Annotated in this window: 106 protein-coding genes and 7 pseudogenes (2 of these 113 only partly in view); 36 read left to right on the top strand and 77 right to left on the bottom strand. The window is 60.3% G+C overall.

Annotated features, from left to right (window positions below):
- Nucleotides 1-31, bottom strand: the 5' portion of a protein-coding gene (locus tag FHT71_RS01005; RefSeq protein ID WP_132588114.1) for a saccharopine dehydrogenase family protein. The gene continues 1,073 nt to the left of window position 1, outside the view; only the first 31 of its 1,104 coding nucleotides appear in the window; the start codon lies at nt 29-31; the stop codon falls past the left edge of the window.
- Nucleotides 32-160: 129 nt separating this feature from the next.
- On the opposite strand from FHT71_RS01005, the gene FHT71_RS01000 reads away from it, so the two are divergent.
- A complete protein-coding gene (locus FHT71_RS01000) occupies nt 161-592 on the top strand; it encodes an Lrp/AsnC family transcriptional regulator (protein ID WP_007800514.1) in 432 nt (143 codons plus the stop codon).
- Between the two features lie 255 nt (nt 593-847).
- On the opposite strand, the gene FHT71_RS00995 is transcribed toward FHT71_RS01000, so the two are convergent.
- From FHT71_RS00995 to FHT71_RS00955, 9 genes are all read right to left on the bottom strand, one after another.
- Complete coding sequence (locus FHT71_RS00995) at nt 848-1,837, bottom strand: beta-ketoacyl-ACP synthase III (protein ID WP_132588115.1); 990 nt, start codon at nt 1,835-1,837, stop codon at nt 848-850.
- A complete protein-coding gene (locus tag FHT71_RS00990) occupies nt 1,834-3,102 on the bottom strand; it encodes an adenosylmethionine--8-amino-7-oxononanoate transaminase (RefSeq protein ID WP_132588116.1) in 1,269 nt (422 codons plus the stop codon). Before FHT71_RS00990 ends, FHT71_RS00995 begins: the two co-directional genes overlap by 4 nt.
- Entirely contained in the window at nt 3,099-3,737 is a 639-nt protein-coding gene (gene bioD, locus FHT71_RS00985; protein ID WP_132588117.1) for a dethiobiotin synthase, read from the bottom strand. The genes FHT71_RS00990 and bioD overlap by 4 nt, the downstream gene beginning before the upstream one ends.
- Nucleotides 3,734-4,879 (bottom strand): 8-amino-7-oxononanoate synthase, encoded by a 1,146-nt coding sequence (locus tag FHT71_RS00980; RefSeq protein WP_132588118.1) that lies wholly within the window; start codon nt 4,877-4,879, stop codon nt 3,734-3,736. Before FHT71_RS00980 ends, bioD begins: the two co-directional genes overlap by 4 nt.
- Nucleotides 4,876-5,847, bottom strand: coding sequence for a biotin synthase BioB (gene bioB, locus FHT71_RS00975; RefSeq protein WP_085990706.1), 972 nt, complete (start codon nt 5,845-5,847; stop codon nt 4,876-4,878). Before bioB ends, FHT71_RS00980 begins: the two co-directional genes overlap by 4 nt.
- Before the next feature lie 379 nt (nt 5,848-6,226).
- Complete coding sequence (locus FHT71_RS00970) at nt 6,227-6,892, bottom strand: GntR family transcriptional regulator (RefSeq protein WP_007800526.1); 666 nt, start codon at nt 6,890-6,892, stop codon at nt 6,227-6,229.
- 1,661 nt (nt 6,893-8,553) lie between these two features.
- Nucleotides 8,554-9,378 (bottom strand): sugar phosphate isomerase/epimerase, encoded by an 825-nt coding sequence (locus tag FHT71_RS00965; protein WP_132588120.1) that lies wholly within the window; start codon nt 9,376-9,378, stop codon nt 8,554-8,556.
- 48 nt (nt 9,379-9,426) lie between these two features.
- Nucleotides 9,427-10,599: a dihydrodipicolinate synthase family protein gene (locus FHT71_RS00960; RefSeq protein WP_132588121.1), complete on the bottom strand. Its 1,173-nt coding sequence runs from the start codon at nt 10,597-10,599 to the stop codon at nt 9,427-9,429.
- Nucleotides 10,600-10,604: 5 nt separating this feature from the next.
- The gene (locus FHT71_RS00955) at nt 10,605-11,780 is read right to left on the bottom strand and encodes a Gfo/Idh/MocA family oxidoreductase (RefSeq protein ID WP_132588122.1); all 1,176 of its coding nucleotides are present in this window, start codon (nt 11,778-11,780) and stop codon (nt 10,605-10,607) included.
- A gap of 258 nt (nt 11,781-12,038) precedes the next feature.
- Here FHT71_RS00955 and FHT71_RS00950 point away from each other — a divergent pair, with 258 nt between their 5' ends.
- Nucleotides 12,039-13,235: an ROK family transcriptional regulator gene (locus FHT71_RS00950; RefSeq protein WP_132588123.1), complete on the top strand. Its 1,197-nt coding sequence runs from the start codon at nt 12,039-12,041 to the stop codon at nt 13,233-13,235.
- Nucleotides 13,236-13,240: 5 nt separating this feature from the next.
- Here the strand turns inward: FHT71_RS00950 and FHT71_RS00945 are convergent, their stop codons facing one another.
- From FHT71_RS00945 to hmgA, 10 genes are all read right to left on the bottom strand, one after another.
- Nucleotides 13,241-15,262: a family 20 glycosylhydrolase gene (locus FHT71_RS00945; protein WP_183718675.1), complete on the bottom strand. Its 2,022-nt coding sequence runs from the start codon at nt 15,260-15,262 to the stop codon at nt 13,241-13,243.
- A 22-nt stretch (nt 15,263-15,284) separates the two neighbouring features.
- Nucleotides 15,285-15,755, bottom strand: coding sequence for a GNAT family N-acetyltransferase (locus FHT71_RS00940; protein ID WP_132588125.1), 471 nt, complete (start codon nt 15,753-15,755; stop codon nt 15,285-15,287).
- A gap of 11 nt (nt 15,756-15,766) precedes the next feature.
- Nucleotides 15,767-16,699, bottom strand: a complete 933-nt coding sequence (locus FHT71_RS00935; RefSeq protein WP_007795545.1) for an ABC transporter ATP-binding protein — start codon at nt 16,697-16,699, stop codon at nt 15,767-15,769.
- Nucleotides 16,696-17,508: an ABC transporter ATP-binding protein gene (locus tag FHT71_RS00930; RefSeq protein WP_132588126.1), complete on the bottom strand. Its 813-nt coding sequence runs from the start codon at nt 17,506-17,508 to the stop codon at nt 16,696-16,698. The genes FHT71_RS00935 and FHT71_RS00930 overlap by 4 nt, the downstream gene beginning before the upstream one ends.
- Complete coding sequence (locus FHT71_RS00925) at nt 17,505-18,407, bottom strand: ABC transporter permease (protein ID WP_132588127.1); 903 nt, start codon at nt 18,405-18,407, stop codon at nt 17,505-17,507. Before FHT71_RS00925 ends, FHT71_RS00930 begins: the two co-directional genes overlap by 4 nt.
- Nucleotides 18,404-19,387, bottom strand: coding sequence for an ABC transporter permease (locus tag FHT71_RS00920; RefSeq protein WP_132588128.1), 984 nt, complete (start codon nt 19,385-19,387; stop codon nt 18,404-18,406). The genes FHT71_RS00925 and FHT71_RS00920 overlap by 4 nt, the downstream gene beginning before the upstream one ends.
- 22 nt (nt 19,388-19,409) lie before the next feature.
- Nucleotides 19,410-21,032, bottom strand: a complete 1,623-nt coding sequence (locus FHT71_RS00915) for an ABC transporter substrate-binding protein (RefSeq protein ID WP_245505404.1) — start codon at nt 21,030-21,032, stop codon at nt 19,410-19,412.
- 284 nt (nt 21,033-21,316) lie between these two features.
- A complete protein-coding gene (maiA, locus tag FHT71_RS00910; protein ID WP_132588130.1) occupies nt 21,317-21,955 on the bottom strand; it encodes a maleylacetoacetate isomerase in 639 nt (212 codons plus the stop codon).
- Entirely contained in the window at nt 21,952-22,977 is a 1,026-nt protein-coding gene (locus FHT71_RS00905; protein WP_132588131.1) for a fumarylacetoacetate hydrolase family protein, read from the bottom strand. Before FHT71_RS00905 ends, maiA begins: the two co-directional genes overlap by 4 nt.
- 20 nt (nt 22,978-22,997) lie before the next feature.
- A complete protein-coding gene (gene hmgA, locus FHT71_RS00900; RefSeq protein WP_132588132.1) occupies nt 22,998-24,350 on the bottom strand; it encodes a homogentisate 1,2-dioxygenase in 1,353 nt (450 codons plus the stop codon).
- Nucleotides 24,351-24,419: 69 nt separating this feature from the next.
- On the opposite strand from hmgA, the gene FHT71_RS00895 reads away from it, so the two are divergent.
- Nucleotides 24,420-24,872 (top strand): MarR family winged helix-turn-helix transcriptional regulator, encoded by a 453-nt coding sequence (locus tag FHT71_RS00895; RefSeq protein WP_132588133.1) that lies wholly within the window; start codon nt 24,420-24,422, stop codon nt 24,870-24,872.
- A gap of 1 nt (nt 24,873) precedes the next feature.
- Here FHT71_RS00895 and FHT71_RS00890 read toward each other — a convergent pair whose 3' ends face one another.
- Nucleotides 24,874-25,347 (bottom strand): Lrp/AsnC family transcriptional regulator, encoded by a 474-nt coding sequence (locus FHT71_RS00890; RefSeq protein WP_007795518.1) that lies wholly within the window; start codon nt 25,345-25,347, stop codon nt 24,874-24,876.
- A gap of 126 nt (nt 25,348-25,473) precedes the next feature.
- Between FHT71_RS00890 and hppD the strand changes: the two genes are divergently transcribed.
- On the top strand, nt 25,474-26,583 hold the full coding sequence (hppD, locus tag FHT71_RS00885; RefSeq protein ID WP_132588134.1) for a 4-hydroxyphenylpyruvate dioxygenase: 1,110 nt from the start codon (nt 25,474-25,476) through the stop codon (nt 26,581-26,583).
- A 20-nt stretch (nt 26,584-26,603) separates the two neighbouring features.
- Here the strand turns inward: hppD and FHT71_RS00880 are convergent, their stop codons facing one another.
- The 8 genes from FHT71_RS00880 to FHT71_RS00845 all read right to left on the bottom strand — a co-directional run bounded on the left by FHT71_RS00880 (nt 26,604) and on the right by FHT71_RS00845 (nt 34,693).
- Complete coding sequence (locus FHT71_RS00880; protein ID WP_132588135.1) at nt 26,604-27,521, bottom strand: DMT family transporter; 918 nt, start codon at nt 27,519-27,521, stop codon at nt 26,604-26,606.
- Between the two features lie 85 nt (nt 27,522-27,606).
- Nucleotides 27,607-28,491: a 3-hydroxyisobutyrate dehydrogenase gene (gene mmsB / locus FHT71_RS00875; protein WP_007795511.1), complete on the bottom strand. Its 885-nt coding sequence runs from the start codon at nt 28,489-28,491 to the stop codon at nt 27,607-27,609.
- Between the two features lie 9 nt (nt 28,492-28,500).
- Nucleotides 28,501-30,096 carry an FAD-dependent oxidoreductase gene (locus FHT71_RS00870; protein WP_132588136.1) on the bottom strand — a complete coding sequence of 532 codons (1,596 nt, stop codon included), beginning with the start codon at nt 30,094-30,096 and terminating at the stop codon, nt 28,501-28,503.
- Nucleotides 30,097-30,115: 19 nt separating this feature from the next.
- Entirely contained in the window at nt 30,116-31,105 is a 990-nt protein-coding gene (locus FHT71_RS00865) for a branched-chain amino acid ABC transporter permease (RefSeq protein ID WP_132588137.1), read from the bottom strand.
- 2 nt (nt 31,106-31,107) lie between these two features.
- Nucleotides 31,108-31,995: a branched-chain amino acid ABC transporter permease gene (locus tag FHT71_RS00860; RefSeq protein ID WP_007795501.1), complete on the bottom strand. Its 888-nt coding sequence runs from the start codon at nt 31,993-31,995 to the stop codon at nt 31,108-31,110.
- 4 nt (nt 31,996-31,999) lie between these two features.
- Complete coding sequence (locus tag FHT71_RS00855; RefSeq protein ID WP_132588138.1) at nt 32,000-32,701, bottom strand: ABC transporter ATP-binding protein; 702 nt, start codon at nt 32,699-32,701, stop codon at nt 32,000-32,002.
- Nucleotides 32,701-33,483 carry an ABC transporter ATP-binding protein gene (locus FHT71_RS00850; protein WP_132588139.1) on the bottom strand — a complete coding sequence of 261 codons (783 nt, stop codon included), beginning with the start codon at nt 33,481-33,483 and terminating at the stop codon, nt 32,701-32,703. The genes FHT71_RS00855 and FHT71_RS00850 overlap by 1 nt, the downstream gene beginning before the upstream one ends.
- A gap of 4 nt (nt 33,484-33,487) precedes the next feature.
- The gene (locus FHT71_RS00845; protein ID WP_007795493.1) at nt 33,488-34,693 is read right to left on the bottom strand and encodes an ABC transporter substrate-binding protein; all 1,206 of its coding nucleotides are present in this window, start codon (nt 34,691-34,693) and stop codon (nt 33,488-33,490) included.
- A 322-nt stretch (nt 34,694-35,015) separates the two neighbouring features.
- Here FHT71_RS00845 and FHT71_RS00840 point away from each other — a divergent pair, with 322 nt between their 5' ends.
- The 4 genes from FHT71_RS00840 to FHT71_RS00825 all read left to right on the top strand — a co-directional run bounded on the left by FHT71_RS00840 (nt 35,016) and on the right by FHT71_RS00825 (nt 39,139).
- Complete coding sequence (locus tag FHT71_RS00840; RefSeq protein WP_132588140.1) at nt 35,016-35,936, top strand: LysR family transcriptional regulator; 921 nt, start codon at nt 35,016-35,018, stop codon at nt 35,934-35,936.
- Between the two features lie 95 nt (nt 35,937-36,031).
- Complete coding sequence (locus FHT71_RS00835; protein WP_132588141.1) at nt 36,032-37,219, top strand: acyl-CoA dehydrogenase; 1,188 nt, start codon at nt 36,032-36,034, stop codon at nt 37,217-37,219.
- A gap of 94 nt (nt 37,220-37,313) precedes the next feature.
- A complete protein-coding gene (locus FHT71_RS00830; protein ID WP_132588142.1) occupies nt 37,314-37,772 on the top strand; it encodes a DUF4126 domain-containing protein in 459 nt (152 codons plus the stop codon).
- Nucleotides 37,772-39,139, top strand: a complete 1,368-nt coding sequence (locus tag FHT71_RS00825; RefSeq protein ID WP_132588143.1) for an FAD-containing oxidoreductase — start codon at nt 37,772-37,774, stop codon at nt 39,137-39,139. Before FHT71_RS00830 ends, FHT71_RS00825 begins: the two co-directional genes overlap by 1 nt.
- Nucleotides 39,140-39,597: 458 nt before the next feature.
- Here the strand turns inward: FHT71_RS00825 and ampC are convergent, their stop codons facing one another.
- Nucleotides 39,598-40,782 (bottom strand): class C beta-lactamase, encoded by a 1,185-nt coding sequence (ampC, locus tag FHT71_RS00820; RefSeq protein WP_183718673.1) that lies wholly within the window; start codon nt 40,780-40,782, stop codon nt 39,598-39,600.
- Between the two features lie 215 nt (nt 40,783-40,997).
- On the opposite strand from ampC, the gene FHT71_RS00815 reads away from it, so the two are divergent.
- Together FHT71_RS00815 and FHT71_RS00810 are read left to right on the top strand one after the other, a co-directional pair.
- Nucleotides 40,998-41,882: a LysR family transcriptional regulator gene (locus FHT71_RS00815; protein WP_132588145.1), complete on the top strand. Its 885-nt coding sequence runs from the start codon at nt 40,998-41,000 to the stop codon at nt 41,880-41,882.
- Nucleotides 41,883-41,969: 87 nt separating this feature from the next.
- Nucleotides 41,970-42,806, top strand: coding sequence for a nickel-binding protein (locus FHT71_RS00810; RefSeq protein ID WP_007795465.1), 837 nt, complete (start codon nt 41,970-41,972; stop codon nt 42,804-42,806).
- 83 nt (nt 42,807-42,889) lie between these two features.
- Here the strand turns inward: FHT71_RS00810 and FHT71_RS00805 are convergent, their stop codons facing one another.
- The 3 genes from FHT71_RS00805 to FHT71_RS00795 form a co-directional block, all read right to left on the bottom strand.
- Nucleotides 42,890-43,933 (bottom strand): NAD(P)-dependent alcohol dehydrogenase, encoded by a 1,044-nt coding sequence (locus FHT71_RS00805; protein WP_007795463.1) that lies wholly within the window; start codon nt 43,931-43,933, stop codon nt 42,890-42,892.
- A gap of 160 nt (nt 43,934-44,093) precedes the next feature.
- Nucleotides 44,094-44,693, bottom strand: coding sequence for an NAD(P)-binding domain-containing protein (locus FHT71_RS00800; protein WP_132588146.1), 600 nt, complete (start codon nt 44,691-44,693; stop codon nt 44,094-44,096).
- Nucleotides 44,694-44,722: 29 nt separating this feature from the next.
- Nucleotides 44,723-45,472 (bottom strand): SDR family oxidoreductase, encoded by a 750-nt coding sequence (locus FHT71_RS00795; protein ID WP_132588147.1) that lies wholly within the window; start codon nt 45,470-45,472, stop codon nt 44,723-44,725.
- Between the two features lie 292 nt (nt 45,473-45,764).
- On the opposite strand from FHT71_RS00795, the gene FHT71_RS00790 reads away from it, so the two are divergent.
- Complete coding sequence (locus FHT71_RS00790; RefSeq protein ID WP_132588148.1) at nt 45,765-46,220, top strand: PTS sugar transporter subunit IIA; 456 nt, start codon at nt 45,765-45,767, stop codon at nt 46,218-46,220.
- 68 nt (nt 46,221-46,288) lie between these two features.
- Here FHT71_RS00790 and FHT71_RS32225 read toward each other — a convergent pair.
- A pseudogene (locus tag FHT71_RS32225) lies at nt 46,289-46,444 on the bottom strand (porin); the annotation flags it as partial.
- A 228-nt stretch (nt 46,445-46,672) separates the two neighbouring features.
- Here FHT71_RS32225 and FHT71_RS00780 point away from each other — a divergent pair.
- The 5 genes from FHT71_RS00780 to FHT71_RS00760 all read left to right on the top strand — a co-directional run bounded on the left by FHT71_RS00780 (nt 46,673) and on the right by FHT71_RS00760 (nt 51,579).
- Complete coding sequence (locus FHT71_RS00780) at nt 46,673-47,698, top strand: sulfate ABC transporter substrate-binding protein (protein ID WP_132588149.1); 1,026 nt, start codon at nt 46,673-46,675, stop codon at nt 47,696-47,698.
- Nucleotides 47,699-47,706: 8 nt separating this feature from the next.
- Nucleotides 47,707-48,564 (top strand): sulfate ABC transporter permease subunit CysT, encoded by an 858-nt coding sequence (gene cysT, locus FHT71_RS00775; protein WP_132588150.1) that lies wholly within the window; start codon nt 47,707-47,709, stop codon nt 48,562-48,564.
- Nucleotides 48,554-49,426 carry a sulfate ABC transporter permease subunit CysW gene (gene cysW, locus FHT71_RS00770; protein WP_132588151.1) on the top strand — a complete coding sequence of 291 codons (873 nt, stop codon included), beginning with the start codon at nt 48,554-48,556 and terminating at the stop codon, nt 49,424-49,426. The genes cysT and cysW overlap by 11 nt, the downstream gene beginning before the upstream one ends.
- 11 nt (nt 49,427-49,437) lie before the next feature.
- Entirely contained in the window at nt 49,438-50,484 is a 1,047-nt protein-coding gene (locus FHT71_RS00765) for a sulfate/molybdate ABC transporter ATP-binding protein (RefSeq protein WP_132588152.1), read from the top strand.
- A 267-nt stretch (nt 50,485-50,751) separates the two neighbouring features.
- Nucleotides 50,752-51,579 (top strand): cell wall hydrolase, encoded by an 828-nt coding sequence (locus FHT71_RS00760; protein WP_132588153.1) that lies wholly within the window; start codon nt 50,752-50,754, stop codon nt 51,577-51,579.
- A gap of 10 nt (nt 51,580-51,589) precedes the next feature.
- Here the strand turns inward: FHT71_RS00760 and ugpC are convergent, their stop codons facing one another.
- The 7 genes from ugpC to FHT71_RS00725 all read right to left on the bottom strand — a co-directional run bounded on the left by ugpC (nt 51,590) and on the right by FHT71_RS00725 (nt 58,853).
- Entirely contained in the window at nt 51,590-52,645 is a 1,056-nt protein-coding gene (gene ugpC, locus FHT71_RS00755) for a sn-glycerol-3-phosphate ABC transporter ATP-binding protein UgpC (RefSeq protein ID WP_007795431.1), read from the bottom strand.
- 5 nt (nt 52,646-52,650) lie between these two features.
- Nucleotides 52,651-53,481 carry a carbohydrate ABC transporter permease gene (locus FHT71_RS00750; RefSeq protein WP_132588154.1) on the bottom strand — a complete coding sequence of 277 codons (831 nt, stop codon included), beginning with the start codon at nt 53,479-53,481 and terminating at the stop codon, nt 52,651-52,653.
- Between the two features lie 4 nt (nt 53,482-53,485).
- Nucleotides 53,486-54,421 carry a sugar ABC transporter permease gene (locus FHT71_RS00745; protein ID WP_132588155.1) on the bottom strand — a complete coding sequence of 312 codons (936 nt, stop codon included), beginning with the start codon at nt 54,419-54,421 and terminating at the stop codon, nt 53,486-53,488.
- A gap of 83 nt (nt 54,422-54,504) precedes the next feature.
- Entirely contained in the window at nt 54,505-55,764 is a 1,260-nt protein-coding gene (locus tag FHT71_RS00740; protein ID WP_132588156.1) for a sugar ABC transporter substrate-binding protein, read from the bottom strand.
- Between the two features lie 37 nt (nt 55,765-55,801).
- On the bottom strand, nt 55,802-56,968 hold the full coding sequence (locus FHT71_RS00735) for a PLP-dependent transferase (protein ID WP_007795419.1): 1,167 nt from the start codon (nt 56,966-56,968) through the stop codon (nt 55,802-55,804).
- On the bottom strand, nt 56,965-57,687 hold the full coding sequence (locus FHT71_RS00730) for a FadR/GntR family transcriptional regulator (protein ID WP_132588157.1): 723 nt from the start codon (nt 57,685-57,687) through the stop codon (nt 56,965-56,967). Before FHT71_RS00730 ends, FHT71_RS00735 begins: the two co-directional genes overlap by 4 nt.
- A gap of 245 nt (nt 57,688-57,932) precedes the next feature.
- A complete protein-coding gene (locus FHT71_RS00725; protein WP_132588158.1) occupies nt 57,933-58,853 on the bottom strand; it encodes a LysR family transcriptional regulator in 921 nt (306 codons plus the stop codon).
- A 107-nt stretch (nt 58,854-58,960) separates the two neighbouring features.
- Here FHT71_RS00725 and FHT71_RS00720 point away from each other — a divergent pair, with 107 nt between their 5' ends.
- From FHT71_RS00720 to FHT71_RS00690, 7 genes are all read left to right on the top strand, one after another.
- Complete coding sequence (locus FHT71_RS00720; protein ID WP_165933031.1) at nt 58,961-60,043, top strand: 4-oxalomesaconate tautomerase; 1,083 nt, start codon at nt 58,961-58,963, stop codon at nt 60,041-60,043.
- A 41-nt stretch (nt 60,044-60,084) separates the two neighbouring features.
- Complete coding sequence (locus FHT71_RS00715; protein ID WP_165933032.1) at nt 60,085-61,086, top strand: ABC transporter substrate-binding protein; 1,002 nt, start codon at nt 60,085-60,087, stop codon at nt 61,084-61,086.
- Between the two features lie 64 nt (nt 61,087-61,150).
- Complete coding sequence (locus FHT71_RS00710; protein ID WP_037083189.1) at nt 61,151-61,918, top strand: ABC transporter ATP-binding protein; 768 nt, start codon at nt 61,151-61,153, stop codon at nt 61,916-61,918.
- Nucleotides 61,905-62,681: an ABC transporter permease gene (locus FHT71_RS00705; protein ID WP_007795397.1), complete on the top strand. Its 777-nt coding sequence runs from the start codon at nt 61,905-61,907 to the stop codon at nt 62,679-62,681. Before FHT71_RS00710 ends, FHT71_RS00705 begins: the two co-directional genes overlap by 14 nt.
- Before the next feature lie 412 nt (nt 62,682-63,093).
- Nucleotides 63,094-64,080 (top strand): NADH-quinone oxidoreductase subunit NuoH, encoded by a 987-nt coding sequence (nuoH, locus tag FHT71_RS00700; protein WP_132588159.1) that lies wholly within the window; start codon nt 63,094-63,096, stop codon nt 64,078-64,080.
- A 30-nt stretch (nt 64,081-64,110) separates the two neighbouring features.
- Nucleotides 64,111-64,677, top strand: a complete 567-nt coding sequence (locus FHT71_RS00695; protein WP_132588160.1) for an NADH-quinone oxidoreductase subunit I — start codon at nt 64,111-64,113, stop codon at nt 64,675-64,677.
- 45 nt (nt 64,678-64,722) lie between these two features.
- Nucleotides 64,723-65,166 (top strand): CBS domain-containing protein, encoded by a 444-nt coding sequence (locus FHT71_RS00690; RefSeq protein ID WP_132588161.1) that lies wholly within the window; start codon nt 64,723-64,725, stop codon nt 65,164-65,166.
- A gap of 27 nt (nt 65,167-65,193) precedes the next feature.
- Here the strand turns inward: FHT71_RS00690 and nuoG are convergent, their stop codons facing one another.
- From nuoG to FHT71_RS00620, 14 genes are all read right to left on the bottom strand, one after another.
- Nucleotides 65,194-67,779 (bottom strand): NADH-quinone oxidoreductase subunit NuoG, encoded by a 2,586-nt coding sequence (nuoG, locus tag FHT71_RS00685; protein ID WP_183718669.1) that lies wholly within the window; start codon nt 67,777-67,779, stop codon nt 65,194-65,196.
- A 30-nt stretch (nt 67,780-67,809) separates the two neighbouring features.
- Complete coding sequence (nuoF, locus tag FHT71_RS00680) at nt 67,810-69,075, bottom strand: NADH-quinone oxidoreductase subunit NuoF (protein ID WP_132588163.1); 1,266 nt, start codon at nt 69,073-69,075, stop codon at nt 67,810-67,812.
- A gap of 4 nt (nt 69,076-69,079) precedes the next feature.
- On the bottom strand, nt 69,080-69,592 hold the full coding sequence (nuoE, locus tag FHT71_RS00675) for an NADH-quinone oxidoreductase subunit NuoE (RefSeq protein WP_132588164.1): 513 nt from the start codon (nt 69,590-69,592) through the stop codon (nt 69,080-69,082).
- 17 nt (nt 69,593-69,609) lie between these two features.
- Nucleotides 69,610-70,824, bottom strand: coding sequence for an NADH dehydrogenase (quinone) subunit D (gene nuoD / locus FHT71_RS00670; protein WP_183718667.1), 1,215 nt, complete (start codon nt 70,822-70,824; stop codon nt 69,610-69,612).
- 1 nt (nt 70,825) lies between these two features.
- The gene (locus tag FHT71_RS00665; protein ID WP_007795371.1) at nt 70,826-71,389 is read right to left on the bottom strand and encodes an NADH-quinone oxidoreductase subunit C; all 564 of its coding nucleotides are present in this window, start codon (nt 71,387-71,389) and stop codon (nt 70,826-70,828) included.
- Nucleotides 71,386-71,889 carry an NADH-quinone oxidoreductase subunit B gene (locus FHT71_RS00660; protein ID WP_007795368.1) on the bottom strand — a complete coding sequence of 168 codons (504 nt, stop codon included), beginning with the start codon at nt 71,887-71,889 and terminating at the stop codon, nt 71,386-71,388. Before FHT71_RS00660 ends, FHT71_RS00665 begins: the two co-directional genes overlap by 4 nt.
- Entirely contained in the window at nt 71,877-72,242 is a 366-nt protein-coding gene (locus FHT71_RS00655; protein ID WP_132588281.1) for an NADH-quinone oxidoreductase subunit A, read from the bottom strand. The genes FHT71_RS00660 and FHT71_RS00655 overlap by 13 nt, the downstream gene beginning before the upstream one ends.
- 161 nt (nt 72,243-72,403) lie before the next feature.
- Nucleotides 72,404-73,843 carry an NADH-quinone oxidoreductase subunit N gene (locus FHT71_RS00650; RefSeq protein ID WP_132588166.1) on the bottom strand — a complete coding sequence of 480 codons (1,440 nt, stop codon included), beginning with the start codon at nt 73,841-73,843 and terminating at the stop codon, nt 72,404-72,406.
- Nucleotides 73,840-75,315: an NADH-quinone oxidoreductase subunit M gene (locus tag FHT71_RS00645; protein ID WP_132588167.1), complete on the bottom strand. Its 1,476-nt coding sequence runs from the start codon at nt 75,313-75,315 to the stop codon at nt 73,840-73,842. Before FHT71_RS00645 ends, FHT71_RS00650 begins: the two co-directional genes overlap by 4 nt.
- Nucleotides 75,316-75,324: 9 nt before the next feature.
- Nucleotides 75,325-77,085, bottom strand: a complete 1,761-nt coding sequence (locus FHT71_RS00640) for a Na(+)/H(+) antiporter subunit D (RefSeq protein ID WP_132588168.1) — start codon at nt 77,083-77,085, stop codon at nt 75,325-75,327.
- Nucleotides 77,078-77,332, bottom strand: a complete 255-nt coding sequence (locus FHT71_RS00635) for a hypothetical protein (RefSeq protein WP_007795354.1) — start codon at nt 77,330-77,332, stop codon at nt 77,078-77,080. The genes FHT71_RS00640 and FHT71_RS00635 overlap by 8 nt, the downstream gene beginning before the upstream one ends.
- Entirely contained in the window at nt 77,329-78,792 is a 1,464-nt protein-coding gene (locus tag FHT71_RS00630) for a monovalent cation/H+ antiporter subunit D family protein (protein WP_132588169.1), read from the bottom strand. Before FHT71_RS00630 ends, FHT71_RS00635 begins: the two co-directional genes overlap by 4 nt.
- 4 nt (nt 78,793-78,796) lie before the next feature.
- Nucleotides 78,797-79,099 (bottom strand): NADH-quinone oxidoreductase subunit NuoK, encoded by a 303-nt coding sequence (gene nuoK, locus FHT71_RS00625; RefSeq protein ID WP_007795349.1) that lies wholly within the window; start codon nt 79,097-79,099, stop codon nt 78,797-78,799.
- Nucleotides 79,099-79,599, bottom strand: a complete 501-nt coding sequence (locus FHT71_RS00620; protein ID WP_007795347.1) for an NADH-quinone oxidoreductase subunit J — start codon at nt 79,597-79,599, stop codon at nt 79,099-79,101. Before FHT71_RS00620 ends, nuoK begins: the two co-directional genes overlap by 1 nt.
- A gap of 272 nt (nt 79,600-79,871) precedes the next feature.
- Between FHT71_RS00620 and FHT71_RS31275 the strand changes: the two are divergent.
- Together FHT71_RS31275 and FHT71_RS00615 are read left to right on the top strand one after the other, a co-directional pair.
- A pseudogene (locus FHT71_RS31275) lies at nt 79,872-80,249 on the top strand (hypothetical protein); the annotation flags it as partial.
- A complete protein-coding gene (locus FHT71_RS00615) occupies nt 80,242-81,408 on the top strand; it encodes an ATP-binding protein (protein WP_132588170.1) in 1,167 nt (388 codons plus the stop codon). The pseudogene FHT71_RS31275 and the gene FHT71_RS00615, both read left to right, overlap by 8 nt.
- A gap of 331 nt (nt 81,409-81,739) precedes the next feature.
- On the opposite strand, the gene FHT71_RS00610 is transcribed toward FHT71_RS00615, so the two are convergent.
- The 4 genes from FHT71_RS00610 to FHT71_RS00595 form a co-directional block, all read right to left on the bottom strand.
- The gene (locus FHT71_RS00610) at nt 81,740-83,671 is read right to left on the bottom strand and encodes a methyl-accepting chemotaxis protein (RefSeq protein WP_132588171.1); all 1,932 of its coding nucleotides are present in this window, start codon (nt 83,669-83,671) and stop codon (nt 81,740-81,742) included.
- A gap of 763 nt (nt 83,672-84,434) precedes the next feature.
- A complete protein-coding gene (gene kdgD, locus FHT71_RS00605; RefSeq protein WP_183718666.1) occupies nt 84,435-85,364 on the bottom strand; it encodes a 5-dehydro-4-deoxyglucarate dehydratase in 930 nt (309 codons plus the stop codon).
- Between the two features lie 47 nt (nt 85,365-85,411).
- Nucleotides 85,412-86,392 carry a mannonate dehydratase gene (locus FHT71_RS00600; protein WP_132588173.1) on the bottom strand — a complete coding sequence of 327 codons (981 nt, stop codon included), beginning with the start codon at nt 86,390-86,392 and terminating at the stop codon, nt 85,412-85,414.
- A gap of 66 nt (nt 86,393-86,458) precedes the next feature.
- Nucleotides 86,459-87,169 (bottom strand): FadR/GntR family transcriptional regulator, encoded by a 711-nt coding sequence (locus FHT71_RS00595; RefSeq protein ID WP_132588282.1) that lies wholly within the window; start codon nt 87,167-87,169, stop codon nt 86,459-86,461.
- Nucleotides 87,170-87,301: 132 nt separating this feature from the next.
- Between FHT71_RS00595 and FHT71_RS00590 the strand changes: the two genes are divergently transcribed.
- From FHT71_RS00590 to FHT71_RS00565, 6 genes are all read left to right on the top strand, one after another.
- On the top strand, nt 87,302-88,897 hold the full coding sequence (locus FHT71_RS00590; protein ID WP_132588174.1) for an ABC transporter substrate-binding protein: 1,596 nt from the start codon (nt 87,302-87,304) through the stop codon (nt 88,895-88,897).
- A gap of 15 nt (nt 88,898-88,912) precedes the next feature.
- On the top strand, nt 88,913-89,941 hold the full coding sequence (locus FHT71_RS00585; protein ID WP_132588175.1) for an ABC transporter permease: 1,029 nt from the start codon (nt 88,913-88,915) through the stop codon (nt 89,939-89,941).
- Nucleotides 89,938-90,840: an ABC transporter permease gene (locus tag FHT71_RS00580; RefSeq protein ID WP_132588176.1), complete on the top strand. Its 903-nt coding sequence runs from the start codon at nt 89,938-89,940 to the stop codon at nt 90,838-90,840. Before FHT71_RS00585 ends, FHT71_RS00580 begins: the two co-directional genes overlap by 4 nt.
- Entirely contained in the window at nt 90,827-91,669 is an 843-nt protein-coding gene (locus FHT71_RS00575; RefSeq protein ID WP_132588177.1) for an ABC transporter ATP-binding protein, read from the top strand. The genes FHT71_RS00580 and FHT71_RS00575 overlap by 14 nt, the downstream gene beginning before the upstream one ends.
- A complete protein-coding gene (locus tag FHT71_RS00570) occupies nt 91,669-92,406 on the top strand; it encodes an ABC transporter ATP-binding protein (RefSeq protein ID WP_132588283.1) in 738 nt (245 codons plus the stop codon). The genes FHT71_RS00575 and FHT71_RS00570 overlap by 1 nt, the downstream gene beginning before the upstream one ends.
- 476 nt (nt 92,407-92,882) lie before the next feature.
- The gene (locus FHT71_RS00565; RefSeq protein WP_132588178.1) at nt 92,883-93,266 is read left to right on the top strand and encodes a hypothetical protein; all 384 of its coding nucleotides are present in this window, start codon (nt 92,883-92,885) and stop codon (nt 93,264-93,266) included.
- Between the two features lie 329 nt (nt 93,267-93,595).
- Here FHT71_RS00565 and FHT71_RS00560 read toward each other — a convergent pair whose 3' ends face one another.
- The 3 genes and pseudogenes from FHT71_RS00560 to hemA all read right to left on the bottom strand — a co-directional run.
- Nucleotides 93,596-94,330 carry a LuxR family transcriptional regulator gene (locus FHT71_RS00560; RefSeq protein WP_183718664.1) on the bottom strand — a complete coding sequence of 245 codons (735 nt, stop codon included), beginning with the start codon at nt 94,328-94,330 and terminating at the stop codon, nt 93,596-93,598.
- Nucleotides 94,331-94,650: 320 nt separating this feature from the next.
- Nucleotides 94,651-95,316 (bottom strand): annotated as a pseudogene (locus tag FHT71_RS00555) (ABC transporter transmembrane domain-containing protein); the annotation flags it as partial.
- Nucleotides 95,317-95,827: 511 nt separating this feature from the next.
- Nucleotides 95,828-96,517: pseudogene (hemA, locus tag FHT71_RS00550) on the bottom strand (5-aminolevulinate synthase); the annotation flags it as partial.
- A gap of 98 nt (nt 96,518-96,615) precedes the next feature.
- On the opposite strand from hemA, the pseudogene FHT71_RS00545 reads away from it, so the two are divergent.
- The 4 genes and pseudogenes from FHT71_RS00545 to FHT71_RS00530 all read left to right on the top strand — a co-directional run.
- Nucleotides 96,616-96,711: pseudogene (locus FHT71_RS00545) on the top strand (universal stress protein); the annotation flags it as partial.
- 7 nt (nt 96,712-96,718) lie between these two features.
- A pseudogene (locus FHT71_RS00540) lies at nt 96,719-97,016 on the top strand (metal-sulfur cluster assembly factor).
- A gap of 18 nt (nt 97,017-97,034) precedes the next feature.
- A complete protein-coding gene (locus tag FHT71_RS00535) occupies nt 97,035-97,313 on the top strand; it encodes a DUF6522 family protein (RefSeq protein WP_132588180.1) in 279 nt (92 codons plus the stop codon).
- A 527-nt stretch (nt 97,314-97,840) separates the two neighbouring features.
- On the top strand, nt 97,841-98,314 hold the full coding sequence (locus tag FHT71_RS00530) for a hypothetical protein (RefSeq protein WP_132588181.1): 474 nt from the start codon (nt 97,841-97,843) through the stop codon (nt 98,312-98,314).
- A gap of 527 nt (nt 98,315-98,841) precedes the next feature.
- On the opposite strand, the gene FHT71_RS00525 is transcribed toward FHT71_RS00530, so the two are convergent.
- The 11 genes and pseudogenes from FHT71_RS00525 to FHT71_RS00475 form a co-directional block, all read right to left on the bottom strand.
- A complete protein-coding gene (locus tag FHT71_RS00525; RefSeq protein ID WP_183718775.1) occupies nt 98,842-100,626 on the bottom strand; it encodes a flagellin in 1,785 nt (594 codons plus the stop codon).
- Between the two features lie 356 nt (nt 100,627-100,982).
- A pseudogene (locus FHT71_RS00520) lies at nt 100,983-101,456 on the bottom strand (gluconokinase, GntK/IdnK-type); the annotation flags it as partial.
- Complete coding sequence (locus tag FHT71_RS00515; RefSeq protein ID WP_183718662.1) at nt 101,425-102,180, bottom strand: SDR family oxidoreductase; 756 nt, start codon at nt 102,178-102,180, stop codon at nt 101,425-101,427. The pseudogene FHT71_RS00520 and the gene FHT71_RS00515, both read right to left, overlap by 32 nt.
- A gap of 10 nt (nt 102,181-102,190) precedes the next feature.
- The gene (locus FHT71_RS00510) at nt 102,191-103,222 is read right to left on the bottom strand and encodes an L-idonate 5-dehydrogenase (RefSeq protein WP_132588183.1); all 1,032 of its coding nucleotides are present in this window, start codon (nt 103,220-103,222) and stop codon (nt 102,191-102,193) included.
- Between the two features lie 8 nt (nt 103,223-103,230).
- Entirely contained in the window at nt 103,231-104,178 is a 948-nt protein-coding gene (locus FHT71_RS00505; protein WP_183718660.1) for a 2-hydroxyacid dehydrogenase, read from the bottom strand.
- 33 nt (nt 104,179-104,211) lie between these two features.
- Nucleotides 104,212-104,886: a 4-carboxy-4-hydroxy-2-oxoadipate aldolase/oxaloacetate decarboxylase gene (locus tag FHT71_RS00500; protein WP_132588185.1), complete on the bottom strand. Its 675-nt coding sequence runs from the start codon at nt 104,884-104,886 to the stop codon at nt 104,212-104,214.
- 98 nt (nt 104,887-104,984) lie between these two features.
- Complete coding sequence (locus FHT71_RS00495) at nt 104,985-105,734, bottom strand: ABC transporter substrate-binding protein (protein WP_245505405.1); 750 nt, start codon at nt 105,732-105,734, stop codon at nt 104,985-104,987.
- A gap of 111 nt (nt 105,735-105,845) precedes the next feature.
- On the bottom strand, nt 105,846-106,613 hold the full coding sequence (locus FHT71_RS00490) for an amino acid ABC transporter ATP-binding protein (RefSeq protein WP_132588187.1): 768 nt from the start codon (nt 106,611-106,613) through the stop codon (nt 105,846-105,848).
- A complete protein-coding gene (locus FHT71_RS00485) occupies nt 106,610-107,371 on the bottom strand; it encodes an amino acid ABC transporter permease (RefSeq protein ID WP_132588188.1) in 762 nt (253 codons plus the stop codon). Before FHT71_RS00485 ends, FHT71_RS00490 begins: the two co-directional genes overlap by 4 nt.
- Complete coding sequence (locus FHT71_RS00480) at nt 107,368-108,075, bottom strand: amino acid ABC transporter permease (protein ID WP_132588189.1); 708 nt, start codon at nt 108,073-108,075, stop codon at nt 107,368-107,370. The genes FHT71_RS00485 and FHT71_RS00480 overlap by 4 nt, the downstream gene beginning before the upstream one ends.
- Nucleotides 108,072-108,830: an SDR family oxidoreductase gene (locus FHT71_RS00475; protein ID WP_007795100.1), complete on the bottom strand. Its 759-nt coding sequence runs from the start codon at nt 108,828-108,830 to the stop codon at nt 108,072-108,074. The genes FHT71_RS00480 and FHT71_RS00475 overlap by 4 nt, the downstream gene beginning before the upstream one ends.
- A 149-nt stretch (nt 108,831-108,979) precedes the next feature.
- On the opposite strand from FHT71_RS00475, the gene nac reads away from it, so the two are divergent.
- Complete coding sequence (gene nac, locus FHT71_RS00470) at nt 108,980-109,891, top strand: nitrogen assimilation transcriptional regulator NAC (protein WP_183718658.1); 912 nt, start codon at nt 108,980-108,982, stop codon at nt 109,889-109,891.
- Here nac and FHT71_RS00465 read toward each other — a convergent pair.
- The 4 genes in view from FHT71_RS00465 to pxpB are tightly spaced (at most 47 nt apart) and all read right to left on the bottom strand, a layout consistent with a single transcriptional unit that may run on beyond the window.
- Nucleotides 109,888-111,090 carry a pyridoxal phosphate-dependent aminotransferase gene (locus FHT71_RS00465; RefSeq protein WP_183718656.1) on the bottom strand — a complete coding sequence of 401 codons (1,203 nt, stop codon included), beginning with the start codon at nt 111,088-111,090 and terminating at the stop codon, nt 109,888-109,890. The genes nac and FHT71_RS00465 overlap by 4 nt on opposite strands.
- Before the next feature lie 47 nt (nt 111,091-111,137).
- Entirely contained in the window at nt 111,138-111,902 is a 765-nt protein-coding gene (locus FHT71_RS00460; RefSeq protein ID WP_183718654.1) for a 5-oxoprolinase subunit PxpA, read from the bottom strand.
- Nucleotides 111,903-111,912: 10 nt separating this feature from the next.
- Nucleotides 111,913-112,905, bottom strand: a complete 993-nt coding sequence (locus FHT71_RS00455; protein ID WP_132588193.1) for a biotin-dependent carboxyltransferase family protein — start codon at nt 112,903-112,905, stop codon at nt 111,913-111,915.
- A protein-coding gene (pxpB, locus tag FHT71_RS00450) for a 5-oxoprolinase subunit PxpB (protein ID WP_132588194.1) crosses the window boundary here: on the bottom strand, nt 112,902-113,085 show its end. Its footprint extends 527 nt past the window's final position; only the last 184 of its 711 coding nucleotides appear in the window; its start codon lies beyond the right edge, outside the window — the gene reads right to left on this strand; its stop codon occupies nt 112,902-112,904. Before pxpB ends, FHT71_RS00455 begins: the two co-directional genes overlap by 4 nt.

The following is a 113,085-nucleotide window of genomic DNA, read 5'->3' as shown; positions in this document are numbered from 1 at the left end:
TGCCGGCGCCAATGACGACGATGTTTTTCATATGCGTTCCCTCTACTGGATCAAGAAATCTTTATGCCTTCTTTATTCCTGTCTGTTTGGTTGATTCACAGCGCGAGAATGATAAAATCGACTGGATTTTGTTGGCGTATCGCCGGTGGGATTAGTCAATATGACGATGAGTGATAAGGATCGGCAACTTCTGTCGATTCTCAGCGAGAATGCCCGTATGCCAACCGCCGTGCTGGCGCGCAGGCTTGGCTTGTCGCGCACCACGGTGCAGGCGAAAATCGAGCGCCTGGAACGGGACGGCGTTATTGCAGGCTATGGCGTGCGGCTATCGGATGATTTCGAGGGCGGCCAGATAAAGGCGCATGTGCTCATCACCTTGGCGGCCAAGGCACTCGGGCGCGTTACGCAAGAACTGCAGTCGATTGCGCATGTCCGTTCCGTCCATTCGGTGAGCGGCAGCTTTGATATGATCGCGATCGTTGCGGCGGCATCGATCAGCGAACTCGACATGGTCATCGACAAAATTGGCGATATCGATGGCGTCGAGAAAACGCTCTCGTCGATCATCTTGTCGACGCGTATCAATCGCTAGCGTCTTTAAGTTTGGCGCGCCTATCTTGCGTAATGGAAACTCGATCGCCGTCGCGCCCGCCGCCATACGCGGGCTCAAGACGCTGGATTGGATCCTACTGATAGGTCCATCCTGTGAACATGAGTGGAGGCTATCGTGAGGCCGGGCGCTATCCGGACGAGGAGTGGAATCGCGGCCTGACGACGATCTTGCTGGTAAAGCCGCTGTGGCGCCTCGACAGTCAGGTCCCTTGACGTCCGCATGTCGGACCCACCGCTAGGCGCGATAGAGGACAGCTGCACCGGTAAGTCCGGCGCCAGCCGCCGCAAGAAGGAGGGTTTCACCATTCTGAAGAGGTCGGTTGGCGGCATCCAGCGATAAGGAGAGCGGGATCGTTGCGGCCGAAGAGTTCCCAAATCGGTCAAGCGAACAGACGGTCCGTTCGGCTTCTATCCCGAGGTTGGCTGCGACCGCCTGAAATATCCGGACATTAGCCTGGTGCGGCACGAAGCGAGTGATTTCGCCAGCGTCTACGGCGGCTCTTTCGAGCGCCCTTTGTGACGCAGAACTCATCATTTCGACCGCCCGCGAAAACACCTCGCGTCCATCCCGCATTGTCATGAGAAACGCGTCGGCGGCCATGCTGGGGGCGAAAGGCCTGTTGCTGCCGCCGGCTGGGATCGAAATCAGGTCGTAGCCGCTCCCATCCGAACATAGGTCAGCGCCAAGAACCCCGGCGGCGGGATCACTTGATGGTGTCAACACGACTGCCCCCGCCGCATCCGCAAACAGAACGCAGCTGGCGCGTTCTGCGGGGTTGATGCGCCGGCTGAGGATATTGGCGGCGATGACAAGAACGGCCCTGCCCTGCGCGCGCACGAAGGCGTCTGCGAGCGTCAGTGCGTACAGGAAGCCGGAACAGGCGCCGGCAAGGTCGATTGCGCCGGAGTGCTCTAGTGCGAGCCTGTGCGCCACGAGCGGCGCTGTTGGTGGCAGCAGGTGATCCGGTGTGGAGGTTGCCAGCAGCGTCAAGCCGATCTCAGAACGGCTGATCCCGGCATTGTCGAGCGCCATGGCTCCTGCTTCTGCGGCAAGGCCGCTCAGGGTGTCGCCCTCTTCGACCCAGTAGCGAGTGCGAATGCCCGTGCGGCGCTCGATCCAGCCGGTTTCCAGTCCGAGGGATTGTTCGATTTCGGCGTTTTCGACGCAACGGCCGGGGACCCTGTGCCCGAAGCCTGCCATGCGCGCGGAGCGGACCTTCCTCATGCCGGAGTTCCGATCAAGACGCTTGCCGCCTCGTCGATCGCATCATAGAGGCGGTCGCTCTCGGTTTCCGATACGCAGTAGGGCGGCATGAGATAGATGACATTTCCAAGCGGGCGGATGAGAAGCTGACGCTCTCGGAAGAAGGCGCGCAACCGCGGTCCTATGTCGGCTAAATATCCGTCTGAGGGAACAGCCATGTCCAGAGCGGCAATGGTTCCGGACTGACGCACATTCCTGAAGCGCCGATCTTCGGCAAAGCGTGCTAGCCGCGTCCCTTGCAGGGCAACGAGGCGATCGATGCGTGCCTGAACCGGCTCCTGCGACCAGATCTTCAAATTCGCGACCGCAGCCGCACAGGCGATCGGATTGGCGGTGTAGGAGCTCGAGTGGAAGAAGGTCTTGCGGCGGTCGGTCGAAAGATGCGCATCAAAGATCTCGCCTGTGCAAAGTGTTGCGGCAAGCGGCAAAGTGCCCCCGGTCAATCCCTTCGATGTGCAGAGGATGTCGGGACAAATGCCCGCCTGTTCGGAGGCAAAAAGTGTGCCCGTCCTGCCCCAGCCGGTCATCACCTCGTCGGCGATCAGGAGCACGCCGTGGGATTGGGCGATCTTGCTGAGTTCGCCAAGCAGCGAGGGCTCGTACATCTTCATGCCACCGGCGCCAAGCACCAGCGGCTCGATCAATAGTGCGGCAACACGGCCGGAGCGGCAGGTGAGCTCGAAGGCGTCAAGCGTGCTTTGCTGCGTACCTGGCTCTGGAAAGGCAAGCCGGTCGACGCCAAACAGCAAGGGTTCATAGGCCGCATTGAAGACGCCCCTTTCGCCGACGGACATGGTGCCGATCGTGTCGCCATGATAGCCATGCTCCATGACGACGATCCGGTCGCGACGTTGCCCGGTGTTGTGGAAGAAACCGAGTGCCATTTTCAGCGCGACTTCGACGGCCGTCGAGCCACTGTCGGAATAAAAGACGTGCTCAAGCCCTGCCGGGCTTACGGCGATCAGTCCACGAGCAAGATCCTCCGCCGGGGCGTGAGTGTATTCGGCAAGGATGATTTGGTCATAGCACTCCGTTGCCGTGCGGATAGCCTCCATGATTGTCGGGTGCCGATGGCCGTGGGTGACCACCCACCACGAAGAGATGGCATCAAGAATGCGGTTGCCGGCCTCGTCGATGAGATAGGCACCTTCGGTCCCCACGACCTTCTTCATCGTTGGCTCAAGGGCATGCTGCGTGAATGGATGCCATACGGGGGAGCGTGTCATGACTTCGGGCTCCGAAACATCGCGACGTCGAAACCGCGATGAAAGGCCGCCATCAGTCGGTCGTGGGTAAGCGGGCTTGTTGGCTCCAGGCGACCCAGCGCGCGCGCTCCGCTCATGTGGACAATGATCTTCTGCGTCTCGATGTTGTCTTCGCCCACAAAGGCAATACCGAAGATGGGAACCGAACGTCGCTGCAGTGCTTCCACCGACATCAGCGTATGATTGATGGTGCCGAGCGAGGTTCTGGCGCACAGGATGACCGATGCCTGCCATCGGGCGAAAACGTCGGCAAAAAGGATGTCTGATGTCAGCGGGACGAGAACGCCGCCGGCGCCTTCAATGACAAGCGGGCCGGAGGGCGTCGGCGGCACAAGTGCGTCCGGATCTATCCTCACGTCGTCGAGCGCTGCCGCGTGGTGCGGGGATGCAGGCGTCTTCAGCCGATAGGCCTCAGGGACAATCCGGTCGGGTGATACCCTGCCCAATCGGGCGACGATTTCAGCATCAGTCTCCTCGTTGAGCCCCGCCTGAACAGGTTTCCAGTAGTGTGCCCCGAGCGCAGCTGTCAAAGCGGCCGAGAAGACCGTCTTGCCGATACCCGTATCGGTGCCGGTAACGACGAAGCGCTGCGTCATTGCGGCTCCTCCCGCAGGGTGACGGCGAGGTGTTCGAACAATCGGGAGACGGTCGTTTCATCGACGTTCAAGGTGATGGAGATGCGCAACCGCGCCGTGCCTTCGGGCACGGTTGGTGGACGGATGGGCCTGACGTCGAAGCCCGCGCTGCGCAAGCGCTCGGCGATGAGCACCGCGCGACGATTGTCGCCGATCACAACGGGCAGAATCTGCGATTTGCTCGCGTGCATCCCGGTTGCCGCTTCCATCTCGCGACTGGCGAAAGATACGAGTCCGGCAAGCTTGTCGCGCCGCTCGGGCTCATCGGCGAGGATCCTCAACGCCTCTCGCACCGTCGCAGCCATGAGCGGAGATGGTGCTGTCGAATAGATGAAATTCCGGGCGCGGTTGATAAGGAAATCGCAGATGATTGCCGGTCCAAGGATGAGTGCGCCTGATGCGCCAAGCGCCTTGCCGCAGGTATGCAGGGTAATGCAGTTTTCTGGATGAACGAGACCTTCCGACAGACCGCGCCCGCCCTGGCCGTAGATGCCCGTCGCGTGCGCCTCGTCGATGATAAGAAAACCATCATGCTGCGTTGCAAGATCCATCAGCTCGCGAAGCGGGGCGCGGTCGCCGTCCATGGAATAGAGGCTTTCGACGGCGATCCACGGGCGCCCAGTGCCGCCGGCACGACGCCATGTGCGGATCGCATCGGCGACTGCGTCCACGTCGTTGTGTGTGGTTGCGACCGACGGTGCGCGACTTTTCGAGACCCCCTCATGGGCGCTGGCATGGATCAGCGCGTCGTACACGATGATGTCGTCGCGCTGCGGCAAGGTTGAAAACAGCGCCACATTGGCGGCATAGCCGCTGCCAAAGTAGAGAGCCCGCGCCGCTCGGAAATAAGCGGCTGCCTCCTGCTCCAGCGCCTCATGCTCGGGATGATTGCCGCGAAGCAGCCGCGAGCCCCCTGCCCCGACCGGCACGCCGCGATCCATTGCGTCGCGAAGCGCGTCCTTGAGCCGCATTGAATCGGCCAGGCCGAGATAGTCGTTCGAGGTGAAATCGGTGCCGGATAGCGCGACGAGGCTCCGGCTCCTCCCCTTGCGATCGAGGCCGGCGAGCTTGCGCTCATAGACCGCAAGGCTGGCGGTGGTCATTCCGCTCGCTCCAGTTGCTCGGCCTTCAGCCCCAGGCGACGAAAGAGTGCCGCATCCTGATCCTCGCCGGGATTGTCCGCGGTCAGCAGGGTCTCGCCCACGAAGATCGAGTTGGCGCCCGCAAAGAAACAGAGCGCCTGGGTCTCGTCCGACATGTCCGTCCGACCTGCGGACAGGCGCACATAGGACGTGGGCATCAGAATGCGTGCCAGTGCGACGGTGCGAACGAAATCGATCGGGTCGATCGGCTGAGCATTGGCGAGCCTCGAGCCGGCGATCGGAATCAGCATGTTGATCGGCACGCTCTCGGGGGGCGTCGGCAGGTTTGCAAGCGTGACAAGCATCGAGATGCGATCTTCGGCCGTCTCGCCCATGCCGAGAATACCGCCGGCGCAAACCTTGATGCCCGCTTCACGGACATTGGCGAGGGTCTCCAGCCGATCGGCAAAGCTGCGGGTCGTGATGATTTCGCTATAGAAGCGCTCGGAGGTATCGATGTTGTGATTATAGTAGTCGAGGCCGGCGTCGGCGAGCCTGGCGGATTGCTGCGGCGTCAGCATCCCAAGCGTCATACAGGTCTCCATCCCCAGTGCGCGGACGCCCGCGACCATCGCGACAATCGCATCCATGTCGCGGTCCTTGGGGCTGCGCCAGGCGGCACCCATGCAGTATCGCGTGGCGCCCGCGTCCCTGGCTTTTCGTGCTTCGGTGAGAACGCGCTCGACTTCCATCAGTTTTGAAGCCTTGAGCCCGGTCGGATAGTGGGCGGACTGGCTGCAATAGCCACAATCTTCGGCGCATCCGCCGGTCTTGACCGAGAGGAGGCGGCTCATCTGCACCGCGTTCGGGTCGAAATTGGCACGGTGGACGCCGTGAGCACGATGGAGAAGGTCGTTGAAGGGCAAATTATAGATAATCTGAGCTTCTGAGTCGGTTGCGAAGTCTAAGGGAGCGCTGCTGCCTTTGATCTCTTGCGTCGAATTCGCTGAGGGGGGCTGCATTGGTTCAAAATCCTCTCGTCATGAAGCTTCGATTCGTAGATAGAAGACAGTTTTATCTATAATTGTCTGAAACGGTATTAGGCAAGCGTGTTTTTCTGCTCATCCCTAATGACCGGAGTTGGCCGCGAAGCAGGCGCTCGTTCGGGCCTGCAGCATCAGGACGTCTGGCCCTGGCTGCCGCAACAGCCGGGATCAGGCGCGCCTGCCAGGAGCGAGCATGCCGTGACTGGCGGTAAGGGTGCCGCAGGACGGTCGACTGAGCTCATCCATTTCGGGCGTTGCAGGCGCTGCAGTGTGGCACCATTGGACCGGGTGTAAACCACGTCGGGCTTTCCGGTCGTCGACACTAGCCGACGATCGCAAACCGCTCGCGGGAGGCATGCTGCAGTCGCCGCGGCGGTCCCCCGATCCATTGCACGTGCCGCTCCAACGCAGTCACGGCATTTTCGACCTTGCCGGCACGAAGAAATGTGAGAATCGTGCGATGATCGTTGTCGACCCGCGGCTCCCAGTCCGTCAGCCAGGTGGCGAACAGAAATCGAGCGCTCGCGGCATGGAGGTCGTCAATGGCGGAGAGCAAGCGCGGCATACCGCAAGGCTCGAGGATGAGCCGGTGGAATCTGCGATTGGCCTCTTCCCAGGTGCGGACATCGCGCGCATTGTCGCCGTCGATCGTCGCCTGTTCGGCTTGATCGAGACGTGACGGCGTGAGGTGTTCGGCTGAGTGGCGCAGTGCCAGACCTTCGAGGGCGGCGCGCATCTTCGCAACCTCCTGCACCTCCTTGAGATCGAAGGAGGCAACACGAACGCCGCGGCGCGGTTCGCTGACGGCGAGGCCTTGGGCTTCCAGGCGGCGCAAAGCCTCGCGTACGGGGACGTGCGACGATCCGAATTCCTCGGCGATATGGTCCTGCTTGAGCTTGGAGCCGGGCGGCAGGGCGCCTGTCACGATGCGCTCTGCGAGCGCGCGACTTATACGGCCAGCTATCGTGTCGTCGTTATGAATAGTCATATTTTAGAGATAGTTCCTGCGCTCGACGCTGTCGAGGTGCGTGCCACGCGTGGCTGTGGATTTGTCTGCGGCATCTATCCGACGGTTTGGAAGACGATGGATCATGATAATCTGGCCGGCAGCATCCTTGCTGCTGTTGGCGGCGTCGCCAAGCGGTTTCAGGCGTCTCGCGGAGGGGGATTGCAGGTATCCTGCGTGGCCGATTGACTGCTCAGCATCGCGGCGGCGATGGTCTTAGAAGCAGCTTTCCAGACATTGAACCGGAGCTCAAGCGTCATTTCGTTTCCGGTCGCTACGCGGCTGCGAAAGGCGTCCGAACGAGAGGGAGTGGCTCGCTGCCGCCACGCGATCGACGAGGTGGGGTCGCCGCTCGCCGGCCGCCACGATTGGCCTGATCCAAGCGGGCGTTGAAGGCCTCTGTGGGTTCGCAAGAGATATTCCGCCGCGTTGACCAAATGCGCCCGCCTTGCGGATCCACGGATGTGACCCGATGGAGGGGTCGTGTTGTCGGGAACCGCCACGGTGGTATGCCGGGGCGAGGTGCCGAGGCAAACAGAAGACGGATTGCCGGCCGCAACCGGGCTTCAAGCCGTTGCTGACGGTGAACTCTGGTCGGCACGAGCGAAGACACTTGCGGATTGATGAGGCGCGTTCAGTGGTAGTCGCCATAGCGTCCGCCTTGGCGATATACCATGCAATCGTGGGGTCGGCCTGCGCGAGGCAGTGTGCGCATCTCGGCGCCTTGGGTTGGCTGCGCGGTTTGTGATCGCGCCATCTGCTTGAAGCTGGATAGCGGGCTCGGCAGAAGCTGTTTGCTGATCATCTCAGCTTACATCGATGTCGTTGCGTTGAGCCGGCGCCGCGCGAACGCGGTGCAGCCGTGGGCCTCCCTGGCCCTGGGAGGTTTGAAAGGGATCCGCAATTTCACGTAGGCCGGGTGCCGAATTTGAGGCGCATGTGCAAGCTGCTTTTGGCGAATACTGGCGGTCATCTTGATCCTTTGATGGGACGCTTTTCCTGGCAGGGGCCTCTGGCGCTCAGGCAGACTAGCGCAAGATGTTCGGCGCATAGGCCACGGCATACGATCACCGGGAATGCCTGGGGCATTTCGTTCGCCTGCCGCCAGTGATGAGGTCGACAGTGGGAATCACCGGTTCGTAGGCGTGCATTGGCGAGGCATCAAGGTAGGGTGAGGCCGTGGCATCGTCGTTGGTTTGCGGCTGGTGTCGGATGGGCTTGGTAGGCTCATTGGTGGCGAGACGGGTGGCTGTCATTGTGCAGTTAGGCAGAGTTCCCCGCGGGGAACATTTGGGGAGCCATCGGTCCTGTGCTGCCGTTGAAAGGGGCGTCGGTTCGCCCGACAGCCCGCCACGCTAGGTTTTGCTGGCCGCTGATTTCGCAGATAGCCGGCGGAATGCGGTTGACAAATCACTGTATCGTCCCCGATTCTGTCAATAGTTCACGATGCAGGATCGTTCGCAGGAGGCGAAGCGGTTCATTTCTGGACCCGATGTCCCCCGCAAGGCACCTTTGGCGACATTTTTCCAGCCTCTGCCGCCGGTCAAAGCAATAAGGTCTAGCGGAAGCGAATACGGCTTTAATTGCCGTAAGCGAAAATACGCATGCTTGACCAATGGTTTAGTCGACGTAACGCAACCTCGTCAGCAGGCGCTTCGGAAGCGATCGACGCACGTCGAAAGCACTTCTTCTCCCGGCCGTTTCCACCAGTTCCCCGCCGAAAAGATCTCCACTTCCTGCGGACCGCGATAGCCGGCCGTTTCGAGGGCGCGGCGGATTGCCTTGAGGTCTATGACACCGTCTCCCATCATCCCGCGGTCGAGTAAAAGATCCGTTGTCGGAACCAGCCAGTCGCAGATGTGGTGTGCGAGGATCCGGCCAGACGCGCCGGCGCGCGCGATCTGCTGCTCAAGTTTCGGATCCCACCAAACATGGTAGACGTCGATGGCAACACCGACGCCGTGGCCAAGTAGGTCGCAGATATCGAGCGCCTGCCCGAGCGTATTCACGCAGGCGCGATCGGCGGCATACATCGGATGCAGCGGTTCGATCGCAAGCGGTATGCCGGCGGCGCGCGCATGCGGCAGGATTGCGGCGATACCATCGGCCACCATTTCGCGCGCGTGCGCGAGATCTCGGGATCCTGCAGGCAGGCCGCCAACGACCAGGACGAGGCAGTCCGCGTTGAGAGCGGCAGCCTCATCGATGGCCTTCCTGTTGTCGTCGATTGCTGCGGCGCGTGCCGCAGCGTCGGCCGCGGGGAACATGCCGCCGCGGCAAAGGCCTGTCACCTGCAACTTGTTGTCGGCCACGATGCGGGCGGCTTCCGAGAGGCCGATGGCGTGAACCTGATCGCGCCACGGGGCGATTGCAAGGATATCCTGCTTGAGGCAGGCTTCGACAGCCTGTCTCATGTTATACTGCTCGCGAACGGTCGCGAGATTGATCGAAAGGCCGTCGACTGCCATGCGTGTTTCTCCCTCACCTCGCCGGCGCGAAGTGGATGCCGAGGTGTCTCAAATCCCTGCTGTGGCGAGGATTGTTTTCATTCTGTCGGTGGCGAGATCCGGGTCGCGCAGGACGCGAGCCTGGTCGGCAAGGCGGAAGAGTTCCGCAAGATGCACCACCGAGCGCGCGCTCTGTTGGCCGCCGAGCATCTGGAAGTGGTTCTGGAAGCCATTGAGATATGCAAGGAAAACGACGCCCGTCTTATAGAACCGCGTCGGCGCCTTGAAGATATGGCGCGATAGCGGCACGGTCGGAGCCAGGATATCATGGAAGCCGACGAGATCGTCTTCGGTAAGCTTTTGTAGGGCTGCGCTCGCCGCAGGTGCGACGGCATCGAAAATGCCGAGCAGCGCGTGTGAGTACCCCTGCTCGTCCCCGGCGATAAGCTCGGCGTAGTTGAAGTCGTCTCCGGTGTACATCTTGACCGCCGGATCAAGCCTCCGGCGCATGACGATCTCCTTTTCCGCTGAAAGCAGAGAAATCTTTACGCCGTCGACCTTGCTTGCATGATCATTGATGATGGCGACCGCCGTTTCCATGGCCTGCATATCATTGCGCGAGCCCCAATAGCCGGCGAGCGCAGGATCGAACATGTCGCCGAGCCAATGGATGATCACTGGCTGGCGAACCTGCTGCAGGATACGGTCATAGACACGCACGTAATCCTCGGGGCTCTTGGCGGCCGCGGCGAGAGCGCGGCTTGCCATGAGGATGATCCTGCCGCCCTGCTCTTCGACGTAGGCGACCTGCTCTTCATAAGCGTGGGTCACATCGTCAATGCTCACCTCCGGACCGGGGGGCAGATGGTCGGTGCCGACCCCGTAGGCGATCAGCGCATCAGGGCGTTTGCGCGCTGCCGATTGGACATTGGCGATCAGTTCCTTGGCGCCCGTCCAGTCTAGCCCCATGCCGCGTTGGGCCGTGTCCATCGCCTCGGCCACACCGAGGCCGAGATCCCACAGATATTCGCGGAACGCAATCGTGCGCTCCCAGTCGATGTTGCGATCGAGCCAGGGATCGTTGTCGGCCAACGGATCGACCACCACGTGCGCGGCCGCAAAGGCGACGCGGTTGAAGGCGTGCCCGCCGGCCGGGCGTTCCGGTGCGGCAAGCGGTGTGTTGGCAACCGTGTAATCCTGCAGGGTACCGCCGGTAACGGGAAGACGAAGTGTCGCTGCCATGGTCGTCAGGCAACCTTGCGGACGGAGGAGTCGGCGAGCGAGGGAACATCCACCCAGCGGCGTTCCTTCCAGCTTTGGTGTGCCAGTTCGGCAAGTTGAACGCCCTTGGCGCCTTCGCGCAAGGTGAACTTCCACGGTGCATCCTCGACGACGTGGCGCAGGTAGTCTTCCCACTGCGCCTTGAAGCCGTTGTCGAACAGCTGGGTTTCCGGCACCTCGTCCCAAGTCTTGTAGAAGTCGATCGTCTGCGGCTGGTCAGGGTTCCAGACCGGCTTCGGCGTATTGACGCGATGCTGGGTCCAGCACTTCGTCAGGCCGCACACGGCCGAGCCATGGGTGCCGTCGACCTGGAAGGTCACGAGGTCGTCACGACGCACGCGAACTGCCCAGGAGGAGTTGATGTGGGCGACGATCCCCCCTTCGAGCTCGAAGGTCGAATAGGCCGCATCGTCGGCATCGGCCCGGTAGGTCTTTCCATTCTCGTCGACGCGACTTGGGATATGGGTGGATGCATAGCAGCTGACGGCCTTGACCTCGCCAAACAGGTTGTCGAGCACGTAGCGCCAGTGCGGCAGCATATCGAGGATCATGCCGCCACCATCGGCCGCGCGATAGTTCCAGGAGGGGCGTTGCGCCTTCACGCCCCAATCACCCTCGAAGACCCAATAGCCAAATTCGCCGCGCACAGAGAGTATCTTGCCGAAGAAGCCGCTGTCCCTCAGCAATGCGATCTTGCGCAGACCCGGCAGGTAGAGCTTATCCTGCACGACGCCATTCTTGACGCCGCGCTGCTCGGCGAGCGTCGCAACGGAAAGCGCCTCCTCGAGCGTCTCGGAGATTGGCTTTTCGCAATAGACATGCTTGCCCGCCTCGATTGCCTTTTTCAGCAGCGCGACGCGCATTTGCGTCGAGCCCGCATCGAAGAAGATCTTGTTGTTCGGATCCGCAAGGGCGCGATCGAGATCAGTGGTCGTGCGCGTCAGGCCGTGCTTGCGGGCAATCCATTCGATCTTGTCGGCGTTGCGTCCGACGAGGATCGGATCGGGCATCAGGTAGTCGCCGTTGGAAAGCTGGAGGCCCCCCTGCTCGCGGATTGCCAGAATGGACCGCACCAAATGCTGGTTATAGCCCATGCGGCCGGTGATCCCATGCATGATAATGCCAAGCGAAATCGTCGCCATCTGCGTCTTCCTCCCAAGTAAATAACTATTTAGTTACATAAGTGACATGCGCTCCCCATGCTGTCAACCCGGCCCAAGAAACACGGACTTGTCGTGGGACTGAACTCCCCGAAAGTCGCTTGCATGTCGTTGCAGCAATCCTGTAGCGCAATCCCTCCGTTTCGCCCTGAACGTCGAACGCAAACCGCTGGATATCCGTGGCGGAACCCCTTATTCGGTAAGCTAGGTGATTGGTTTGAATTCCGGCAAGTCGAGCATATGAAGGCAATTTCTGGCACCAACCTAGAGCAGGCGAAATCGCACAACCGGCGTGTCGTGATCGAAGCGATCCGAACGAACGGGCCGTTGTCGCGGGCGGCACTGGCTCGGTTGACGGCACTCAGCACGCAGACGGTATCGAACATCGTCGAGGAGCTGGAAGGGTCTGAGTTACTGAAGGCGGAAACCCCGCTAAAGGCAGCCCGTGGGCAGCCGATCACGCCCTACTCGATCAATCCGAACGGTGCCTATTCCATTGGTCTGGAGCTGGAACGGGATCATGCAGTTGGCGTGCTGACCGATCTTTCGGGACGTGTCCGGGCCCGGATTGAGAAGGCCGTCGACAGACCGACGCCCGGCGAGGCGATGCCGATCCTTGCCGGTATCGCCGACGAGCTGCAACGGAGCTTCCGCTTCGATCGCGCCCGCTTGCTTGGTGCCGGCATTGCGATGCCGGGGCGTTACGCTGCCGAAGGCGTGACATCGCTCAGCCCCGTGACGCTGCCTGGCTGGCAGGATTTTCCCGTGGCCCGGGAACTTGCCGGTCTTGTCGGCGCGCCTGTCCTCATCGAAAACGACGCGACGGCCGCCGCGATTGGCGAGCGGCTCTATGGTGTTGCGCGCGGGCTAAGCAGCTTTGTCTACCTGTTTCTCGGCGGGGGCATTGGTGCTGGCATGTTTCTCGACGGCCATCTCTACAAGGGAAGCCGCAGCAATGCCGGCGAGATCGGCCATATGATCGTGGTCCCCAATGGTCTGGCCTGCGTGTGCGGCAAGCGTGGTTGTCTGGACCGCTACGTCTCGCTCGGCTCGGCCTACGAATATCTCGACATTCGTGATTTCGAACAGCACGATCCCGAAACTCTTGCCGCCCTTATCGAGAAAGGGAACACTCGGATTGATGCCTGGGCAGAGGCTGCCGCCGAACCCATGCGTCAGACAATCGATTTTCTCGAACTGGCCTTCGACCCGCAGACGATCGTGCTTGGCGGTTCGATGCCCCCCTCGCTGCTGCAGCGCCTCGTTCGTCAACTCGAACCCTTGCATACGCCAGTGAATCCCGGGGCGGAGCGGAACCTGCCCCGCATTATGATCGGTGCGACTGGCAGAGACACGGCGATCTTGGGCGCTGCGGCACTGCCGATTTTTTCGGAAACGAACCCGCAGTTCGATGTCCTTCAAAAGCCTCTAGGCTGATAGCCTCACGGATAGGCGTAGAGGACCGGCATCAGTCCCGAGACCGCCTTGAAGCGCTCCCAGGATTTGTCGACCGGTTTCGTCCAGGCGCTCTCGGCAAGAGCCGAGATCCGCGGAAACACCAGGCGGTCGAAGACGGCACGATCGGTCATCGGTTCCGACCAGATGCAGGCCTGGATGCCGCGCAGCTTCTTCTTCTGCTCGTCGCTCCAGCCTTCCACCGGATCGAAATTGTAAAGCTTCTCCGGCTCCGACCACCCGGCCCAGCTGGCGCCCGGCTCATCCCAATCGGGACTGTTGGCCATGTCGAGGTAGTAGACCTGCCCAGGGCAGACGACCATTTCGTAGCCTTGACCGGCGAGCGCTGCCGAGACTTCGACGCTTCGCCAGCCGCAGAGATAGCTTTTTGCCTTGTCGATGACGTTGCCATGCGCGGCCTCCTCCCATCCGCCGGTAATGCAGCCTTGCTCGGCAAGAAAGGTCTGGATCCGCGCGAGGAACAAAGATTGCAAAGCGGCGGCCCCAGAGCCGTCGATATCATCGGCGCCGTGCGTATTGGTGATGACGTTGAGGCGCTTGGCATGCGCGTCGGCAATGGCGTCTCCGCCGATCTGGCGCAGTCGCGCCAAGGCTTCCGGCGAGCCCGACCAGGCGCCAAGGGGCACCTCGTCGGCGCCGATATGGATCGTCTTGAAGGGGAAGAGTTCGATCAGCTCGCGGAAGATGGTTTCCAGAACCTCATAGGTCTTCTCGCGGGCCGGGTTCACGCAGTTATCAGGGAAGCCCTGGACCGAATAGTAGCTTCCGGCTTCCTGCGGGTCGCGAAGTTCCGGGATCGCCTGCTGCATGGCGTAGCAATGTCCAGGCACGTCGATCTCCGGCACGACCTCGATGCCGAGCGCCTTGGCGTGTGCCACGATCTCGCGAACCGCAGCCTTGGTGTAATAACCGCCGGTGCGGGCTGCGCTGGAACCGAGCAGCGGCGGAATGGCAAGGCCATGTCCGCGCCAGGCGCCGACCTCGGTCAGGGCTGGATAGGCGTCGATTTCGACGCGCCAGGCCTCGTCGTCCGAAAGGTGCCAATGAAAGCGGTTGACCTTGTTCCAGGCGAGGATACTGAGCAACTTCTTGATTTCGGCCGTGCCATAGAACTGTCGGGCGACGTCGAGATGCAAGCCCCGCCATCCCATGGATGGCTCGTCGCGGATCTCGCCTTCAAGCGGGAAGCGGAATGCCTGCGGATAAAGGTGCGCGCCGCGCCAAATCTGGCCCAGAGTGATCAGGCCGTAGAGCAAGCCCGTTTGCGTGCTGGCGGAAATGCGAACGATATCGCCGGCGAAGGAAACGCCATAGGCCTCCGCAGCGAAGCCGTCGATCACATCAAGCATGACAGGCATTCCGCCTTCGGAGGCAGGACGAACAATCCCCTCGACGGCAAAGAGCTGTTCGACAAGGTCGGTAAAGGCAGCCGCTGCGGCAATGGCCTGGGGATTGCTGGCGTTGAGCGCGAACCCCGAAGGGACCGAACGCTTGCCCGACACCGACACCTCGTGCGGCCACGGCACGATCGCAACAGGTACCGGTGGATTGGCCGGCACGGGATAGATTTCTGCGCCACGCTTCAATGGCGCATTGTTGGCGAGCGATCGGGTCGGCTCCACCGATAGCGCAAGCGTGCTGCCGTTGGCAAACGCCACATAGGCGCCGGTTGCCCCATCCGTCCAATGTTGAAATGGCCAGCTGAGGGAGGAGATGGTCAACGTCCATGTCTTGCCGGACTCAAGCTCGAAATTTTCGGGCGGCAGAAATTCAGTGAAGTTCGATAGCCGGCGACCGATCGTGCCACCCTCGATCTGAACTGCTGGATCGACCCGTCCCGGTCCGCTGATGCAGAGCGTGAAATCGGCAATCGACTTCGACGAAAGGTTCTTGAGTGTGAGCGTGTAGGCCTGGGCTCGTTCTTCCGAAGCGGGCAGCCATGAGCTTTCGAGCCGCAGGGCGGGTTGGCGCTGTATCGACATGATCATCTCTTGATAGCGTTGCGGGGGATTAGGTTCTGAGCATTCCGGCATAGACGCCGGGAGCGGAATTGGGGATCGGCATGGCGCCCACCGCCTTCTCGTAGAAGGCGGCAGGCCCGACATCGCCTATAATGGCGTATCCGTAGCCCATGGTTCTGAGATCGAAGAGGCTGGCAAGCAGCAAGGCATGTCCGATCCCCAGCCCGCGCGATCCTTGCTCGACGCCGGTCGGTCCAAAAAAGCTGCGCGCAATGGATTCATGGCAGGCAAAGCCGACCAGGTGCTGGTCACGGATTGCGATAAAGCAGGTTGGCGGCTGGCGGGTCAGTGCGACTGCCGTTTCGCTCGCCCAGCCGTCGCCAAATTCCTCAGCGACCCATTTGGTCACGAGTTTGGCTTCCGGTGCGAGTGGGCGCCGGATCGTCACGCCAAGATCCTTCATCCTGGCGGTGAGATCGGTATTCGGCTCGAGGACTGATAGATTGACGAGATAGTCCAAGGTTGCCTCCCTTAGTTCGATGCAGCCAGTGGGCGGATGAAATGGTTTGGTCCGACCTGTTCGACGGCCGTCGACGGCGGCCGGCTCAGGGCACGGACCTTTTCGGCCTGCTCGAGAAAGCGAGCACTTCCTCCGGTGACGAACGGCTTGCCGCCATCAGGTACGGCCGACAGCAGCAGTTGCGTGTATCGGTGCCGTGGATTGCTGATGACCGCGTTCGTATTCCCCCACTCGACCATTTGACCGGCAAACATGACGACAATTTCCTCAGCGACATGCGCGGCCGTCGCTATGTCGTGTGTGATGTAGAGAAGCGCGAGGTTCTTTTCACGCTTGATGCGCGCAAGAAGCTCGAGAATTCCCATGCGGATCGACACGTCGAGCATGGAGGTTGGTTCGTCCGCCACAAGCACGCCCGGCTGTACCGCGAGAGCACGCGCAATATTGACGCGTTGCCGCTGGCCGCCCGAGAGCTCGTGCGGAAATTTCCGTTTTGTGAGTGCAGGATCAAGTCCGACATCGGCAAGGAGCGTCGAGACCGCATCCGACAGGGCTGCCTTGCCCTCGGCGTGCTTGTGCAGGATGAGCGGTCGCGACAGGTGGTGCTCGATCGAAAAGACGGGATTGAGCGACGAGAATGGATCCTGAAACACCATCTGGACCTCCCGGCGGTAAGCGCGCTCATCCGCAACGGGGCCGACATCGGTGAAATCGCGTCCCCTGAACCAAAGCTTGCCTGTCGTCGGCTGATCCATGCGCGCGATGATGCGGGCGCACGTGGTCTTGCCGCAGCCAGACTCCCCGACCAGCGCAAGAGCCCTGCCGGGATTGAGCGATAGCGAGATCCCGCGCAAAGCGTGAACAGGGCCGAAGCGGCGTTCGATATCGGTCAGACGGATCACCGGCTCGGACAAAGCCGTAGACAGTTGAGGGCTCGTGCTCATGCGATCGCTCCCGCCAGGTGCCGGCCCGGGAGCTGCGGTATGGCGTTCCATAGTTTGCGGGTATAGTCGTGAACCGGCGCCTGGCTGACCTGCCTGACGTCACCGACCTCGACGAGTTCGCCTTTCAGCATGACCCCGATCCGGTGGCAAAGCTGTGCCATCAGGTGCAGGTCGTGGGTGATGAACAGTACCGAGAAGCCGTAGGTTCGCTGCAGGTCGATGACCTGCTCGAGGATTTCCCGCTGCACCACGACGTCGAGCGCGGTCGTCGGCTCGTCCATGATGATCAGTTCCGGCCTCAGCGCCAGGCAGATGGCAATGACGATTCGCTGCCGCATGCCGCCGCTGAACTGGTGCGGATAGTCGGAAAGGCGGCTGGTGGGAATACCAACCAGTCTGAACATCGCTTCGGCCTGTTGGCGCGACTGGTTTTTCGAGCAACCGGTGTGTCGATGCAGCACGTCATGAAACTGTGCATCGATGCGCACCAGCGGGTTCAGCGAGTTCATGGCGCTCTGGAACACCATGCCGACGCGTTTCCAGCGGATCTTCTGCATCTCCACCTGGGGCAACTGCAAAAGGTTCTGCCCATCCAGAAGGATTTCGCCGCTGGCGACCCAGGCCGGCGGTTTCGACAGGCGCGTGATGGCATAGGCGATTGTGCTTTTTCCGCAGCCGGACTCGCCGGCAAGGCCGAACAGCTCGCCTCGGCCGATGCTGAAGGACACATCCTTCACCGCTCGGAACTCGCCCTTGTCGAGCAGATAGTCGACGTTGAGGTTGCGGATCTCAAGGAGATCATTGCTCATCTGGCAGCCTCCAGATTGCGATTGCGTGCACGATTGAGCCTGAGCCAGCGGCTGAGTGCCGGGCCGGAGCGAAGCTGCGGATTGGCGATCTCGTCAAAGGTGAAGTTGACAAGCGCCAGGCCGAGGCCAATCAGCGCGATGCCGGCGGCCGGCGCTCCGATATCCCACCACGCGCCAAGGATGATCGCCGACGAGTTCTGCGCGTTGTAGAGCATGGTTCCCCAGCTCACCTGCAAGGGGTCGCCGAAGCCGAGATATTCCAGCGTCGTCTGTGCGACGATGGCGTAGATGATGCTGCCGACGAGGTTGATGCCGATAAGCGGCAGCAGGTTCGGCAGGAGCTCCACGAAGACGATACGCCAGCCCGGTTCGCCGATCATTCGCGCAGCCGTGACGAAATCGCGGGTCCGCAGCGCAAGCGTTTGCGATCGGGTCATACGCGCTCCCCAGGGCCAGGACGTCAGAGCGATGATTGCCATGATCGCGAGCGGCCCGACTGTGCCGGCAAACGATGCAAGCAAAATGAGGAGCGGTATGTTCGGTATGACAAGGACGGCATTCGTCGCGAGGTCGAGTGCGGCGTCCGTGCGGCCGCCGACATAGCCGGCAATCAGGCCGATCACCGTGCCAAGAACCGTGATGGCGATACCTGTCGCAAAACCGACTGCGATCGATGTGCGCGCGCCCCAGACGAACTGCGTGTAGACATCACGGCCCATCTTCGTCGTGCCCATGACATGCTCGATAGTGGGCGGCTGATGCGACCGGCCAACACGTGCGCTCGGGTTCGCCGGTGCAATGACCGGCGCCAGGATCGCCATCAGGCAAAGTGCCAAGATGATGACGAGACCGACGATCGCCTTGCGCTGCTGGCGGATCAGTTTCAGTGCAGCATTCATTCGGCGGCCTCCCGCAATCTGGGGTCAACGAGACCATAAATGATGTCGACGAGGAGGTTGGCTCCGAGCGTTGCCAGCGTCATTAATAGCAGCTGCCCCTGGATGACGGGATAGTCGCGGGCGACGCTTGCGGTAAACAAGGTGAGGCCTAGACCCGGATAGTTGAAGACGATCTCGGTAACGATCGATCCGCCGAAGACGGCGCCGAGCATCAGCGCAAGGTTCGTCAGCACCGGGAGCATGGCGTTTCTTGCACCGTAACTGAACATCACTGTCATCGAGGTCAATCCCTTGGCACGACCCATGGTGACGTAGTCTTCGCCAAGCACGGAGATCATCGACGATCGCATCGTCGTCTGGAATTCCCCGATGAGATAAGGCGACAGTGTCAGCACCGGCATGATCGCGTGAAAGAAGACGCTTCCGACGAAAGCGAAATTCAATCCGGGGTCCAGGCCCGGATCGTAGGCATAGCCGACGGGAAACCAGCGGAGCGACACGCCGAACACGAAGAGCGTCGTCAGTGCGACGATCACCGGCGGAACGGCGATCATGACGACCGACAGGGGTGAAACGATCGTGTCGAAACGGCCGCCGCGCCGCCACGCGGCCACCGCGCCAAGCGTCACGCCGATTAGCAAGGAAAACAGGATCGCCGTGATGACGAGGAAGGCGGTCCACAGGGTCGAGCGAGCGAGCACCTCGACGACGGTCTGCGGATAATATTTCACCGAAACCCCGAGATCGAGTGTTGCCAAACCTTTCAGATAGTCAACGAATTGGGTGGTGATCGGCGCGTTGATCGCCCCGAAGCGCGCCTTTATCGCTTCGATCGCGGCGGGTGTGGCGCGAGAGCCGAGCTGGGCGATCATCGCGTCGACAGGCGTCCCCGGCATCAACCGGGGAACCGTGAAGTTCATGACAATCGCAAACACCAGCGCGATCGCGTAGACGCCAAGGCGTCGAGAGGAAATATGCATCCTGTCGCTTCCCTAGCCGAGCTTATTGCACGGGCTTCAGACGCAGCAGGTGCACGAGACGCATACGGTTGTTGTCATGGTTTTCCGGGTTCATGACGGGTTCCTTGTCCGTCACCCAGCCGGTGAAGCGCTTGGTCGAATACTGATACCATGTGGGGCCGTTGAACACCGGCACCATCGGCATGTCGTCCGCGACGATCACCTGGATCTCATCAAAGAGCTTCCGGCGTTCGTCATCGCTCGTTGCCTTGCGGTAGGCGTTGAACGCCTCGTCCAGCTTCGGATTGGAGTAGCGCGTCGCCGCGCTCGTGATGCGACCGGCAAAGGCCGTCGACATCGACTGGTAGTAGCCGCGGAAGGGTGTCGAGCCGTCGGCGCGGGAATTCAAGGCGACATCGAAGCTGCCGTCGAGCAACTGCTTCTGCCACTGCTCGTACTCCGGCGTTGCCACCGATACGTTGAGGCCGGCCGCACGCAGCCCTTCCGCGGCAATCTGCGCATCGTCGATCCAGTCGGTCCAGCCGTTGGGGATGATGATCGTGAAGGCGATCGGCTGCCCGCCCGGCGTCGTCCGGAAGTTGTCGGCGCCCTTCTTGTAGCCGGCGTCGTCGAGCACCTTGTTTGCCTTGTCGACATCATAGGCCATCCACTCGTCGGCGGCACCTTCGGCTGCCTTGTTGCGCCAGGCTTCGAAGCGCGGCGGCAGGCCGCTTGCATGCTGGCTGGCGACCGGATAGCCGAAGCCCGCGACATCGACCATCGAAGCGCGATCCATGGCGAGGCTGAAGGCGCGGCGGAAATTGAGATCGTTGAAAGCCTGAGCGTTTGCGCCATTGCCGGTCTTCAGGTTCATCTGGAACGCAACGGTTTCGGCCGGCGGCTGCCAATAGCCGTTGTTCTTGGGATCCAGCGCCACGAATGTCTTGTCGATCTGCGGCAGGAACGAACCGATCCAGTCCATCGTGCCTTCCGGCAGTAGTGCCAGCATCTGATCATTGCCCGATATCTGCGGGAGTTTCAGGCAATCGACATGCAGCGAGGCTGCATCCCAATAGTTCGGATTGCGGCACTGTTCGTAGACTTGTGGCGTGAAACGGCGGATCTCCGTCATCGGGCCGGAGCCGACCGGGTTCTCGTTCTTGAAGGCGACCGGATCGGCGACGTCCTTCCAGATGTGTTCCGGCACGACAGGGAAATCGGCAAGCGATTCGGGGAACTCGGTATTGACGTCCTTGAGGTTGATCTTGACTTCGCTTGGCGACGGCGCCTCGACCGACGCGACTGTCTCACCGACGCCGACGGTATCGGTCGCCGGGTTCTTGAGCATCAGTTCCAGCGTGTACTTGACGTCCGCTGACGTTAACGGCTGGCCGTCCGACCATTTGACGCCATCGCGCAAGACATAGGTGATCGACTTGAGGTCGTCGGAAAACCTGTAGCTTCTAGCCAGCCGGAAAATGGGTTTGCCGCCGTCATCGGCATTGAAGATCACCAGCGGCTCGTAGATGAAATCCATCGTGCTCTGGCGTCGGCCTGCGAGGTCGAAGGGATTGAAATTCCTGACCCAGCTCGTCTGCTCCTCGATATGCATCGACAGCGTTGTCTCAGCGTTCGCCGGCGTTGCGAGGACGCCTCCGCAGGTCATGAAAGAGACTGCGAGGCCAGTCGCAGACAAAAGGATAGCGCGGCGCGAAAACGCGCAATAACGCCTTGTTTTCATGGTCTTAAGTTCCCTCTTTTGAGCTTGATTTTATTTAGTCAATCAATTTGATTTAATCAAACTACGATTTTTCGCATCGGTCAATCCGAGGCGCGGAAAATTATTCGCGGGAACCACAAGTGGCGGTGGAATGCGTTAAAGAATGGAGGAAGAAGCCGTGTGGAGGGCGCCACAGGCAAGCGTGAACGATGCTTCACGACCGGTGGAGTTTACGCCGGCCTGACGGCGTCCGGATGGGCTGCCTTGAAGGCCGGCAATGCATTGCACGCATCGGCAATGCGCGCGACGCGGGGAAACGCCGACATTTCGATCCCCCAGCGACGGGCGTTGTAGACCTGCGGCACGATGCAGAAATCGGCCATTGTCGGCGTGTTGCCAAAGCAGAAGCGGCCCGTCGTCGGATTGTCAAGCATCTGCTCGAGTGCGCGTAGTCCGTTGCCCATGAACTTGATCATCCATTCCGTTCGCGCGCCCTCATCGCCGGTAAGGCGGGCGACGTGGGAGACGACGTTGAGGTTGCAGATCGGATGGACGTCCATCGCAACGGCATAGGACAGCGCCCTCACCCGTTGCCGCCCCATGACGGTATCGGGCAGGAACCGGCCTTCTGGTCTTGTCTCGGCAAGGTATTCGATGATGGCCAGCGATTGGGTCAGCGTATGCCCATCGATGCGCAGGCTCGGAACCAAGCCCTGGGGATTGATGCTCAGATAATCAGGATCCCTGTGAGCCGAGGCGAGCAGGTCGATCGGTACGGTATCATAGGCAAGCCCCAGCGTTCGAAGGGCGATGCGGACCCGATAACTCGCCGAGGAACGCCAGTAGTCGTAGAGCACGATCTCTGTCATTGGCGCTCATCCCCACTGTAGCGCTGCACCATCTGCTCGATCGCGCCGAAAATCGATGCACCATGCTTGTCGTTCATCTCGATGCGTACGGTATCGCCGAAGTGCAGGTAGGGCGTCCTCGGCCCGCCGAGCTCGATCGTTTCGATCATCCGGATCTCGGCGATGCAGGAATATCCATTGCCGCCTTCGGCGATGGGCTTACCGGGGCCGCCATCACGCTTGTTGGAGACAGTCCCGGAACCGATGATCGAGCCTGCGGTCAAAGAGCGTGTCTTCGCCGCGTGCGAAACGAGCTGCCCGAAGTCGAATGTCATGTCGACGCCGGCATTGGCGCGGCCAAATGGAACGCCGTTCAGACTGACCAGCAGCGGAAGATGGAGCTTGCCGTCCTGCCAGGCGTCGCCGAGCTCGTCTGTCGTCACGGCCACGGGTGAAAAGGCCGATGAGGGTTTCGATTGGAAGAAGCCAAATCCCTTGGCGAGTTCATCGGGAATAAGGCCCCGCAACGAGACATCATTGACCAGCATCACTAGCCGGATTGCGTTGCGCGCATGTTCGGGCGTCGCGCCCATCGGCACGTCGTCGACAATGACGGCCACCTCGCCTTCCATGTCGATGCCAAAGCTCTCGTCGGCGGCAAGGATCGGATCGCGAGGTGAAAGGAAGCTATCGGAACCCCCCTGGTACATCAGCGGATCGGTCCAGAACGTGCGCGGCATATCCGCGTTCCTGGCTCGACGCACCAGTTCGACATGGTTGACGTAGGCCGATCCATCCGCCCATTGGTAGGCGCGCGGCAGCGGCGAATGCACATGCCGTTGGTCAAAGGGCCGAGATAGCTCTGAGCCGGCTTCCAGTCGCTCGGCAATGCGGGCAAGCCTGGGCGCGGCGGCCGGCCAGTCGTCCAGCGCTGCCTGCAGCGTGCGGGCGACCTCGCCGGCATCGGCAAAGCGTGTCAGGTCTCTGGAGACGACGATCAGCCGGCCGTCCCTTGAAGTGTCTTTGAGTGTGGCGAGTTTCATGGGATCTGTCCGAGTTCGGCTCACTTAATGCCCGGTGTTCCATCGAAGCGCCTTTCCAGGCCATCCCAGCAATCGATGTAATCGTCCTGCAGCGTCTCCAGTTCAGCCGCATATTTCGTCAGCTGCTGCGGGAAACGGGTCTCGAACATGAACGCCATCGTGTGATCCAGCTTGACCGGTTTCAGTTCCGTGTTGGACGCCTTTTCGAAGCCTGATGCATCCGGCCCATGCGGCAGCATCATATTGTGCAGGCTCATGCCGCCCGGAACAAAGCCTTTTTCCTTGGCGTCATATTGTCCATGGATCAGGCCCATGAACTCGCTCATGATGTTGCGATGGTACCAGGGCGGTCGGAAGGTGTGTTCGGCAACCAGCCAGCGCGGCGGAAAGATCACGAAGTCGACGTTCGCCGTGCCCTCTTCGCCGCTCGGTGCCGTCAGCACCGTGAAGATCGATGGATCCGGGTGATCGAAGAGAATGGCGCCGACCGGGGAGAAGGTGCGCAAGTCGTATTTGAATGGCGTATAGTTTCCATGCCACGCTACGACGTCGAGCGGCGAATGCCCGATCTCCGTCACATAGAACTTGCCGCACCACTTCACATGCACCCGGCACGGTGTCTCCTTGTCCTCGAAGGCTGCAACCGGGGTCTTGAAGTCGCGCGCGTTTGCCAAACAGTTGGCGCCGATCGGCCCACGATCCGGCATGGTGAACTTCGCGCCGTAGTTTTCGCAGATGTAACCGCGCCATTCGGGTCCCCCGCCGAGACGCGCGACCTTGAACATCATGCCGCGGGGTACGAGGCAGATCTCCGCAGGCTCGACTTCCATCACGCCCATCTCGGTGAAGACGCTGATGGCGCCGAGTTGTGGAACAATGAGCAGTTCGCCATCGGCATTGAAGAAATAGTCATCGACCATGTCATCGTTGAAGGCATAGGCATGCGCAGCCATGCCGACCTGGGTCATGACATCGCCGGCCGCCGTCATCGTTCGGATTCCGGCAAGAAAGTCCGTGCGTACTGTCGGTGTCGGGACCGGATCCCACCGCAGCTGACCAAGTGGCAAGGAGTGATCATCGAGACATGGCGCCGATTTCCAGAATGGACAGCGCGCATTGGCAAATCTGCGGGCGTGACGCACGCTTGGCCTGATGCGGTAGAGCCAAGAACGCTCGTTCGTCCCGCGCGGAGCGGTAAACGGTGAGCCCGAAAGCTGTTCTGCGTAGAGACCATAATTGCATTTCTGCGGACTATTCTGGCCCTGCGGCAGTGCCCCGGGAAGCGCCTCCGTCTCGAAGTCGTTACCGAACCCCGGCATGTAGGCGAGCGCGGCGGCTGCGGCCCGTGCACGTGGTGCTTCGGTCGTGTCCATGCTTGCATCTCCTCCACTGATATAGTTACAAACGTAACCGTCGATTTTGTAACTATCAAGGAGCGGAACATGGCGGGCGGATTCGAGCTGGACGGCTTCATTCCCTACCGGCTCAACCGGGCATCGGAACTGATCAGCCTGTCATTCGCCCGGCGGTACAAGGAGGAGTTCGATCTGACCCGGCCGGAATGGCGGACATTGGCAGCGCTTGGCAGCGTCGGCGTGATGACGGCAAAGGACGTTGGTGCTCATTCGCACATGCACAAGACGAAGGTGAGCCGGGCCGTTCGCGCGTTGGAACAGCGCCACTGGTTGAAGAGAGTTCCAAGCGACATCGACCGACGCTTCGAGCAGATCGAACTCACGGCGCTTGGCCGCCAATACTATCAGAAGATCACACGCCTAGCGGACAAATACCAAGAGACGGTGCGCCTCATGCTCGGCGAAGAGGCGATCCGGCATCTCGATCTTGCGCTCGCGGCGATCGAGGCCTCTGCAGGGCTGCGACGTAAATCGAAATGAACTATGAGCCAGTCAACGGATAGCCCTCGAAGTTCTTCAAGGTATTGAGGACAATCGAGGTCTTCACGTGCTGGACGGATTCGTGCGGCAGAAGCACGTCGTTGACGAAGCGTGAAAGGCCGGCAAGACCACGGGTTGCGACCTTGAGATGATAGTCCATTTCGCCCGTTAGCGCATAGGCCTCCAGGACCTCCGGAAGACCATTGACCAATTGCGCAAAGCGGCGGGCGTTGTCGCGATTGTGCGTCGCCAATGTAACCGAGATGACGACCAGCAGGTTGAGCCCCAACCTCTCCGGATCGAGATTTGCCTGATAGCCGCGAATGAAGCCCTCGGCTTCCAGCCGCGTTCGTCGTCGCGAACATTGCGAGGCTGAAAGGGCGATGCGTTCGGACAGTTCGATATTGGTCAAACGTCCGTCGCTTTGAAGCTCGGCGAGGATCTTGAGATCGAATCCATCCAGTTGCTCAGGCATTGTATGAAATGTCCATTATGTGCGTGTTCCGTGCGTATAATTTGCCTGACGCGCTCACAATGCAAGCACATTGCATCGAAGCAGGGCCATAATTGCATCAAATTGCTACAGCCGCAGGAGCAGCAAATGGGCCCGTATCCACACGACGCACCGCCGTCTCAGATTACCCCGGACAACCCCGCAGGAACGGATGGGTTTGAATTCGTCGAGTTTGCGCATCCTGAGCCGGAGAAGCTCGCGGAACTGTTCACGCGCATGGGATATCAGGCTGTCGCAAAGCACAAGACCAAGAACATTACCGTATGGCGTCAAGGCGACATCAACTACATCGTCAATGCCGAACCGGGCAGCCATGCCATGCGCTTCGTCGACAATCATGGTCCTTGCGCTCCGTCGATGGCATGGCGTGTTGTCGATGCCAAGCATGCATTCGAGCACGCCGTTGCCAAGGGCGCGACCCCTTATGAAGGGGATGACAGGACCCTTGATGTGCCGGCGATCGTCGGTATCGGAGGATCGCTTCTCTACTTCGTGGAGCGCTACGGTGCGAAAGGCTCGGCTTACGACCTGGAGTTCGACTGGCTGGGCGAGCGTGATCCGCGGCCAAAGGGCGTTGGCTTCTTCTACCTCGACCACCTGACCCACAACGTCTATCGCGGCAACATGGACAAGTGGTGGGATTTTTATCGGGAACTCTTCAATTTCAAGCAGATACACTTCTTCAACATCGACGGCCGCATCACTGGGCTGATGAGCCGAGCAATCACCTCGCCCTGCGGCAAGATCCGTATTCCGCTCAATGAATCGAAGGACGAGACCAGCCAGATCGAGGAATATCTGAAGAAGTACAAGGGTGAAGGCATCCAGCACATTGCTGTCGGCACCGACGCCATCTACGAGGCGACGGACAGCCTCGCCGAGAATGGCCTTCGCTTCATGCCCGGCCCGCCCGAAACCTACTACGACATGTCATGCGAGCGCGTGCACGGACATGACGAACCGATCGACCGGATGCGCAGACATGGCATTCTCATCGACGGCGAAGGCGTGCTCGATGGCGGCACGACAAAGATATTGCTGCAGATCTTCTCGAAGACCGTGATTGGCCCGATATTCTTCGAGTTCATCCAACGCAAGGGCGACGAAGGCTTTGGCGAGGGCAACTTCCGGGCGCTCTTTGAATCCATCGAAGCCGACCAGATACGCCGCGGCGTGATCAAGCCGGCTGCCGCCTAGCGGTTGACGTAACTGCGAAATCAATGGCCGTCGGGGGCAACAGCCTCCGGCGGCACCGTTTCGAGCAGGTTCTTCCGATGAAAGATAAACAGGCCGGCGATGACGATGATCGTTGCGCCTGTGATCACGTAGAGATCCGGAACGTCGCCGAAGAACAGGTATCCCAGCGCAATTGCCCAGATCAGCAGGCTGTATTGCAGCGGTGCCAGCAGTGACGCTGGGGCGAGCTTGAGTGAACGTGTGATCAAAAGGTGGGCGCAGGAGGCAACGACGCCAAGCGCAAGCATCCCACCGAGTTCGACCTGCGTGGTTGGCTGCCAGGTGCCGATTGATAGCACCGCACCGACGAGGAGGGCGGCGATCATTTGCCATGTCACGAGCGTCGTGTCGCTGGTGTTGCGCAGATATCGGTTCAGAACCAGGGCCACCGCAAAGGACAGGCTGCCGACAATGCCGAAAAGCGAGGGCAGCGACAACATCGCCGAGGATGGCCGCAGCGCGATCACCACGCCGCAGAACCCGACGAAGACTGCGAGCCAACGGCGCCAGCCGATCCGCTCGTTGAGGAAGAAATGCGAGAGCGCGGCGACATAGATCGGTCCGGCCATGTAGAAGGTCATCACGTCAGCGAGCGGCAGGTAGGCGACGGCGGCGTAAAACAGGCCGACATCGAGTGTCGCCAAGAGCACGCGCAGGACCTGCAGCCCCTTCAGCTCTACCTTGACAAGCTGGGCAGGACCTTGCCGAGCGATAAGCGGCCCCAGAATGATGAAACTTCCGAGTGAGCGGATGAGCAGCACTTGCCCGACAGAGAAGTTTGTCACCAGCCACTTACCCATCGCGTCGTTGAGGGCGAAGAGAAAGTCCCCGAGCAGCATCAAAACAACGCCCATCAGTACGAAGTTCTTGAAGGCAGTCGCGGTAGGCTGCGGTTGCATGTCGGATTCCTGTCGTCGGCCGCCGCCTCGTTGCGGCAGGCGTGGCGTCGCGCATATGGTCTGGGGTGTCAAGTCGTTGCGGAGGCTATTGCGACTTGCCGCGGAGCATTTCTATGATCGCCGAGAAATCGCGGCCGCCGTTCCCCTGTTTCTCGAAAAGGGCGTAAAGCTGGGAGGCTTCCGCCCCAAGCGGCGTCGATGCACCGGTGGAAAGTGCCGCCTCCTGCGACAGCCTCAGATCCTTCAGCATCAGTGCGGCCGCAAAGCCCGGCTTGTAGTCGTTGTTCGCGGGCGACGTCGGCACCGGCCCCGGGACTGGGCAATAGGTGCTGATAGACCAGCATTGTCCCGACGAGGTCGAGGCGACGTCGAACAGTGCTTGATGCGAAAGGCCGAGCTTCTCGCCGAGTGCGAAGGCCTCGCAGACACCGATCATCGATATGCCGAGGATCATGTTGTTGCAGATCTTGGCCGCCTGTCCGGCACCCGCCTCGCCACAGTGAACGATTTTCTTGCCCATCGCTTCCAGGATCGGCTTGGCCTTCGCAAAGGCGTCGTCGGAACCTCCAGCCATGAAGGTCAGCGTACCAGCCGCGGCCCCGCCGGTGCCGCCGGAAACCGGGGCATCGAGGGAAAGGCAGCCGGCATTGCTTGCCATTTCGTGCGCCTTGCGGGCGCTATCGACGTCGATCGTGGAGCTGTCGATCACAAGCGTACCGGCGGGAATGGAGCGAAGGATATCAGTCCAGGCGCTGAGCACGTGCTTGCCCTGCGGCAACATCGTCACGACGATCTCCGCGTCCGAGACAGCCTGGCTGATATGGCTCGCGGCCGTCACGCCATGTGCTTGCGCGGCCTGCAGGACAGGGGCTGCCAGATCGAAACCCGTGACCTGATGACCCGCCTTGACGAGGTTGGCGGCCATCGGCCCGCCCATGTTGCCGAGCCCGATGAAGGCGATCCTTGCCATGACATTCTCCTATCTGTTGTCTTCCAGGATCATGGCCGCCGCTTTTTCGGCGATCATGATCGTCGGCGAATTGGTGTTGCCCGACGTGATCGTCGGCATCACGGAGGCGTCAGCGATCCGAAGCTTCGACAGAGCCCTGAACTTCAGACGGGGATCGACGACACTTTCGCGATCCGAGCCCATCCGACATGTTCCGACGGGATGGAAGATCGTGGTGCCAATGTCGCCGGCCGCCTGCGTCAGTTCAGCATCCGTGCGGTAGCTCGGGCCGGGCTTGAACTCCTCCGGATTAAACCGCGCGAATGACGGCTGTGCTACGATTTTCCGCGTCAGGCGTATCGAACGGATAGCTATGTCGCGATCGCGTTCGGTCGAGAGATAGTTCGGGCTGATCGTCGGTTGGGCGGCAAAATCCGGGCTCGCCAGATGCACCGAACCACGGCTCTCCGGCCTCAGATTGCAGACGCTCGCTGTGATGGCCGGGAACGGGTGGACTGGATCGCCGAACTTGTCGAGCGACACTGGCTGCACGTGATATTGAAGATCGGGCGTTTCCTTGTCGGGACCGGAGCGGGTAAAGACGCCGAGCTGGCTGGGTGCCATTGCCATCGGTCCTGAACGCCTGACGAGATATTCCAGGCCGATCGCCGCCTTACCGATGAGCCTTGTAGCCTTCTCGTTCAACGTCGGAACGCCGGTGACTTTGTAGGCCATCCGAAGCTGCAGGTGATCCTGCAGGTTCTCGCCGATGGCCTTCACCTCGATGGCGACCTCGAGGCCCGCATTCTTGAGCACCTCACCGCGGCCAAGGCCCGACAATTCCAGAATATGCGGTGAACCGATCGCGCCGGCTGCCAGGATCGTTTCCCGTGCCGCGTCAGCACGCTTCGTGGTGCCGCCATGCTTGTAGTCGACACCAGTGACGGCGCCCTCCTCGATCACCAACCGGGAGACCTGAGCCTTTGTCAAAACTGTCAGATTGCCTCGTCGCATGGCAGGACGCAGGAATGCCTTGGCGGTGTTCCAGCGAATGCCGGACCGTTGATTGACGTCGAAGTAGCCTGATCCCTCGTTGTTGCCGGTGTTGAAATCCGGGCTTTCGGGAATGCCCGCCTCCTTGGCGGCGGCCTGGAATGCATCGAGTACCGCCCAGCGCACGCGGGCTTTTTCCACGCGCCACTCGCCGCCTGTGCCATGCAGCTCGTTTTCGCCGCGATAGAAGTCCTCCGATTTGCGGAAAAACGGAATCACCTCGTCCCAGCTCCAGCCGGTGCATCCCATCTGTCGCCAGAGATCATAGTCGCGCGCCTGGCCACGCATGTAGATCATGCCGTTGATCGAGGAGCAGCCGCCGAGCACCTTGCCGCGCGGATAGTTGAGCGCGCGTCCGTTCAATCCATCCTGTGGCGCGGTCGTGAAGCACCAGTCGGTGCGCGGGTTGTTGATGCAATAGAGATAGCCGACGGGGATATGGATCCAGTGGTAATTGTCGCTGCCGCCAGCCTCCAGCAAAAGCACACGCGTGTTCCGGTCTTCGGACAGCCGGTTGGCGAGGACGCAGCCGGCGCTGCCGGCGCCGATGATGATGTAGTCGAAGCGATCCATGCGAATGCCACCCCGCGGCTTAGCGGCGGTAGACGAAGCCGAGTTTCCGACCGAGGCGCGATGCGTAGAACTCACCGATGATGCCGCGGCGGAATATCAGCACGCAAATCATGAACACGATGCCGGTGATGATCGTCACCGGAAATTCTGATGTCGCCAGATAGTTTTCGAGCGTGACGACGAGGCCAGCGCCAAACAGCGGGCCGATCAGCGTGCCGATGCCGCCAAGCAGGGTCATCAGGATCACCTCGCCCGACATCTGCCAGGCAACATCGGTCAAGGTCGCGAACTGGAAGACCAGCGATTTGACCGCCCCGGCCAGGCCTGCAAGAGCGGCCGACATCACGAAGGCGCCAAGCTTGTAGCGGGCGACGGAATAGCCGAGCGATATCGCCCGCTGCTCGTTCTCGCGGATCGATTTGAGGATCATTCCGAATGGCGAATTGATGAAGCGCCAGATGATCAGAATGCCGGCGACGAAGACGGCCAGCACGAAATAATACATGTTGGTCGAATTATTGAGATCGAGGAGGCCGAACAAATGGCCGCGCGGCACGGATTGGATTCCGTCCTCGCCATGCGTGAACTCCGATTGCAGGCAGAAGAAGAAGAACATCTGCGACAAGGCCAGCGTGATCATGGCAAAGTAGATGCCTTGGCGGCGGATCGCGAAAAAACCCATAACGAGACCGAGGACGGCGGCACCGGCTACACCGACCACGATGCCGAGCTCCGGCGAAAATCCCCATTCCTTGACGGCATGGGCCGTGAAATAAGCCGCTCCGCCGAAGAAGGTCGCATGGCCGAACGACAGAAGGCCAGTATAGCCGAGCAACAGATTGAAGGCGCAGGCAAACAGCGCAAAGCACAGAAGCTTCATCAGGAAGATCGGATAGAAGAAGAATGGCGCCAGCAGCAGGAGCAGCAGGCCGATGATGAGGAAGGCCGCCTGCACCGAAAGGGCGGTGCGGCTCTTTTCCGGTCTCATCGTTTCAGTGATCTCTGTCATCGTCATGCATCCCGGCCGAAGAGGCCCGCAGGCCTGATGAGAAGAACAATCGCCATGATGACGAAGATCACGATGTTGGAAGCTTCGGGATAGAAGACCTTGGTGAGACCTTCGGCAATACCGAGTACGTAGCCGGTGATGATCGCCCCCATGATCGAGCCCATGCCGCCGACCACGACGACGGCGAAGACGACGATGATCATGCTGGAGCCCATCAGCGGCGACACCTGATAGATCGGTGCGGCCAGCACGCCTGCAAAGGCCGCGAGACCGGCTCCAAGCGCATAGGTCAATGTCAAGAGGACCGGCACGTTGACGCCGAATGCCTGGACAAGGGTCGCATTCTCGGTGGCGGCCCTCAGATAGGCACCGAGCTTCGTCTTCTCGATCAGGAGCCAGGTGCCAAGGCAGACGACAAGCGACACGACCACGACCCAGCCGCGATAGATCGGCAGGAACATGAAGCCGAGATTGACTGCACCGGCAAGAGCGGCGGGTTGCGCATAGGGCTGCCCGGAAGAGCCATAAAGGTAGCGGAACGTGCCCTCCACGGCGAGTGCGAGCCCGAAGGTGAAGAGCAGGCCGTACAGCGGATCGAGGTCATAGAGCCGGCGAAGGAACAGTCGCTCGATCACCGCGCCGGCAAAGCCGACAATGACGGGCGCCAGGATCAGCGACGGCCAATAGCCGATGCCGGCGTAAGCAAGCAGAAGGTAGGCAGCGAAGGCACCGAGCATATACTGCGCGCCGTGCGCGAAATTGATGACCCGCAACAGACCGAAGATAATGGCGAGCCCGAGACTGAGGAGAGCGTAGAACGAACCGTTGATCAGGCCGATCAACAATTGGCCCATGAACGCCTGCAGGGGAATGCCGAAGATCATCGTCATCAGATCACACTCCCAGAACCTTGTGCAACGTATCCATCCGATCGGGTAATTCGCCCACCGGGAACTCTGACACCATCTGTCCGTGGTCCATAAGATAGAAGCGATCGGCGATCCGGCTAGCGAAGCGGAAATTCTGCTCGACGAGCAGGATCGTCATGCCGCGTTCCTTCAGTTCCTTCAGGACTTCGCCGATGCGCTGGACGATGACGGGCGCAAGCCCCTCGGTGGGTTCGTCAAGCAGGAGCATGCGAACGCCGGTGCGCAGAATGCGGGCAATCGCCAGCATCTGCTGTTCACCGCCCGACAGCTTCGTGCCCGGACTGTTGCGGCGTTCGTAGAGATTTGGAAACAGCTCGTAGATTTCGTCGACGGTCATGCCGCCGGGGGCAACGACCGGCGGCAGCATCAGATTCTCGGACACCGTCAGCGTCGCGAATATGCCCCGCTCCTCCGGTACGAAGCCGATGCCCCGGTGTGCCGTCTTGTGCAACGGCACATGCATCATGTCCTCGCCGGCAAAAGTCAGCTTGCCCTTGCGGGCGCGCACGATGCCGGTGATGGTGCGCAGTGTCGTCGTCTTTCCGACGCCGTTGCGGCCAAGGATGGTAATCGTCTCGCCTTCGGCGATACGCATGTTGACGCCGTGCAGGATGTGGCTTTCGCCATACCAGGCGTTGAGCCCCTGGACCTCCAGAAGTGTCGTCATCAACCCTCCTCCGAGCCCATGTAGGCCTGGCGCACCCGCGCATCGGCGCTGACTGTCGCGTAATCGCCCTCGGCAAGGATTTCTCCACGCTGCAGCACGGTCACATGCTGGCAGATGTTTGCGACGACAGACAGATTGTGCTCGACCATCAGAACGGCGCGGTCGCGCGCCACTTCACGGATCAGCGCCGAGACAACGCCCACATCCTCGTGCCCCATGCCAGCCATCGGTTCGTCGAGCAGAAGCACCCGTGGATCAAGGGCAAGCGTCGTTGCGATCTCGAGCACACGCTTGCGGCCATAGGAAAGATCAGCCGCGATCGCGTCACGCTCCTTGGAAAGACCGACTTTCGCCAGCAGCTGTTCGGCGCGATCGTTTAACGCGTCAAGGGCCGAAAGCGGGCGCCAGAACTGCGTCGACAGGTTGTTTGGCCGCTGCAGTGCCACGCGGACATTGTCGAGAACGCTCAGGTGCGGAAATACGGCCGAAATCTGGAACGACCGCACCAGCCCCATGCGCGCGACCTTGTCAGGCGCCGTTTTGGTGATGTCCGTGTCCATCAGCGTGATCGTACCGGCAGTGGGCTGCAGGAACTTCGTCAGCAGGTTGAAGACCGTGGTCTTGCCCGCGCCGTTGGGGCCGATCAAGGCGTGCACACTCGCATCGTGAACATCCAGATCGACATTCTTGACGGCGGTGAAGCCGCCGAAATCGCGGCGCAGGCCACGGGCGGAGAGCACCACCCGCGGCATCGCATTTGATTGTGTCGCGGAAACCGCCATCGGTTCAGTTCACCAGGGCGCAGCCGCTCTTGGCGGGATCGATATAGGCTTCCTTGCCGGGGATGGTCGCCAGCACGTTGAAGTAGTCCCACGGCTCCTTGCTGTCGGCCGGTTTCTTGACTTGAAGCAGGTACATGTCATGGATCATGCGGCCGTTCGGGCCGACCGTTCCGCCGCGCCCGAAGACGTCATCCACCGGCATTTCATGCAGTTGCCTGGCAACGGCATCGGTGTCGTCGGTACCGGCCTTCTGGATCGCCTTCAGGTATTGAAGCACGGCCGAGTAGGTGCCCGTATGGACCATGTTCGGCATCCTGCCTGTTCGGGCAAAGAACTTCTTGCCGAACTCGCGGCTCTTGTCATCGAGGTTCCAGTAGTAGCCTTCGGTCAGTGTCAGCCCCTGTGCGGCATCGAGGCCGAGGCCATGGACTTCGGCCAGTGTGAAGAGCAGTGCCGCCAGATGCTGGCCGCCCTGGGTGATGCCGAATTCGGCTGCCTGCTTGATGGCGTTGGAGGTATCGAGGCCGGCATTGGCAAGGCCGATCACCTTGGCACCGGAGGACTGGGCCTGCAGCAGGAAGGATGAGAAATCCTGGTTCGACAGGGGATGGCGGACGGAACCAACGACCTTGCCGCCGGCGGACTTGACGAAATCGCTCGTCTGCTGTTCCAGCGAATAACCGAATGCGTAGTCGGCCGTGAGGAAGAACCAGCTGTCACCACCCTGCTTGACGAGTGCGCCGCCCGTGCCGACGGCGAGCGCATGCGTGTCATAGGCCCAGTGGAAGCCATAGGGCGAGCAAGCCTTGCCGGTCAGATCCGTGGTCGCCGCGCCGGTGACGATGTCGATCTTCTTCTTTTCCTTCGCAATGGCCTGAACCGCGAGCGCTACGGATGAGGTGGTCAATTCCATGATCGCGTCGACCTGCTCGGTGTCGTACCATTGACGAGCGATGTTGGAGGCGATGTCGGCCTTGTTCTGGTGGTCGGCATCGACGATCTCCACCGGTACGCCGAGCACCTTTCCGCCGAAATCCTCGACAGCCATCTTGGCTGCTTCGACGGAGGATTTGCCGCCGAAATCGGCATAGACACCGGACTGATCGTTCAGGATGCCGATCTTCACCTTGCCGTCCGATGCACCATCGGCGAGTACGGCGGTACTGCTTGCAAGCAGAAATGCCAGCGACGCAATGAGATTCTTTCGCATATTCCTCTCCTCCCAGAGATTGGCCAGAATGCGGATCTGTTCAAATTTGGCCAGCCACCCTCCTCAAAGCCGCCAGCCCATCCCTTACGATCATGGAATTGCACTGATCAGGCAAGGCCGCTTTACAACTAATTCCAAACAGTATCTGTTCGTTTTTGAACAGAAGCGCTGTTCTGTCGCAGGTCCGGCCCAATGAATGCAAATCGTTAGGGTGCTTTCGTTGGAACCTAGGGCAGACCGCGGCGAGGTGCAGCCTGTGCCGTATTAGACGAAAGACCAATATGGCGCGGCCGAGCGATGCCAGGGCCGACAGGGAGCTCGCATGAACAATCCGCCGCAATTCACGTGGGACGACCTGCAGTTCTTTCTGGCGGTTGCTCGCACCGGGCAGCTGTCGACCGCCGCGCGGCAATTGCGCACCAGCCATGCGACGGTCTCGCGTCGCATCGACCGGCTGGAGTTTGCTCTCAAGGTCAAGCTCTTCGAGCGCAACCCGCGCGGATACGTGATGACGGCGATGGGCGCGCGCTTCGTCGAGACTGCCGAGAAGATGGAGCAGGAAACAGAGCGGCTGCGTGCCGATCTGACCGACGGCGCAACGATGCAGCGTGGGGTGGTGCGGCTCAGCGCGCCGGAGGGCTTCTCCAACTTCTTTTTTGCCCGCGTGCTGCCGCAGTTTGTGGCAAGCCAGCCCAATTTGTCGCTTGAGTTGGTGACGATCCAGCAGATCATGTCGCTGTCGCGCAAGGAGGCCGATATCACTGTCGTTCTCGATGAGCCGAAGGGCGGACCATACTTCTCGGACAAGCTCACCGACTATCATCTGCAGGTCTATGGCTCGAAGGAGTACCTGCGCCGGAGCGCGCCCATTGCCTGCCGCGACGACCTGTTGGATCATCCGTTCATCAGCTACATCGAAGAAATGATCTTCGCGCCCGGCCTCGACTATCTCGGCGACGTGCATCCGCGCATCAAGCCGCAGTTTCAAAGCTCGAGCATCTTTGCGCAGCTGACGGCAACCCGAAACGGCCTCGGGCTTTGTGTGCTTCCCTATTTCTTCGCCAGTCGCTACCCCGAGCTCGAACGGGTCCTTCCCGACGACATCGATCTCAGGCGGCACTACTGGATCACCTGTCATCGTGACCTTCGCCAGTCGCCAAGGGTGCGGGCGGTCATCGATTTCCTGCGCGAAGCGGTCGTCGGCGAGGATGTCAGGTTCATCCCGCCATGGGCGAAACGGTAGATTGACGTCGAAATCTCGTGGCGAGTTGACCCTTCCAACCTGCGGGTCTATGCCCGAAGGATGTCGCACCCGCAGGGGAATGAGGAGGAATGACCATGCAGCACACCCGCGAGATCTTCGACTGGGCCGATCCGTTCCGGCTGGTGGAGCAGCTTACGGACGAGGAGCGCATGGTGCAGGAGACGGCGCACGCTTATGCGCAGGACAAGCTGGTGCCGCGCGTGCTCGAAGCCTTCCGTCACGAGAAGACGGATCCGAAGATCTTCCGCGAGATGGGTGAGCTTGGGCTGCTTGGACCGACGATCGCCCCGGAGTATGGCGGGGCGGGCCTTGGCTACGTTGCCTATGGCCTGATCGCCCGCGAGGTCGAGCGCGTCGACAGCGGCTACCGCTCGATGATGAGTGTGCAGTCGTCTCTCGTCATGGTGCCGATCGATGCCTTCGGTTCGGAGGCGCAGAAACAGAAATATCTGCCAAAGCTTGCGACCGGCGAATGGATCGGCTGCTTTGGCTTGACCGAACCCAACCACGGCTCGGATCCGGGCTCGATGGTGACGCGGGCAAGGAAGGTCGATGGCGGCTATAGCCTGTCGGGCGCCAAGACCTGGATCTCCAATGCCCCGATCGCTGACGTTTTCGTCGTCTGGGCCAAGACCGAGGACGGTGTCATCCGCGGCTTCATCCTGGAGAAGGGCTGGAGGGGCCTGTCGGCGCCGGCGATCCACGGCAAGGTCGGTCTGCGCGCCTCCATTACCGGCGAGGTGGTGATGGATGATGTCTTCGTGCCGGAAGAGAACCTGTTGCCGAACGTGTCCGGCCTCAAGGGTCCTTTCACCTGCCTGAACTCGGCCCGCTTCGGTATTGCATGGGGGGCGCTTGGCGCTGCCGAGGACTGCTATGCAAAGGCGCGCCAATATGTTCTGGACCGCAAGCAGTTCGGCCGGCCGCTCGCCGCCAACCAGCTGATCCAGAAGAAGCTTGCCGACATGATAACGGAAATCTCGCTCGGTCTGCAGGGTTGCATCAGGCTCGGCCGTATGAAGGAAGACGGGCACCCGCCGGTGGAGCTGACCTCGATCGTCAAGCGCAATTCGTGCGGCAAGGCGCTCGACATCGCGAGGCTTGCCCGCGACATGCTGGGCGGCAACGGCATATCCGACGAGTTTGGCATTGCCCGCCATCTCGTCAATCTCGAGGTCGTCAACACTTATGAGGGCACCCACGACGTCCACGCCCTTATCCTCGGCCGCGCCGTCACCGGCATTGCGGCCTTTGCGAATTGAGCCGTATCGACCATCGTGCAAATTGAAACGTGCGCGACAATGTGCCAGCCTCCCATGACCGCGATTAAATCGAGCGCGGCATGGGGGATTGCACATGCTTTTGTTTCTTGCATTTCTGATTGGAATGATTGCGGGGCTCAGAGCGATGACGGCGCCGGCTGCTATTGCCTGGGCGGCTGCTCTCGGCTGGTTTGACGTTTCGCAGACACCCCTTGCCTTTATGGGATATCGTTGGACGCCGTGGGTGTTCACACTGCTTGCTGTTGTCGAGTTGATTACCGACCAGCTGCCATCGACCCCGTCCCGCAAGGTTCCCATGCAGTTTGCGGCCCGCTTGATAATGGGCGCGCTGACGGGTGCCACGATCGGCACCTCCGGCGGCTCGTTGGTCGGCGGGCTCATTGCAGGTGTCGTCGGCGCCGCGGTTGGCACGTTCGGCGGAGCGGCGGCTCGTGGTAAGCTCGCCGCCGCCTTCGGCAAAGATACACCGGCAGCGCTGATCGAGGATGCGGTTGCGATCATCGGCGCACTCATCATCGTGGGAGCTGTGTGATGCCTGGTTTTGACGCCATCGTCATCGGGGCCGGCCAGTCCGGTCCCTTCCTCGCCGCCCGCATGGTCGCGACGGGCATGAAGGTGGCGTTGATCGAGCGCAAGTTCCTCGGCGGCACCTGTGTCAATGCCGGCTGCATGCCGACCAAGACGCTGGTGGCAAGTGCCCGCGCCGCCCATGTGGCGCGACGCGGTGCGGACTTTGGCGTGGTGATCCCGGGTGGCGTGGGCATCGACATGTCGGTGGTGCGCAAGCGTGCTGAAACCGTGACGATGGACGCCCGCAACGGCCTGATCAACTGGTTTGCCGGCATGGACGGCATGACCGTCATCTATGGGCATGCCCGTTTCGAGGACGCCCATACCGTGACCGTCAACGGCGAGACGCTGACGGCCCCGAAGATCTTCCTGAATGTCGGCGCGCGGCCGACCATTCCCGATATGCCCGGTATCGGCGATATCGATTATCTCACGAGCACTTCGATCATCCATCTCGATACGCTTCCCACGCATCTGACGATTATCGGCGGCAGCTATATCGGGCTTGAGTTCGCGCAGATGTATCGCCGTTTCGGGGCCGAGGTGACGGTGATCGAACGCGGCCCGAAACTTGCCTCGCGCGAGGATGCCGATGTCTCCGACGCGATCGCCGATATCCTGCGCTCGGAAGGCATTGGCGTGCACACGGATGCCGACGGGATCGGATTCTCAAAGACGGCCGATGGGATCGAGGTCAGCATCGGCAATGGTCAACCGGCAATCGAGGCGAGCCACGTGCTTGTTGCCACCGGACGTACGCCGAATACCGATGACCTTGGTCTCGACAAGGCTGGTGTCGTTACCGACAGCCGTGGCTACATCACCGTTGACGACAAGCTTGCCACCAATGTCGAGGGTATCTGGGCGCTCGGCGATTGCAACGGCCGCGGGGCCTTTACCCATACATCCTACAACGATTTCGAAATCGTCGCCGCCAACCTGCTCGACGGCGAGGACCGCAAGCTCAGTGACCGCATCCTCGCCTATGCGCTCTACATCGACCCGCCGCTCGGCCGTGTCGGCAAGACCGAGAAGGAAGCGCGCGCCTCCGGCCACAAGATCATGATCTCGACCCGGCCGATGAGCCGGGTCGGCCGCGCCAATGAGCGTGCCGAGACCATGGGCTTCATGAAGGTGATCGCCGACGCTGAGACACAGCAGATCCTCGGCGCTGCGATCCTTGGGATCGAGGGTGACGAGGCGATCCACGGTTTCATTGATGCGATGAATGCCAAGGCCCCTTACCCGGTGCTGAAATGGGCGGTGCCAATCCATCCCACGGTGTCTGAGCTGATCCCGACACTGCTCGGAGATTTGAAGGCGGTTTAGCCTGCAATCGCCGCTGTCACGGCTCGCCACTTGATCCTGCATTTCGCTCGGACGGGGCGCTGGAAATTGCCTCGCTGGAGTAAAACAGTATGGCGCTTCCCAGCGCCCCGTTCGGCGGTTTGTGCCCGCAACTCCGGCCTCTCTTTATCCGCCGGCCGACGCTTTCGCGTCTCCGGCAGCCTTGTGTGCCGCACAGGCACGTCCGGGGCGACACTCGACGCAACATTCGCGCAACGCCGCCGTCCCCGGAGGGAGACCATTTTCTGCGAGCCCCGAATGCGGAAGCCTACGTCCTTCTTCCGCATTCGGCGCCGATCCCGTCTCGCTGCAACGTCTTGCGGTGTATCCGCGGCGGGACGATCTCAGTATGGCAGCGATCTGCGCGGCGTGGACAAAAGCAGGTCCCCGGTTGATGACGTTGGAGGCACCATACGGGCTTATCCTCCACCTGCGGGCGTTCAGTCGCCGTTTGCGACGGCAAGATCGTCGTCGAACGCCGCCAATATGCTATAGGCTGCCTTTACTCGCTCGCTGTTTGGATAGTTCTTGTTTGCGAAGAGGGCGATACCGATGCCCTTGGATGGGACGAAGGCGACATAGGCGCCGAAGCCGGTGGTCGACCCGGTCTTGTTGAAAAGCATATTCTTTACCGGCGGCCGTGGCGGCGACAGCTTCTCGATCTCGTTGGCTTTCAGGGCCATGTCGGCCGAGTTACCGGCCAAAAGCTGGTCGAGGGTTGTTGGATAGGCGTACATTTCCCAGCCGAGGCCCTGGGTCATGCCGCCAACCTTGTAGTAGCCCGTATGGGTGGTGGCGATCGCCGATTGCACGGTCTTGTCGAGATCGGAGCCATCCATGTTGGCTTCGATGAAGCGCAGCATGTCGCTTGCCGACATCTTCACGCCGTAGGCCTCCGAATCCAGGACTCCCGGCGAAACGCGAATGGCCTTGCCGGTTTTTGAATATCCATAGGCATAGTTCTCGTCGTCGGCTTTTGGAACCGCAATGAAGGTGTGGCTGAGGCCAAGTGCCGGAAACAGCTTCTGCTGCATCAGATCATCGAAGGGCCAACCCATGGCCTTTGCCGCGGCATAGCCGAACAAGCCGATGCTCGGATTGGAATAGACGCGATGGGTTCCCGCAGCATAGGCCGGCTTCCAGTTCTTGTAATAGCCGACCATCGCCTTGTGGTCGGTCACGTCGTTTGGAAACTGCAGCGGCAGGCCACCCGCCGTGTAGGTCCCAAGGTCGAGCAAGGTGGCTCCGGCAAGGTGGCTGCCGGCGAATTCCGGAAAATACTTGCTCGGGCTGTCGGTGAGCGAAAGGTCGCTGCTGGCCTGTGCGTAGCCTGCCAGGGTTGCGGTGAACGTCTTGCTGACCGAGCCAATTTCAAACAACGTCGCGTCGGTGACCTTCCGACCACTCGCCTTGGACGCGACGCCGTAATTGTAGACGTATCGCTTTCCCCCGACTGTGATGGCGATCGACATGCCAGGAATATCGTTTCTCGCCATCAGAGGGACGGCTACCGCATCGACAACGCGGGCAAGCTCATTCTGGCGTTCGGCCGCATGCGCACCGGCGCCGAGAAAGACTGAAGCGGCGGTGAGGATACCAAGTGTGGATTGCGGAATATTTCTCATAACAGATACCGTGCCTCGGGTTCGTGGAATCGCCGCGGTCTCGCCGCAGCGGTTAGGACATTCAAGGCAAAAAACCTTGAGATATGAGGTAATCCGGCGTTTTCGGCAGTTCTCGCCGAAACGGGTTGGGTCAGGCGGGATTTGTATACGAGGCCTGTACGGCCGTCTCAAACGACGATATCTAGCGTGAGGCATTAGAAAAATTTGGATATCCGATGGTTCGTCCGCATTTGCCGCTGAATGCGCTGCGTGCCTTTGAAGCGTCCGCTCGGCACCTCAGCTTCACCAAGGCAGCGATCGAGCTGTGCGTGACGCAGGCCGCCGTCAGCCATCAGGTCAAGGGTCTGGAAACGAGGCTGAACGTCACGCTGTTCGAGCGGCTGCCGCGCGGGCTGATGCTGACCACTGAGGGCGAGACGCTGTTGCCGGCGCTCCGCGACGCCTTCGACCGGATTGCCGGAACGCTCGAGCAGTTCGAGGGCGGACACTATCGCGAAGTGCTTCGGGTCGGTGCTGTCGGCACCTTTGCCGTTGGCTGGCTGCTTGCGAGGCTGCGAGCGTTTCAGGCTCAGCATCCCTTTATTGATCTGCGCCTCTCGACCAACAACAACCGTGTCGATATTGCCGCCGAGGGTCTGGATTATGCCGTCCGCTTCGGTTCGGGCGCTTGGCATGGGATCGAGGCGTTGCGCCTGCTGGAGGCGCCGCTGTCGGCGCTCTGCGTTCCCGAGATCGCGACGCAGCTTAACTCGCCGGCCGACCTTTTGAAGCAGACCTTGCTGCGGTCGTATCGCGCCGATGAGTGGTCGCGATGGTTTGCTGCTGCCGGGATGGAGGCGAACCTGCCGCCGCTGAAAAACATCGTCTTCGATTCATCGCTTGCGATGATGGAGGCCGCGCTGCAGGGCGCCGGCGTTGCCCTGGCGCCACCTCTGATGTTTTCCCGGCTTCTGCTTGCCGAGGCCATCCGCCAGCCCTTCGACATCACGGTTACCATGGGCAGCTATTGGCTGACCCGTCTGCAGTCTCGCCCGGAGACGCCGGCGATGTCGGCCTTCCGCCTATGGCTGTGCGAGGCATCGGGGGCGTCTGCGGTCTGAGACCTGCTATGCCGTCCTGTGGACCGAGCGGTGGCAACGGCGTAAGATACCGTCGACGTTGAGGGGCTCTCCGAAGGACGCACGCACGTGGCTATCTTCATGGACCGGCATGATCTTGCGGGGACATCCGCTGAAGACATTGCCGAGGCGCACCGCAGGGATCTGGCGGTTGAGGATCGGTATGGGGTGAAGTTCCTCACCTACTGGTACGATCAGCGGCGCGGGACGGCGTTCTGTCTGATCGATGCACCGAATGCCGAAACCGCGCAATGCGTTCATCGCGAGGCACATGGTTTTATCGCGGCCGAAGTGGTCGAGGTGGCGCTGTCGGCGGTCGAGGCGTTCCTCGGGCGCATTCACGAACCTGAACACAAAGCGGGCCAGACCGGCGTCGAAAGGGATGCAGGGCATAGGGCGATCCTGTTTACCGACATTGTCGGTTCGACGGAGATGACTTCGCGGCTCGGTGACCGCATGGCTGCCGAGCTGGTACGGGCGCATGACGCAATCGTACGACGCTGTCTGGCGCAGTGCGAAGGCAGAGAGGTCAAGCACACCGGTGACGGCATCATGGCCTCCTTCGTCTCCACGCACGCCGCGGTCGGCTGTGCGATGAGCATCCAGCGCGAATTCAGGACCTACAACGGCGGCACGCCGGAACCCATCCATGTCAGGATCGGGCTTGATTGTGGCGAGCCGATCGAGGACAGCCACGATCTCTTCGGCTCAACCGTGCAACTGGCTGCGCGGCTCTGTGCGGCAGCCGGCGGGGATCAGATCCTCGTATCGGAGAGCATCTTTAGAGAGCACGGTGCGGCCGATCTCTTCGCCAATGCGACGCGCAAGCGCCTCAAGGGGTTTTCGAAGCCGGTACTGGCGTTCGAGTGCGATTGGGCCGATGCGGAAGCGGCTCGACCGACGTAAGTCCCGATCCCACCATTCCAGATGATAGCAAGGCTGGCCGCCGTCCTCAAAACGGTGCCGGCCTTGCGCGTGTCGGCATCGCGCTATTCCATCACGATCTGCAGCTTCACGTCGCTCGGACGTGCCTCGACGGCGCGATCAAAGGCCGTGATGGAGTCCTCGAAGGTGAACGTCTCTGAAATCAGCGGCTTCAGATCGACACGGCCAGAGCCGAGCAGCGCAATCGAGCGCTCGTACTGATGGGCGTAGCGGAACACGGTCTCGATTCGGATTTCCTTTGTCGAGGCCGTCGAAACGTCGAAGCCGATCGGGTTGACCGGCAGGCCGACGGCAACGATGACGCCGCCCGGTCTCGGCAGTTCCATGATGGTTTCCCAGGCCTTGGGCGAACCCGAGCATTCGAAGATCACATCGGCACCCCAGCCATCGGTCAGCCGCGCCACCTCTTCGGCGAGGTTCTTCTCGCGGATGTTGATCGGGATGACGCCCTGGTATTGGGCGGCAATGTCAAGTTTCGGCTGGGCAAGGTCGGCGACGATCGCGCGGGCACAGCCGCCGGCAAGAGCAGCGACGGCCACCATCGTGCCGATCGGGCCGGCACCAAGCACGATGGCCGTGTCGCCGGGGACGATCTTCGCCTTCGTCGCGGCTTGCATGCCGACCGCGAACGGTTCGACCATGGCGCCTTCGGCAAAGCTGACATTGTCGGGAAGCTTGTAGGTGTAGTTGGCAGGATGGACGACCTCGGGCGTCAGGACACCATGGATCGGCGGCGTCGCCCAGAAGATCACGGCCGGATCGACATTGTACATGCCGAGCCGGCTCGCCCTGGAATTGGGATCGGGAATGCCTGGCTCCATGCAGACGCGGTCGCCGACCTTCAGATGCGTGACGCCGGCACCGACCTCGACGACCGTGCCGGCGGCTTCATGGCCGAGCACCATAGGCTCGTTGACCACGAAGGGGCCGATCTTGCCGTGGGTGTAATAATGGACATCGGAACCGCACACGCCGACCGTATGGATCTTGATCTTCACCTGTCCCGGACCGGTGTCCATCGGCAGATCGATGTCGCGAAGCGCGAGTTCATGCTGGCGCTCGAGCACCAGCGCGCGGACTTTGGCCATTGTCTTTCCTTCCCGGTTGCCTCCCCGCGCCGTCTCTCAGTCGGCGCGGCTTTGGAATGACTATAAGACCCGAAGCCGCAGCAATTCAATCGTATTGAAAAGGCTTTTGCCCATGAAATGATGAATTGCTCATCTCGCACGAGGATATCCCCGCGAGGAATCAGCCGAACTTGACGAGGTTCAATGCGGGCAACGGCCCGCCCGGAAACTGCACCAGGCTGCCGCCGAGGGCGAGCGGGCCAAGATCGATGCCGAAGAAGCCTAGCCTTTCGATCAGGGAGCCGATCCGGGCCTTGGCGCTTGCGTCGTCGCCGGAATAGAACAGGACGCGCTTGCCGCCTTCGGCTGCAGGGTTGCCAGAGAGAAGATGCGGCTGCAGATGATTGAATGCCTTGACCACACGAGCGCCGGGTACGTATTCGGAAAATATCGCGCTGGACAGGCGGCCATCCAAGGCAGCGGGCTTGAAGAGCGGCGCCTCGATCGGATTGTTGGCGTCGATAACAATACGGCTGTGCCAGTCCGGCAAGCCGGAAAGCGCCTGCGGCAGTTTCGACCAGGGAACGGCCACGAGCACGATGTCGGCCTTTGCTGCCGCTTCCACCGTAGTTGCGGTCACAAAAGGCTGAAGCTCTGCGGCTAGCGCTGCGAGCGTTTCGGGCCCGCGGCTGTTCGATATGGCGGCATGAATGCCAGCCCGGGCGAGCGCGCGGGCAAAGGCGGCGCCGATATTGCCGGCGCCGATGATACCGATGGACATTGGTTTTCTCCTGCGATGAAAGCTTATGATCAGGCGGTGAAGCCGCCATCGGCGACGATGTCGGCGCCCGTGACGAAGGCGGCATCGGGGCTTGCGAGATAGGCGACGACGCTGGCGATCTCATAGTCCTTGCCGTAGCGCCCGATCGCCAGGCCGGGGCCGACGATCTTCGAGACCGGACCGCCGTCCGGATTCATGTCGGTGTCGGTCGGCCCGGGATGGACGGTGTTGACGGTGATGCCCTTCGGACCGAGGTCGCGCACGAGACTGCGGTTGAAGCCGGCGACGGCGCCCTTGGTCAGTGTATAGAGCGAGGCGGTCGGGAAGGCCGCATAGCGGAACATCGACGAGCCGATGTGGATGATACGGCCGCCCGGCTTCATTCGGCGCGCGGCCTCCTGCGTGGCGACGAAGACGCCCGTGACGTTGACGGCGATCATCCGCTCGTAGTCTTCGAATTTGATGTCCTCGATCGGCCCGCCAAGCGCGATGCCGGCGTTGTTGACGAGGATATCAAGCGAGCCGAAGGTTTCTTCCGTCGTCAAGACGGCGGCACGTACGGCCGCTGGATCGCCGGCATCCGCCCGGATCGCGATAGCGCGTCCGCCGGCGTCCTCGATCTCCCGCACGACAGCCGCAGCCTTATCGGGCGATGCGCTGTAGGTGATAGCGACTGCAGCACCTGCTGCCGCCAGATGCCTTGCGATAGCAGCGCCGATGGAGCGCGAGCCGCCGGTGACGAGAGCGGTTTTGCCGCTAAGGTTTTCGATTCTGGTCATTTCGGTCACTCCAGGGTTTCGTTGTTCGACGGAGTGAATATCGGTCGCCGATTCATTCTCAATAAGCGGGTAATCACTTGAATGATCTTCAAGCATTCATTGAAAATTTGGATGATCTTTATGTGGTGTTTATATTTGTGGTCGCCTATCACGCTCGAACCTTTATCTCGTCCCGGCATATGAACGCGGGAGCAATGCGGCCCGGGAAATCAGTTTGCGGCAATGGCAACGATACTCGGGTGCGAGCTCGGCGCTCGCCGGCCGTCCTCGCACAAATGACAAGAGAGACTTCATGGACCTTTCGATGATCATCCGTCCCGAGCACAGCTTCATCGGCGTGTCGGTGGCGACGAAGTGGAGAGGGCTGCAGTCTATCGCGGAGAAGGCCGCCGCCGCCTTCGGCATCGAAGAAAAGAAGATATTGCAGGCCCTGGAAAGCCGGGAGAGCCTTGGCTCGACCGGCATCGGCAATGGCGTAGCCGTTCCGCATGCCGTCGTCGAAGGGATGACGCATCCGCGTGGCTTGCTCGTACGCTTCGCGCGGCCGCTCGATTTTGAGGCCGTTGACGACGTGCCAACCGATATTGCCTTCGCGCTCCTGTTTGGCGAGGCGAACCGCGGTGAGTATCTGAACGTGCTGGCGGCGATCGCGCGTCAGTTGCAGACACCGGGGGTTCTGGCCGCCATGCGCCAGGCAAGAACCGCGGAAGAGCTCTATTCTGATTTCCTGGCCGACTCGCGCGTTTGACGATCAGATGGATGCGGTGGATCGGTCAGACATCGCGCTTGAAACCGGAGGAAGCCTTCCACAGGCGGTCCGGCAACGCCCAGCGTATTCGGCCCCTCGCCGGGCTTGGGGCCGTAGGGGTCCTCCAGTTCGTCCAGAGCGATACCAGCGGTGATGACGTCGCCTTCGTACTGATAGCGGATCGAAACATGGTTCGTCTCGTTGCTGGCGACCACATCGGTCTCGCTCTTGGAATTGAAGGCCTCGCCAATATGAAGGGTAAGTGCTGGCAGACGGAGACCTTCGCATGCCCTGTCTTTCGGATTTTGCCGTGGCCAAGGAGAGCACGTCCATTTCCAAAGCGCGCCTCAAATGGGATGCCATTCCAGACTCAGGCTTGGAACAGAAACATTCTTCGTTTCATTATACGACCAACTTGGTAGAGTTTCGGCCACAAACGAAGGAGGTTTTCCATGCAGTCGATAAGGATTACACGGCTTCTCGCGGCTGTGGCGCTGGCAGGCAGCGTCGCAATCGGGGCTGTCGCTCCCGCATTCGCGGACCAGACGCTTCTCAACGTATCTTACGATCCGACGAGAGAGCTGTACAAGGATTTCAACGCCGCCTTCGCTGCGAAGTGGCAGAAGGACACCGGTGAGGCGGTGACGATCAAGGCGTCGCATGGCGGGTCCGGCGCGCAGGCGCGCTCGGTCATCGACGGGCTTGATGCCGACGTGGTAACCCTTGCCCTCGAGGGTGATATCGACGCGATTGCCACCAAGACCGGTAAGATTCCCGCTGATTGGAAAACGAAATTCCCGAACAATTCGACGCCCTACACGTCCACGATCGTCTTCCTTGTTCGCAAGGGCAATCCTAAGGGCATCAAGGATTGGGCCGATCTGGTGAAGGACGACGTCCAGGTCATCACGCCTAACCCGAAGACCTCAGGCGGCGCCCGCTGGAACTTCCTCGCGGCCTGGGCTTGGGCCAAGCAGGCAAATGGCGGCGATGACGCCAAGGCGAAGGAATACGTGACGAAGCTCCTGCAACATGTTCCCGTTCTCGATACCGGCGCGCGTGGCGCAACGACCACCTTCGTCCAGCGTGGTCTCGGCGACGTTCTTCTTGCCTGGGAAAACGAAGCGTATCTTTCCCTGGAAGAACTCGGTCCCGATCAGTTCGAGATCGTGACGCCGACTTTCTCGATCCGCGCTGACCCGCCAGTCGCCGTTGTTGACGGCAACGTCGACAAGAAGGGTACCCGCAAGGTCGCGGAGGCTTACCTGAACTATCTCTATTCGGACGAGGGCCAGAAGATTGCAGCCAAGCACTTCTACCGGCCGACCAAGCCCGAAGCGGCCGATAAGGCAGACATTGCGCGCTTCGCGAACCTGAAGCTGGCGACGATCGATGATTTCGGCGGCTGGAAGGAAGCGCAGCCGAAATTCTTCGGCGATGGCGGCGTATTTGACCAAATCTACAAGCCGGCACAATAATACGTCGCATGAAAGCACATAGCCCCACGCGGTGGCGGTTCAGACGGCCGAGCGTCATTCCAGGCTTTGGAATGGCGCTCGGCCTTACCTTGACCTGGCTCACCCTTCTGATCCTGATACCGCTTTCAGGCCTTGCCTGGCGGTCAAGCGAGCTTGGCTTGGCAAAGTTCCTGGCCATTGCCTTCGATCCTCGCACCCTGAGCGCCTTGCGCATCAGCTTCGGCGCCGCTTTTGCGGCGGCCTGCATCAATGCTGCCTTCGGCGTCGTGCTGGCCTGGGTGCTGGTGCGCTACCGCTTTCCCGGCAAGCGCGTCATCGATGCCATGGTGGACCTGCCTTTTGCGCTGCCGACCGCCGTGGCCGGCATCGCGCTTGCGACCCTTTACGCACCGAACGGCTGGATCGGACAGTTCCTGACGCCGCTCGGCATCAAGATCGCCTTCACGCCACTCGGTATCGTCATTGCTCTCGTCTTCGTTGGCTTGCCTTTCGTGGTGCGCACGGTGCAGCCTGTCATGGAGGAGATCGACAAGGAGGTCGAGGAGGCCGCCGCTACGCTCGGCGCCACTCGTCTTCAGACCATCTTTCGTGTGCTTCTACCCGGATTGGCGCCACCTGTTTTGACAGGCTTCGCGCTCGCTTTTGCCCGTGGGGTCGGCGAATATGGCTCGGTGATCTTCATTGCCGGCAACCTTCCGTTCCGGTCGGAAATCGCACCGTTGCTGATTGTCATCAAGCTTGAAGAATACAATTATGCAGCCGCGACAGCCATCGCCGCCGTGATGCTGGTGATCTCGTTTGTCATGTTGTTGATTATCAACCTTATCCAGAGTTGGCGCAGACGGAGGTATGGCTATGGCGCTTGATACAAGCCTTCAGCCAACAAAGGTGCGTTCCGCCGTTACCGAGCACCGGTTTGCACGTTGGACGCTGATCCTTGCCTCGCTCATCTTCCTGACGCTCATCCTGCTTCTACCCTTGGCGGCAGTCTTCGTCGAAGCGTTCCGTAAGGGTGCCGGGGCGTTCCTCGAGGCATTGCAGGACGAGGAGACCTTTTCGGCCATCCGCCTGACCCTCATCGTCGCCGGCGTCAGCGTGCCTCTCAACCTGATCTTTGGCCTGGCGGCTGCCTGGGCGATTGCCAAGTTCGAGTTCAAGGGTAAGGCCTTCCTGACGACGTTGATCGACTTGCCCTTTTCAGTCTCGCCTGTCATTTCGGGTCTGGTGTTCGTCCTTTTGCTTGGTGCCAACACTCATCTTGGCCACTGGTTGAGCGCCCACGACATCAAGATCCTGTTTGCCGTTCCCGGGCTGATCCTCGCCACCATGTTCGTCACCTTCCCCTTCGTGGCACGCGAACTGATCCCGCTGATGCAGGAACAGGGAACGGGCGACGAAGAGGCGGCGCTTTCGCTCGGTGCCAGCGGCTGGCAGACTTTCTGGTATGTGACTTTGCCCAACATCAAATGGGGTCTGCTCTACGGCGTGCTGTTGTGCAATGCTCGCGCGATGGGCGAGTTTGGCGCCGTATCGGTGGTCTCCGGCCATATTCGGGGACAGACGAACACGATGCCGCTGCAGGTGGAAATTCTCTACAACGAGTACAATTTCACCGGCGCGTTCGCCGTTGCCACCCTGCTTGCGTTGCTTGCACTCGTGACCCTTGTTTTGAAGACGCTGCTCGAGATGCGATACAGCGAAGAAATAGCCGCCAGCCGGCGGCACTGAAGGAATAAGTAATGGAAGTTCGCGTACAAAACCTGCGCAAGGAATTCGACCGGTTTCCGGCGCTGCACGACGTCTCGCTCGACATCCGCTCCGGCGAACTGATCGCACTGCTGGGGCCGTCCGGCTCCGGCAAGACGACCTTGCTGCGCCTCATCGCCGGTCTGGAGAGCCCGACGGAAGGACTGATCTACTTTGGCGACGAGGACGCGTCGAAGAAGACCGTGCAGCAGCGCAATGTTGGCTTTGTGTTCCAGCATTATGCCCTGTTCCGGCATATGACCGTGCTCGACAATGTCTCCTTCGGCCTGAACGTGCGTGATGGCGCGCGACGGCCACCTAAGGCGGAAATCCGCAGGCGGGCGCTGGAGCTTCTCGACCTTGTCCAACTGTCCGGTCTTGAGAAGCGCTATCCGGCCCAGCTATCCGGCGGCCAGCGCCAGCGCGTCGCGCTCGCGCGCGCCATGGCGGTCGAACCAAACGTGCTCCTGCTCGACGAGCCCTTCGGCGCGCTCGACGCCCAGGTGCGCAAGGACCTGCGCAAATGGCTGCGCGAGATCCATGATCGCACGGGTCACACGACCGTTTTCGTCACGCATGACCAGGACGAGGCGATGGAGCTTGCCGACCGCGTTGTCGTCATGAGCCAGGGCGCGATCGAGCAGGTCGGAACACCCGATGAGGTTTATGACAACCCGAACTCTCCCTTTGTCTTCGGCTTTGTCGGACAGTCCAATTGTCTCGACGTGCAGGTCAATGGTGGAGAAATCTGGTTCGAGGACCGGCCGCTTGGGCTCAAGGTCGAAAACGAAGCGGATGGGGATGCCCAGCTCTACTTTCGGCCACATGACATCGAACTGCGAGATGGTTGCGGTGGCTGCATCGCTGGCTTGCTGACGACCAGCCGGCGCGTCGCCGGCACGCGCCACATCGAGGTTGACATCGGCAAGGGGCATCCACCGATCGAACTGGAACTGTCGCCATCGCAGGCCGGAAGCCTCGATCGCAGCCGGATCGCCTTCCGACCGAAGCGGTGGAAATTGTTCCACGCAGCGCGATAGGGATAGGAACGGGGCTCATGCGGTTTGGTGCGCCCCGAATCAGCGTGTGACGACAGGCTGATTTCGACCATTGCGGACGTCACCTGCAGTAGCGACTATCATCGCTTTCAGTGCGTTATGCGATCGCGAATCAGCCGGCTCAGCAGGCAAAAGGCGGCCAAATCAAATTGTGATACTAATTGGGTTTGAAATTTACCCGAAACGCAGGTAGAAAAGCGACCACTTAATCGAGAAGGGCTTACTACTCCAGATAGGGGGCACCTGCCATTGAGGGCGCATCTAGCGTTGGGAAAATCTCTCGCCGGGATTTTGTTTGCGGGCATGGCGGCTGCGAGCTGCACGACCGCCCAGCAACCGGCTCCAAAGGTGGCTAGCCAGGCCGCCAAGCCAAGGAACGCGGCGCAGACGGCGCAGCTGACAAAAGTCACCTTCAATTATAATGCCAAGGATCGCGATTGCCTAAAGCGGGCAATGTACTTTGAATCCGAGCATTCGGATCGCGACGGCTATATGGCGGTCGGAACCGTGGTCATGAACCGGCTGACGTCGGGTGCCTATCCCGATTCGATCTGCGGCGTCGTTGCCCAGGAGAGGCAGTTCGCCCCTGGTGTAATGACGCGCGAAGTCGAGCCTATGGCCGAGATCGAACTGACAGACGCTGCCGACGCAATCTTGCGTGGCGAACGGCATCCGGGTGTCAAGGACGCGATGTTCTTTCACACAGACGGTCTGAAGTTCTCGTACCGGAACATGCATTACGTGGCGATTGCCGGCGGCAATGCGTTTTACGAGAAGCGCGGCCGGGACGGCGAGCTGCAAACGCCAGCGCCCCTGCCCTCGTATGAAGTTGCCATGAACTATCTGCCCGGCCAGAGCCTGATGCCAGCACAGTTTGCGGCGCTCGTTCCAACCACCGTCCCGGTGCCGATCCCAATGCCGGGGTCAGGGGCCACATTGGGAAGAGAACCGGCCGTGCCGACGCCGACGGAAACGGCCGTGCCCATCACCCCTGAAGCGGTGATGCCGATCGCCATTCCGACGCCAAGACCAGCCTTCAATGACGCCGTGCTGCGCGGCAGCCTTGCCCACGGCTGAGGCTCGTTTCCTATTTTGCTCTGTTTCCATCCGTGTCGAAGACGTGCAGATGCTGCGCGGGGAACGACACGTTGATCGTTGGACCGGCTGTCAGCGCAGCACGGTCGAGCGTGAAGATCTTGAACGGCAGACCGTGCAGCGACAGATGCAGGATGATGCCGAATCCCGTCGGTTCGACCAATTCGACGTTTGCATTCAGACCGCCCTGATCGGCAATGACGACATGCTCCGGCCGGATCCCCAACGTGACCTTGGCGCCGTTTGCGAGTGACAGCGGCGCAGCCAAAGGAACGATCGTTCCATCCTTCAGACGGACACCGCCGTCAGCATAGGTCGCGTCGAGGAAATTCATGCCCGGCGAGCCGATGAAGCCGGCGACGAAGAGGTTGGCAGGGCGATCGTAGAGTTCCAGAGGGCTGCCGACCTGCTGCACGACGCCGGCATGCATGGCAACGATCCTGTCTGCCAGCGTCATCGCCTCGATCTGGTCATGGGTGACATAGATCGAGGTCGCCTTCAGGTCGCCGTGCAGTTTTTTGATCTCCGCGCGCATCTGTTCGCGCAGTCGGGCGTCGAGGTTCGACAGCGGCTCGTCGAAGAGGAAGGCCTTCGGCTGGCGCACGATGGCGCGACCCATGGCGACGCGCTGGCGCTGGCCACCCGAAAGCGCCTTCGGCCGGCGTTCCAGCAGTGGGTCGAGGCCAAGCTTGGAGGCGGCTGCTCCGACTGCGCTGGCGATCTTTTCCTTGGCCGTTTTCCGAAGCTTCAGGCTGTAGCTCATGTTGCCGGCGACATTCATGTGCGGATAGAGCGCGTAGGACTGGAACACCATGGCGATATCGCGGTCCTTCGGATGCAGTTCGTTGACCCGATTGCCGGCGATGCGGATCTCGCCGCCGGTAACGTCCTCCAGACCTGCGATCATGCGCAGCAGGGTGGACTTGCCGCAGCCCGACGGGCCGACGAGTACGACGAACTCTCCGTCCCTGATCCTGAGGTCGACGTCGTGCAGCACCTTGACGGGACCGTAGGCCTTCTTGACGTTCTGGATATCGATCGATGCCATTTTGATTAACCCTTGACCGCGCCGGCCGTCAGGCCCTGGACGAGATAACGCTGGATAAGCAGGAAGAAGAGACCGGCCGGGATGAGCGCGAGCACGCCCGCCGCCATCATCTGCCCGAAATCCACGGAGAATTTGGAAACGAAGGTCAGAAGCCCGACCGGGAAAGTTGCCGCGTCGTTGCCGTTGATCAGCATGAGGGCAAAGAGCAGTTCGCTCCACGCAGCGGTGAAGACGAAGCCGAGCGTTGCCGCGATGCCAGGCAGCGTCAGCGGCAGGATGATCTGCCGGAAGGCAGTGAACTGCGTTGCGCCGTCGATCATCGCCGCCTCCTCGAGATCCTTCGGGATACCGTCGAAGAACGACTGCATCAGGAAGGTGGCGAAGGGCACGTTGAAGGCGGTGTAGACAACGACGAGACCGGTGAGGCTGTTTGTCAGATGCAACGGCGTCAGGATCTTGAAGATCGGTGCAACCAGCATGACAAGCGGGAACATCTGGGTCAGCAGCATCAACGCGACGATCCAATACTTGGCCCGAAAATTAAATCGCGACAGGGCGTAGCCGGAAAGCGAGGCGCAGATCGTAACGACGACGGCGGTCGAGGTCGACACGATCAGGCTGTTCTTGAAGAAGGTCGGAAAAGCGCTGTGCTGAATGACGAAGGAATAGTGTTCCCATGTCGTCCTCGATGGCCACATCCTGACCCCCTCCGTGTAGAGCAGGTCATTCGGCGTCACCGACACCTTGAGCAGCCAGAACAGTGGAAACAGCGCAAACGCGATGTAGCAGAGAATGGCCAGGCGATGCGCGAGGGTGGGGAGAATGGACCGCTTCATAACATCAATCCTTGTTCAGCAGGGTCTGCCGCAGCAGGATGATCAGCATCGAATAGGCAAGCAGCAGCACCAAGAGCACCAGCGCGATCGCCGAGGCGTAGCCGAAGTCGAGGCGCCTGAAGGCCTGCGTGAAGATGTAGCTGGCGACGATTTGCGTCCGGTCGGCCGGTCCGCCGCCCGTCATGACGACGATCAGGTCGGCAAAATTGGAGACCCAGACGGTGCGCAGCAGCACGGTGATGGCAATGGTCGGCGCGAGGAAGGGCAAGGTAATCGAGCGAAAGCGCTGGAACCAGCTGGCGCCATCGATGGATGCCGCTTCATAGAGGTCACGCGGGATCGCCTGCAGAGCCGCGAGCAGCGTGATCGCGAAGAAGGGTATGCCCCACCAGACGTTGGCGATGATCGGTCCCCACATGGCATGTTGCGGATCGGAGAGGATGTTTCCTGGCTCGCTCATCAGGCCGAGCGCAAACAGCCAGTGCGGGATTGGTCCGATCACGGGATTGAACAGCCACGCCCAGTTCAGACCGGCGAGGAAGGAAGGAACCGCCCAGGGCAGGAAGACGAGAGCCTGCACGACGCCCCTGCCCCAGAACGGCTTGTCGAGCAGCAGCGCGAGAATGAGGCCGAAGACGAATTGCAGGAAGACGGAGGCGCCTGTCCACAAGAGCGTATTCTTCAGAGCACCGTAGAAGGCCGCGTCTTTTGAGAGTGCACGGAAGTGATCAAGCCCGATGAAGCCGCCCGAAAACGGATTCAGCAGCTGGATGTCGCGAAATGCGTAGGAAATCCCGATCATCAGTGGCACCAGCATCACTGCAATGATCAGGATGAGCGACGGCGCACTATAAAGATAGGGTTCAGAGGCATCGGCGACGCGCTTCAGCCAGGGGCGTCTATCCTGGCGCCTGTCTAGCGTATCGGCAGTGATGGTCATCGGGCAAAGTCCGTTTCGCGGCGCGCTTTGCGCCGTCGCAAGAAACTGAAGGGGCGGCGGACAGGTCCGCCGCCGGTGGTCCGTTACTTCTTGGCGAGGAACTTCTGCTGTGCCTTGGTCAGATAGTCTGCCCACTGGTCAGCCAGTTCCTTCGGCGTGATGTCGCCGAGAAGCGCCTGCTGCGTCGTCTTGATGGCGAGCGAGTCCTTGAAGAAGGCGAATTCCTCGAGATAGGTCGGCATCACCGTCGGAACGACGTTGGGATCAGCCAGTTCCTCGAACCAGCCTTTGAACTGCTCGCCGGCATAGAAGGGATCCTTCTCTGCCGAGGTGTGGACCGGCAGGGCGCCGGTGCGCTTGTTCCACTCGATGTTGCCTTCCGGGCCCTCAAGCGTTTCGATGAGCTTCCAGGAAAGATCCTTGTTCTGGCTCGTCGTGAACATCGACCAGCCAGCGAAGCCGATCGTCGTGAACGCCTTGCCGCTCGGACCAGCCGGCATCTTGGTGACGCCGAAATCATCCGGCTTCATGCGCTGGGCGATGGCGATCAGAGCGTCTGGGTCCTGGTCGAGCATGGCGCAGGTGCCGGAGTAGAAGCCGGCGACGGTTTCATTGAAGCCCCAGTTGACACTGTCCTTCGGCGTCAGGCCCTTCTTGTAGAGATCGACGACCCATTCGAGACCCTTTGCCCAGCCTTCGCTGTTCATGGTCGAGGTGCCGTCCTCGTTAAAGAACTTGTTGGAGCCGGCCATCGTCGCGCCGAACATCACCCAGCCATTGAGGCCGCCCGGACCACCGCGCAGGCAGTAGCCGGACTTGCCGGGGAGCTTGGAGACCTTCTCGGAGGCGGCGACGAAATCGTCGAGCGTCTTCGGTGGTTCGGCAACACCAGCTTCCTGGAAGAGCTTCTTGTTGTAGAACAGCGCACGCAGGTAGAAGCCATAGGGCAACATGTAGGCTGTGTTCTTGACGTCGCGGCCGAGTTCGAGCGCGCGCGGCGTCAGGCCCTTGGTGTGCTCCCACTTGGCAAGATAAGGCTCGAGGCTTTCGAGCATGCCGTTGTTGGCATAGAGCGAAAGCCAGGTGTCGGGCATTTCGATGACGTCAGGCGTGTCGCCGGCCGAAACCATTGTCGCGAACTTCTGGAAGGCTTCGTTCCAGGGCAGCGAGATGATGTCGACCTTGGTGCCGGGGTTTGCAGCCTCGAATTTGCCGACGATCGACTTCAGCGTCTCGGTGCGTTCGGGGCTGGTGATGACCTCGACCAGCTTGAGCGTGGTGTCGGCGAGTGCCGTACCGGCCATCATCGTGGCGAGTAGAGTGGCCGTAATCAGTCTCTTCATGCTTGCTCCCCCTTTTCAGGTTTTTGAGGTTGTGAACTTAAGAGGCGACCGCCAATGCCGCCTCGATGTCCTTCCACAAGGCCTCGGTTCCTTCGAGGCCAATGTGAAGACGTACGGACCGCGCATGGATCCCGAAGGTATGCGCGGAATTCGGTTGCGCCTTCTGCTGAAGGACGACCTCGCCTGGTACGATCAGGCTTTCATGCCCACCCCAGCTCACTCCCAGTTTGAAGAGCTTGAGGTGATCGGCGAAGGCGCGGATATCGACGCCCTCGCGGAATATGAAGGAGAACAGGCCCGATGTGCCGTTGAGGCCCGCAGGCAGGCGATTGGCAAGGCCCGGATGGCAGACAGTCTCCACCACGTCGAGCTCCTGCAGGCGTTTGGCGATCGTCATCGCGGCCGCCTCATGCGCTCGCATACGGATCGGCAGGGTACGCAGGCCGCGGATCAGAAGCCAGGCATCAAACGGCGAGAGTTTGCCACCGAGATAGGGATAGGCCTCTGCCTTGATGCGGGCGATCATCTCCTTCGAGCCGGCGACGACACCGGCGACGACGTCGCTGTGGCCGCCGAGATATTTCGAGGCCGAATGGATGACGATATCGACGCCGAGTGAGATCGGCTGCTGGAAGTAGGGGCTCGCCCAGCTGTTGTCGATCATGGTGACGATGCCATGCTTCTTGGCGAGTGCCGCGAGCGCGCCGACATCGTGGGCTTCCATCACCCAGCTCGTCGGGCTTTCCATGTAGAAGACCTTGGCGCCGGGCAGCGCTTTCGCCACGGCTTCCTCATCGCGACCATCGACATAGGTCACCTCGACCTTCATGCGCTTCAGGATCGTACCGAACAGGCGGAAGGCATCGGGATAGACATGCTTGACGGCAACAATCCGGTCGCCCGGCTCGACGAAGGACAGCACCGCCGAAGAGATCGCCGCCATGCCGCTTGCAAAGCCGAGCGCATCTTCGGCACCTTCGAGCTTTGCCAGCATTTCCTCGAACATGCGAACAGTCGGATTGAGGCCGCGGGTATAGATCGGCCGGACCTTCTCGCCCCGATAGGAGGAGATCATGTCGTCATAGTCGGAAAAGGTGAAAAGCGATGTCTGGAAAATCGGCGGCACGACGGCTTCGGCGAAGTTTCCTTCGTCGTGTGCGGTGATGAGCGAGGCAAGATCGAACGCGTCTGCGCCGTTATTCATTTGGACATTTCCTTGATATCTTCCTCGACAACTTCGAGGATTTTCAATGTCTCTTTGCGTGCGGCCTCGGCGTCCCGGGCGGCGATCGCGTTGAAGAGCGTACGGTGAAAGGGGAAGGAGCGGCGGGCAAAATCCTCGCGCTCGAAGGGGTGCTCCCAGAACTGCCAGAAAGTCTCTCGCATCTGCTCGAGAAGCTGGCGGAAAAGCGGATTGTGGGTGGCGTCATAGATTGCCAGATGGAAGGCGAGGTCTTCCGGTCCCGATGTGCCCTTCTGGATGTGGACACGTTCCATCTCGTTGAGGTTCTGCTCGATCAGGATGAGATCCTTGTCGGTCCGCTTTCGCGCGGCGACCATGCAGGCCTCGCATTCGATCCCGCGGCGCACCTCGAGCGTTTGCAGCAACGCATCGCGCAGATGGCCGGTATCAAGCGACAGCGGCATGTGGATCGTCGCCTTCGAAACCGGCTTCAGCAGGTAAGTGCCGCTGCCCTTGCGGGTTTCGATGACGCCCAGCGCCTGAAAGTGACGGATCGCTTCGCGGATCGTCGAACGGCCCACCATCAGCGCTGACATCAGTTCACGCTCTGCCGGTAGCCGATCGCCGGCCTTCAGCTGCGCGCTCTGAACATAATCGGCCAAGGCGTCTGTCACCTGACGTGCCCGATCGATTGCCGGGAGCGGCCGGATAACCGGCCTGTCGCTGCTTGATGCCTTCATGGTTCCCCAAATTTTTTATAGGCAGCCCGACCTTCAAATTGGTCTGACATCTTAGCATTTCGCAAAGATTGGCTAGCGTCAAGTGCGAGCTTTGTAGGTTAGCGAGATCCTCGTGTTCGCTCTAGTCGTACGATCTTTGCCATCCGATAGGCTCCTTATCGCCAGTGTCGGCTGACGTTAGGCGCGCCGAACGCGCGCCGCAATGAAGGCCTCTGCATGACATTCCTGCAAGTGCACCAATGAGGTTAGCCAACATCAGGCGTGAGAGTGCCACCCTTCCACGTCTTCAAAAGCACCTCGATGAACTTTCCGGCAGCGGGCGACAGTTGCGCGCCGCGGCGGCGGACGATACCGATGGTTCGGGTCACCACCGGGTCGATGATTGGGCGCGAGACCAAGTACGGGTGCTCTTCTTGAGGCGTCGCTAGCCGAGGAAGAACTGAAATACCGAGCCCGGCTTCGACCAGTCCTAGCGACGTGTTGAGATGAGTGACCTCATAGAACCAGTTCAAGCGAAGATTATGCTTCGCAAGAGCGCCGTCTAAAAGGACCCGGTTACCGCTCGAGCGATCAACGACTACGAGAGGGTAGCCGTCGAGTTGCCCCCAATTCACCTGGTCATGAGCTGCGAGCGGGTGATCCTTGCGCATGGCAAGCACGAAGGGGTCATCGATCAAAGGTTCGAACGAAAGGTCTGGGTCCGAATTTCCCATCAGATTGATGCCAAACTCGACCTCCCCGCGAGCCACCGCCTGCAGCCCCTCGTTGGCTGTTAGATCGCGGATACGCAGCCTGATATGGGGATAGTCAGTGCCAAACTTCTTGATGACCGTTGGCAGAAAATAGAAGGCAGCAGTTGGAACGCACGCCATCGTGATCAGTCCGCGCCGCTGCGAACCGCCATCCTTGAGGGCAAAAAGAGAACCATCGAACTCCTCGAGCATCCGCCTCACTAGCGGAAGTAGCTCCTGCCCGGTCGCCGTGGCAGCTACATGTCTGGTCGTCCGATCCAGCAATGGCGCGCCGATCGACTGTTCGAGCTTCTGGATGCGCCTGGTGAGAGCCGGCTGTGAAATATTGAGAGCCTCGGCAGCTCGGTGAAAGCTCTCAAGGTCTACCACCGCCTGAAAGGCACGGAGATCCAATACTTCGCAATTGATGCTCATATTGCAATAATCCCTTCAAAGATTGCATTTCACAATTAGGCCGACGTTCCACATATTGCAATAAGCAAGACCATTAATCCGACTTGCGCAATATTCGAGGACCTGTAATGAACGACCTAATACGCATACCATGCGTCCTTATGCGCGGCGGCACTTCGCGGGGCCCGTTTTTTCTGGCCTCCGATTTGCCTGGCGATCAAGCTGGTCGCGACGCAGCGCTGCTTTCCATCATGGGATCGGGGCACCCGCTGCAGATTGATGGGATCGGAGGAGGAAACCCGGTGACGTCGAAAGTCGCCATCATCGGTCCAGCTAGCGTTCCTGGAGCGGACGTCGACTACCTGTTTGCACAGGTGCGCACCGACCGACAGATCGTGGATTACTCGCCGAATTGCGGCAACATGCTCGCCGCTGTCGGTCCGTTCGCAATCGAGGCCGGTCTAGTAGCAGCCGCGAATTTTGACACTGTCGTGCGCATTCACAACGTCAACACGGGAAAAATCATCGAGGCGAAGGTTCCGACACGGAAAGGCGAGGTCATCTATCTGGGCGATGCTTCGATCGATGGAGTACCGGGCCTCGCCGCTCCAATCGCCCTCACCTTCCTGGACGCGGCCGGCGCTAAAACGGGAAAGCTCTTCCCCACTGGCAACCCTTCGGACGTCATCGCAGGTATCGAAGTTACCGCAATCGATTGCGCCATCCCGATGGTCCTTGTTCGCGCTGCAGACATGGGCGTGACCGGTTACGAAGACGCCGCCTCGCTATCGGCGAACCTTCAGCTTATCGACCGCCTCGCCTCCATCCGCACCGAGGCAGGTCGTTTGATGGGCATGGGAGACGTGTCCGACATGATCATTCCTAAGCCTGTCCTGATCTCGCCGGCGCGGAACGGCGGGACTTTGTCAGTGAGATACTTCATGCCCAACGACTGCCATCCGGCCCTCGCTACCACCGGTGCAGTCGGAATCGCTACCGCCGCCACTACCTCAGGAACGGTAGCGTCACAGATCGTCGGCGAAAACGGACTGCCGACGCTGGTTCGTATCGAACACCCCAGCGGACGTATCGACGTGCAGCTGGAGACGCGAAACGGATCGACAGTCGCGGGCCTAGTCAGGACCGCGAGGAGACTGTTCGAAGGCTATGCCTTCGCCAAGCCGAACGAGCGTGTCGAACACGCTGCATAACCTGCTCCGGCGAGGACCGGAGCAAATAGGGAGGAAATCTCATGCGTAAATATTTCTTGGCAGCAGCTACCGCGCTGTCTCTCGCTACCGCAGCTAATGCCGACTCCGTTCGCATGAGCGTGGGCTCCTATAATCTAAACAACCTACCTTTCCCTGTCGCCGAAAGCCTGGGATTCTATAAGCAAGAGGGCCTGGACGTCACGACTGAGAACTTCGCGCAAGGCGGCTCGAAAGTACTCCAGGCCCTGGTGGCCGGATCGACGGATGTCGCTGTCGGTTTCTACGACCACACGATCCAGATGCAGTCCCAAGGCAAGCATGTTGTCGGCTTCGTCCAGCTCGCAAGGAATTCAGGCCTTGTTCTCGCGGGCAAGAACGATAGCGATTTCGATCCGGCGAAACCGGAAACAATCAAGGGAAAGAACGTCGGCATCACCTCGCCCGGTTCCTCGTCCGACTTCTTCATCCGTTATTACCTCAAGCAGCATGGCCTGAGTGACAATGACATCTCGATCATCGGTGTCGGCTCGGGAGCCGCGGCTGTCGCCGCCTTGCAGCAGGGCAAAATCGACCTCCTGGTCAACTACGACCCCGCCGCCACGATCGTCGTAGAGCGTGGGCTTGGCAAAATACTTATCGATGCGAGGAGCGACGAAGGTGCCAAAGCTGTTTACGGAGGCATCTATCCGACGTCAGTGCTCTATGCCAACCAAGATTACATCAACGAGCACCCTGAGGTCATTCAGAAGGTTACCAATGCGACGGTGAAGGCGCTTCATTGGATGAAGGAACACTCTGCCGAGGAGATCGTCGCCCAACTCCCCGACGACTTCGTCTCGGGCGATAAGCAGACCTACATCAAGGCAGTGGAGAACGCGAAGGCGATCTTCTCCCAAGACGGCCGGTTCACGCCCGCCGACCTCGAGGTTCCCCTCGCAGTTCTCAAGAGCTTTAACGAAAGCGTCGGCAAGGCCACGATCGACCTCAATACGACCTACACCAACAAGTTCGTCGAAGCCGCTGGCCACAGTGCTGAAAACTAAGGGGTTAAATATGTCAAACGCAGCAAGGAAGATCGAGGCGGCGTCTCAACCTAGCCTTCCCCCGATGGTCACCATTGACAAAGTCACCATGGCGTTCGGAGCCTTTGTCGCAGTCGAAAACGTGAATCTCACGGTTGGTAACGGTGAGTTCCTTTCCATTGTCGGTCCTACGGGGTGCGGCAAGTCGACCATTCTCAATGCAATCGCGGGCCTGTTGAAACCCGCAAAAGGCGAAGTTTGTATCGATGGGACGCCCGTAAAGGACGTCCAGAACAACATCGGATATCTATTCCAGCAGGACGCGTTGCTGCCGTGGAAGACGGCTTACCAGAACGTAGAGTTGGGACTGATGTTTCGCGGTGTGGCGGCAGAAGAACGTCACCCTAAGGTAATGGCCTGGCTGGAAAAGGTTGGGCTGAAGGGTTTTGAGAGCCGCTTCCCTCACCAACTTTCAGGAGGCCAGCGCAAGCGCGTACAGATGGCGCAGGCGCTGATCACCGAGCCCAAGGTAATCCTGATGGATGAGCCTTTCTCAGCGTTGGACATACACACGCGGCATTTGATGCAGAACGAACTGCTGAAACTTTGGCAGGAAGATAGACGTGCCGTGGTCATGATCACGCACGATCTCGAAGAGGCAATCGCGCTCGGTGATCGCGTGGTGGTTCTGGCTGCCGGCCCGCGCAGCCGCGTCATCGAGAGCTTCGGTGTCGATCTAGAGCGCCCGAGAGACGTGGCCGAAATCAAGCTCGACCCCAAGTTCATGACCCTTTATCGCGATATCTGGGCGTCCCTGAGGGGCGAAGTGGAGAAAAGCTATGCAGGCCATTAACGTCCGTCTAATCCAAGTTACACTTTTGGCCGTGATCCTCGGCGCTTGGCAAGTTGGTGTGACATCCGGCGTCATCGATCGGTTCTTTTTCCCGGCACCATATGACATCGTCAACCAAGTAGTCAGCTGGGTTGTCGATCCGGGCTTTTACAAGCACGTCGGCATCACTCTCAGCGAGACTGTTCTGGGCTATCTGATCGGCACGGGTCTCGGCGTTGCGGCGGGCGTCTGGTTGGGACTAAGCCCGTATGTCGCTCGCATCCTTGACCCGTTCATCAAAGCGGTGAACGCTATTCCCCGCGTTGTGCTCGCCCCAATCTTCGTTCTCTGGCTTGGCCTTGGCCTGTGGTCAAAGGTTGCGCTCGCGGTCACGCTCGTGTTCTTCGTGACGTTCTTCAACGCCCTGCAGGGCGTTCGCGAAGTCAACCCGGTCGTCCTGTCGAACTCGCGCATCCTCGGCGCGCGGCGGTCCGACCTGTTGCGCCACGTCTACTTTCCTGCAGCCGCCACCTGGATACTTTCCTCGCTTCGCACTTCTGTCGGCTTCGCGGTCGTCGGCGCGATCATTGGCGAGTACCTTGGCGCATCCGCCGGCCTCGGCTACCTGATCGCCCGTTCGGAAGGCAACTTCGACGCGGTAGGCGTCTTCGGTGGCATTATCATCCTTGCAGTGTTCGTTCTGATCATCGACCTGTTCCTCGATGTCGCCGAAAAGCGTCTCATCACATGGAAGCCGCGGGCTGGAGAAGAACGGCCGGCCTAACTGACCATCGCGATTGTCATGCAGAAGGGCGGCTCACCATCAGCCGCCCTTTTCTTTGCAACGCGATGTGGCGGAAGCAGCGTCACGCTCAAGCCTGCTCGTTTTCACCTTCACGAAGATAAACTTGACGTGTCCGAGTCTAGTCGATGGCTCATATTTACGACTGCACGGGATTTGCCGAGACACTCCGCCCCGGTGGTTCTTGCAGCTGATGACCGGGCTCTTCATCTTCAGCTGCAAGCGGTTAGCCACGTACAATGCGACACCGCCCTGCGACGACATGAAGATGGTCGTATTGTACGGGGTGCGCCGCAGCTGTATCCTGTGGCCTGACAGGTGCAGACGACGCAGTGCGTAGCCGGAGCAAAAGTCCGGTCGCGTGTTTCAACCCGTGAACAAGCAGCCGCGGATCATGGAACTCCTATTGGCCATCGGATTGATCGTCTTCAAGGTCGCGTTGCTGATCGCGATGCTGCTGCTGCTGCCCTTGCCTCTAACCTGGCTGGAACGCAAGATCGCCGGACACATGCAGCAACGGATGGGACCGATGCGCGTTGGGTGGCATGGGCTGCTGCAACCGATGGCGGACGGAATCAAGCTTCTAACCAAAGAAGACCACATCCCGGCCGAGGCAGACCGCTTCCTGTTTAAGGTGGCTCCCATCCTGGCGCTCGCTCCGCCCTTTGTCGTCTTTGTCGCGATCCCCTTCGGCGAAACCGTCTCGGTCCTCGGCGCCGAAGTCACGCTCTACGTTTCCAATATGAATGTCGCGCTCCTTTTCGTCTTCGCGGTGATCGGGATCGAGGTGTATGGCGTTATCTTCGGCGGCTGGGCCGCCAACAGCAAATACGCGGTCCTGGGCAGCCTCAGGACCTGCGCGCAGATGATAAGCTACGAGATCCCAATGGGGTTCGCCGTGATCGGCGTCGTCATGTTGGCGCAATCCATGAGCCTGCTCGAGATCGTGCGAGCGCAAGCCGATGTCTGGAACATCGTCTACCAACCGATCGGATTCTTCGTGTTCTTCGTCGCCGGACTGGCCGAAGCACAGCGCATTCCCTTCGACCTGGCAGAAGCTGAAGGCGATCTCGGCGCCGGGTTCCATACCGAGTATAGCGGCATCCGTTTTGCGTTCTTCATGGTCAGCGAATATGCCATCGTACTGCTGGTGTCGGTCCTGGCAGTAATCCTGTTCTTCGGCGGTTGGAACGGCGTACTGATCCCCTTGCCACCGCTCCTCTGGTTTGCGCTCAAGGTCGCGTTCTTCGTCTATTTGTTCATGTGGTTCCGCTTCACGTTCCCTCGCTACCGCTACGACCAGCTGATGGCGATCGGATGGAAAGTCTTGCTTCCTTTGTCGATGGCGAACATAATCATAACTGGTCTTGTTTTCTTTTAGGGGCCGCAGCGGCTCCGTAGTGGAGCGCCGATGTCGCGCGCACGAGACAGCATTGGAACATGGATCGGCTGGGCTTTCTTCGCCGATCTGGCGAGCGGCTTGGCTCTGACCTTTAGCTACATGTTCTCCAGATCCGTGACCATGCAGTATCCTGACAAGGAAAAATGGTTGCCCTACTCGCGTTACCGCGGGCATCATTTCTTAAAGCGCGACGAAGAGGGCGAGATCAAATGCGTGGCCTGCGAACTCTGCGCGCGAATTTGTCCCTGCGACTGCATCGAAGTCATCCCCTACGAGGACGAGAAGGGCAACCGTCACCCGGCAAAATTCGAGATCGATACGGCACGGTGTCTCTTCTGTGGCCTGTGCGAGGATGCCTGCCCGGCCGACGCGATCGCGCTTGGCCAGCAGTACGAATTCTCGAGTTTTTCCTCGCGTGACTTGGTGATTGGACGGGACGATCTGCTCGCCAAGCCGGGCAAAGCTGTGACCGGCGGCGGCGTGGTCTCGGCGCGCCTGAACACTGAACAGGACGTTCTGGTCGAGACGAGCGAGCCACAAGGGTACAACTGGTGGCAGAATATCCGACGAACGTGAACGCGCGCCAGCCATCAAGCCGAAGCGCGCAGACAGGAGGTCAAAATGCTTGTCTGCCAAATCTTGAAGACCAAATCCCCCGAGATCGTCTCGGTCACGCCGGACCATACAATGGTTGAGGTCCTGAGGTTGTTTCGCGAAAACAACATCGGCTTCGTTATTGTCGGCCGTTCCCCCGGGGAATGCCTGGGAACGGTGTCGGAGCGGGACTGCTGCAACGCAGTCGCTGAATACGGAATCGAAGCGCCCGTCATGCGCGTCGGCGAGATCATGAACCGCCGTGTGGCGACCTGCTCGACCGACGATTTACTGCCTCTTGTCATGGCGATCATGACCGAGCGGCGCACGCGCCATGTGCTGGTCATGGATGGCGACAAGATAGCCGGCGTTGTCAGCATCGGCGACGTGGTCAAGTACAGGCTTGAGGAAGCGATGCGCACGGAGGAGGATCTGTACAATTACATTTGCGGAACTGCTCATTACCACTGACGCTGCCGGCAAGCGCAAGGTTATGGCTCAGCTCGGCCTCTCGGGCTCTGCCCCGAACCCGGCGACGGTGGTGATCTCGAATGGTACGTGCACCTTTTTTACGTCCACCGGACAGGGATATTCGCCTCGCCGCATCAGGCTGTTGAGGCGAAGGGCTCTGTAATTTTCGGGAATGAACACAAGTCCCTGCGGGAAATGCCTGTCGATCTTGAGCTTTGCCGTCAGTTCGTGCTGGGCGGATCGTACAGCCACCTGATCGCCATCCGAAAGGCCAAGTTGTGCCGCGTCCCACGCACCCATTGCGACATAGGGGTCGTCGGCGACCGTGTTCAGGATTTCCGAGCGCTCGGAAAGATACCCATTGTGGAACAGGCAGTTGCCAGTGACCAGCATGAGCCTGTCGGTTGCAATGGGCACCGCCGGTGGGGCGAAGAACCTGCCAGCCGGGAGCACGAGAGCCGCCTTGGTGAATGCTCCCTCAGCGTCTAGCCCATCCTGCGTCAGGCCTTCATAGGCGGGAACCAGCCGGGCGATCTCGTCGAAAATCTCGGTTTGAACCGATGGCCGCAGTGTATGGCTTTGAAGTGCTGCGACAAAGTCGAAGATCGCCAGATTGCCTCGGACCTCGGCGACCGGCTCACGGAACTTGCGGACCTTCTGGAGCCGGCCTTCGTTGTTGGTGAAAGTGCCGGATTCCTCGCCGTAGCTCGCGGCGGGCAGCACGACATCAGCGAGGCCCGCCGTATCCGTGAGAAATGCGTCCTGCACGATCAGCAGACCCGCGGCACGAAGCGCCCGCTGCACAAACTCCCGGTCGGGATAGGACATCAGGGGGTCGCTTCCAACGATATAGAGCGCACCCATTCGCCCCCTGTCGCAGAGTTGCAGCATCCCGTCGAAATCCACGCCTGGTTCCGACGGAATCTCGGCGCCCCAGGCCCGTTCGAGAGTTGCGCGCGCGGCATTATCGGCGACCGTACGCAGTCCCGGCAGAGCGGCTGGTAAAACGCCCATATCCCAGGCGCCTAGCTGGTTGGCGCGATCGAAGAGAAACTGCATCGTCGGGTTCTTGCCGAGCAGGCGGAGAACCTGCAGCAGGTTGTTGAGCTGCTGCAGCGTCGCGCGCGCTGTTGGTGACCTCAGGAGGTCGGCGCTGACAAGCGCTGTGACGCTCCCGCCTTCCAGCAGCGCCGTGGCCAGACGGTACGTTGCGTCGCTGCCGGTGGCCGCCGGCCCGCCAATTGTCGCTCCGATGTCAGCAAGAACGTCGTCCGGCAGGTCCTTTCCGGCCGCTACGACAGAGGCCACGACTGCGGCAAGGCTCGCTGCCTCACAGCCCGGCGAAACGCGAACGACCGCCCGTGCATCGGCGTCCAAGCGGGACGGCCGCACCGAGAGCATGAGCAATCTCGTCTGGCGGCGGCGTGCAGCGTCGCGCAGGAGATACTCGGTGACCGGATTCTCCTCGGTCACGTTGCCACCGACGACGAGCACGCAGGCGTTTCCAATGACGTCCTGGAGCGGCGCGCGGCTGAAAAAGCTAGTAACCAACGGACCGAGCACATCGAAAGGCGTGGACCAGCGCGACGAGCAGTCAATATTGTTTGTTCGGAACATCGTCCGCATCATTTTCTGGAATTGATAAAGCGTCTCGTTGGGAAGGCGTGGCGAGGCAAGCCCGCCTGCTGCCCTTCCCTCAACCGCCGAAAGGCGCTGTCTTAGGTAGTTCTGCGCTTCTTCCCAGGAAACCGGAACGAGGGCGCCATCACGGCGGACCATCGGCCGCTTGATCCTGTCCAGGCTCGCGACGAAATCGAGGCCAAATCGTCCCCGCACGCAGAGGGTTTCGCGGTTGAGACCCTCGTCCCACTTCGAGCGGACCCGCATGAACTCGCCCTTGCGTGTGCCGACCGTCAACTGGCAGCCGGTGCCGCAATGTGGGCATACCGTGTCGGTCTCGGCCAGATCCCACGGGCGGGCCTTGTAGCGATAGGGGAAGCTCATCAGCGCGCCGACTGGACAGACCTCGACGCAGTTGCCGCATTGGTCGCAACTTGCAAGACTACCCTCGAAGCCGGTCACGGCGGTGTCCATACCTTTTTCGACCGTGCCCAGGGCGACCGCGCCGACCACCTCCTCGCACATCCGCACGCAGCGTTGGCACTGGATACAGCGGTTGACGTTCATGATGATGACAGGGCTGAGGCGGATGTCCTCGGAGTGGAACACCCGTTTGGCATCACGAAACCGGCTTTCGCGCGGCCCGTATGCCATCACCTGGTTCTGAAGCTCGCACTCGCCGCCTTTATCACATATCGGGCAGTCGAGCGGATGGTTGGCAAGCAGCATGTCGAGCATGGACGAGCGGGTTTCCTCGATCAGCGGCGTGTTGGTTCGCACCACCATGCCGTCGGTGACTGCGGTGGCGCAGGACGGCTGCAGCCTGCGCTGCCCCTCGATTTCGACCAGGCACATGCGGCACGAGGCGAGCGGCGGCAGCCGCTTCATGTAACAGAAGGTCGGGATGTCGATTCGCAAACGCTCGGCGGCCTGCAGCACCGTGGAGCCAGCTTCCACTTCCAGCATCTGTTCATCGATCGTAATGCGAACCATGGCTTCCTCGCGGTCTTCTTCCAGCGCACCTCAGTGAAACGGGCACCTCCGCTCCTCGATATGGGCGACGAACTCATCGCGGAAATGCTTGAGCGCGGCCCGCAGCCCCATAGCCGCGCCGTCGCCCAAAGCGCAGAACGTATTCCCGAAAATGCCCTTACAGAGCGCGTCCAGCTGTTCCAGATCGCCCGGCTCCCCCTGCCCCGCCTCGACCCGGCGCAACACTTTCACGACCCAGTTCAGCCCCTCGCGGCAAGGCGTGCACTTGCCGCAGGACTCGTGGTGGAAGAACTCGATGATCCGGGTGGCGACCTTGACCATACAGGTCGAGTCGTCGATCACGATCACGCCGGCCGAGCCGAGCATCGAACCGGCGGCAGCGAGCGAGTCGAAATCCATCCCCACCTCAAGCCCGCTTTCCGGGATGACCGGCGCCGAGACACCGCCCGGGATCACCGCCTTGATCCTGCGTCCGGGCAAGGGACCGCCGGCATGGTTCTCGATCAGCTCCCGCAGCGGTATGCCCATCGGCAATTCATAGAGACCGGGTTTGCGCACTTGTCCGCTGAGGCAATAGAGCTTCGGGCCGGGGCTCTTGTCCGGGCCGATCTCCCGAAACCACCTCGAGCCCCGCATCACGATATGCGGCACGCAAGCGAGCGTCTCGACATTGTTGATGACCGTCGGGCTGGCGTAGAGCCCCTCGACCGCCGGAAACGGCGGTTTCAGGCGGGGCTGCGCCCGCTTGCCCTCGAGCGAGTCGAGCATCGCGGTCTCCTCGCCGCAGATATAGGCGCCAGCGCCGCAATGGATATGCACGGCGAAATCGAAATCGGAGCCCAGGATATTCCGCCCGAGGTAACCTCTTTCGTGAGCCTCGGCAATCGCCTGCTCCAGGCGACGGATCGCCGTCACATACTCTCCGCGGATGTAGACATAGGCGGTCTTGGCGCCGATCGCGTAGGCGCTTACCGCCAGCCCCTCGATGAGCTGGTGCGGGTCGCGCTCCATGATGATCCGGTCCTTGAAGGTGCCGGGCTCGCCTTCGTCGGCATTGCAGCACAGATATTTCGGCTTGTCGCCCCGCTTCGGCACGAAGCTCCATTTCATGCCCGTCGGAAAACCGGCGCCGCCGCGACCGCGCAGGTTTGATTCCTTGACGAGGTCGACGATCTCATCGGGCGTGTTCTCGCGCAGCACCTTCTTCAGCGCCTGATAGCCACCGCCCGCCTCATAGGTCGGCAGCAAATGACCATCCGGCACGTTCATGTTCTTGAGGAGAACCGGCTCGAACATGGCGCTACTCTCCCGGCGGCTGCGCGCAAACATGCTCAATGCTCGCCGCCCGCGCTGCTGTAGCCCGAAGATTGTCCAACAACGCGTTTACCCGCGCGACATCCAGATTGCCGTGGTAATCGTCGCCGACTTGCATTACCGGAGCCATCTCGCAGGCGCCGAGGCATTCCACAGTCGAAAGCGTGAACATCCCATCCGGGGTGGTCTCACCCTTGTTGATCGCCAGGACCGCTTCCAGGTGCTTCAGCAGGTCCTCCGATCCGCACAGCATGCAGGAAACGTTATCACAGAGCTGCAGGTGGAACAGACCCACCGGTTCGGTATGGAAGAGCGTGTAGAAGGTCGCCAGTTCGTAAACCCACATCCGCTCGACGCCGAGGATGTCGGCGACCTCCTCCAGCACCGGACCGGGCAGATAACCATGTTCCTTCTGCGCGATCAGAAGCGCGGGCATGATCGCCGAGCGCTGGTTCGGATACCGCGCCGCCGCCGCTTTTATCTTCTCGCGCATGCTCATCGCATCCAAATCTCCTGCTACTTGTCCACCTCCGCCATCACCGGGTCGAGGCTGCCCAGCACGGCGATCATGTCGGCCAGGTAGCGTGCGTTGGTGACCCCGAAGAGGCCCTGAAGGTTCACGAAAGACGGTGCTCGCACCTTCATGCGGAACGGTTTCGGCGATCCGTCGCTGATGATGTAGAACCCCAACTCACCCTTTGGCGCCTCGATCGCCGAATAGACCTCGCCTTTAGGTACCTTGAAGCCATAGGCCGACAGGTCGAAATGCTGGATCAAAGCCTCCATCGAGCAATGCACGCGTTCCTTGTCTACCGGGAACGCGATGGTCGGCATGTCGATCTGGAACGGTCCTTCAGGCATCTGGTCGATACATTGTTCGATGATCGCGATGCTTTCGCGCATCTCATCGACGCGGCACCGCCAGCGCGCGTAGCAATCGCCCTCGTTGCGGGTGATGACGTTGAACGCGAGCCGGTCATAAATCTCGTAGGGCTCGTCACGGCGGATATCCCAGTCAACGCCGGAGGCACGCAGGTTCGGGCCACTGAGACCCAGATCGATTGCGTCTTCGCCGGAGATCACCCCGATCCCCTTCGTGCGCTTGAGGAACACCCTGTTGTCTTCGAGCAATCGCTCATAGTCGCGGATCCGGTTCGGGAAGATGTCGCAGAACTCCCTGATCTTGGGAAGGAATCCGTCAGGCAGGTCCTCGCGCACTCCGCCAACTCTGCAGAAGGATGTGTGCATGCGCGCACCGGTAATCATCTCCAGCAGGTCCATGATCATCTCGCGCTCGCGCATGACGTAAAGCAGCGCGGTCATTGCACCCAGATCCATCGGCAGCGCACCAGTGATCAGAAGATGACCGGAAATCCGCGCCAGCTCGGCCATCATCACGCGGATGTACTGCGCCCGGATCGGTGCTTCTATGCCAAGAAGCTTCTCCACCGCCAGCGCGAAGGCCAGATTGTTGGACGGTGGGCAGAGATAGTCGAGCCGGTCCGTCAGCGGGAAAATCTGCGTATAGGTGAAGCTCTCGGCGAGTTTTTCCGTGCCGCGGTGGAGGTAGCCGATATGCGGATCCACACGCTCGACGTACTCGCCGTCCAGTTCGAGGACGAGCCGGAGTACCCCATGGGTGCTGGGGTGCTGCGGGCCGAGATTGAGGAGCACTTCCTTGGTATTAAGCGCTTCGCCTTCCGGCCTACTGAGCTCGGTGACTTCGGTCATCTCAACTCTCCGGCGTGGAACGGCCTCCTTCTGGAATGTCCCTGGTGGCAATGTCTGGCTGCGTTGGCGGCGGGCCCTCGGCACCGAAGGGATTCAGTTTGTCCTTGTAGCCCCTTAAGGGAAAATCCTTGCGCTGGGGAAAGCCCTCGAAGCCTTCCCACATATAGATCCGGCGCAGATCGGGATGGCCTTCGAACTTGATGCCATACATGTCCCAGGCCTCGCGCTCGTGCCAATTGGCAGTGCGCCAGACCCCCGTCACCGACGGGACGCGAGGCGGATCACCAAGCCGGCACTTGATGCGAACCCGCCATTTGTTCGGCAGCGAATAGAGGTGGTACACCGCCTCATAGCGTGGCAACTCCGGGTAATGATCGACCCCACAGATGTCAGACAGGAAATTGAACCGGAGCGCCGGATGGTCTTTCAGAAATCGGCAGAACTCAACGATCTTTTCGGGTGGAACGGCAAAGGCGTAGATGCCGTGCACGGCGCCGAGGTCCTCGATTGCGGCTTCGAAATGCTCCATGATCAGAGCGCGATTGAGAGACGGCTCCACGCTCATGAGGCTGCAATCCGATCCAGAGGCGTCCCGGCTAGCGCGCGGGATCTCTTGATCTTCTCCTGAAGCAGCAGGAAGCCGTGCATCAGGGCCTCGGGCCGCGGCGGACAGCCTGGCACATGCACGTCGACGGGCACGAAGGTTTCCGACCCCTGCACCACGGCATAGGTGTTGTAGACCCCGCCTGAGATGGCGCAGGTGCCCATTGCGATCACCCAGCGCGGCTCCGGCATCTGGTCATAGAGCCGGCGCACGACGGGGGCGAACTTCCGGGTCACGGTGCCGGCGATGATCATCACATCGGACTGGCGCGGCGAAGGCCGGAACACCACGCCGAACCGGTCGAGATCATAGCGCGCGCATCCTGCCGAGATCATCTCGATGGCGCAGCAGGCAATACCGAAGGTCTCGGGCCACAGCGCGGATTTTCGGCTCCAGTTGATGATGCTCTCGGCCGTGGTGAACAGCACGCTGTCGCGGATCGCATTGTTTACGCCTCCCATTCCAGCGCTCCCTTCAGCCAGGCGTAGGCGAAACCCACGATAAGCAGCAACATGAAGACGAACATCTCGACATAACCGACCAGACCTATGTCTTTCAGGATGACAGCCCAGGGAAACAGGAACATCGTCTCGACGTCGAAGACCACCAGCAGGATCGCCAGCACAAAGAACTGCACCCTGAAACGGCCCCCGGCGGCTTCGCCCGCTGGGTCCACGCCGCACTCATAGGGCATGTTCTTCTCGGGATAGGGATTGGACGGCCGCAGCAACGAGGAGAAAAATAGCGTCGCCGCCGTCACCAGAACAATTCCGGCAACCATGAAAAGAACCGGCAGGAACTCCATTGCAGCCATAGTCATATCGCATTGCCCCGGTCACCCACCGAGAGCTTTCTTCAGGCCGCCGCCGGCCCCATCCGGAACCGGTAGTGCGGTCGCCCCGGGAAGCGACTTTGGCAATCCTTTCTTGAATTATCAGTGTATTCCGTCGGGTGGATCATTGCAAATTCAATAGATCAGCCGCCGAACACGGAATGCTGAGCAAGCCTCAGAAACCACGCTGGAAACAGGCCAATGCCGATGGTGCCGGCGGCGGTGAAGGCCAGCGTGGCGCGCACCATAGGCGTCAGCGCCGGGTCGAACATCTTCTCCGGCTCGCGCATGTAGATCACCATGACGATGCGGATATAAAAGTAGGCGGCGACGACGCTCAGCAGCACCGCGATCACCGCCAGCATGACGAAACCTCGCTCGACCAGCGCGACCAGCACGTAGAACTTGGCGAAGAACCCGGCCGTCGGCGGAATGCCGGCCAGCGAGAACAGATAAAGCAGCATCACAAGCGCCAGACCGGGATGCGATTTGGCGAGACCCGCATAGTCTTCGACAACCTCGCCCGAGAAATCGGAGTTCCGCATCATGATGATGGTACCGAAAATGCCGAGATTCATGAAAGCGTAGATCAGCAGGTAAAGCATCACGCTGGCGATCCCGTCCGCACCGCCGGCCGCCACGCCGAAAAGGGCGAACCCAGCATGGGCAATGCTGGAATAGGCCAGGAGGCGCTTGAAATTATCCTGCACCAGAGCCACGAAACTGCCGAGCGCCATTGTCACCACCGCAATGACCGCGACGATGATCCAGACATCCGAGGCTGCGACCAGAGGGTTGAGGAACACCCGCAGGATCACCGCGAACCCCGCCGCCTTGGGGCCCACCGACATGAAGGCGGTGATCGTGGTTGGCGCGCCTTCATAGACGTCCGGCACCCACATATGGAACGGCACCGCGCCGACTTTGAAGACCAGCCCCGCGACAATGAAGACCACCGCCAGCAGCAATCCGGGATCGAGGGGATCGCCGGTCACCGCCGCAGCCATCCCGTCGAGTTGTGTCGTGCCGGTGAGCCCGTAAACCAGCGAAACGCCGTAAAGGAAGATCCCGGTCGAGACCGCGCCGAGGATCACATATTTCAGCGCCGCTTCGTTCGATCGCCGCTCCTGCCGCAGGAAGCCGGTCAGCACATAGGTGCAGAGCACCATCAACTCGAGGCCCACATAGATCGACATGAGATCGGTCGCCGAGGCCATGATCATCATTCCCGAAAGCGCCAAAAGCAGCAGGACATAGTATTCGCTGCTGCCGATCCCTTCGATATCGGCATATTTTCGGGAAAGGAGGAATGTCAGGACGGTCGCGATGTAGAACACGAACTTGAAGAAGACCGCGAAGCGGTCGGCGATGAACATGCCGGTGTAGGCCGGCCGTACCTCACTCGCCAGCATGAGTGTCGCCGAGGCGGCCATCAGCACAATGGCGACGGAGGCCCAGACAAGGAAGTGTTCCTGCCTCTTTTGCACGAGTTGCCCCAGGATCAGCAGGATGCAAGCTCCGATGATCACCACGATTTCGGGCAGGCTCGCCACGATCGACTGGAAAAGCGCGGTGGCGGTCATCGGCCGCTCCCCTCGCCGTGAACCTGCGCCAGCAGATGGTGAACCGATGCGTCAATGATGTTGAGAAAAGGTTTTGGATAGAGCCCGACCCAGAGCACGAAGACGGCCAGCGGCAGCATCGCAGCGACCTCGCGGGCATTTACGTCACGTATCTTGAACCGCACGCCGACGCTGGGCGGACCAAGCGCGACTTTGCCATACATGCCAAGCAGATAGGCCGCGCCCAGTAAGGCACCCAAGATGGCTGCCGCGCCGACGGCCAGGTTGGCGGCAAACCCGCCCGCCAGCACGAGCAACTCGCCGACGAACGAATTCGTTCCCGGCAGCGCCATCGATGACAGAATGAACAAGGCAAGAAACGCGCTGTAGACCGGCGCCACCTTCATCAACCCGCCATAATCGGCGATGCTGCGGGTGTGGGTCCGCTCGTAGATCAGGCCGACGAACAAAAAAAGGGCGCCCGTCGTTACGCCGTGATTGAACATTTGCAGGATGGCGCCCTCGAGCCCTCGCAGGTTCAGCGCGAAAATCCCCATCGTCACGAAGCCCATGTGGCTGATGCTGGAATAGGCCACCAGCTTCTTGAGGTCGTCCTGCGCCAGTGCAAGCAACCCGCCATAGACGATTGCAAGCGCTGAAAGCGCCAGCATCAGTGTCGAATAATATAGCGATGCCTCCGGTAGCATCGGCAGCGAGAACCGCAAGAATCCGTAGGCGCCCATTTTCAGGAGCACTCCGGCGAGAATAATGCTGCCTGCCGTTGGCGCCTGCACATGGGCGTCCGGCAGCCAGGTATGGACCGGGACCATCGGCACCTTGACCGCGAATGCGACAAGGAAGGCGAAGAACAGCCACGACTGGACCCCGAACGGCAAGTCCTTCGCTGTCAGGGCGAGGATGTCGAAGGTCTTGCCGCCGTTGATGTAGAGCACGATGACGCCGATCAGGAACAGGACGCTGCCCGCCAGCGTATAGAGGAAGAACTTGAAAGCCGCGTAGATCCGGCCGTCTCCGCCCCAGACGCCGATGATCAGGTACATCGGGATCAGCATCGCCTCCCAGAAAACATAGAACAAGAACAGGTCGAGCGCTGAGAACACCCCAAGCATCAGCGCCTGCATGACCAGCAGACTGACCATGAACTCCTTCACCTTGCGGTCGATCGCGACCCACGAGGCGAGCACGCAAACCGCCCCCAGCAGCGCCGTCAGGAACACGAAAAGCGCGCTGATCCCATCGACACCGAGCGCAAAGGTTATGCCGAGTGCCGGCACCCACGGCCGCACCTCGGTGAACTGCATTTCGTGGGTCGAGGTGTCGAAACCGGCCAGCATGGCGATGCAGAAAGCGAGGTCGAGGACGGTGACAGCCAGCGCCGTCCACCGCACCGCACCGTCGCTGCGTAGAAACATCAGGACCGCTGCCCCGACAGCGGGCGTGAATACGATGAGGCTCAGGAGCGGTAACCCCATGGATCCCCCCTACCGCCACGCTACGGCGAAGACGACGGTGGCTACGATTACACCGACAATCATCGCCAGCGCGTAATGGGTAACGACACCCGTCTGTAGCCGCCGCAGCGTCCCGCCGCCGCGCAGGATCGTTTGGGCGACGCCATTCACGATGGCGTCTACGCCGATGAGATCGATCCGCAGTCCCGCCCGCGCTGCACCATATAGGAAGGGCAATGCCGCGGTCTCGGACACGTCGCTCACCGCCTTCTCATAGCGTGCCAGCGGCTTTTCGGCGAACCACATGAAGAGCCGCGCCCCCTTGCGATAGAACCAGTCAGTGTCGAGGCTGATCGTCTTCTCGGGGTCGAGGGCCTTGAGGAACAGCACGAACCCGAAGGCGGTGAACATCAGCAGGCCGAGGCTCTCCGTGACATGACTGCCCGTATAGGGTTCGAAGTCCACCTGATAGGGAAGAAGCGCATAAAGCGGCTGCGGGAATACGCCGATCGCAACGCAGAGGACCGCCGCCATGCCCATCGCAACCAGCATGTTGCGCGGCGGCTCCCGCGCCTGAAGCTTCCGGTCTGTGCCAAAAAACATGTAATACGGGAGCTTGAGCCCGGTGTGCAGAAACGTCCCCGACGAGGCCATCGTCAACGCCAGTACCACCAGCGCGCGATGATCCTGTCCGGCAGCGGCTATCACCATCGACTTGGTGACGAAGCCCGAGAAAAATGGAAAGGCCGAGATCGCGAAGGCGCCGACCATGTAGAGCGCCACCGTCAGCGGCATGTTCTTGTAGAGCCCACCAAGCTCGGTGAGCTTGCGCTGCCCGGTGACGTAGATGACCGCCCCGGCCCCCATGAAGAGGAGAGCCTTGTAGAGAATATGCGCGAAGGCATGGCTCGTGGCACCGTTCACCGCCATCTCGGTCCCGATCCCGATGCCGGCCACCATGTAGCCGACTTGGCTGACGATGTGATAGGCCAGGAGCCGCCGGCAGTCGTTCTCCAGCACCGCGTAGATGACACCGTAGAGCGCCATCGCGGTACCGAGCCAGACCAGAAGCTCGGTCCCGGGAAACGCGCGCGCCAACACATAGACGGCGGTCTTGGTCGTAAAGGCGCTCATGAATACCGCCCCGGTGACGGTCGCCTCTGGGTAAGCGTCGGTCAGCCAGGCGTTGAGGGGTGGTACCGCGGCGTTAAGAAGGAACCCGGCAAGGATCAGGTAGGCGCCGGCGCCCATCCCCGCCTCGATCGGTCCGAAGAGCAGCGATCCTGTCGAGGTTCCATGGAGAATGATGCCCCCAAGCAACACGACGCCGCCAGTGACATGGACCATGATATACCGGAACCCGGCATTGATCGCCTGTCGACCGCCCTGGGCGAAGACCAGATAGGCAGAAGCAAAGGCCATGGTTTCCCAGAACAGGTAGAGCGTCAGGTAGTCGCCGGCGAACACCACGCCGAGCGCGCCGCCGACGTAGGCGAAGGCAGCGACATGCTGGCCGGGACGAGGCAAGTGCAGCGCGTAGACCGTTCCGATGAGAGCCATGATGGCAAAAACGGTGGCGAAGACGATGCTCAGCTTGTCGACCTTGGCGATCAGGATTTCCTGCCCGAGGAAGTGCGCCGCTCCATAACTGCCCGGCTGGACCGTTACCACTGCAAGGATCGCCAGCGCCGGGATCAGCAGCAGATAGACCTTCCGGATCGATTCGGTGAGGAAAGGGATCGGCAGGGTGCCAAGAATGAACAGCAGGGCCGGATGAGCGAAGTCAATCATAATAGTCCTCGCGCCGCATGAGTCCGCCCTGATGGCCAAGGAACTTCGAAACGAAGATCAGCAGAACGCAGGATAAGAAGCCATAGACGGCCGACCAGCCCGGCAGGCGGTCCCACAGATAAACCGCGTGTTCGCGGGGGACCAGAAAGTCGGCGATGACGATCAGAACGAGCACCAGATAGAACAGCCGGCGCCGCTGGTTGGCGTATTCTTCGTCACCAAAGAAATCGACCACGCGCTTGATCATCTGACAACTCCTTCCGCCAGGGCGAGGAAATAGTTGGGGAAGATGCCCATCGACACCGACAGGATGGCAGTTGCCACCAGCGGGATCGTCATCATCGGGATTTCACGGACCGTTGCCGGGCTTTTCTCGGCCTCCGTCTTGAAAAAGGCGAGATAGGTCACAGGCAGGAAATAGGCGGCGTTGAGAACCGAACTCACCAGGAGCACAATCAGGAACGCGACGTCCCCCGCCTGCATCGAGCCCAGCGTCAGATACCACTTGCTGACGAAGCCCGCGGTCGGCGGCACCCCGATCATGCTCATCGAGCCGACGAAGAACGCGCCCATCGTCCAGGGCAGCCTGCGGCCGATACCGGCCATGTCGCTGATGTTCCGCTTGCCGGACGCACAATAGATCGACCCGGCGCAAAAAAAGAGGGTGATCTTGGAGAAGGCGTGAGCCGCAATGTGGATGATTCCGCCGACCATGGCGACCGGCGAGAGCAAAGCCGCGCCCAGCACGATATAAGAGAGCTGGCTGACCGTCGAATAGGCGAGCCTCGCCTTCAGGTCGTCGCGCGTCAGGGCGTAGACGGACGCCATCAGGATCGTGAACGAGACCAGATAGGCCGTGGCGATGCCCAGGTGCAGACTGTCCATCAGCCCTGTGCCGAAGACATGGAACACCACGCGCAGCACGCAGAACACGCCCATCTTGACCACGGCCACCGCATGCAGGAGCGCGCTGACCGGTGTCGGCGCCACCATCGCCGCCGGCAGCCAGGCGTGCATGGGCATTATCGCGGCCTTGGCGAAGCCGAAGAGATAGCAGAAATAGACGACCGTCAGCAGCGGCGCCGAGGCATTGACGCCCGCCAACAATCCGCCTGCCCTGAAATCGAGCGACCCCACAATGGAGTAGGTCAGCGCCAGCGCGGCGAGAAGCGCGCTTTTCGAGGCGCCCATCAAATAGACAAGGTACTTGCGGCTGCCCGTCCACGCCTGTTCGTCCTCGTGGTGGTAAACGAGCGGATAGGTCACGAGGCTGAGCATCTCGTAGAAGATCACCAGCGTGAACAGGTTGGCGGCGAAGGCGCCGCCCACGGCCGCCGCGAGACTGGTGGCAAAGCAGGCGAAGAAGCGGGTCTGCGCGTGTTCGTTCAAGTGCCGCATGTAGCCGATGGAATAGATCGCCGCCGCGATCCACAGCAGCGAAGAAACGGTGGCAAACACCATGCCAAGCGCATCGACCCGGAAAGCCAAGGCAATCCCCGGCAGGATCTCGAACAGGCGCAAGTCGATCGTCCCGCCCGAAAGCACCGTCGGCGCCATCGAGGCGACAATTGCGAACATGGCGATAGCCGCCAATGGCGAGACGAGATCGCGGAGTCGTTCGCGGTTGTTCAGGAGGAGAATCGCAAGGGCCGCCAGACCTGCGACGGCAACGGCAAGCAGCGGCCGGATCGATATCACCGGGTCCAAACCGCTATCCTTTCATGATGGTCACGTCGTCGACCTTGAGGGTGGACTTGTTCCTCACGAGGGCGACCAGGATACCGAGGGCGACGGCAACCTCCGCCGCTGTGATTGCGATGACGAAGATCGCGAAGATCTGCCCGCGGAAATCGTCGTCGTAACGCCCGAAGGCGATGAAATTGATGTTGACCGAGTTGAGTAGAAGCTCCAGCGACATCAGCACGACCAGGATATTGCGCCTGATGAGCACGCCTGCCGCCCCGATCACGAACAGGACCACTCCGAGCAAGATATACCAGGAGAGCGGAACCATCACTCCTGCTCCTTCCGCGCCAGCACGATGGCACCGACCAGGGCGGCGAGCAGGATGACGGAGGCGGCCTCAAACGGCAGCAGGTAGTCGGCAAAAAGCGTCGTGCTGAGCTGCCTGATCTCATCGCCACCGCGCACAGCGGCGGGCTCGGTGACCGAAAAGCGCTTGCTCCACAGCACCAGCACGAGCATCTCGACACCAAGCAGGACGAGCAGCACCAGCGCCGGCAGGTTGCCGCCCGGCAAGAACCGCTGCAACATCGCTTCGCGCACATCGATCATCATGATCACGAACAGGAACAGGACCATGATCGCGCCGACATAGACGAAGATCTGGATGACCGCGAGCAACGGCGCGTCGAGCAAGATGAAGATAGCAGAGATTTGCAGGAAACAAGCCATCAACGCCAATGCGCTGTGAACCGGACTGCGCGCCATAACCACAGTCAGGGCCGCAATCACGGACACCGTCGCGAACAGAAGAAAGAACCCCTGACCCATCGACGCGACCCTCCCACGACAACTGTGACCCAGCGCGAGACGGCCGGATTTGAGATAGTTGCGCACTTCAGGTGCATTTATAAATTGTGCCCTAGTCTCGGATTTTTCACAAGATTATTGTCATTGGTGGAGCAAGACCGGGCCGATCCGATTGTGGCGAGCCCCGCTCGCGAGAGGCTGGCGGAGCGAGCCTGCGCCCGATGGTATGCTCCCCGAATATGCGCAGCCGCGCCGACCTTCGCTGCGGGCGGGTGCCGCCCGCCGCGGCCGCCAAGACAACGCAGGCCGATGACGATGTCCAATGGCTGATGATCGGCCGGCCCGTCACGCTTTGAAGGCCTGGCTCTCTCAAGCGAAAATCGAAGCTGGACCAGTCTTTCGACGCATCGATCAATGGGGCAGTATCGATCGGCGGCCACTGACGCCCCAGTCGGTCACGCCGCCGAAAGGCCAACCTGGAGCCGGACAAGTTCCCGGCGCATGGGTTTCGGTCCGGCTATCTGACCGAGGCAGCCACACGGCAGGTGCCGCCGCAGGAGGCGATGCAGCGGTGCAGTGCTAGTCAATCAATCAGGCCGCATCGCACCAACATTCTTGCATTCCTTTCTTGCAAATATGGAGTAAAGCTCCATAAATACAAGGATGATTAAGCGTAGAATTGAACGTGAACTGAACGACCTGATCGGCTCTCAGCCTGCCGTCGTACTCATTGGCCCGCGGCAAGTGGGCAAGACAACGCTGGCGCTCGACATCAGCCAAACACGACCGTCGATCTACTTGGACCTGGAGTCCGATGCTGACCGCGTCAAGCTCAGCGAGCCAGAACTCTATTTAAGCCAGCACAGCGATAAGTTGGTCATCCTTGACGAAGTACAGCGTTTGCCGAACCTGTTCCAGAACCTGCGAGGTCTTATCGACCGTGGCCGGCGATCCGGCAGCAGAGCCGGTCAGTTCCTGCTCCTTGGATCAGCGTCCATCGGACTGTTGAAACAGTCGGGCGAAACACTGGCGGGCCGAACAGCCTATCTTGAAATGCAGCCAATCGATGGCCTCGAGATCGCAGAAGCAGATCTCAATGCACTGTGGCTTCGCGGCGGGTTCCCCGATAGCTTCCTGGCCCCTAGCGATAAGGCAAGCCAACGCTGGCGGCAGGATTTCATTCGCACGTATTTGGAACGAGATATCCCGCAGCTCGGTCCAAGAATTCCAGCCGAAACGCTCAGGCGTTTTTGGACTATGCTCGCGCACCGCCAATCCAGTGTTCTGAATGCAGCCGATTTTGCCCGCGCACTCGGCGTTGACGGCAAAACCGTCGCATCCTACCTCGACTTGCTGGTCGATCTCTTGCTCGTGCGTCGGCTTGAACCTTGGCATGCTAACCTCGGCAAACGTTTGGTGAAGTCGCCCCGCATCTATGTTCGCGACAGCGGCATCACCCACACCCTGCTCGGACTCGCGACCGAGGAACAGTTGCTTGGTCATCCGGTGGTAGGCGCAAGTTGGGAAGGATTTGTCATTGAAACGCTGATTGCAGCCGCTCCAAGCGATACGCAGGCGCATTTCTATAGAACCGCGGCAGGCGCAGAAATCGATCTGCTGCTGACGCGACCAGGTGGCCGTCCCTGGGCCATTGAAGTCAAGCGGAGCCTGACACCCAAAGTCGAAAAAGGATTCTACCTTGCGTGCGAAGACCTTCGGCCCGAAAGGCGGATTGTTGTCTATCCGGGTCGGGAAACCTATCCGCTCAAGGGTGACGTCGTTGCAATGTCTCTTCCGACAGCAGGAACGCTTTTGCACGACACCGATTGAACGAGGGTCTACGAGCCGGGCGACCGTCCCGAGGATGCCGTTGCGACCCACATTCGGAAACCATCCAAGATATCCGCCAGCTGTGCTTGATTGACGTAGAGCGATCATTTTCGACGCTCCACGATGCCACGCCCGGTGCGGAAGCGAATAAGGCGGCGGTGAAGACCAAGGATCGAAGCAATGGTGTGCCATTATCAGCCATGTAGGTCTCCCTGCGTGGAAAAGACGGCCGCGTTCGCAGCCGAGCCTAAGATATTGCCAATGACCAAAATCTGAACGAAAAAGCGCCGCGACATCGACGGTCGCGGCGCTTTGTATCGTGTCGTTTACTTCAGAATTCGTGCCAATCTTCAGCCGCCGCACCGCCAGCAAAAGCTGTCGAGACCTTCCGTGCCATTGCCGCTGGAGCGTTTCTCTGTGGCAGTCGCGGTGCATGGGCAGATTGCGTCGTCCCGGCAGAGCCCTGAAAGCGGAATTTTGACAGCTGGCTTGTCAGCGAACCCGCTTCGTCAGCCAGCTTGTGGCTGGCTGCGGATGTCTCTTCGACCATCGCCGCATTCTTCTGCGTGGATTGATCGAGTGAATTGACCGCGGCGTTGATTTCTTTGAGCGCCGTAGACTGTTCCTTCGCAGCCTCGACGATTGAGCTCACGTGGCGGTTGATTTCCTGCACTTCACTGACGATCTCCGTCAGCGCCGTACCAGTCTCGCCGACCAGGGTCACGCCGGAACGCACTTGATCACCGGAATTGCTGATCAGTTGCTTGATTTCCTTCGCTGCATGGGCGGAGCGTTGTGCAAGTTCGCGAACTTCCTGAGCGACGACTGCAAAGCCTTTGCCCGCCTCGCCGGCCCGGGCAGCCTCGACGCCGGCGTTTAGTGCCAGCAGGTTGGTCTGGAATGCAATGTCATCAATGACGCTGATGATATTGTTGATCTCGTTCGAGGAACCTTCGATCTGGCTCATCGCGGCAACCGCACGCTTCACGACTTCGCCCGAGCGCTCGGCATTTGTGCGTGTTCGTGCAACAAGGTTGCCGGCCTCTTCGGCGCGACGGGTCGAGTCATTGACCGTCGTCGAAATTTCATCGAGCGCTGCGGCAGTCTGTTCAATTGATGCGGCCTGCTGTTCGGTGCGCTTTGCCAGATCATTCGAAGCTCCGCTGATCTCGCGGGCACCGGCATCGATCGACAAAGCGTTATCGCCGATCGTCTTCAACGCCGATTGAAGCTTCTCGACCGAGTTGTTGAAGTTAAGGCGCAGCGTATCGAGAGATGCAGCGAACGGCTTGTCGAGACGGATATCGAGATTGCCGGCGGCCATTTCCTCAAGTGCTTGGCCGAGCTGTTGAACGGCATCGTTCGTCTGCGCCGATAGCGCCTCGCGTTCCGCCGCGGTTGCTTCGAGCCGCGCATTCTCATCAGCGGTGCGCCGGGCGTCGGCTGCGGCGCGCGCCTCAGCCTGCGAGGTCACGGCCTCGCGCACGGCGCCAACGGCCTTCGCCAAATCGCCGACCTCGTCACTGCGGGCCTCGATATCGCTGGTGCTTTCGTTGTTGCCCTCTGCCATCCGCTGCAGGGCGATCTGCAGCTTGGCCATCGGCAAAGTGATCGAGCGGGTCGCGAGGAACGCAGCGGCAATAGCCATAAGCACGGCGCCTCCCAATGACCCCAGTGCCAGCGTCTGGAAGCCCGCGACGACGACGCTGACGCCACTGCCGACTGACTTGTTCAAGTTTTCCTGATAATCGATGAACTTGTTGATGGCCTTGAGCCAGTTGACGAAGAGAGGCGTTGCCTGCTCGATTAGCATCTTCTTGGCTTGCACCGGGTCATTCGCCATCTGGCGCGCGATGATATCTGCGACAACCGGATTGGTTTTCGACTGAACGTCGGCAATCTCCGCAACGATCGCCTTCTCGGGCTCAGTCGCAGCGCCCGGCATCGAGATCATCGCATTCATCTTCTGCTCGTTTTGCGCATAAGTCGCGGCAAGCTTTGCAATGAGATCGATCGCGGTCTGACGGCCGGCAGGGTCATCGCGCAAAACGACATCGCGAATGGCAATTGCCCGGTCATGAACGCTGCCCCGGAAATTGATGGCAAAGCGCTGCTTGACGCTGTTGACCTCGTTAATCTGCACGAGGTCGTGGTCGACATAGTTCATCTTTGAAATGGAAAAGAGCGTCAAGCCAATCATGAGCAGCAGCAGGAAACCGAAAGCTGCATAAAGGCGGGGGCCGATGCCAAAACGGAAAGTCATTTGCAATCCTCCAAGCGCAAATAGCCGCGCAAGCAACGAATTGCGCGATGCCGCAACGATGAGTGTTATCCGGGGGCACCCGGCCGAGCGCCGTTGAACTCATTTCTCGCTTTGTCTGAAGAAAGCACTCGTGAATAAACAGATAATGAAAGATGGTTAATAACTATAATATGAGCAAAATAATTATACTCTGGCCAAACAATGTGTCGCACAAGTATTGCAGGTTGCAATTCAAAAGCTGCTTGGTTTTCTTGATCCGGCTTTGAATCACTCTGTTTGCAGCTGATACCAGTGCTTCCAGCGATGCCGCGACAGTACGTGTATCTTCCGGGAGCGATCGCTTCCTCAGATACTGGTATGGTTGGTGAGTTCCTCGAGCCGGAAGGGGGCGTTAGCATGAGGAGAGGCATTAGTGTCGCAAAGAACTGCACAACCTGGCGGCACTTCAATTGCCGTCGACCACGACCATGCCCGTCGCGTTAGTTGTGTGCACCTGGAGCACCAACTTGGCAATCTCGATTCCAATCGTGGGAATCTCTTCCACCGACAGGGCCTTCTCATGCGTCATGCGTCATGGGGTCAGAAGGTTACGTGGCTACGCCGCGAAGGCTGACTGCTCGATTTGACGACATGATCGTGAACCGCCCTGCTCGAACTAGAAACAGCTGAGGCGCGCCTTCGACTGCGCCTGGCCGGGCGTTGCACCGATACGTCCAAGGCGCAGTCTACTCAGTACGACATTGCAGGGTGAAGCAAGGCGTCTCTACGCGGTCTCAAGCCTGAGACTTGCGGTATCGGCAGCTGCTACGATGTTCTCCAGCACGGAAATTTCCTCTTCTGTCAGATCTGTGAGTGGAGCCCGGACAGAGCCGGGATCGCGGCCTATCACCTTTAGCCCGGCCTTGATGATCGAGACTGCATAGCCTCTTCTTCGGTTGCGCAGGGCAACGAATGGGAAGAAGAAATCCTTGAGAATCCGGTCGACGGTCCTTTGGTCGCCGTTTCGCAGCGCCTGATAAAAACGTTGTGCCAGTTCCGGGACAAAATTGAAGACGGCTGACGAATAGGTCGTTACACCAGCGGCGAAATAGGCCTGAGCATAGACTTCGTGCGTCGGCATGCCGCCAACATAGACGAGGCGGTCGCCAATCTTGGTGGTGATCTCAATGACGCGGTCGACGTCCCCGACCCCATCCTTGAAACCGATCAGGTTGGGGCATTCGTCGCAGAGTTGCGCAAGACTGTCTGCCGACAGGATGGCGTTATCACGGTTATAGACGATCACCCCGATCCCGACTGCGTTACAGACTGCCTTTACATGCGCAACCAGGCCGGCCTGTTCCGAAAACATCAGATATGGCGGCAGGAGCAGCAGCCCATCGGCGCCGGCCCTTTCGGCTGATCGTGCAATCTCGACTGCAAGCGAGGTCCCATAGCCTGTTCCCGAAATGATTGGCGTCTTGCCGGCTGCCTTCTTGGCGGCACGTATGACCAGCGGCACCTCCGCAGGATTGAGTGAGAAGAACTCGCCGGTACCGCCGGCTGCAAAAAGTGCGCTTGCCTGAAAGCCAGCCAGCCAGTCGACGTGTGTGCGGTATGCCGCCTCGTCAAACGTGTTGTCGCTGTCGAAATGCGTCACGGGAAAGGAAAGCAAGCCGTCGCCGACCGCTTTCTTGATGGCATCGGGTTCCATGTCAATGTCCTTGAGTTATTGCTCTATCGAAGGATTTGGAGGCGCGATCACAGATGCCCGGCTTCCATGGCCTCAAGCAGGGCGGCGATGTAACCATAGCAAAAGCTGAAGGCTACACCGCTGGCATCGCGACCGCTGATGCTCGGTACATGATCCGGCATGACCATGTATTTGTAGCCGACCTCCTTATACACTTTCAGCGACCGGACCATGTCCATGTCACCCTCGTCGGGGAAGGTTTCCATGAAGGAAAGCGCGCCGCCGCGAATGTTGCGGAAGTGCAGGTTGAAGATCTTGTCGCGTGTGCCGAACCAGCGAATGATGTCGTTGATCTCCTCACGCGGATTTTCGAGCATCTCGCCGATCGACCCTTGGCAGAAGTTCAAACCGTGATAGGGGCTTTCCCGCATCTGGACGAACTTCTTGAGCCCGTCGACCGTCCCAAGCACGCGCGTGACGCCGCGATAGCCGGGAGGCGTGTAGGGATCGTGGGGATGGCAGGCAAGGCGAATGCGGTTGCTTTCGGCAACGGGAACGACCCGTTCGAGAAAGTAATCGATACGCTCCCAGTTTTCGTCCTCCCGGAGCACTCCCGCAAGGCCAGGCGCCGCCTGGTGGTCCGCCTTGTCCCAACGAAATGCCTCGTTGAGCGATCCGCCGCGGCCTTTTTCGAGTTCGGTGCGCGGAATGCCGATCAAATTGAGATTGTATTTGGTCGCAGGTATGCCTGCCTTGGCGCAGTTCTCGATCATCTGGCAGACAGCGTCGATCTGCCGGTCGCGCTCGGGCCCGGCCAAGAGGATATCGGGATAGGATGCGTTCTCGATCGGTTTCGACGGCAGGGGAAGCTGGATCATGTCGAGCACAAGCCCAAAGCTTTCCACATGATCACGATGACGCTCTAGATCTTCCAGCGTCCAGCTTGACGGGGCGCCCGGCGGATCGGCCGATATATGCTTCACCCCAAGCTGAGCAAAAACACGAAAATCGTCATCGTCGCGCACTGCGACCTGCGTTCCCAAATACACCTTCATCCTCCCGAATGATCAGATCATGTCATATGACATAATATGAATTTCGGAGGCTGTCGAGTATTATTGCTGCTCTGCGAGCATTCGATAGCGTCGCTGGCTTGCCATCATGTGGGCGCGCATGGCCTGGCGGGCCCGATCCGGATCCTGATCTGCGATAGCCGAGAGGATCTCCCCATGCTCGGCATGGACCTTTTCGAGATAGGCGCGGTCATTGGCTTCCGGCAAGGTCGGAAACTGTCCGCGCGGTATGGCACGAGGACCGAAGTGGCGCAGAACATCGACGTAAAACCGGTTGTTCGTAGCGGCAGCGATGGCCATGTGAAACTCGTAGTCGGCCTCGACGGTCGGTTGCCCAGCTTCAATCAAATTCGCCATCTTCCTGTTGGCCGCGCGGATGGCGGCTTCTTGCTCGGCTGTCCTGCGATAGGCTGCTATGGCCGCGGCCTCGCCTTCGGCAGCCATTCGAAATTCCAGCAATTCAAGGGTCTCTGGGATGCTTTTTACTTCGATTGGCGTGAGCGAGAGACCCGTCTTTGTTTTGGGGTCGGCGACAAAGACACCCTTGCCTTGAACCGGTTGGACAAAGCCTGCCGCGCGCAGGTCGGCAATTGCCTCCCTGACGACCGTCCGGCTGACGCCAAAGGTAGCCTCAAGCTGCGGCTCGGTTGGCAGTTGATCCCCCTCTCGCAGCTTTCCCGTCTCGATCTGCAGGCGCAGTTGATCGATGACCTGCTGTGCCAGCCGCTGCCTGCCGCGATTGATCGTTACCATCATGCCCGTCCCAATCTATCCATCCGGTCTCGTCCGCACGACGCTTGCAAAGCGCTCTGATCTTCGATAAATCATAATACGACATACGGACGACATATTATGTCTCGTATAGTAACTCAGGGAGGAGTTGCAATGAAGTATTTTCCCAGAAGTCTGTTTGTAAGCGTCGCCTTAAGTGCGCTCACCATGGCGGCCCAGGAGCTCAAGGCGGCCACGCCCGCTGACCAGCTTGTTATCGGGACATCGCTGGCCCAGGTTCTGTCGCTCGACCCGCAGCAAGCGACGGAAGGTAAGGCCGTCGAGATCATGTCAAACCTCTACGATCGGCTGGTGGCAACGACGCCGGACGGAAAGATCGTGCCGCAGCTTGCAGAAAGCTGGCAGGTCGATGACAAGGGGATCACTTTCAAGCTGCGTGAAGCAGCGTTTGCCTCAGGCAATCCGGTCACGTCGAAGGACGTTGTCTATTCTCTAGGGCGACTTCTAAAGCTCGACCAGGCTGCGGCAGCAAACCTGAAGCGAGTCGGCTACACGAAAGACAATGTCGACCAGTTGGTCAAAGCGATTGACGTCAAGACCGTGCGTATCGATCTTTCCGACACGGTGACGTCGGAACTTTTGCTTTACCGGCTCGCCATGGCGATTGCGAGCGTGGTCGACAGCGTCGAGGTCGAAAAGCACGTCGTCAACGACGACTATGGAAACGCCTGGCTTAGAACCCATTCTGCCGGCTCCGGTCCGTTCACACTCAATCGCTGGTCGCCGAACGAGCTCGTCATTCTTGACGCCAACAAGGACTATGTCGCGGGCGCGCCGAAGATGCGCCGTGTCATCGTCCGGCATGTGCCTGAAAGCCAGGTCGAACGCTTGATGCTGGAGCGCGGCGACATCGATCTTGCCAGCGCCCTGACGGCGTCTGATCTGGCGATTTTCAACGGCAGGAAGGGCTTTGAGGTTCAGCGCGTGCCCACCGGCGGTTTTTATGTTCTGGCGATGAACGCGGGCAACAAGTATCTCGCCAATCCAAAGGTGCGCGAAGCGATCGCCTACAGCATCGACTATCAGGGTATCGAAAAGACGATCATGGGGCCGTACGGTCGCGTCAGGACGGTCCCGGTACCAGAGAATTACGAGTATGCGGTACCAAGTCCGGACTGGCACCTCGATGTGGCCAAAGCAAAGCAGCTGTTGGCCGACGCGGGTTTCAAGGATGGCTTTTCCCTGACGCTGAAGACCATAGCTCAGACACCTCGTGTCGATCTGGCAACGGCCATTCAGGCCTCACTCGGCCAGATCGGCATCAAGGTCGATGTCCAGCAGGGAAATGGCTCCGACATCATTTCGGCCCACCGGGCGAGAAACTTTGATCTCCTGATCCCACAGACTGGCGCCTACATGCCGAACGTCCTCGGTGCGATGGAGCAGTTTGCATCCAATCCGGACAATTCGCTCGAAGCCAACAATGCCGGCAACTTCGTGTGGCGCTCGGCCTGGGACATTCCGGAATTGACCGCAGTGACGGCAAAGGCGTCGATGGAGCCTGACCCCAAAAAACGCGGCGAGCTTTATGTTGAGATGCAGAAGATGTTCATCGACCAAAAGCCCGCCGTGCTGCCGATGTTCGAGCGTTTCGAACCCATCGTCTTGAACAGCAAGGTTCAGGGCTATGTCGGCCATCCCAATCTGATAACGCGCCTTGAAGGCGTGACCAAGGCCGAGACCGAATAAACAAGGTCGCCGATCATGAAAGAACTGTCCGTAACCGAACTGGGATGGCGGCTTTGGCATCTCGTTCTCAGCCTCTTCATCCTTCTGTGCGTCACTTTCGTGATCGGCCGCGTCTTGCCCGCCGATCCTGTCGGGGCCATCGTCGGCGAGCTTGCAGATCCGGCTGCCTACGCCGCCATGCGCCAGAAGCTCGGCCTTGACCTGTCGATCTACCAGCAATTTCTGATCTATCTGAAGGGGCTCGCTCAGGGCGATTTCGGGACGGCGGTTCTGACCGGCAATCCGGTATCGGCGGATCTCGCCCAAGCATTCCCGGCGACATTCGAACTTGCCACCCTGGCAATTCTCATCTCGACGTTTGTTGGTGTACCCTTTGGCCTGACTGCCGCGCTTTTTCGCGACAGTTTCATCGACAAGGTTGCTCGCGTGATTGCACTTGTCGGTCATTCGATCCCGGTCTTCTGGTTCGGAATTGTCGGCCTGGTTATCTTCTATGCCGGCTTGAACTGGGTTGGTGGCCCTGGACGCATGGATGTCTTTTACGAGGGCCTCGTCACGCCGCAGACGGGCCTCTTGCTGGTCGACAGCCTTTTGCAGGGCGAAACCGAGATTTTCTGGAACGCACTCGGCCACATCATTCTCCCAGCTGTCATCCTTGCCTATGCGGCCATGGCCTACATTACCCGGATGACACGCAGCTTCACGCTGGAACAGCTAAGCCAGGACTATGTGATTGCCGCGCGCGCAAAAGGCGTCGGCCCGGCAAGGACCGTCATCAGCCACGTTCTTCCCAACATTGCCGTACAGCTCATCACCATTCTTGCGATCTCCTACGGTGGGCTTCTTGAAGGCGCGGTCGTGACCGAGATCGTCTTTTCATGGCCAGGCATCGGTCAATACATGACGAACGCGCTGATGATCGGCGACATGAATGCCGTCGTTGCAGGTACGATCGTCATCGGTTTCATCTTCATGTTTCTGAATTTCCTCGCGGATATCGCCTATGCGATCTTCGATCCGCGCACGAGAGAGGCGGCGCGATGAGCGAGGCAATTGACACCAATCTTCCTATTCGTCCACCGAGCCTTCCAGCACGCATCATAGCGTCTTCGGCCCGTATCGTCTCGAAGCTTGTGCAGGAGCCGCTCGGTCTTGCAGGCTTCGTCATTCTTGGGCTGCTCTGCATCGTCGCGATTATTGCCCCTTGGCTTGCGCCCTACGATCCGAATATCCAGGTTCTTTCCGACGCCTTGCAGCCGCCGAGTGCCGCGCATTGGGCCGGCACCGACGAGTTCGGGCGCGACATTCTGAGCCGGCTGATTTACGGAACGCGGATCACCGTTCACACGGTACTCTCGATTTCTCTGATTGTAGGTCCCATCGGTCTCCTGATCGGCGTGGTTGCTGGCTTCTTCGGTGGCCGCACCGATGCGCTGCTGATGAGAGCGACAGACATCGTTCTTTCCTTTCCTTCGCTGATCCTGGCGCTTGCGTTTGCCGCGGCCCTTGGCGCCGGACTGACCACTGCGATCATCGCCATTTCCCTGACTGCCTGGCCGCCGATAGCCCGGCTGGCACGCGCCGAGGCTCTGGTTGTCAGGAACGCCGACTACGTCGCTGCTGCGCGGCTTTACGGAGCCTCGCCGCTGCGCATCCTGCTCGTCTACATCGCGCCCATGTGCATCCCCTCGGTGATCGTTCGCCTGACGTTGAACATGGCCGGGATCATCTTGACGGCCGCCTCCCTCGGCTTTCTCGGACTGGGTGCACAACCTCCGGCGCCGGAGTGGGGCGCAATGATATCGAACGGACGCAAGTTCATGCTGGACTACTGGTGGGTTGCCGTCATGCCGGGCTTGGCTATCCTGATTTCCAGCCTTGCCTTCAATATCGCGGGCGATGCGCTTCGCGACATTCTGGATCCTCGCCATGCAAGATCATGAGATGAGACCCCTGCTTTCCATCAGGAAATTGAACGTGAGTTTCGCCAGGATCGCGGTTCCCGCCGTGTCCGACGTAAGCTTCGACGTCGGGCGTGAGCGCGTCGGGATCGTCGGCGAGTCCGGCTCGGGCAAATCGACGACGGGACGCGCGATCATGCGCCTTCTACCGCCGAGTGCTAATGTCACGGCGTCGCGTCTCGAGCTTGACGGGCGGCCCCTTCTGTCGCTGCCGGAGCGGCAGATGGGCAAGATTCGGGGCAAGGACATCGCGTTGATCATGCAGGATCCTCGCTACTCGCTCAATCCGGTGCTGACGGTCGGCAAGCAGATCGCCGAGGCGGCTCGCCTGCATCTTGATCTGCGCGGCCGCGCTGCGCTTGCCGCCGCAACCAGAGCGCTCGAGCGCGTGCGGATCAACGACCCGGAACGCGTGATGACGCTTTATCCGCACCAGATTTCCGGCGGCATGGGGCAACGCGTGATGATTGCCATGATGCTCCTTGCGAAGCCGAAACTGGTCATTGCCGACGAGCCGACATCGGCCCTCGATGTCAGCGTCAGGAAGGATGTGCTGACACTGCTCGATGAGCTCGTCCGGGAGAATAATTCCGGACTGCTGTTGATCAGCCACGACATTCGCATGGTCGCAGCTTTTTGCGAGCGGATTATCGTCATGTATTCCGGGCGCGTGATCGAAACGCTGACCCGGCTCGAAGACGCGCGCCATCCCTATACACGAGGACTTATGGCAGCGATGCCGGATCCGAAAAATCCGGTACGGCGCCTTGCTGTTCTCGACCGGACAAAGCTCGATCTGGAGAATGCATGATGATTGAAGTAGGCGATCTCGATGTCGTGTTTGCTTCGGGCAAGCAGGAAAATCACGTGGTCAAGGAAGTGAACTTCAAGGTGGCGCGTGGTGAGACCCTGGGCATCGTCGGCGAGTCTGGCTGCGGCAAGTCCACCTTGCTGCGCTGCCTTGCTGGTATGGAACGGGGCTGGTCAGGAGAGATTGCGCTGGCCGGCAGGGTCGTCGGCAAGACGCGCAGCCGCGAGGACCTCAAATGTGGGCAGATGGTTTTCCAGGATCCCTACGGTTCGCTTCACCCCCGTCATCGGATCGGAACGGCGCTCGCCGAGCCTTTGAGGGCTATGAACCACGTCGATATCTGGCAGAAGGTGGACAAGGCCCTGCGCCAGGTCGGTCTGCCGGCAGGCTTTGCCAACCGCTTCCCCCATGAGCTCTCCGGTGGGCAGCGCCAGCGCGTTGCGATCGCCAGGGCCCTGATACTTTCGCCACCCATTCTCCTGCTCGATGAACCAACCTCGGCGCTGGATGTTTCCATACAAGCGGAAATTCTGAACCTCCTGGCAGATCAGCGTGATGAGCGAGGCCTGACCTATGTGCTTGTCAGTCACGATCTCGCCGTCATCGCGCACATGTGCGATCGCGTTTTGATCATGAAGGACGGCCGCTTCGTCGACGAGCTCACCAAGGCGGATCTGCAGGTGGGGGTAACCCACCACGCCTATGGCCGCGAATTGTTCGGCGCAAGCTTCATCTGACCTAAGATCGCGTGAGCGATCGAACCGCACGGATTGGTGAGGCGCTCTTCGACGGCGCCGATTGAATGTGATGTCCTTCGTGGCATGCAACATGCGCGACGCGATCGCCAGCGCGCCGGATAGCATGACCCTTGCAGTTCGTCGTTCCGCGACTTGAACTTGAAGAAAATCCGACGATGCGGGCAAGCCGCGTTCAAGCCCTCACCGCTTCAGATCCCCCGACGCATCCTCCACTGGAAGCCGCTGACGTTGTGTGATTGGAGACAATCGGTCTCGATAGCGGCCAGATGTTTTACCCACATCGGTCCGGCAAGTATCGGAGGTTCAAAAAAATATGGTCATAATCTCAGTCCGTTGACAGGTTGCCCGATGCATATTGGAACAAAGGGCTTCCTCATCCATAAGTTACTCTATAAAAATAGTCGTGTAATTATGGCACTGACAGCCTTGGACAAAAGGCCTGAGAGGAGACAGACATGACAAATGCTTTGCCCCCGCTTCATGCAGGACATGCTCCAATTACGCTTCAAGAGCTTTTCCGCGAGGCAGTGTACGTCTTCGAGGAATGGGACGACGAATTGGTCGAGCCGATCGTTACCTTCGAAGGACGGGTGATCCCAATCAGCCATGTGTTTGAGGCTATGCGGCACTGCAACGACATCGTTCCAATGCACATGGCCGGCGCAATCGCCGACCGCCTGACAAAGCCATGGGAGGGCGATGGACCACTGGACCAGATGAGCTTTTCGACTGCCGCAAGGGTCATGGCCGTATTGGTTCGCAAGCGCCTGCTTTTCGGCGAAATGCATGGATTCGCATCGTTTGCGATAGTCGGAAGCCAGCGAAATTCGCGCCGCTGATGGAGCCGGGCAAAGCGTCGGACAGCCTTTCCTGCCCGGCGCGACCTATCTCATTAAATGCAGGCAATGGCCGCGCGAGCGTTGCAAGAGAATGGCCCGAAAGGACACGGCCGCCCGACGATCGCGCTGACCGCGACAAAGATTTCCGCACCAGTCCGATTGCGGTTTGCAGCGCCCACCGCGAAGGAAGCCCGTCGTCATCGATCAGGCATCGAGCGCGACAGCCTTCGTCAAAGTGCGTTCGGCGGCTGATGAGAAGCGGAGTATTCCCTATGGAGGGACGGGCACTCTTTGGGCGCCATCGGAGCCAGACTGCCGGGAACCGCTGATCAGACGATCAATCGACGTCGGATCGCCTCGGCTATGGCCTGGGTCCGATTGGATGCGCCGAGCTTCTTGGCCGCCGACTTGATGTAACTGTTCACAGTCTCGACTTGGTATCCGGTCGCCTTTGCAACACCCTGGCTGGTTAGTCCGAGGCTCGCCTTCGACAAGCACGCTATTTCACCTTTCGACAACCGCAAATGGTTTGCAGCGAAGCGGTCGACAAGCGGTTTTGTGACCGCGGTGTGGATCGCCTCGGCGATCAGAGCAAGGAACGTGATCTCGTCGTCGTTGAACGGAGTGGACCGCGTGAAGCCGACTGCTCCATAGACGGTACTGTCTCGAAGGATTGGAACGATGGTCCTGTTGTGGACTGCGAACGTCCGTTGAAGATACAGGAGCCTTTGGGGAACTTCCTGTTTCTGATACACGTCGCTCTCGATTACCACCGCCGTTGATGACTTGCTGGCCTGGACGAGCGGGTCCACGAACAGGAGTTGATCGGCCATATACGCTTCGATGAACGCGGGTGGCAGATCGGTGTCGATGGAGAAGCCCCCTCCGAAACGGTAGTAGTCGACATCGAGTCCTGAAATGAAAATGTAATCGAAGGGCACGGCCAACCGGAGCCTATCGATGAGTTCGTTTTTTCCAAAGTAGCGGTGCTTCGGAACCGAGCGAAGGTCTATGTAGTCGTCCAATGCGTCTGGAGATAGGATCGAAATGGCGTTGACGGGCATCGGGGCAGCTTCGGTTATTGCAGAATCTACCCCAGTTATGGCGCTCGGCAGTTAGCCGAAGCTTAACGACTTGATGAAGGTCGTGTGCCGGGTAATAGATTGCTATTGGCTTGGCATCTGGTCGAACGCCGTCGCCCACCGCGCAAGGCGTCACGCTTCCTTCCGACCGCTTTCGCCACGGTCCTATGCGGCGTTCTTATCATGCTCTGGACCGTCCGGTGTCTTGAACTGCAGTTCAGCCAGACGCTTGTAGTCCCCCGCCGCGCAAAAGCGCAGAATGCGTGCCTTGCTCCACGATCCGGCCTCCGTCCATCACCCGCATCCTGTGCGGCGCGCGATTTCTTGCGCACAGACCGTCCGAAGTAGATCAGCGGCGCAATTATGAGCGGAATTACGCCGACGGCGATCGTCGATAGGCGCGGGCTGGTGACGAACATCATGCCGAGCGCGCCCGCACAGAGGATCGCGTTTCTCAGAGCCACGGACGCCGACAGGCTGACCGCCGCTTTGATCTGGGTGGCGTCTGCTGTAAGGCGCGACGCTATCTCTCCCGAGTGGTTGCAGTCAAAGAACCGAGCTGGAAGACGAACGATATGATTGAAGACCTTGGCGCGAAGGTCCGTCACGATCCGCTCACCGAGAGTGGTGACAAACTAGTAGCGTAGCGCGCCGGCTACGGCCAACGCGACAGCCAGAGCCATCACCATGAGAAAGTATTTGTCGATGAACGTCCCGTCGGCTTGCCCGAAACCATTGTCGATCATGCGACGAACGGCCATCGGCAGAGAGAGCGAAATCAACGCGGCGCACGTGAGCGCCAGAACCGCGCATATTGTCAGCCCGCGATGATGTCGCAGGAAAGGAGCGAGGCGTACGAGGCTGGCCGCGGCTCTTTTTTGCGAGGACGCTAGATGCCGGCTTCCGTCGTCGCGTTCGAGCGACTGGTCTTTGAGACTGGAAGTCTGTCGGTCGTGCTGGGCTACCATCAACGCCTTGATCTCCGAATAAATGTGACGGTGCCCTTGTCCACCTGACGGACTGCAGCGTCTTTGATGATGATCAATTATTGGAGAGCGTTTTCGAAACCGGACGCCCTTAGGCTTACTAGATCGATCCCGCGACGGCGTCCCGTCGACCGCCCTGCCCTTAACTTTTCATAAGTAAATCAACCCTATTTATGGGGTGCGTTTCGTATCCTCCGGAGGCGTACGCAAGAACCTCGCATCAAGGACCGGGCATTGGCAGAATCGTCGGCGTCTTCTTCAGCGCGCGTGGCTTCCTTAGTTGAGGCGCTGCTCGGGGCTGGATGCGATATGTGGTCTGTTGGAACGGGCTATTTTGTGGGAGAGCCGCGGGAGGAACCCGCGGCAACGCGTGCTCAGGAAATTCTGCGTGAGTTTGGTCCGAGGGACCACTTGAGGACCGAAATCTCAAACCACCTGCGGGCGATCGGTCGCGACATCGCCCGCGATTTTGTCGTGGACTAGGCTAAGGCGGCTACGCCACGTGCCGCGCCAGGGCGCAGCGCGACCAGAGCGAATGCAGGGCATCGACGAGATGCTCGATGTCGGCGTCGCTGTGCAGCGGCGTCGGGGTGATGCGCAGGCGCTCGGTCTTCTTCGGCACCGTCGGGTAGTTGATCGGCTGCACATAGACGCCGCAATTGTCGAGCAGCAGGTCGGAGATCCACTTGCACTTGGCGGCATCGCCGACCATCACCGGGACGATATGGCTCGGATTGGGCATATGCGGGATGCCACGCTGATCGAGCAGCGCCCTCAGCTTGCGGACCCGATCCTGATGCCGCGCCCGCTCGAAAGGGCTGACCTTCAGATGCTGGATCGAGGCCACCGCACCGGCAGCGAGCGCCGGCGGCAGCGCCGTCGTGAAGATGAAGCCGGAGGCGAAGGAGCGGATGAAGTCGCAAAGTGCGGTCGATGCGGCGATGTAGCCGCCCATGACGCCGAACGCCTTGCCGAGCGTGCCTTCGATGACCGTCAGGCGATCCATCAGCCCTTCGCGCTCGGCAATGCCGCCGCCGCGCGGTCCGTACATGCCCACGGCATGCACTTCGTCGAGATAGGTCATCGCGCCGTACTTGTCGGCGAGATCGCAAATCTCCTTGATCGGCGCGATATCGCCGTCCATCGAATAGACGGATTCGAACGCGATCAGCTTCGGCGCCTTGCTTGCACGCGCGCTTGCAAACGTGGAAGCAGCCACCAAAAGAGCACCATTTCAACAGCCGGCGCTATTCTTCGCCGCTAACCACAGAGGAAACGCCAATGGTTCAGCTTCGTGAACTCGATGTTCGACAGATACTGCGTGATGGCGGGATGCCCTTCCAGCTAATAATGGATACGTTTGCCTCCCTCGATCCGGGGGCCGATGTGCGGGCCTAGCCTCACTCGTGACGCCGTCCTTGATGCACTTCGAGAAATCGAAGATCCCGAGGTCGCAACCTCGATCGTCGACCTCGGGCTGATCTACGACATCTCGATTTCAGAGGACGGCTTCGTTATCGTGGAAATGACAACAACCACCCGCTTCTGTCTTGCTTCCGGTTTTCTCACCGAGGCGGTAAAGATCCGGCTGGAGGCGTTTGGAGCAGGTAAGCAAGGCACAAGTCCGGCTTGTCTACGACCCGCCTTGGTCGCCTGACATGGCGGAGTTGTTTTCATTCTAGTCCCATGGAGCGGCAGGCATGACCATCAAGGGCCAAGTTGATCTCGACGAGCTGACTGTCGATGCATCCTATCTGGCGGGCCGGTTTGGACTGTCGCTGGCAGCCTTTCGACGTTACATGGCGCAGGGTCTCGTTCGTAGCAGGGTCGAAATCGGTCAGGAAGCGGACATCGGAAAGACACGCCTGACAGTTCGCCTCGGAAATCGAGTATGGATCGCGGTCTTGGCGGCCGATGGCAGCGTTGTGAGCGAAGAAACCAGATTTGCGGCGTCGGCTCCTCCTCGCCCAGCCACGTAGACGATTTTGCGGATTCCTAAGAAACACTCAGCCGGGGCCACCCTGGTTGAACAGACTGGTAGAGCGAGCTGCGTTGTGGGCTCTGCATCAGCAGATTCGACGGAAGCGCAACGACGCGGCTGCAGGGGGGCGGCATTTGTGATCACCCACACAACAGCTCGTGGATCCCGTAATTTCCATTGCCAACTACCTGAATTGCATCAAAATGCGGCAGCAGCGCTCAAGGACCGTACACATGCAAATCAATGAAAGTCCCTTATTCTCGGCTCTTGAAGAGCGTTCTCTCCATCCAAGGCAAGCCGACGGGCTCCTACGAAGATCCAACAGTATCACCGGGCGGTGGCAGGCGGTCAGAACCTGGTGTTCCGCATAAAGGCTGTACGTCCTAGAAATCAAAGAGGCGGCAACTTGGAAGTGGTTTGATCGCCACAAATGATTGAGTAAGAAGATTAAATGAGATCGGTCTCGAACCAGCCTTGCCCGTCATCGGTGCCTGCTTTAGCTCATGAAACAAATGGAACCCGCCGATGATCTTCATGATAGTCGCGGTCGCAATCTTGTTAGTTTTTTTCTTCCTGTTTCCCCGCCCCACGTTGATTGCGCTGATTGCGGTCATTTTTGTCGGCGCTGGCGTCGGGGTTTATGTTTACTTCCAGCAATCCGACCGCAACAACTCCGCGAGCTTGGTTGTTGGCACGAGCACAGGCACCCAGGGCTGCCTCGACCCTGCCAAGCCAGTTTTCGTTCAGTTGTTCAACGGCTCCGACCAGTATGTCAACGTAGTACGCTTCCGATTGGTCGCGAAGCGCCCAGGCTTCAGCATTGAAGCTTACTCCGACTATCTCAGCAGCTACAAGATCATTGAGCCGCATGGCGTTTACGGGACATGCTGGGCGCTCAATCAGTATAGAGGCTTGGAGACCTTGCCAGACAAACCTTCGCCCAAGGATTTTGAATGGAACGTGGACATCTCATCAGTAGATTTCGCTGAGGATGAGTAGGTGTCGGTCCATTTGTGAATTCTTCAGCCCCGCCGTTGACTACGCCCTTGTTCTTCCCTCGGCGTGCTTCGATATCAGGCGACTGCTTAGTCCCGAGTTCGTTACCAGTATTTTCAAAAGGCATGACCTTGCCACGCTGACCGCTTGGCCACCACTACACCTGCGGCATTGCCTTTGGAGGCCCATCTAAACCGGTACGCTGGAGCAGACACTGTCGCTAGGAACTGCGCCGCCTGCGGTGGATACGGCTCGATCGCCGCAATGCGATCGGACGCTGAGCATAACTTGGCAAGGGCGCAAGCGTTGGGCGCAAAAGAAAGTGCGATCTCGGGACATTTCTCGCAGGAACAAAGCTGGCCTGAGCCACGCGTCGCAGATTTCGTCGGCGACTAACCGGACACTTAAAAACGCTATCCGGCACTTACCTTGAGCTAGAAAGCGGCCACGAGGAAAGAGAAGCGTTGGCGTACTGCCCGTGCTAACCATGGCCGCTTGTATCCCGCAACGTGCTCCATCCTGCTATCTTGCTATTGAAACAGCTGCAGCACGCTCTTCGGAGAGCCATTCCCAATCGAAAGGGATTGCAACGCGAGTTGCTGCTGAGTCTGCAACGCAGCCAGCCGCGATGACTCTTCTTCCATATCGGCGTCAACCAAGCGACCGACTCCTGTATTGAGGTTGGCCGCGAGCCCATGTGCGAAGGCGGCTTGGATATCGATGCGCTTTTGAAGGGAACCTAGAACGCTGGCCGCAGACACAACGTCGGAGAACACTAGGTCCGTATAGCTCAAATAGACGTCCAGCATCTGCGGATTGGCGACGATATCGATCTCCATGAAGTCGAGATCAGAGATTGGCTCGATACTGACCGATATATTAGTGAAGCCGACGTATGATTTCGTTCCTGAGAGGCGATCAACATTGTTGTCTGACCGGATGGAAATGCCGTTGCCGCCCGTCTCTTCGATGATTACATCAGGCCAATCGGCTGACACGAGGCTTTTGAGCAGCGTTACCATCTCCGTTGGCGTCTCCACCTTGCCCGTGTCCTTTCCCAGAAGATTGTTTACGTAGGCCCGATTGAAGGAGGAGCTCGTCGGGGCCTGCCCGTTCACGTTGAAGCTGAAGAAGACCTCGACTCCATCGAGGTTGTCGCCATCCTTGTAAACCTCGAAGGGTACAAAAGTGATCGGCAGTTCCGACCCGCGCGTGCCGAACGCTGAGGCATTGCCTATCCCACCCGATCCGACCGTGCTGCTGAAGTTGCTGATCTCAACGTAGGAGCCATCAAGACCAGACGTCTCGTCAGTCCATATGGCGATTTTATCGGGGTCGGCGATCCATGTTTTCATCGCCGCATCCCACTTGGGTACCGTGCGAGCCGTTGCCTGTGCGCCCGACGCATCGAGTGCAATATTCAGGACTGCGATGTACTGCTGAAACGTCGATATCTTGCCATTCAGGGCTGGGTTGTAGGCGTCGACGGTCGCTCTCGTAATCTCGACGGGCGGATAGGTCGCGCCGGTGTTATGCGGCGGCGGCACCTCAGCTGAATTGTCTTTGTCGACCGTTACGTTGAAGGAAATGTTATCTGAAGCCCCGAACGTGAGCGGTCCGGAAAATGTATATTCAATGGCTGCGGAAGTACCAAGGGAGCTGTTGACTTCGCTCATCCAGATTTCGCCATCGTTGTCCATGAACGTGTCGAAGTCTCTTATTCCTCCAAGGGTCTTTAGTTTACGGGTATCGGCCTCCAAGAGTCCGCCGCCCGTGCTGTTGAAGAGTGCTATTTCGGCGAGATGGGCCGTGGTGGTCTTTACGGAAACATTACCGGACGCATCGCGGACAAATGCGGACACTACTGTTTCGACGTCGAGATCGCTATCGTTGATATCTTCTATGTTGGAGCTGAGCCAGTTCTCACCATTGAAACTCGCAGAATGCGCGATGCCCCAAACCGTTTGCTTCAATTGATCCAGGTCGGCCTGAACCTTGGTTTTATCGACGCCAGCTTCCGTCGCTGTCACCAGCTTCGCCTTAAATTCTGCGAGGACATCCGTCACTGCCGTCATTCCCGCGTAAGCGGTGTCTACCTTCGCCGCGCCCGTTCCCAAAGCATCAGAAACCGCAGAAACCGCCTTAAGGTCTGACCTCATTGTGGTTGCGATCGCCCAGTAAGCCGCATTGTCCGAAGCACCATCGATGCGAAGTCCCGAGGACACCCGCCTCTGGGTTCCTTGCATGTCTGAGTTGATTTTACGCAGCGCCTGGAGCGCAATCGACGCTGAACCATTCGTTAAAATTGAGGTCATCGTAACCAAGAAAATAAAACTGGTGATTGGATAGCAAACCGCGATTCGCGCGTCATGCAGCTTATAGATGCGAAGCTAGGCCGAGTATGGTTAACGAGTCATTGGCGTGTAGGAAATCTGATGATGCCTCACAACTATAACGTGGAAACCTCCCATGCAGAGGGTCAAGTGCATTCCCGGTTCGGTATAGAACGAATGTTGCCGCCCCAGGCTTCCCGCCACCGCAAGGCGAACGCAAGGCCGCCGCGGCTCCAAACTTTCTCGAGCCAATATGGACAACGGAAACTGGGTGTCTCGCCCCTTAGAGTTCTGCTGTCCAGAGCGCCGTCGCCATGTAGCCTATGCCCATCGAGGGCAACAACCGTTTCGATCGCATTGTCGATGCCGACGGTGATTGCGAGTTTTCGTCCGCCTCGGGCGGTTCGAGAGCTGCGAACTGACTGAAGTGGCCGGAGCGGGCGCCCATGCGGGTGGCGATCAGCTCTTGTCTGCCGGCGAGGTGGATGAAGATGACAGGTCCATGCGCTTGCGCGCATATATGGTCACGGTAGCGACGCTTTAACACCGAACAGCCGACGATGAGGATACCGTCCGGTGCGGCGAACCTTTGGCCAACGAGGACCATGGCTCACGGTCCTCGTCCGTCAGCGGCTCGCCCGGCTCATTTTGGCGAAGTTTTCGGACGGATGCAGATCGTCGCCCTCAAGGTAGGTGGCGCTCAGGCGAGCGGCAAGCGCCACGCCCACGGCGGATTTTCCCGAGCCCGCGACGCCCATGACCACAATGCGCCGGAACGCCTCAGAGCGAGGCTGTGATGCCGCCGTCGACATAAAGCACATGTCCGTTCACGAAGGAGGAGGCGTCGCAGGAGAGGAAGATGCAGGCGCCGACCAGTTCCTCTATCTTGCCCCAGCGGCCGGCCGGCGTGCGCTTTTCCAGCCAGGCCGAGAAGGTCGGATCGGCGACGAGAGCGGCGTTCAGCGGCGTGTCGAAATAGCCGGGGGCGATCGCATTGCATTGCAGACCGTATTTTGCCCAGTCAGTCGCCATGCCCTTGGTCAAATTGCCGACGGCACCCTTCGTCGCCGTATAGGGCGCGATGCCGGGGCGGGCAAGCGCGGTTTGGACGCTGGCGATATTGATGATCTTGCCGGCGCCGCGTTTGATCATGTGGCGCGCGACGGCTTGGCCGACATTGAAAACCGTGGAGATGTTGGTCTTCAGCAACCGTTCGAAGGCGTCGGCTGGAAAATCTTCCAGCGGCGTGCGGTGCTGCATGCCGGCATTGTTGACGAGGATGTCGATGGCGCCGACCTCCGCCTCGAAGCCATCGACGGCCCTGCGCACGGCCTCATGATCCGTGGCGTCGAAGGCGAGCGTGTGCTTCACGCCGAGGCTTTCGGCCGCCGCCGTCAGCTTCGCCTCGTCGCGGCCGTTGAGGATGATCTCTGCGCCAGCCTCCCCAAGACCTTTTGCCAGTGCATAGCCGATGCCCTGCGAGGAGCCGGTGACGAGAGCCCGCCTGCCCGTCAAGTCGAAGAGTTGAATGCTCATGTGCCCTTCCTTAAGCGAATGCGATTTGCGTCTTCATCGACTGCCCCTTGTCCGAGGCAATCTCGAAGGCCTTCAAGGCATCGGAAAGCGACAGGGTATGGGTGATCAGCGGTTTGACGTCAATCAGACCGGCCTGCATCAGCCTGACGGCGACCGAAAATTCCTCATGGAAGCGGAAGGAGCCGCGCAGGTCCAGTTCCTTCGCCGTGATTGCCATCATCGGAAGGCTCATTTCACCGCCGAGGCCGAGTTGGACGATCACGCCGCGTGGGCGCAGAGCCTGGATGCCGGCGACCAGGGCCGGCGCGGCGCCGGAGCATTCGTAAAGGACATCGAAATAACCCTTGTTTTGACTGTAGCCGGCAAGGCCCTCCCGGTCTTCCGACAGGTTGACCGTGCGGTCCGCGCCGACCTTGCGGGCAAAATCGAGCGCTCGTCCCGACAAGTCGGCCGCGACGATCTCGCCGGCGCCCGCCCGGCGGGCAGCGAGGATCGACAACGTACCGATCGGTCCGCAGCCGGTGACGAGCACGCGCTTGCCAAGCATCTCGCCTGCGCGGCGTGTGGCGTGCAGCGTCACGGAGAGCGGCTCGGCCATCGCCGCCTCCCCGGCGCTAAGGCCGTGCGCCTTCACACACTGACTGGCCTTGGCAACGAGCCGTTCACGGAAGGCACCCTGGATATGCGGGAATGGCATGGCCGAGCCATAGAAGCGCATATTGAAGCAATGGTTCGCAAGACCCTTCAGACAATACTCGCACGTGCCGCAGGGGCGCGACGGCGAGACGGCAACGAGGTCGCCGATGGCAAGATCGGAAACGCCTTCACCCACGGCAGCGACATGGCCGGCAACCTCATGGCCAAGGATCATCGGCTCCTTCAGGCGCACCGTGCCGAAGCCGCCATGGTTGTAGTAGTGCAGGTCCGAGCCGCAGATTCCGCCGGCGGCAAGGCGGACCTCCACCTCGCCGAGACCGGGATTTTCTGGCTCCCGGTCCTCGATGCGGAGGTCTTTGGCCGCATGGATGACGATCGTTTTCATCGTGGCCCTCACAGAACCGGGGTTGGTAGCGGCCGACCCTGGAAATGGGCCGACAGGTTGTCGAAGACCAGTGCCCCCATCGCCCTGCGGGTCTCAACCGTGCCGGAGGCCATATGTGGCTGTAACAGCACGCTGTCGAGCGCGAGGAAGCGCGGGTTCAGGTTCGGCTCGCCGTCGAAGACGTCGAGCGCGGCCGAACCCAGCGTCTTCTTTTCGAGTGCATCGAGCAGCGCCTCTTCGTCGATGTTAGAGGCGCGCGAGATATTGATCAACATCCCCTGGTCCCCAAGCGCCTCGATCACCTTGCGGCCGACGATGTGGCGCGTCTCGGCGCAGGCGGCGAGCGTGACGAAGAGGAAATCGGAGCGGGCGGCAAGTTCCACCGGATCGGCGATGAAGGTCCAGTCCTTTGCGTAGTCCTTCGGGCTGGTATCGCTGTAGGCGATGTCCATCTCGAAACCAGCGAGACGTTTTGCCACCTCGAAGCCGATGCGGCCAAGGCCGAGGATACCAACGCGTTTGCCGTGCACGCGGGTCTTCAGTGGATAAAGGCCCTTCCTCGCCCAGTCGCCGCTCTTGACCCAACTTTCGCCGCCGACCATGCCGCGTGCCTGTGCAAGCAACATGGCGACGCCGAGATCGGCGACGTCCTTGGTGAGCACATCTGGCGTGTTTGTGACGCGGATGTTGCGTTCGCGCGCCGCTGCAAGGTCCACCGCGTCGAAGCCGACGCCGTAGACCGAGATGATCTCCAGCTTCGGCAGCGCCTCGATCATGGCGCGGTTGGCTCCAAGCTCGCCGCGCGTGGCAATGCCACGGATGCCGGTGCCGTGCGCGGCAAGGAACGCTGCCTTGTCCGGAACTTCGAAATAGCGGTGCATGGTGAAGGTCGCATTCAACCGTTCCTCGTCCCATGCGGGATAAGGGCCGACCTGCAACAGCTCGATTTTGCTCATGATATGTCCTTTGACAGTCCCCGAGGTTCGCGGCTACGCCTCGACGATAAGGCCCTTTGCCTTCAGCACCGGCTCCAGCTTGCTGACTTCGATGACCGATTTGCCTGCCTTGTAGGCGGCGATGTATTCTGCCTCGGCTTCTTCGCGCGCCTGGGAAAGCCGGGCCACTTCGAGTGCCTCCTCCTGCCGGACGACGACCAGTCCGTCGGCATCGCCCACGATGATGTCGCCGGGATGGATGAGCTCTCCGCCAACGACGATAGGATCGTTGGTGGACGCCAGGGTCTCCTTGACGGTCCCCTTGATGCAGACGCTGAGCGAAAAGACCGGAAAGCCGAGCTCGCGCAGTTGGAGCGTGTCGCGCACGCCACTGTCGGTCACCAGCCCGCCGATGCCCTTTGCAAGGCAGGCATTGGCGAGCACGTCCCCGAAGGAGCCCGCCTCCTCATATTCACCCGCCGAGACGACGATGATATCCCCGGGCTGTGCATAATTGATCGCGAGTTGAAGCATGATGTTGTCGCGCGGCGCGCAGCGCACGGTGAACGCTGGGCCGCATAGCTTCATACGATAGTCGACCGGCTTGATGCGCGAGGAGAGCGCCCCGCGGCGCCCCTGCGCCTCGTGAATGGTTGCCGGCGAGAATTTGGCGAGCGCTTCGATTTCGGCGGTGGACGGGCGGACGGGCATTTTCTTGATATGCGTCATGATTTTTCCCACGGTTGGTAGTAGCGGCGGGCACGGAGCCCGCCGTTGAAGTTGTTCAATCCATTTCGGAAAACGAGCAGCTACGTGGGCCCTTCCCATCAGGGAATCGGGTCGAACTTCAGCTCGGAGAGCGGCGCGACTTTGTCCGTGCGGGTCATCTTGTATTCGGTGTCTGGGCCAAGCCATTTGTCCCAGATCTTGTTGATCTCGCCGCTGTCATCAAGCTTGTGGAGCACCTCGTTGATCTTGGCCGTCAGCGCCGGCTGGTCCTTTGCCATGCCGATGCCGATCGGCTGGAACAGCATGGGTTCGGGGATCATGCGCATCGCCTTGCCCTTGGTCTTCGACTCATTGACCAGCTTGGTTGTCGTCATGGTGTTGGCGACCATGCCGCGCGCCTTGCCCTGCTGGGCGGCGAGATAGGCCGAGGCGGTATCCTGGAACGTCAGCGGTTCGGACTTGTTGAGCTTGATGGACATTTCCGAGGTCGAGCCCTTGGTGGATGCGATGCGCTGCCCGACATAGTCGGACTTCGATTTGCCGGGGTCATCTGCCGGAACGATCAGCATTTCCTTGGCGAGGTAATAGGGATCGCTGAACTGGATCTGCTCGGCGCGGCTCTTGGTATAGGCGAGATTGGCCACGGTGATATCGACGCGACCCAGCTTGACTTCCGGAACGCGGGCTTCGACCGAAACTGGCTTGATCTCGGCCTTCACACCAAGTTCGCGGGCAATCGCGCCGCACAGATCGACGTCGAAGCCTGCCATTTCGCGCGTTTTCGCATCTGGTGAAGCGAATGGCGGCACGTCCGCGAAGGTCGCGCAACGCAGCGTCTTGTTCGTCATGATGTCGTTGAGCTGGTCGGCCTTGACCGGGCCGGCGAGCGCTGCCGCCGCGACTGTTGCCGAGACGATGAGATGCCTGCACTTCATAACTGTTCTCCTTTGTGGTTGGTATTAGTGGCGCAGGTCTGCGAGGAACCGCTGCGCGCGGGGATGCTTCGGGCTTTTGAAAAATTCCTCTGGGGTGGCCGTCTCGATGATCTGGCCGCCGTCGATGAACCAGATGCGGTCAGCGACATCGCGGGCAAAACCCATTTCGTGCGTGACGCACATCATGGTCATGCCTTCGGCCGCCAGCGACTTCATCACACTCAGAACCTCGCCAACCATTTCCGGGTCGAGCGCGCTGGTCGGCTCGTCGAAGAGCATGACGGGTGGTTCCATCGCGAGCGCGCGGGCAATCGCTACACGCTGCTGCTGGCCGCCGGAGAGTTGTGCCGGATAGGAGTCCGCCTTTTCGCGAAGGCCGACGCGCTCGAGGAGCTTTAGCGCCTTTTCATGCGCCTGCGCGGGCGCTATGCCCTTCACGCGGATCGGCGACATGGCGATGTTGTCGACCGCAGAAAGATGCGGGAAGAGGTTGAAGCTCTGGAAGACAAAACCGATGCGGCTGCGCAGGCGGTTCAGCTCCCGGCCGCTCATCGGCGCGTGGATGTCCTGCCCCTCGAAGAAGATCGAGCCGCTGTTGATCTCCTCCAGCCGGTTCACTGTGCGGATCAGCGTTGACTTGCCCGAACCCGACGGGCCGCAGATGACGACCACTTCGCCGCGCGAAACCGCAGCGTCGATCCCTTTCAGTACGTCATAGTCGCCGTAGCTCTTGCGGACATCGGCAAGCCGGATCGTCTGATCCTTCCCGGATGTGGATAGTGAAGCGGTCATGGCTGCTCCGTCGCATTGGGTGTCAGGGAAATCGCAAGTTGGCCACGGCGCTTGGGGGCAAGTCCCGCGCGCCGGCGCGTGATCCGCCGCTCGATGACATTGGTGAGCGAGGTGAGCGACCAACAGATCAGGTAGTAGGTCAACGCGAGGATGAGGAAGACCTGGAAGGGCTGCGTGAGGAGCTGGTTGTTGACCTGGCTGGCAGCGAAGGTGAGGTCCGGCACATTGATGACGTAGCCGAGTGTCGTGTCCTTGATCGTCGCCACGAAGGTCGACAGCATGCTCGGGATCATGTTGTAGAGCGCCTGGGGCAGGATGACGTAGCGCATCGCGCCGAAGTAGCTGTGGCCGAGGGCGCGGGCCGCATCCATCTGGCCCTGCCCGAGAGCGAGGATGCCGGCGCGGATGATTTCGCTGAGGAACGCGCCCTGGTAGACAACGAGGGTGGCCAACATGGTGAAGAAGCTCGGCACGTCGGCGCCCGTCAGCAGCGGCACGAGAAAATAGCTCCACAGCACCAGCATCAATAGAGGCACGCCGCGTGTCACATAGACCAGTATCGTCACCGGCAAACGCAGCGTCCGATACGTCGAAAGGCGCGCGAAGGCGAGCAGGATGGCGAACGGAAAGGCGATTGCGATGCTCAAGGCCGAGAGGATCAGTGTATTGGCAAGGCCGCCGAGTGGTCCGTTCGGATATTGCCCAATGAGGAGCAGCAGCCAGTATTCGTCGATGATGGCGATCAGGTCGTGGATCATCGTCTGGCTCCATTCGCAGGATCGGCCCGCCAAGTGACGTAGGCGCCGGCGGTCATGATCATCAGGGAGAAGAAGAGGTAGAGGAGCGTGCCGATCAGGTAGATCTCGAAGGTACGGAAGCTGAGATTTTCGATCTCCTTGATGGCATGACTGAGTTCCGGGGCCCCGATCACGATGGCAAGGCTGCTGTTCTTGAAGAGCGAAACGCTGTGGTTGACGAGGGCTGGCAGCGCGTTGCGCACACCCTGCGGGATCAGCACGAAGCGCATGGCCGAGACGTAACCGTGGCCGAGGGCGCGCGCCGCTTCCATCTGGCCCGGATTGACCGAGCGCAGGCCCGAACGCAGGTCCTCGCTGAAATAGGCGGCCTGGCAGAGGCCGAGTCCGATGATCGCGAAGATCACCTCCGCCGAATGGGCCGAAAGCCAGTCGGACAGTCCTGAAGGCAAGATCGTGTAGATGCCGAAATACCAGAGCATCAATTGCACAAGCGTCGGCACGTTGCGGTGATAGGAAACGTAGGCGGCCACGACGGAATTGCCGATGCGGCCTGGCGCAAAACGGATGGCGAGCAGCAGCAGCGCAAGGCTCATCGCCAGCAGCCAGGATGAGATGGCGATGACGAAGGTCATCTCAATGCCATGCGCGAGCATGGCAACATATTCCGGATTGGCGAGGATGTCGGCGAGATCGAAGCCCTTCACGGCTGCGGCTCCTTGGCCTGTGGGCGCGCCGTCTGCAGGCCGCCCATCACCTGGAGCGTCGGCGTGATTTCCATGTGACCGATGTTGACGGCAATGGGCGCTGCAATCGCGAAGGCGATGGCGTCAGCAATGTCAGAGGCCTGCGGTAGCTCGAAACCGTCGATGAAGCGTTCCCGTACCGACGGATCATTGCCGTGCACGTGGCTGAAGATGTCGGTTGCAACACGGCCGGGGCAGATCTCCGTTACTCGAACCCGCTTGCCGAACGTATCGATCCGCAACTGGTTCGACAGCATGCTGACGCCGGCCTTGGTCGCGTGATAAGTGGAGTTGCCGCCGAAATTGTAGATGCCGGCAATCGACGAAATGTTGATGACATGGCCGCGGTCGCGCGCAGCCATGCCCGGGACGATCAACCGGCACAGATGGAGGACCGCACGCAGGTTGACGTCGACCAGGAGGTCGATGTCGCCATCCTCCGCTTCGAGGAACTTCTTCGGCCGATCGACGCCGGCATTGTTTACCAGGATGTCGAAGTCCACTTCGCCGGCGAGTTTGGCGAGCGCGGCGCGATCGGTGACGTCGATGGCGTGGGGAATGCAGCCAGTGCGCTCGGCCAGGTCCTGGAGCGCCTTTGCGCTGCGGGCCACTGCATGCACTTCGAGGTTCTCGCGCCGGAGCCGTTCAACGACCGCGGCACCGATCCCCGAGGATGCTCCGGTCACGAGTGCCGTTTTGTAATCGGAAAATGACATTGGAGTTCCCCTGTTGCTGGAAAAGAGAGTAGCGAAGCTTTCCGGCTCTGGATAAGACCGTTTGAATCTGGATGGATAAGCAAGGCTTATGGGCTTGCCGCCGCCTCTTCGGCCTGTAACATGCGAGGCCAAACAAGACAGGCTCGCATATGGATACCAGGCGTCTCAAGTCCTTCATCGTCATCGTCGACACCGGCAGCATTACGCGTGCCGCCGACGTTTTGCACATCGCCCAGCCCGCACTCAGCCAGCAGCTTGCCGCGCTGGAGGAGCACTTTGGACAGAAGCTCCTGATCCGCAGTCAGCAGGGCGTCTCCATGACGGAGCCCGGCAAGGCCGTCTACCGCCATGCTCAGATCGTCCTGCGTCAGATGGAGCAGGCGCAAGCCGACGTGAAGGCTGCCGGCTCGACGCTCGTCGGGCGCGTCTCGGTCGGCCTCGTGCCCTTTTCGAGCGCGGCGACGCTCTCCGTCGATCTCCTTACTGAAACGCGCAAACGCCATCCCGGCATCCTGCTGCACCTCACCGAAAGCGTCGGGCAGACCTACAGCCAGATGATCATGAACGGTCGGCTGGAAATGGCGTTGATCCACGGCACGGGGCCGATCAAGGGTGTGCGCTTCGAGCCCGTTTTCGTCGAGGAGTTCCGTCTCGTCGCCCACCGCGATTTCCGCATCGAGCCAGGCGAGGCGCCGCTGCCGGTGAGCGCGCTCAACGACCTGCCGCTTCTCCTGCCGCCGCCTTACAATTTTGTGCGCCGCGCCATCGATCTCGCCTTCACTCGCGCCCGCGTCTCCCTCAACGTCGTGGCGGAAGTGGAAGTTGTCCGCACATTGGCGCGGGCGGTTTCAGGCGGCGTCGGCGCGACCATCATGCCACGCGCCATCGTCGAGCGGATCATCGCGGAATCTTCCGAACCGCTTGTCTCGCGCATGATCGCGCCGAAGATTGAGGAAGCACTGTCGCTGTGCGTTTCCGACCAGAGCGAGCTGTCGGAGCCTGCGCTTGCCGTGCGGTCGATCCTCATGGACCTTACCGCACGCCTCAAGGGGCAAGGTTAGCGCAGGCCAGAGCAGAATTCGGCGATGCGTCCGCAGGCCTCGTCCAGCTGTTGCATGCTCGTGGCATAGGAAATACGGAAGAAAGGGCTCATGCCATAGGCTGCGCCCTGCACGGTCGTCACGTGATGCTCGTCGAGCAGCGCCAGCACGAAATCGGTGTCTGTCTCGATCTTTCGCCCGCCGCTGCTCGTGCGGCCGATGAGTTCGGCGATGTTCGGGAAGACGTAGAACGCCCCTTCGGGCTTGTGGCAGCGGATGCCCTCGATCTCGCCAAGCCGGGCGACGACGAAGTCGCGCCTCTCCCGGTAGATCGCCGCCCGTTCCCTGAGCAGGTCCTGTGGACCGTCAAGCACAGCTGCGACAGCGGCCTGGGTGATGGTCGACGTACCGCCACTGTTTTGGCCGTTGACATTGCTGATCGCCTTTATGAGGTCCTTTGGCCCGCCACAGAAGCCGAGCCGCCAGCCGGTCATAGCATAGGCCTTTGAGGCGCCGTTGACCGTCAGTACGCGATCCTTGAGACGTGGTTCGACCTCTGCAATGGTGCAGAATTCGAAACCGTCATAGATGAGGTGCTCGTACATGTCGTCGGTCATGATCCAGACATGTGGGTGCTTGAGCATTACCTCTGCGATGGCCTTCATCTCCGCCCGCGAGCAGGCAGCGCCCGTCGGGTTGTTCGGGAAGTTGAGGAACAGCCATTTTGTGCGCGGGGTAATCGCCGCATCGAGATCGTCGGCACGCAGCTTGAACCCGTTCTGTTGTGGGCAATCGACCGGCACTGGTATGCCGCCGGCTAACTTCACGATATCCGCATAGCTGATCCAGGAGGGCGATGGGATAACGACCTCGTCGCCCGGGTTGCAGGTGGCCATCACGGCATTGAAGATGATCTGCTTGCCGCCGCCGGCAACGACGATCTCAAAGGGATCGTAATCAAGATTGTTGTCCCGCTTGAACTTGCGGGCGATGGCTTGGCGAAGCGCCGGCGTGCCGTCGAGCGGCGGATATTTCGTATCTCCGGCAAGGGCCGCCGCATGGGCCGCTTCGATGGCATTGGCTGGCGTTGCGAAATCGGGTTCGCCGGAGGAAAGGCTGATGACCTTGATACCTTTTGCCGCAAGGTCGCGGGCGCGCTGCGTCATGGCGGCGGAGGCGGAAACGGAAACGTTCTTCAGACGGTCGGCAATGGCGGGCATGATCGTTGCTTTCGATGAAACGGATGAGGGATTGGCGATGGCATTCATCACAGGAGCTTGGAAACAGGCGTCACCGCACCGCCGGCCGCCTCGATCTCGCTGCGGACGGTGCGAGCGAGGTCGAGCGAGCCCGGCGTATCGCTGTGCACGAGGATGGAACGCGCGCGCATGGGAATGACGGCTCCGTCGATGGCGGTGACAGTACCGTCGAGGAGGAATTGCCGCACGCGGGTGCGCACTGCGGCCTCGTCCTTGACAAGTGCGCCCAGTTGGCCGCGCGGCACGAGCTTTCCTTCCGCGTCATAGGCGCGGTCGGCAAGGAAGAGGGTCAGCGTTTTCAGCCCGGCCTCAATCGCGGCGCGCTCGATGATGCTGCCGGCCGTGCCAAAAACGATAAGATCGGGGTCGACCGTACGGATCGCCGCCATCATTGCGGCAGCGAGCACCGGGTCACGGTTGACCATGTTTCCCATCGCAGCGTGGAAGCTGAGATGGGAAACCGTCACACCCTCTGCCTTGGCGATCGCGATCAGCGCGCCGAGCTGGTAGAGCAGCTGCTGGCGCAGCTCGTCAGGGCCGAAGGGGAGTTCGCGGCGGCCGAAACCCTGCCGGTCGGGCAAGCCCGGATGCGCGCCTACATCCACTCCCCTCTCCCGTGCAAGGCGCACCATACGCGCCATCGTTTCGGGATCGCCGGCGTGGAAGCCGCAGGCGATGTTCGCGGAAGTGACGATATCCATCATCGCCTCGTCGTCGCAGAGCCGGTAGGGACCGAAACCCTCGCCCATGTCGGAATTGAGATCCACCTTCATGAAATTCTCCCTATGCCATCGCGCTAAGCGCCTGGCTGACCAGCCGGGCGGTCTGCCTGACGTCCTCGATATAGGCGGCAAGCGCCCCCTCAATGGCCTTCGCTTCCGCATGCGTGGCCGGTACGAAACGCAGCATCGAGCCGATGCGCGCTTGCCCCAGTCGCCAGAGATCGGCCTCGATGACACCCGCGATCTTCGGATAGCCGCCCGCCGTATTGGCGTCGCTCATCTGGACGATCGGCTCACCTGCCGGTGGCACCTGGACGACGCCGGGAACCACGCCGTGCGAGCGCATCTCCACCGTCTCCACCGGATGGATCGGATCGCCGCTTAGCCGATAACCGGTCCGGTCGCTGCGCGCCGAGATCTTCCAGGGCTGGCTCCAGAAGCGCTCAACATCGGCGCCGAAAAGATCATGCTCACCCGCTGGCAGGGCGCGGATCATGAACGAGCCGCCCTCACCGACGGGAAAGGCGTCCTTCAACGCCACCGCCGGAGGAACGACGCCGAATCCGCCCTTTGGAAGACAGGCTCCCGCCGCCGCGCCCGTTGCAACCTTGTCGCCTGTTGCAAGAACCCTGCCGTTAAGACCGCCAAAACCGCCGCGCAGCGACGTGCTCCGCGAGCCCATCACAGGCGCAACATCCATACCACCGGCAAGGCTGAGATAGGCTCTTGCCTCCTTGAGCGGTGGCGACAGTTCCAATACCTGACCGGCCTTGGCTTGCGCAGCCCACCAGGGCGGCAGGTTGATCCCGTCGAGCGTCGCCCGGCAATCCGCGCCGGTGACGGCGAAAGCACTTCGCGCGGCAAAGCGCACGCTGAAAGGAAAGGTCTGTACTTCGATGCCCGCAGCCTCTGGCGCATTGCCGACGAGGATATTGCCGATCAAAAGCGCAAGTGGATCCATCGCGCCGCACGCCGTAACCCCGATATTGCGATAGCCCGGACGGCCAAGGTCCTGGATGGTATTCAGCGGCCCTGTTGCGACGATATCGATCACAATTCGATCCTTTCGGGACGGAAACGCACAGTGTCGCCAGGGGCCATCATGGCCGGCGTGGCCGCGAGAGGGTCGAACATCTGGAGTTCGGCAAAGCCGATGGAATTCCAGCCATTCGGTCCCGTCAGCACCGCAACGCCCGTCTGCATGCCGCCGATCGTCACGCAGCCTCGCGCCATG

The sequence above is a fragment of the Rhizobium sp. BK060 genome (genome assembly GCF_014193145.1).
Classification (GTDB): Bacteria; Pseudomonadota; Alphaproteobacteria; order Rhizobiales; family Rhizobiaceae; genus Rhizobium.
Note: the sequence above shows the minus strand (reverse complement) of the source record. Positions and strands in the feature narration are given on the sequence as shown.

What these genes read in the sequence shown, in the direction of transcription:
- FHT71_RS01000 (WP_007800514.1), top strand. Translation starts at nt 161, where the DNA reads ATGACGATGAGTGATAAGGATCGGCAACTTCTGTCGATTCTCAGCGAG.
- FHT71_RS00995 (WP_132588115.1), bottom strand. Translation starts at nt 1,837, where the DNA reads ATGAGGAAGGTCCGCTCCGCGCGCATGGCAGGCTTCGGGCACAGGGTC.
- FHT71_RS00990 (WP_132588116.1), bottom strand. Translation starts at nt 3,102, where the DNA reads ATGACACGCTCCCCCGTATGGCATCCATTCACGCAGCATGCCCTTGAG.
- bioD (WP_132588117.1), bottom strand. Translation starts at nt 3,737, where the DNA reads ATGACGCAGCGCTTCGTCGTTACCGGCACCGATACGGGTATCGGCAAG.
- FHT71_RS00980 (WP_132588118.1), bottom strand. Translation starts at nt 4,879, where the DNA reads ATGACCACCGCCAGCCTTGCGGTCTATGAGCGCAAGCTCGCCGGCCTC.
- FHT71_RS00970 (WP_007800526.1), bottom strand. Translation starts at nt 6,892, where the DNA reads ATGACTATTCATAACGACGACACGATAGCTGGCCGTATAAGTCGCGCG.
- FHT71_RS00965 (WP_132588120.1), bottom strand. Translation starts at nt 9,378, where the DNA reads ATGGCAGTCGACGGCCTTTCGATCAATCTCGCGACCGTTCGCGAGCAG.
- FHT71_RS00960 (WP_132588121.1), bottom strand. Translation starts at nt 10,599, where the DNA reads ATGGCAGCGACACTTCGTCTTCCCGTTACCGGCGGTACCCTGCAGGAT.
- FHT71_RS00955 (WP_132588122.1), bottom strand. Translation starts at nt 11,780, where the DNA reads ATGGCGACGATTTCGCTTGGCATTATCATGCATGGGATCACCGGCCGC.
- FHT71_RS00950 (WP_132588123.1), top strand. Translation starts at nt 12,039, where the DNA reads ATGAAGGCAATTTCTGGCACCAACCTAGAGCAGGCGAAATCGCACAAC.
- FHT71_RS00945 (WP_183718675.1), bottom strand. Translation starts at nt 15,262, where the DNA reads ATGATCATGTCGATACAGCGCCAACCCGCCCTGCGGCTCGAAAGCTCA.
- FHT71_RS00935 (WP_007795545.1), bottom strand. Translation starts at nt 16,699, where the DNA reads ATGAGCACGAGCCCTCAACTGTCTACGGCTTTGTCCGAGCCGGTGATC.
- FHT71_RS00930 (WP_132588126.1), bottom strand. Translation starts at nt 17,508, where the DNA reads ATGAGCAATGATCTCCTTGAGATCCGCAACCTCAACGTCGACTATCTG.
- FHT71_RS00925 (WP_132588127.1), bottom strand. Translation starts at nt 18,407, where the DNA reads ATGAATGCTGCACTGAAACTGATCCGCCAGCAGCGCAAGGCGATCGTC.
- FHT71_RS00920 (WP_132588128.1), bottom strand. Translation starts at nt 19,387, where the DNA reads ATGCATATTTCCTCTCGACGCCTTGGCGTCTACGCGATCGCGCTGGTG.
- FHT71_RS00915 (WP_245505404.1), bottom strand. Translation starts at nt 21,032, where the DNA reads ATGACCTGCGGAGGCGTCCTCGCAACGCCGGCGAACGCTGAGACAACG.
- maiA (WP_132588130.1), bottom strand. Translation starts at nt 21,955, where the DNA reads ATGACAGAGATCGTGCTCTACGACTACTGGCGTTCCTCGGCGAGTTAT.
- FHT71_RS00905 (WP_132588131.1), bottom strand. Translation starts at nt 22,977, where the DNA reads ATGAAACTCGCCACACTCAAAGACACTTCAAGGGACGGCCGGCTGATC.
- hmgA (WP_132588132.1), bottom strand. Translation starts at nt 24,350, where the DNA reads ATGGACACGACCGAAGCACCACGTGCACGGGCCGCAGCCGCCGCGCTC.
- FHT71_RS00895 (WP_132588133.1), top strand. Translation starts at nt 24,420, where the DNA reads ATGGCGGGCGGATTCGAGCTGGACGGCTTCATTCCCTACCGGCTCAAC.
- FHT71_RS00890 (WP_007795518.1), bottom strand. Translation starts at nt 25,347, where the DNA reads ATGCCTGAGCAACTGGATGGATTCGATCTCAAGATCCTCGCCGAGCTT.
- hppD (WP_132588134.1), top strand. Translation starts at nt 25,474, where the DNA reads ATGGGCCCGTATCCACACGACGCACCGCCGTCTCAGATTACCCCGGAC.
- FHT71_RS00880 (WP_132588135.1), bottom strand. Translation starts at nt 27,521, where the DNA reads ATGCAACCGCAGCCTACCGCGACTGCCTTCAAGAACTTCGTACTGATG.
- mmsB (WP_007795511.1), bottom strand. Translation starts at nt 28,491, where the DNA reads ATGGCAAGGATCGCCTTCATCGGGCTCGGCAACATGGGCGGGCCGATG.
- FHT71_RS00870 (WP_132588136.1), bottom strand. Translation starts at nt 30,096, where the DNA reads ATGGATCGCTTCGACTACATCATCATCGGCGCCGGCAGCGCCGGCTGC.
- FHT71_RS00865 (WP_132588137.1), bottom strand. Translation starts at nt 31,105, where the DNA reads ATGACAGAGATCACTGAAACGATGAGACCGGAAAAGAGCCGCACCGCC.
- FHT71_RS00860 (WP_007795501.1), bottom strand. Translation starts at nt 31,995, where the DNA reads ATGACGATGATCTTCGGCATTCCCCTGCAGGCGTTCATGGGCCAATTG.
- FHT71_RS00855 (WP_132588138.1), bottom strand. Translation starts at nt 32,701, where the DNA reads ATGACGACACTTCTGGAGGTCCAGGGGCTCAACGCCTGGTATGGCGAA.
- FHT71_RS00850 (WP_132588139.1), bottom strand. Translation starts at nt 33,483, where the DNA reads ATGGCGGTTTCCGCGACACAATCAAATGCGATGCCGCGGGTGGTGCTC.
- FHT71_RS00845 (WP_007795493.1), bottom strand. Translation starts at nt 34,693, where the DNA reads ATGCGAAAGAATCTCATTGCGTCGCTGGCATTTCTGCTTGCAAGCAGT.
- FHT71_RS00840 (WP_132588140.1), top strand. Translation starts at nt 35,016, where the DNA reads ATGAACAATCCGCCGCAATTCACGTGGGACGACCTGCAGTTCTTTCTG.
- FHT71_RS00835 (WP_132588141.1), top strand. Translation starts at nt 36,032, where the DNA reads ATGCAGCACACCCGCGAGATCTTCGACTGGGCCGATCCGTTCCGGCTG.
- FHT71_RS00830 (WP_132588142.1), top strand. Translation starts at nt 37,314, where the DNA reads ATGCTTTTGTTTCTTGCATTTCTGATTGGAATGATTGCGGGGCTCAGA.
- FHT71_RS00825 (WP_132588143.1), top strand. Translation starts at nt 37,772, where the DNA reads ATGCCTGGTTTTGACGCCATCGTCATCGGGGCCGGCCAGTCCGGTCCC.
- ampC (WP_183718673.1), bottom strand. Translation starts at nt 40,782, where the DNA reads ATGAGAAATATTCCGCAATCCACACTTGGTATCCTCACCGCCGCTTCA.
- FHT71_RS00815 (WP_132588145.1), top strand. Translation starts at nt 40,998, where the DNA reads ATGGTTCGTCCGCATTTGCCGCTGAATGCGCTGCGTGCCTTTGAAGCG.
- FHT71_RS00805 (WP_007795463.1), bottom strand. Translation starts at nt 43,933, where the DNA reads ATGGCCAAAGTCCGCGCGCTGGTGCTCGAGCGCCAGCATGAACTCGCG.
- FHT71_RS00800 (WP_132588146.1), bottom strand. Translation starts at nt 44,693, where the DNA reads ATGTCCATCGGTATCATCGGCGCCGGCAATATCGGCGCCGCCTTTGCC.
- FHT71_RS00795 (WP_132588147.1), bottom strand. Translation starts at nt 45,472, where the DNA reads ATGACCAGAATCGAAAACCTTAGCGGCAAAACCGCTCTCGTCACCGGC.
- FHT71_RS00790 (WP_132588148.1), top strand. Translation starts at nt 45,765, where the DNA reads ATGGACCTTTCGATGATCATCCGTCCCGAGCACAGCTTCATCGGCGTG.
- FHT71_RS00780 (WP_132588149.1), top strand. Translation starts at nt 46,673, where the DNA reads ATGCAGTCGATAAGGATTACACGGCTTCTCGCGGCTGTGGCGCTGGCA.
- cysT (WP_132588150.1), top strand. Translation starts at nt 47,707, where the DNA reads ATGAAAGCACATAGCCCCACGCGGTGGCGGTTCAGACGGCCGAGCGTC.
- cysW (WP_132588151.1), top strand. Translation starts at nt 48,554, where the DNA reads ATGGCGCTTGATACAAGCCTTCAGCCAACAAAGGTGCGTTCCGCCGTT.
- FHT71_RS00765 (WP_132588152.1), top strand. Translation starts at nt 49,438, where the DNA reads ATGGAAGTTCGCGTACAAAACCTGCGCAAGGAATTCGACCGGTTTCCG.
- ugpC (WP_007795431.1), bottom strand. Translation starts at nt 52,645, where the DNA reads ATGGCATCGATCGATATCCAGAACGTCAAGAAGGCCTACGGTCCCGTC.
- FHT71_RS00750 (WP_132588154.1), bottom strand. Translation starts at nt 53,481, where the DNA reads ATGAAGCGGTCCATTCTCCCCACCCTCGCGCATCGCCTGGCCATTCTC.
- FHT71_RS00745 (WP_132588155.1), bottom strand. Translation starts at nt 54,421, where the DNA reads ATGACCATCACTGCCGATACGCTAGACAGGCGCCAGGATAGACGCCCC.
- FHT71_RS00740 (WP_132588156.1), bottom strand. Translation starts at nt 55,764, where the DNA reads ATGAAGAGACTGATTACGGCCACTCTACTCGCCACGATGATGGCCGGT.
- FHT71_RS00735 (WP_007795419.1), bottom strand. Translation starts at nt 56,968, where the DNA reads ATGAATAACGGCGCAGACGCGTTCGATCTTGCCTCGCTCATCACCGCA.
- FHT71_RS00730 (WP_132588157.1), bottom strand. Translation starts at nt 57,687, where the DNA reads ATGAAGGCATCAAGCAGCGACAGGCCGGTTATCCGGCCGCTCCCGGCA.
- FHT71_RS00725 (WP_132588158.1), bottom strand. Translation starts at nt 58,853, where the DNA reads ATGAGCATCAATTGCGAAGTATTGGATCTCCGTGCCTTTCAGGCGGTG.
- FHT71_RS00720 (WP_165933031.1), top strand. Translation starts at nt 58,961, where the DNA reads ATGAACGACCTAATACGCATACCATGCGTCCTTATGCGCGGCGGCACT.
- FHT71_RS00715 (WP_165933032.1), top strand. Translation starts at nt 60,085, where the DNA reads ATGCGTAAATATTTCTTGGCAGCAGCTACCGCGCTGTCTCTCGCTACC.
- FHT71_RS00710 (WP_037083189.1), top strand. Translation starts at nt 61,151, where the DNA reads ATGGTCACCATTGACAAAGTCACCATGGCGTTCGGAGCCTTTGTCGCA.
- FHT71_RS00705 (WP_007795397.1), top strand. Translation starts at nt 61,905, where the DNA reads ATGCAGGCCATTAACGTCCGTCTAATCCAAGTTACACTTTTGGCCGTG.
- nuoH (WP_132588159.1), top strand. Translation starts at nt 63,094, where the DNA reads ATGGAACTCCTATTGGCCATCGGATTGATCGTCTTCAAGGTCGCGTTG.
- FHT71_RS00695 (WP_132588160.1), top strand. Translation starts at nt 64,111, where the DNA reads ATGTCGCGCGCACGAGACAGCATTGGAACATGGATCGGCTGGGCTTTC.
- FHT71_RS00690 (WP_132588161.1), top strand. Translation starts at nt 64,723, where the DNA reads ATGCTTGTCTGCCAAATCTTGAAGACCAAATCCCCCGAGATCGTCTCG.
- nuoG (WP_183718669.1), bottom strand. Translation starts at nt 67,779, where the DNA reads ATGGTTCGCATTACGATCGATGAACAGATGCTGGAAGTGGAAGCTGGC.
- nuoF (WP_132588163.1), bottom strand. Translation starts at nt 69,075, where the DNA reads ATGTTCGAGCCGGTTCTCCTCAAGAACATGAACGTGCCGGATGGTCAT.
- nuoE (WP_132588164.1), bottom strand. Translation starts at nt 69,592, where the DNA reads ATGAGCATGCGCGAGAAGATAAAAGCGGCGGCGGCGCGGTATCCGAAC.
- nuoD (WP_183718667.1), bottom strand. Translation starts at nt 70,824, where the DNA reads ATGACCGAAGTCACCGAGCTCAGTAGGCCGGAAGGCGAAGCGCTTAAT.
- FHT71_RS00665 (WP_007795371.1), bottom strand. Translation starts at nt 71,389, where the DNA reads ATGAGCGTGGAGCCGTCTCTCAATCGCGCTCTGATCATGGAGCATTTC.
- FHT71_RS00660 (WP_007795368.1), bottom strand. Translation starts at nt 71,889, where the DNA reads ATGGGAGGCGTAAACAATGCGATCCGCGACAGCGTGCTGTTCACCACG.
- FHT71_RS00655 (WP_132588281.1), bottom strand. Translation starts at nt 72,242, where the DNA reads ATGGCTGCAATGGAGTTCCTGCCGGTTCTTTTCATGGTTGCCGGAATT.
- FHT71_RS00650 (WP_132588166.1), bottom strand. Translation starts at nt 73,843, where the DNA reads ATGACCGCCACCGCGCTTTTCCAGTCGATCGTGGCGAGCCTGCCCGAA.
- FHT71_RS00645 (WP_132588167.1), bottom strand. Translation starts at nt 75,315, where the DNA reads ATGGGGTTACCGCTCCTGAGCCTCATCGTATTCACGCCCGCTGTCGGG.
- FHT71_RS00640 (WP_132588168.1), bottom strand. Translation starts at nt 77,085, where the DNA reads ATGATTGACTTCGCTCATCCGGCCCTGCTGTTCATTCTTGGCACCCTG.
- FHT71_RS00635 (WP_007795354.1), bottom strand. Translation starts at nt 77,332, where the DNA reads ATGATCAAGCGCGTGGTCGATTTCTTTGGTGACGAAGAATACGCCAAC.
- nuoK (WP_007795349.1), bottom strand. Translation starts at nt 79,099, where the DNA reads ATGGTTCCGCTCTCCTGGTATATCTTGCTCGGAGTGGTCCTGTTCGTG.
- FHT71_RS00620 (WP_007795347.1), bottom strand. Translation starts at nt 79,599, where the DNA reads ATGGGTCAGGGGTTCTTTCTTCTGTTCGCGACGGTGTCCGTGATTGCG.
- FHT71_RS00615 (WP_132588170.1), top strand. Translation starts at nt 80,242, where the DNA reads ATGATTAAGCGTAGAATTGAACGTGAACTGAACGACCTGATCGGCTCT.
- FHT71_RS00610 (WP_132588171.1), bottom strand. Translation starts at nt 83,671, where the DNA reads ATGACTTTCCGTTTTGGCATCGGCCCCCGCCTTTATGCAGCTTTCGGT.
- kdgD (WP_183718666.1), bottom strand. Translation starts at nt 85,364, where the DNA reads ATGGAACCCGATGCCATCAAGAAAGCGGTCGGCGACGGCTTGCTTTCC.
- FHT71_RS00595 (WP_132588282.1), bottom strand. Translation starts at nt 87,169, where the DNA reads ATGGTAACGATCAATCGCGGCAGGCAGCGGCTGGCACAGCAGGTCATC.
- FHT71_RS00590 (WP_132588174.1), top strand. Translation starts at nt 87,302, where the DNA reads ATGAAGTATTTTCCCAGAAGTCTGTTTGTAAGCGTCGCCTTAAGTGCG.
- FHT71_RS00585 (WP_132588175.1), top strand. Translation starts at nt 88,913, where the DNA reads ATGAAAGAACTGTCCGTAACCGAACTGGGATGGCGGCTTTGGCATCTC.
- FHT71_RS00580 (WP_132588176.1), top strand. Translation starts at nt 89,938, where the DNA reads ATGAGCGAGGCAATTGACACCAATCTTCCTATTCGTCCACCGAGCCTT.
- FHT71_RS00575 (WP_132588177.1), top strand. Translation starts at nt 90,827, where the DNA reads ATGCAAGATCATGAGATGAGACCCCTGCTTTCCATCAGGAAATTGAAC.
- FHT71_RS00570 (WP_132588283.1), top strand. Translation starts at nt 91,669, where the DNA reads ATGATTGAAGTAGGCGATCTCGATGTCGTGTTTGCTTCGGGCAAGCAG.
- FHT71_RS00565 (WP_132588178.1), top strand. Translation starts at nt 92,883, where the DNA reads ATGACAAATGCTTTGCCCCCGCTTCATGCAGGACATGCTCCAATTACG.
- FHT71_RS00560 (WP_183718664.1), bottom strand. Translation starts at nt 94,330, where the DNA reads ATGCCCGTCAACGCCATTTCGATCCTATCTCCAGACGCATTGGACGAC.
- FHT71_RS00535 (WP_132588180.1), top strand. Translation starts at nt 97,035, where the DNA reads ATGACCATCAAGGGCCAAGTTGATCTCGACGAGCTGACTGTCGATGCA.
- FHT71_RS00530 (WP_132588181.1), top strand. Translation starts at nt 97,841, where the DNA reads ATGATCTTCATGATAGTCGCGGTCGCAATCTTGTTAGTTTTTTTCTTC.
- FHT71_RS00525 (WP_183718775.1), bottom strand. Translation starts at nt 100,626, where the DNA reads ATGACCTCAATTTTAACGAATGGTTCAGCGTCGATTGCGCTCCAGGCG.
- FHT71_RS00515 (WP_183718662.1), bottom strand. Translation starts at nt 102,180, where the DNA reads ATGAGCATTCAACTCTTCGACTTGACGGGCAGGCGGGCTCTCGTCACC.
- FHT71_RS00510 (WP_132588183.1), bottom strand. Translation starts at nt 103,222, where the DNA reads ATGAAAACGATCGTCATCCATGCGGCCAAAGACCTCCGCATCGAGGAC.
- FHT71_RS00505 (WP_183718660.1), bottom strand. Translation starts at nt 104,178, where the DNA reads ATGAGCAAAATCGAGCTGTTGCAGGTCGGCCCTTATCCCGCATGGGAC.
- FHT71_RS00500 (WP_132588185.1), bottom strand. Translation starts at nt 104,886, where the DNA reads ATGACGCATATCAAGAAAATGCCCGTCCGCCCGTCCACCGCCGAAATC.
- FHT71_RS00495 (WP_245505405.1), bottom strand. Translation starts at nt 105,734, where the DNA reads ATGACGAACAAGACGCTGCGTTGCGCGACCTTCGCGGACGTGCCGCCA.
- FHT71_RS00490 (WP_132588187.1), bottom strand. Translation starts at nt 106,613, where the DNA reads ATGACCGCTTCACTATCCACATCCGGGAAGGATCAGACGATCCGGCTT.
- FHT71_RS00485 (WP_132588188.1), bottom strand. Translation starts at nt 107,371, where the DNA reads ATGATCCACGACCTGATCGCCATCATCGACGAATACTGGCTGCTGCTC.
- FHT71_RS00475 (WP_007795100.1), bottom strand. Translation starts at nt 108,830, where the DNA reads ATGTCATTTTCCGATTACAAAACGGCACTCGTGACCGGAGCATCCTCG.
- nac (WP_183718658.1), top strand. Translation starts at nt 108,980, where the DNA reads ATGGATACCAGGCGTCTCAAGTCCTTCATCGTCATCGTCGACACCGGC.
- FHT71_RS00465 (WP_183718656.1), bottom strand. Translation starts at nt 111,090, where the DNA reads ATGCCCGCCATTGCCGACCGTCTGAAGAACGTTTCCGTTTCCGCCTCC.
- FHT71_RS00460 (WP_183718654.1), bottom strand. Translation starts at nt 111,902, where the DNA reads ATGAAGGTGGATCTCAATTCCGACATGGGCGAGGGTTTCGGTCCCTAC.